This is a genomic window from Lachnospiraceae bacterium JLR.KK002 (assembly GCA_036941025.1).
GTDB lineage: Bacteria > Bacillota > Clostridia > Lachnospirales > Lachnospiraceae > Petralouisia.
Genome location: JAYMNP010000001.1, coordinates 1,997,843 through 2,113,185, shown reverse-complemented (window position 1 = coordinate 2,113,185; position 115,343 = coordinate 1,997,843). Strand labels below are relative to the sequence as shown.

106 protein-coding genes, 11 pseudogenes and 1 riboswitch (2 of these 118 running past the window's edge) are annotated in these 115,343 nt (G+C 40.7%); of the genes and pseudogenes, 86 read left to right on the top strand and 31 right to left on the bottom strand.

The genetic code is table 11. The annotated features are described in order from the left end of the window. The 14 genes from VSQ32_10165 to VSQ32_10100 all read left to right on the top strand — a co-directional run. Positions 1 to 1,138, top strand: partial view of an MFS transporter gene (locus tag VSQ32_10165; protein ID MEH2943212.1) — the 3' portion only. 116 nt of this gene lie to the left of the window's left edge; only the last 1,138 of its 1,254 coding nucleotides appear in the window; the start codon falls outside the window, past its left edge; it ends in the stop codon at positions 1,136 to 1,138. Next, positions 1,135 to 1,323: a cysteine-rich KTR domain-containing protein gene (locus tag VSQ32_10160; GenBank protein ID MEH2943211.1), complete on the top strand. Its 189-nt coding sequence runs from the start codon at positions 1,135 to 1,137 to the stop codon at positions 1,321 to 1,323. Before VSQ32_10165 ends, VSQ32_10160 begins: the two co-directional genes overlap by 4 nt. A gap of 236 nt (positions 1,324 to 1,559) precedes the next feature. Further along, complete coding sequence (locus tag VSQ32_10155) at positions 1,560 to 2,042, top strand: helix-turn-helix domain-containing protein (GenBank protein MEH2943210.1); 483 nt, start codon at positions 1,560 to 1,562, stop codon at positions 2,040 to 2,042. Between the two features lie 539 nt (positions 2,043 to 2,581). Next, on the top strand, positions 2,582 to 3,784 hold the full coding sequence (locus tag VSQ32_10150; GenBank protein ID MEH2943209.1) for an IS110 family transposase: 1,203 nt from the start codon (positions 2,582 to 2,584) through the stop codon (positions 3,782 to 3,784). 397 nt (positions 3,785 to 4,181) lie between these two features. Then, positions 4,182 to 5,384, top strand: coding sequence for an IS110 family transposase (locus VSQ32_10145; GenBank protein MEH2943208.1), 1,203 nt, complete (start codon positions 4,182 to 4,184; stop codon positions 5,382 to 5,384). A gap of 452 nt (positions 5,385 to 5,836) precedes the next feature. Continuing rightward, on the top strand, positions 5,837 to 6,262 hold the full coding sequence (locus VSQ32_10140; GenBank protein ID MEH2943207.1) for a sigma-70 family RNA polymerase sigma factor: 426 nt from the start codon (positions 5,837 to 5,839) through the stop codon (positions 6,260 to 6,262). 203 nt (positions 6,263 to 6,465) lie between these two features. Continuing rightward, positions 6,466 to 6,915 (top strand): DUF6194 family protein, encoded by a 450-nt coding sequence (locus tag VSQ32_10135; protein ID MEH2943206.1) that lies wholly within the window; start codon positions 6,466 to 6,468, stop codon positions 6,913 to 6,915. Positions 6,916 to 7,379: 464 nt separating this feature from the next. Further along, on the top strand, positions 7,380 to 7,748 hold the full coding sequence (locus tag VSQ32_10130) for a hypothetical protein (protein ID MEH2943205.1): 369 nt from the start codon (positions 7,380 to 7,382) through the stop codon (positions 7,746 to 7,748). After that, a complete protein-coding gene (locus tag VSQ32_10125) occupies positions 7,739 to 9,103 on the top strand; it encodes a relaxase/mobilization nuclease domain-containing protein (GenBank protein MEH2943204.1) in 1,365 nt (454 codons plus the stop codon). The genes VSQ32_10130 and VSQ32_10125 overlap by 10 nt, the downstream gene beginning before the upstream one ends. Next, positions 9,100 to 9,402: a hypothetical protein gene (locus VSQ32_10120; protein ID MEH2943203.1), complete on the top strand. Its 303-nt coding sequence runs from the start codon at positions 9,100 to 9,102 to the stop codon at positions 9,400 to 9,402. The genes VSQ32_10125 and VSQ32_10120 overlap by 4 nt, the downstream gene beginning before the upstream one ends. A 108-nt stretch (positions 9,403 to 9,510) precedes the next feature. Further along, on the top strand, positions 9,511 to 11,169 hold the full coding sequence (locus VSQ32_10115) for a DUF4368 domain-containing protein (GenBank protein ID MEH2943202.1): 1,659 nt from the start codon (positions 9,511 to 9,513) through the stop codon (positions 11,167 to 11,169). A gap of 149 nt (positions 11,170 to 11,318) precedes the next feature. Next, a complete protein-coding gene (locus tag VSQ32_10110) occupies positions 11,319 to 11,966 on the top strand; it encodes an abortive infection system antitoxin AbiGi family protein (GenBank protein ID MEH2943201.1) in 648 nt (215 codons plus the stop codon). Between the two features lie 197 nt (positions 11,967 to 12,163). Continuing rightward, complete coding sequence (locus tag VSQ32_10105; protein MEH2943200.1) at positions 12,164 to 12,292, top strand: DUF3848 domain-containing protein; 129 nt, start codon at positions 12,164 to 12,166, stop codon at positions 12,290 to 12,292. 75 nt (positions 12,293 to 12,367) lie between these two features. Continuing rightward, positions 12,368 to 12,853: a type II toxin-antitoxin system antitoxin SocA domain-containing protein gene (locus VSQ32_10100; protein MEH2943199.1), complete on the top strand. Its 486-nt coding sequence runs from the start codon at positions 12,368 to 12,370 to the stop codon at positions 12,851 to 12,853. A 181-nt stretch (positions 12,854 to 13,034) separates the two neighbouring features. On the opposite strand, the gene tnpA is transcribed toward VSQ32_10100, so the two are convergent. Further along, positions 13,035 to 13,469 carry an IS200/IS605 family transposase gene (gene tnpA, locus VSQ32_10095; protein ID MEH2943198.1) on the bottom strand — a complete coding sequence of 145 codons (435 nt, stop codon included), beginning with the start codon at positions 13,467 to 13,469 and terminating at the stop codon, positions 13,035 to 13,037. 263 nt (positions 13,470 to 13,732) lie between these two features. Here tnpA and VSQ32_10090 point away from each other — a divergent pair, with 263 nt between their 5' ends. Both VSQ32_10090 and VSQ32_10085 read left to right on the top strand, forming a co-directional pair. Next, on the top strand, positions 13,733 to 14,287 hold the full coding sequence (locus tag VSQ32_10090) for a hypothetical protein (protein MEH2943197.1): 555 nt from the start codon (positions 13,733 to 13,735) through the stop codon (positions 14,285 to 14,287). Between the two features lie 347 nt (positions 14,288 to 14,634). Next, entirely contained in the window at positions 14,635 to 16,080 is a 1,446-nt protein-coding gene (locus tag VSQ32_10085) for an IS5 family transposase (GenBank protein MEH2943196.1), read from the top strand. 236 nt (positions 16,081 to 16,316) lie between these two features. Here the strand turns inward: VSQ32_10085 and VSQ32_10080 are convergent. The 5 genes and pseudogenes from VSQ32_10080 to VSQ32_10060 form a co-directional block, all read right to left on the bottom strand. Next, a pseudogene (locus VSQ32_10080) lies at positions 16,317 to 17,712 on the bottom strand (transposase). Between the two features lie 335 nt (positions 17,713 to 18,047). Further along, the gene (istB, locus tag VSQ32_10075) at positions 18,048 to 18,824 is read right to left on the bottom strand and encodes an IS21-like element helper ATPase IstB (protein MEH2943195.1); all 777 of its coding nucleotides are present in this window, start codon (positions 18,822 to 18,824) and stop codon (positions 18,048 to 18,050) included. 8 nt (positions 18,825 to 18,832) lie between these two features. Continuing rightward, positions 18,833 to 20,371, bottom strand: a complete 1,539-nt coding sequence (gene istA, locus VSQ32_10070) for an IS21 family transposase (protein MEH2943194.1) — start codon at positions 20,369 to 20,371, stop codon at positions 18,833 to 18,835. Positions 20,372 to 20,536: 165 nt separating this feature from the next. Further along, positions 20,537 to 20,965, bottom strand: coding sequence for a pyridoxamine 5'-phosphate oxidase family protein (locus VSQ32_10065; GenBank protein ID MEH2943193.1), 429 nt, complete (start codon positions 20,963 to 20,965; stop codon positions 20,537 to 20,539). A 21-nt stretch (positions 20,966 to 20,986) separates the two neighbouring features. Next, positions 20,987 to 21,427, bottom strand: a complete 441-nt coding sequence (locus tag VSQ32_10060; GenBank protein MEH2943192.1) for a MarR family winged helix-turn-helix transcriptional regulator — start codon at positions 21,425 to 21,427, stop codon at positions 20,987 to 20,989. 249 nt (positions 21,428 to 21,676) lie between these two features. Between VSQ32_10060 and VSQ32_10055 the strand changes: the two genes are divergently transcribed. After that, complete coding sequence (locus VSQ32_10055; GenBank protein MEH2943191.1) at positions 21,677 to 22,930, top strand: transposase; 1,254 nt, start codon at positions 21,677 to 21,679, stop codon at positions 22,928 to 22,930. A 394-nt stretch (positions 22,931 to 23,324) separates the two neighbouring features. Here the strand turns inward: VSQ32_10055 and metK are convergent, their stop codons facing one another. Next, on the bottom strand, positions 23,325 to 24,512 hold the full coding sequence (gene metK / locus VSQ32_10050; GenBank protein ID MEH2943190.1) for a methionine adenosyltransferase: 1,188 nt from the start codon (positions 24,510 to 24,512) through the stop codon (positions 23,325 to 23,327). A 218-nt stretch (positions 24,513 to 24,730) separates the two neighbouring features. Next, positions 24,731 to 24,827: riboswitch (SAM riboswitch) on the bottom strand. A gap of 208 nt (positions 24,828 to 25,035) precedes the next feature. On the opposite strand from metK, the gene VSQ32_10045 reads away from it, so the two are divergent. Both VSQ32_10045 and guaA read left to right on the top strand, forming a co-directional pair. Then, positions 25,036 to 26,157, top strand: coding sequence for an HD-GYP domain-containing protein (locus tag VSQ32_10045; protein MEH2943189.1), 1,122 nt, complete (start codon positions 25,036 to 25,038; stop codon positions 26,155 to 26,157). A 127-nt stretch (positions 26,158 to 26,284) separates the two neighbouring features. Continuing rightward, positions 26,285 to 27,826 (top strand): glutamine-hydrolyzing GMP synthase, encoded by a 1,542-nt coding sequence (guaA, locus tag VSQ32_10040; GenBank protein MEH2943188.1) that lies wholly within the window; start codon positions 26,285 to 26,287, stop codon positions 27,824 to 27,826. Between the two features lie 196 nt (positions 27,827 to 28,022). Here the strand turns inward: guaA and VSQ32_10035 are convergent, their stop codons facing one another. The 3 genes from VSQ32_10035 to VSQ32_10025 all read right to left on the bottom strand — a co-directional run bounded on the left by VSQ32_10035 (position 28,023) and on the right by VSQ32_10025 (position 32,250). Continuing rightward, positions 28,023 to 29,474, bottom strand: coding sequence for an IS5 family transposase (locus VSQ32_10035; protein MEH2943187.1), 1,452 nt, complete (start codon positions 29,472 to 29,474; stop codon positions 28,023 to 28,025). Between the two features lie 196 nt (positions 29,475 to 29,670). Next, the gene (locus VSQ32_10030; GenBank protein ID MEH2943186.1) at positions 29,671 to 31,650 is read right to left on the bottom strand and encodes a P-loop NTPase fold protein; all 1,980 of its coding nucleotides are present in this window, start codon (positions 31,648 to 31,650) and stop codon (positions 29,671 to 29,673) included. Positions 31,651 to 31,707: 57 nt separating this feature from the next. Then, on the bottom strand, positions 31,708 to 32,250 hold the full coding sequence (locus tag VSQ32_10025) for a helix-turn-helix transcriptional regulator (protein MEH2943185.1): 543 nt from the start codon (positions 32,248 to 32,250) through the stop codon (positions 31,708 to 31,710). 319 nt (positions 32,251 to 32,569) lie between these two features. On the opposite strand from VSQ32_10025, the gene VSQ32_10020 reads away from it, so the two are divergent. The 17 genes and pseudogenes from VSQ32_10020 to VSQ32_09940 all read left to right on the top strand — a co-directional run bounded on the left by VSQ32_10020 (position 32,570) and on the right by VSQ32_09940 (position 52,902). Beyond that, positions 32,570 to 32,812: a hypothetical protein gene (locus tag VSQ32_10020; GenBank protein ID MEH2943184.1), complete on the top strand. Its 243-nt coding sequence runs from the start codon at positions 32,570 to 32,572 to the stop codon at positions 32,810 to 32,812. Positions 32,813 to 32,868: 56 nt separating this feature from the next. Then, on the top strand, positions 32,869 to 33,942 hold the full coding sequence (locus VSQ32_10015) for a site-specific integrase (protein ID MEH2943183.1): 1,074 nt from the start codon (positions 32,869 to 32,871) through the stop codon (positions 33,940 to 33,942). Continuing rightward, positions 33,939 to 34,361 (top strand): hypothetical protein, encoded by a 423-nt coding sequence (locus VSQ32_10010; protein ID MEH2943182.1) that lies wholly within the window; start codon positions 33,939 to 33,941, stop codon positions 34,359 to 34,361. The genes VSQ32_10015 and VSQ32_10010 overlap by 4 nt, the downstream gene beginning before the upstream one ends. A 9-nt stretch (positions 34,362 to 34,370) precedes the next feature. Then, on the top strand, positions 34,371 to 35,330 hold the full coding sequence (locus tag VSQ32_10005; protein ID MEH2943181.1) for a ParM/StbA family protein: 960 nt from the start codon (positions 34,371 to 34,373) through the stop codon (positions 35,328 to 35,330). 128 nt (positions 35,331 to 35,458) lie between these two features. After that, a complete protein-coding gene (locus VSQ32_10000; protein MEH2943180.1) occupies positions 35,459 to 35,974 on the top strand; it encodes a hypothetical protein in 516 nt (171 codons plus the stop codon). Positions 35,975 to 36,657: 683 nt separating this feature from the next. Next, on the top strand, positions 36,658 to 36,903 hold the full coding sequence (locus VSQ32_09995) for a hypothetical protein (GenBank protein MEH2943179.1): 246 nt from the start codon (positions 36,658 to 36,660) through the stop codon (positions 36,901 to 36,903). Next, positions 36,896 to 37,297: a plasmid mobilization relaxosome protein MobC gene (gene mobC, locus VSQ32_09990; GenBank protein ID MEH2943178.1), complete on the top strand. Its 402-nt coding sequence runs from the start codon at positions 36,896 to 36,898 to the stop codon at positions 37,295 to 37,297. Before VSQ32_09995 ends, mobC begins: the two co-directional genes overlap by 8 nt. Beyond that, positions 37,273 to 37,968, top strand: a pseudogene (locus VSQ32_09985) (relaxase/mobilization nuclease domain-containing protein). The gene mobC and the pseudogene VSQ32_09985 overlap by 25 nt, the downstream one beginning before the upstream one ends. Before the next feature lie 49 nt (positions 37,969 to 38,017). Continuing rightward, positions 38,018 to 39,295 carry a DUF6040 family protein gene (locus VSQ32_09980; GenBank protein MEH2943177.1) on the top strand — a complete coding sequence of 426 codons (1,278 nt, stop codon included), beginning with the start codon at positions 38,018 to 38,020 and terminating at the stop codon, positions 39,293 to 39,295. 150 nt (positions 39,296 to 39,445) lie between these two features. Then, positions 39,446 to 39,835 carry a TnpV protein gene (locus VSQ32_09975; GenBank protein MEH2943176.1) on the top strand — a complete coding sequence of 130 codons (390 nt, stop codon included), beginning with the start codon at positions 39,446 to 39,448 and terminating at the stop codon, positions 39,833 to 39,835. A 137-nt stretch (positions 39,836 to 39,972) separates the two neighbouring features. Next, on the top strand, positions 39,973 to 40,902 hold the full coding sequence (locus VSQ32_09970) for a restriction endonuclease subunit M (GenBank protein MEH2943175.1): 930 nt from the start codon (positions 39,973 to 39,975) through the stop codon (positions 40,900 to 40,902). Positions 40,903 to 40,908: 6 nt separating this feature from the next. Then, positions 40,909 to 41,949, top strand: coding sequence for an Eco57I restriction-modification methylase domain-containing protein (locus VSQ32_09965; protein ID MEH2943174.1), 1,041 nt, complete (start codon positions 40,909 to 40,911; stop codon positions 41,947 to 41,949). 1 nt (position 41,950) lies between these two features. Then, the gene (locus VSQ32_09960) at positions 41,951 to 45,283 is read left to right on the top strand and encodes a DEAD/DEAH box helicase family protein (protein MEH2943173.1); all 3,333 of its coding nucleotides are present in this window, start codon (positions 41,951 to 41,953) and stop codon (positions 45,281 to 45,283) included. 69 nt (positions 45,284 to 45,352) lie between these two features. Beyond that, positions 45,353 to 47,827: a reverse transcriptase domain-containing protein gene (locus VSQ32_09955; protein MEH2943172.1), complete on the top strand. Its 2,475-nt coding sequence runs from the start codon at positions 45,353 to 45,355 to the stop codon at positions 47,825 to 47,827. Positions 47,828 to 47,958: 131 nt separating this feature from the next. After that, positions 47,959 to 49,410: an IS5 family transposase gene (locus VSQ32_09950; protein ID MEH2943171.1), complete on the top strand. Its 1,452-nt coding sequence runs from the start codon at positions 47,959 to 47,961 to the stop codon at positions 49,408 to 49,410. A gap of 29 nt (positions 49,411 to 49,439) precedes the next feature. Beyond that, positions 49,440 to 51,992, top strand: coding sequence for a hypothetical protein (locus VSQ32_09945; protein ID MEH2943170.1), 2,553 nt, complete (start codon positions 49,440 to 49,442; stop codon positions 51,990 to 51,992). A gap of 109 nt (positions 51,993 to 52,101) precedes the next feature. After that, positions 52,102 to 52,902, top strand: coding sequence for an Rpn family recombination-promoting nuclease/putative transposase (locus VSQ32_09940; protein ID MEH2943169.1), 801 nt, complete (start codon positions 52,102 to 52,104; stop codon positions 52,900 to 52,902). A 250-nt stretch (positions 52,903 to 53,152) separates the two neighbouring features. Here the strand turns inward: VSQ32_09940 and VSQ32_09935 are convergent, their stop codons facing one another. After that, complete coding sequence (locus VSQ32_09935; protein ID MEH2943168.1) at positions 53,153 to 53,713, bottom strand: helix-turn-helix transcriptional regulator; 561 nt, start codon at positions 53,711 to 53,713, stop codon at positions 53,153 to 53,155. Positions 53,714 to 53,885: 172 nt separating this feature from the next. On the opposite strand from VSQ32_09935, the gene VSQ32_09930 reads away from it, so the two are divergent. The 20 genes from VSQ32_09930 (at position 53,886) to VSQ32_09835 (ending at position 75,919) form a co-directional block, all read left to right on the top strand. Then, a complete protein-coding gene (locus tag VSQ32_09930) occupies positions 53,886 to 54,080 on the top strand; it encodes an ICEBs1 excisionase (protein MEH2943167.1) in 195 nt (64 codons plus the stop codon). Continuing rightward, entirely contained in the window at positions 54,077 to 55,156 is a 1,080-nt protein-coding gene (locus VSQ32_09925) for a site-specific integrase (GenBank protein MEH2943166.1), read from the top strand. Before VSQ32_09930 ends, VSQ32_09925 begins: the two co-directional genes overlap by 4 nt. Positions 55,157 to 55,220: 64 nt before the next feature. Then, positions 55,221 to 55,481, top strand: coding sequence for a hypothetical protein (locus VSQ32_09920; protein MEH2943165.1), 261 nt, complete (start codon positions 55,221 to 55,223; stop codon positions 55,479 to 55,481). A 112-nt stretch (positions 55,482 to 55,593) separates the two neighbouring features. Then, positions 55,594 to 56,241 carry a CHC2 zinc finger domain-containing protein gene (locus VSQ32_09915; protein ID MEH2943164.1) on the top strand — a complete coding sequence of 216 codons (648 nt, stop codon included), beginning with the start codon at positions 55,594 to 55,596 and terminating at the stop codon, positions 56,239 to 56,241. Continuing rightward, entirely contained in the window at positions 56,180 to 57,538 is a 1,359-nt protein-coding gene (locus VSQ32_09910) for a virulence-associated E family protein (GenBank protein MEH2943163.1), read from the top strand. The genes VSQ32_09915 and VSQ32_09910 overlap by 62 nt, the downstream gene beginning before the upstream one ends. Positions 57,539 to 57,717: 179 nt before the next feature. Further along, on the top strand, positions 57,718 to 58,641 hold the full coding sequence (locus VSQ32_09905) for a ParM/StbA family protein (GenBank protein ID MEH2943162.1): 924 nt from the start codon (positions 57,718 to 57,720) through the stop codon (positions 58,639 to 58,641). A 54-nt stretch (positions 58,642 to 58,695) separates the two neighbouring features. Then, positions 58,696 to 59,106 (top strand): hypothetical protein, encoded by a 411-nt coding sequence (locus VSQ32_09900; protein ID MEH2943161.1) that lies wholly within the window; start codon positions 58,696 to 58,698, stop codon positions 59,104 to 59,106. Between the two features lie 299 nt (positions 59,107 to 59,405). After that, positions 59,406 to 60,770: a plasmid recombination protein gene (locus VSQ32_09895; protein MEH2943160.1), complete on the top strand. Its 1,365-nt coding sequence runs from the start codon at positions 59,406 to 59,408 to the stop codon at positions 60,768 to 60,770. A 25-nt stretch (positions 60,771 to 60,795) separates the two neighbouring features. Then, entirely contained in the window at positions 60,796 to 61,149 is a 354-nt protein-coding gene (locus tag VSQ32_09890; protein MEH2943159.1) for a TnpV protein, read from the top strand. Between the two features lie 129 nt (positions 61,150 to 61,278). Continuing rightward, entirely contained in the window at positions 61,279 to 62,847 is a 1,569-nt protein-coding gene (locus VSQ32_09885; GenBank protein MEH2943158.1) for a type I restriction-modification system subunit M, read from the top strand. After that, complete coding sequence (locus VSQ32_09880) at positions 62,844 to 63,617, top strand: hypothetical protein (GenBank protein MEH2943157.1); 774 nt, start codon at positions 62,844 to 62,846, stop codon at positions 63,615 to 63,617. Before VSQ32_09885 ends, VSQ32_09880 begins: the two co-directional genes overlap by 4 nt. Next, positions 63,614 to 64,945: a restriction endonuclease subunit S gene (locus VSQ32_09875; protein MEH2943156.1), complete on the top strand. Its 1,332-nt coding sequence runs from the start codon at positions 63,614 to 63,616 to the stop codon at positions 64,943 to 64,945. The genes VSQ32_09880 and VSQ32_09875 overlap by 4 nt, the downstream gene beginning before the upstream one ends. A 1-nt stretch (position 64,946) precedes the next feature. After that, positions 64,947 to 65,501, top strand: coding sequence for a restriction endonuclease subunit S (locus VSQ32_09870; GenBank protein ID MEH2943155.1), 555 nt, complete (start codon positions 64,947 to 64,949; stop codon positions 65,499 to 65,501). Between the two features lie 24 nt (positions 65,502 to 65,525). Beyond that, positions 65,526 to 66,176 (top strand): hypothetical protein, encoded by a 651-nt coding sequence (locus tag VSQ32_09865; protein ID MEH2943154.1) that lies wholly within the window; start codon positions 65,526 to 65,528, stop codon positions 66,174 to 66,176. Continuing rightward, positions 66,176 to 69,352 (top strand): type I restriction endonuclease subunit R, encoded by a 3,177-nt coding sequence (locus VSQ32_09860; GenBank protein MEH2943153.1) that lies wholly within the window; start codon positions 66,176 to 66,178, stop codon positions 69,350 to 69,352. Before VSQ32_09865 ends, VSQ32_09860 begins: the two co-directional genes overlap by 1 nt. Before the next feature lie 213 nt (positions 69,353 to 69,565). Further along, positions 69,566 to 69,916, top strand: coding sequence for a hypothetical protein (locus VSQ32_09855; GenBank protein ID MEH2943152.1), 351 nt, complete (start codon positions 69,566 to 69,568; stop codon positions 69,914 to 69,916). Between the two features lie 54 nt (positions 69,917 to 69,970). Further along, positions 69,971 to 70,984, top strand: coding sequence for a PDDEXK nuclease domain-containing protein (locus VSQ32_09850; protein MEH2943151.1), 1,014 nt, complete (start codon positions 69,971 to 69,973; stop codon positions 70,982 to 70,984). 68 nt (positions 70,985 to 71,052) lie between these two features. Continuing rightward, positions 71,053 to 72,303 (top strand): three-Cys-motif partner protein TcmP, encoded by a 1,251-nt coding sequence (gene tcmP, locus VSQ32_09845; GenBank protein MEH2943150.1) that lies wholly within the window; start codon positions 71,053 to 71,055, stop codon positions 72,301 to 72,303. Beyond that, a complete protein-coding gene (locus VSQ32_09840) occupies positions 72,300 to 73,076 on the top strand; it encodes a radical SAM protein (GenBank protein MEH2943149.1) in 777 nt (258 codons plus the stop codon). Before tcmP ends, VSQ32_09840 begins: the two co-directional genes overlap by 4 nt. A 122-nt stretch (positions 73,077 to 73,198) precedes the next feature. After that, positions 73,199 to 75,919: an ATP-dependent RecD-like DNA helicase gene (locus VSQ32_09835; protein ID MEH2943148.1), complete on the top strand. Its 2,721-nt coding sequence runs from the start codon at positions 73,199 to 73,201 to the stop codon at positions 75,917 to 75,919. Between the two features lie 403 nt (positions 75,920 to 76,322). Here the strand turns inward: VSQ32_09835 and VSQ32_09830 are convergent, their stop codons facing one another. The 7 genes from VSQ32_09830 to VSQ32_09800 all read right to left on the bottom strand — a co-directional run bounded on the left by VSQ32_09830 (position 76,323) and on the right by VSQ32_09800 (position 81,505). Continuing rightward, on the bottom strand, positions 76,323 to 77,912 hold the full coding sequence (locus VSQ32_09830; GenBank protein ID MEH2943147.1) for an IS66 family transposase: 1,590 nt from the start codon (positions 77,910 to 77,912) through the stop codon (positions 76,323 to 76,325). A gap of 71 nt (positions 77,913 to 77,983) precedes the next feature. After that, positions 77,984 to 78,328, bottom strand: a complete 345-nt coding sequence (gene tnpB, locus VSQ32_09825) for an IS66 family insertion sequence element accessory protein TnpB (GenBank protein MEH2943146.1) — start codon at positions 78,326 to 78,328, stop codon at positions 77,984 to 77,986. Then, positions 78,318 to 78,725, bottom strand: coding sequence for an IS66 family insertion sequence element accessory protein TnpB (locus VSQ32_09820; GenBank protein ID MEH2943145.1), 408 nt, complete (start codon positions 78,723 to 78,725; stop codon positions 78,318 to 78,320). The genes tnpB (VSQ32_09825) and VSQ32_09820 overlap by 11 nt, the downstream gene beginning before the upstream one ends. Before the next feature lie 123 nt (positions 78,726 to 78,848). Next, positions 78,849 to 79,874 carry a ParA family protein gene (locus VSQ32_09815; GenBank protein ID MEH2943144.1) on the bottom strand — a complete coding sequence of 342 codons (1,026 nt, stop codon included), beginning with the start codon at positions 79,872 to 79,874 and terminating at the stop codon, positions 78,849 to 78,851. A gap of 23 nt (positions 79,875 to 79,897) precedes the next feature. Then, complete coding sequence (locus VSQ32_09810; GenBank protein ID MEH2943143.1) at positions 79,898 to 80,464, bottom strand: helix-turn-helix transcriptional regulator; 567 nt, start codon at positions 80,462 to 80,464, stop codon at positions 79,898 to 79,900. Between the two features lie 22 nt (positions 80,465 to 80,486). Beyond that, entirely contained in the window at positions 80,487 to 80,993 is a 507-nt protein-coding gene (locus VSQ32_09805) for a GNAT family protein (GenBank protein MEH2943142.1), read from the bottom strand. A 38-nt stretch (positions 80,994 to 81,031) separates the two neighbouring features. Beyond that, complete coding sequence (locus VSQ32_09800) at positions 81,032 to 81,505, bottom strand: GNAT family N-acetyltransferase (GenBank protein MEH2943141.1); 474 nt, start codon at positions 81,503 to 81,505, stop codon at positions 81,032 to 81,034. A gap of 194 nt (positions 81,506 to 81,699) precedes the next feature. Here VSQ32_09800 and VSQ32_09795 point away from each other — a divergent pair, with 194 nt between their 5' ends. The 5 genes and pseudogenes from VSQ32_09795 to VSQ32_09775 all read left to right on the top strand — a co-directional run bounded on the left by VSQ32_09795 (position 81,700) and on the right by VSQ32_09775 (position 84,426). After that, the gene (locus VSQ32_09795; GenBank protein MEH2943140.1) at positions 81,700 to 81,891 is read left to right on the top strand and encodes a DNA-binding protein; all 192 of its coding nucleotides are present in this window, start codon (positions 81,700 to 81,702) and stop codon (positions 81,889 to 81,891) included. 12 nt (positions 81,892 to 81,903) lie between these two features. After that, a pseudogene (locus tag VSQ32_09790) lies at positions 81,904 to 82,738 on the top strand (site-specific integrase). Next, positions 82,722 to 83,171 (top strand): hypothetical protein, encoded by a 450-nt coding sequence (locus VSQ32_09785; protein ID MEH2943139.1) that lies wholly within the window; start codon positions 82,722 to 82,724, stop codon positions 83,169 to 83,171. The pseudogene VSQ32_09790 and the gene VSQ32_09785 overlap by 17 nt, the downstream one beginning before the upstream one ends. Before the next feature lie 64 nt (positions 83,172 to 83,235). Beyond that, positions 83,236 to 84,039, top strand: coding sequence for a PD-(D/E)XK nuclease family transposase (locus VSQ32_09780; protein MEH2943138.1), 804 nt, complete (start codon positions 83,236 to 83,238; stop codon positions 84,037 to 84,039). A gap of 99 nt (positions 84,040 to 84,138) precedes the next feature. After that, on the top strand, positions 84,139 to 84,426 hold the full coding sequence (locus VSQ32_09775) for a hypothetical protein (GenBank protein ID MEH2943137.1): 288 nt from the start codon (positions 84,139 to 84,141) through the stop codon (positions 84,424 to 84,426). A gap of 408 nt (positions 84,427 to 84,834) precedes the next feature. On the opposite strand, the gene VSQ32_09770 is transcribed toward VSQ32_09775, so the two are convergent. Further along, positions 84,835 to 85,077, bottom strand: coding sequence for a hypothetical protein (locus tag VSQ32_09770; protein MEH2943136.1), 243 nt, complete (start codon positions 85,075 to 85,077; stop codon positions 84,835 to 84,837). Positions 85,078 to 85,196: 119 nt separating this feature from the next. On the opposite strand from VSQ32_09770, the gene VSQ32_09765 reads away from it, so the two are divergent. The 5 genes from VSQ32_09765 to VSQ32_09745 all read left to right on the top strand — a co-directional run bounded on the left by VSQ32_09765 (position 85,197) and on the right by VSQ32_09745 (position 89,450). After that, positions 85,197 to 85,490 carry a hypothetical protein gene (locus tag VSQ32_09765; GenBank protein ID MEH2943135.1) on the top strand — a complete coding sequence of 98 codons (294 nt, stop codon included), beginning with the start codon at positions 85,197 to 85,199 and terminating at the stop codon, positions 85,488 to 85,490. A 63-nt stretch (positions 85,491 to 85,553) separates the two neighbouring features. Further along, on the top strand, positions 85,554 to 85,796 hold the full coding sequence (locus tag VSQ32_09760; GenBank protein MEH2943134.1) for a transposase: 243 nt from the start codon (positions 85,554 to 85,556) through the stop codon (positions 85,794 to 85,796). Next, positions 85,793 to 86,797, top strand: a complete 1,005-nt coding sequence (locus VSQ32_09755) for an IS3 family transposase (GenBank protein MEH2943133.1) — start codon at positions 85,793 to 85,795, stop codon at positions 86,795 to 86,797. Before VSQ32_09760 ends, VSQ32_09755 begins: the two co-directional genes overlap by 4 nt. A gap of 413 nt (positions 86,798 to 87,210) precedes the next feature. After that, complete coding sequence (locus VSQ32_09750; protein ID MEH2943132.1) at positions 87,211 to 88,866, top strand: IS66 family transposase; 1,656 nt, start codon at positions 87,211 to 87,213, stop codon at positions 88,864 to 88,866. Then, the gene (locus VSQ32_09745; GenBank protein MEH2943131.1) at positions 88,839 to 89,450 is read left to right on the top strand and encodes a hypothetical protein; all 612 of its coding nucleotides are present in this window, start codon (positions 88,839 to 88,841) and stop codon (positions 89,448 to 89,450) included. Before VSQ32_09750 ends, VSQ32_09745 begins: the two co-directional genes overlap by 28 nt. A gap of 226 nt (positions 89,451 to 89,676) precedes the next feature. Here the strand turns inward: VSQ32_09745 and VSQ32_09740 are convergent, their stop codons facing one another. Both VSQ32_09740 and VSQ32_09735 read right to left on the bottom strand, forming a co-directional pair. Continuing rightward, positions 89,677 to 90,345, bottom strand: coding sequence for an IS630 family transposase (locus VSQ32_09740; GenBank protein ID MEH2943130.1), 669 nt, complete (start codon positions 90,343 to 90,345; stop codon positions 89,677 to 89,679). Beyond that, positions 90,315 to 90,824, bottom strand: a complete 510-nt coding sequence (locus VSQ32_09735) for a helix-turn-helix domain-containing protein (protein ID MEH2943129.1) — start codon at positions 90,822 to 90,824, stop codon at positions 90,315 to 90,317. Before VSQ32_09735 ends, VSQ32_09740 begins: the two co-directional genes overlap by 31 nt. 82 nt (positions 90,825 to 90,906) lie before the next feature. Here VSQ32_09735 and VSQ32_09730 point away from each other — a divergent pair. The 3 genes and pseudogenes from VSQ32_09730 to VSQ32_09720 all read left to right on the top strand — a co-directional run bounded on the left by VSQ32_09730 (position 90,907) and on the right by VSQ32_09720 (position 93,222). Continuing rightward, positions 90,907 to 91,536 (top strand): annotated as a pseudogene (locus tag VSQ32_09730) (DUF6070 family protein). 7 nt (positions 91,537 to 91,543) lie between these two features. After that, the gene (locus VSQ32_09725; GenBank protein ID MEH2943128.1) at positions 91,544 to 92,821 is read left to right on the top strand and encodes a DUF6070 family protein; all 1,278 of its coding nucleotides are present in this window, start codon (positions 91,544 to 91,546) and stop codon (positions 92,819 to 92,821) included. Between the two features lie 44 nt (positions 92,822 to 92,865). After that, positions 92,866 to 93,222 carry a hypothetical protein gene (locus VSQ32_09720; protein MEH2943127.1) on the top strand — a complete coding sequence of 119 codons (357 nt, stop codon included), beginning with the start codon at positions 92,866 to 92,868 and terminating at the stop codon, positions 93,220 to 93,222. Between the two features lie 77 nt (positions 93,223 to 93,299). Here the strand turns inward: VSQ32_09720 and VSQ32_09715 are convergent. The 5 genes and pseudogenes from VSQ32_09715 to VSQ32_09695 form a co-directional block, all read right to left on the bottom strand. Continuing rightward, positions 93,300 to 94,807, bottom strand: a pseudogene (locus VSQ32_09715) (IS66 family transposase). 117 nt (positions 94,808 to 94,924) lie between these two features. Then, on the bottom strand, positions 94,925 to 95,302 hold the full coding sequence (tnpB, locus tag VSQ32_09710; protein ID MEH2943126.1) for an IS66 family insertion sequence element accessory protein TnpB: 378 nt from the start codon (positions 95,300 to 95,302) through the stop codon (positions 94,925 to 94,927). Then, complete coding sequence (locus VSQ32_09705; GenBank protein MEH2943125.1) at positions 95,242 to 95,691, bottom strand: IS66 family insertion sequence element accessory protein TnpB; 450 nt, start codon at positions 95,689 to 95,691, stop codon at positions 95,242 to 95,244. The genes tnpB (VSQ32_09710) and VSQ32_09705 overlap by 61 nt, the downstream gene beginning before the upstream one ends. Positions 95,692 to 95,953: 262 nt before the next feature. Next, entirely contained in the window at positions 95,954 to 97,753 is a 1,800-nt protein-coding gene (locus VSQ32_09700) for a BlaR1 family beta-lactam sensor/signal transducer (GenBank protein MEH2943124.1), read from the bottom strand. A gap of 1 nt (position 97,754) precedes the next feature. After that, positions 97,755 to 98,141 carry a BlaI/MecI/CopY family transcriptional regulator gene (locus VSQ32_09695; GenBank protein ID MEH2943123.1) on the bottom strand — a complete coding sequence of 129 codons (387 nt, stop codon included), beginning with the start codon at positions 98,139 to 98,141 and terminating at the stop codon, positions 97,755 to 97,757. 175 nt (positions 98,142 to 98,316) lie between these two features. On the opposite strand from VSQ32_09695, the gene VSQ32_09690 reads away from it, so the two are divergent. Further along, complete coding sequence (locus VSQ32_09690; protein MEH2943122.1) at positions 98,317 to 98,751, top strand: winged helix-turn-helix domain-containing protein; 435 nt, start codon at positions 98,317 to 98,319, stop codon at positions 98,749 to 98,751. 19 nt (positions 98,752 to 98,770) lie between these two features. Here the strand turns inward: VSQ32_09690 and VSQ32_09685 are convergent, their stop codons facing one another. Beyond that, complete coding sequence (locus VSQ32_09685; GenBank protein ID MEH2943121.1) at positions 98,771 to 99,028, bottom strand: helix-turn-helix transcriptional regulator; 258 nt, start codon at positions 99,026 to 99,028, stop codon at positions 98,771 to 98,773. Positions 99,029 to 99,407: 379 nt separating this feature from the next. Beyond that, positions 99,408 to 100,167 (bottom strand): annotated as a pseudogene (locus VSQ32_09680) (ISNCY family transposase). Between the two features lie 223 nt (positions 100,168 to 100,390). Between VSQ32_09680 and VSQ32_09675 the strand changes: the two are divergent. Further along, on the top strand, positions 100,391 to 101,614 hold the full coding sequence (locus VSQ32_09675) for a transposase (GenBank protein MEH2943120.1): 1,224 nt from the start codon (positions 100,391 to 100,393) through the stop codon (positions 101,612 to 101,614). 15 nt (positions 101,615 to 101,629) lie between these two features. On the opposite strand, the pseudogene VSQ32_09670 reads toward VSQ32_09675, so the two are convergent. Beyond that, positions 101,630 to 102,277: pseudogene (locus VSQ32_09670) on the bottom strand (transposase). A 197-nt stretch (positions 102,278 to 102,474) separates the two neighbouring features. Here VSQ32_09670 and VSQ32_09665 point away from each other — a divergent pair. From VSQ32_09665 to VSQ32_09620, 10 genes and pseudogenes are all read left to right on the top strand, one after another. Continuing rightward, complete coding sequence (locus VSQ32_09665) at positions 102,475 to 103,284, top strand: transketolase (GenBank protein ID MEH2943119.1); 810 nt, start codon at positions 102,475 to 102,477, stop codon at positions 103,282 to 103,284. A 38-nt stretch (positions 103,285 to 103,322) separates the two neighbouring features. Next, on the top strand, positions 103,323 to 104,255 hold the full coding sequence (locus tag VSQ32_09660) for a transketolase family protein (protein ID MEH2943118.1): 933 nt from the start codon (positions 103,323 to 103,325) through the stop codon (positions 104,253 to 104,255). 4 nt (positions 104,256 to 104,259) lie between these two features. Beyond that, positions 104,260 to 105,201 carry a PTS transporter subunit EIIC gene (locus VSQ32_09655; protein MEH2943117.1) on the top strand — a complete coding sequence of 314 codons (942 nt, stop codon included), beginning with the start codon at positions 104,260 to 104,262 and terminating at the stop codon, positions 105,199 to 105,201. 107 nt (positions 105,202 to 105,308) lie between these two features. Continuing rightward, positions 105,309 to 106,704 (top strand): annotated as a pseudogene (locus VSQ32_09650) (transposase). 259 nt (positions 106,705 to 106,963) lie between these two features. Further along, the gene (locus VSQ32_09645; GenBank protein MEH2943116.1) at positions 106,964 to 107,551 is read left to right on the top strand and encodes a PTS glucose transporter subunit IIA; all 588 of its coding nucleotides are present in this window, start codon (positions 106,964 to 106,966) and stop codon (positions 107,549 to 107,551) included. A 195-nt stretch (positions 107,552 to 107,746) separates the two neighbouring features. Then, positions 107,747 to 108,181, top strand: a complete 435-nt coding sequence (gene rpiB, locus VSQ32_09640) for a ribose 5-phosphate isomerase B (protein MEH2943115.1) — start codon at positions 107,747 to 107,749, stop codon at positions 108,179 to 108,181. A 59-nt stretch (positions 108,182 to 108,240) separates the two neighbouring features. Next, positions 108,241 to 108,891 (top strand): ribulose-phosphate 3-epimerase, encoded by a 651-nt coding sequence (rpe, locus tag VSQ32_09635; GenBank protein ID MEH2943114.1) that lies wholly within the window; start codon positions 108,241 to 108,243, stop codon positions 108,889 to 108,891. A 70-nt stretch (positions 108,892 to 108,961) separates the two neighbouring features. Beyond that, a complete protein-coding gene (locus VSQ32_09630; protein MEH2943113.1) occupies positions 108,962 to 109,939 on the top strand; it encodes an ROK family protein in 978 nt (325 codons plus the stop codon). Positions 109,940 to 110,016: 77 nt separating this feature from the next. Further along, positions 110,017 to 110,835, top strand: a complete 819-nt coding sequence (locus VSQ32_09625) for a Cof-type HAD-IIB family hydrolase (GenBank protein ID MEH2943112.1) — start codon at positions 110,017 to 110,019, stop codon at positions 110,833 to 110,835. A gap of 50 nt (positions 110,836 to 110,885) precedes the next feature. Continuing rightward, positions 110,886 to 111,225: pseudogene (locus VSQ32_09620) on the top strand (alcohol dehydrogenase catalytic domain-containing protein). A gap of 1 nt (position 111,226) precedes the next feature. Here the strand turns inward: VSQ32_09620 and VSQ32_09615 are convergent. Beyond that, positions 111,227 to 111,355, bottom strand: a pseudogene (locus VSQ32_09615) (MarR family transcriptional regulator). Between the two features lie 183 nt (positions 111,356 to 111,538). Here VSQ32_09615 and VSQ32_09610 point away from each other — a divergent pair. From VSQ32_09610 to VSQ32_09595, 4 genes and pseudogenes are all read left to right on the top strand, one after another. Beyond that, positions 111,539 to 112,258 (top strand): annotated as a pseudogene (locus VSQ32_09610) (radical SAM protein). Next, positions 112,212 to 113,153: a radical SAM protein gene (locus VSQ32_09605; protein MEH2943111.1), complete on the top strand. Its 942-nt coding sequence runs from the start codon at positions 112,212 to 112,214 to the stop codon at positions 113,151 to 113,153. Before VSQ32_09610 ends, VSQ32_09605 begins: the two are co-directional and overlap by 47 nt. Before the next feature lie 119 nt (positions 113,154 to 113,272). Then, entirely contained in the window at positions 113,273 to 113,434 is a 162-nt protein-coding gene (locus VSQ32_09600) for a hypothetical protein (protein MEH2943110.1), read from the top strand. A 32-nt stretch (positions 113,435 to 113,466) separates the two neighbouring features. Further along, entirely contained in the window at positions 113,467 to 113,973 is a 507-nt protein-coding gene (locus VSQ32_09595) for a YbaK/EbsC family protein (protein ID MEH2943109.1), read from the top strand. Here VSQ32_09595 and VSQ32_09590 read toward each other — a convergent pair. Then, a complete protein-coding gene (locus VSQ32_09590) occupies positions 113,936 to 114,667 on the bottom strand; it encodes a FadR/GntR family transcriptional regulator (GenBank protein MEH2943108.1) in 732 nt (243 codons plus the stop codon). The two genes, VSQ32_09595 and VSQ32_09590, sit on opposite strands and share 38 nt — an antisense overlap. A 266-nt stretch (positions 114,668 to 114,933) precedes the next feature. Here VSQ32_09590 and VSQ32_09585 point away from each other — a divergent pair, with 266 nt between their 5' ends. Next, a protein-coding gene (locus VSQ32_09585) for a MarR family transcriptional regulator (protein ID MEH2943107.1) crosses the window boundary here: on the top strand, positions 114,934 to 115,343 show its 5' portion. The gene runs 52 nt beyond the window's last position; only the first 410 of its 462 coding nucleotides appear in the window; it begins with the start codon at positions 114,934 to 114,936; its stop codon lies off the right edge, out of view.

Genomic DNA, 115,343 nt, shown 5'->3' with positions numbered 1-115,343 from the left:
TGGTTCGGCAGCCATATTTGCAGGGATATTGTCTGCTGCGACAATCCCGACCATTCTTTTGTCACCGCTTGGCGGCATCCTGGCGGACAGGGCAGACAGACGGAATATTATGGTGGCGTTAGACGCATTGACTGGCGTATCCGTTTTATGTGCGGCGCTATTCCTGTCGGAAAACAATGCCATTGCTGTAATCAGTACGTTGCTTATTATTCTTTCTATTTTGGGTGCGTTTGAAACGCCTACTGTTCAAGCGTGTATTCCTACCATGTTACAAGGGGACAATATTATGAAAGGAAATGCCGTTGTAAATCAAGTGGCGTCTTTATCCTATTTGATTGCCCCTATGTTGGGCGGCGTATTGTATGCCATGCTTGGGCTAGAACCCGTAATGTATGCAAGCGTTGTCTGTTTTTTTATTACTGCTCTGTTTGAATGTTTTATAAAATTGAGTTATCAGCGTATTCAAAGTCAAGGCGGTGTGCTTCAGATTGTTAAGCAGGATTTTTTATCAAGTATGCAGTATATTTCAAAAGAACAGACCAGCATATCAAAAATGCTGCTCTTAACGGCATTTTCAAGGTTTTTTGTGATGGGCATTACCATAGTCGGGCTTCCCTTTCTTGTGCGGACTGTCCTCGGATTGAATGCAAAATATTATGGGGCAGCGGAAAGTGCGTTGGCAGTCGCTACAATCTTAGGGAGCATTGCCGCAGGAGTTTTGGCAGAGAAATTGAAAATACATAAATTATCTGTCCTGCTTGCTTCTATGGGTATTTTCATTATCCCTGCCGGCATTGTTTTCATTTTGCCAGTGAATGCCATTATAAAGTATGGAGTTACGGTTGTATCATTTTGCGGTATGCAGGCTGTTATCAGTATATTTTCTATTTTCGCTGTTTCCCTCATACAGCAGAGGACGCCAAATCATTTAATAGGAAAAGTGATGGCTTATACATCAACGGTTACTTTGTGCGTCCAGCCCATAGGACAAATCGTGTACGGCTTTTTGTTTGACAAATTTTACAGTGCCATATATTTTGTCTTAATCCCGACTGGCATCATAGTTTGCATTGTAGGATTATCTGCAATGAACTTCTTTAAGAATATGGAAAGGGAACAGCAGGAGGTGTCAGCATGAAGCAGGAAAAGTGGCTATTGTGTCCTGTATGTGGAAACAAGACGAGATTGAAATTGCGTGAAGATACAGTACTTGAGAAATTTCCTTTATTTTGCCCAAAATGTAAGCAGGAAACTCTTATAAATGTCCGACAAATGAATATGTCTGTTATCAGAGAGCCAGACGCACAGACGCAGAGCCGATGAACTTGTGAAATAAAATCACAGTTTGTTGGCTCTGTTTTTGCTTATGCAGACAGTCAAGATTTTTCATTTTACTGCTTTATCTTACAATACATAGAAAGTCTGCGATATACCGAATACAGATAAGCCATCTGCCGAAATAAGGTAAATGACAGCAACTGCTAATTGCTTTTTGGCACTTTTCAAGCTCTTTATTTTTCTATAAGGTCATTTTATAATACAAAAAGGAGGGAATTTTTATGAATACAAATATCATTTCAAAATATTTGCAATTACTGCGAAAAAAACATAACTACACACAAGATGAATTAGCAAAAAGGTTGGATATATCCAGACAGGCTGTTTCAAAATGGGAGACGGGAACAGCTATTCCAGATTTAGAGGTTCTGTTAAAAATATCTAAGCTTTACGGAATTACTATAAATGATATTTTAGAGCCAAATATACCGACTAAAAAGATAACTGATTTTGAGCAATTATCAGAAGTTCCAGAAAACGAATTAAGAGATATACTGGAACAATATGATATGACATCACTTGTGATAGCTTCAATGGGGGCATCTCCAGAAATAAATAATTTGCTGGAAAAATTATTTCCAGATGTAGATTATAAAATGGAAAGAAACCGTATTGGCAGAGTTAGAATTGATGAAGTTGAAAGAGTACAACAGGAAATTGTCTCTGTCATAAATTTACGAGCTTTAGATAGTGAACTTTTATAAAATTATAAGTCAAGAAATGAAGTAATATGCCAAAAGGTAAATGAGCAATCTTGAAAAACAAGAAATGTAAAATAGCAGATATTAAAGAGCCAGACACATAGATGCAGAGCCGATAAACATGTGAGTTAATATCATAGTCTGTCGGCTCTCTTTCATTTCATATGATTTTAAGGCGAACGCCCACCAAATAAAAAAAACGGCGTGTGGCGGGCGATTTTGCTATGCCCAAAAAACTTAACAGACACTCTCCAGACCTGTTTTTAGAGTTTGGAGGGATTTTAGTACCATATAAGTGTAAGAGATAAGGCATATCAATAGTGCTTTACCTTCTGCACTTATTTTTTTATGATAAGGGAGTAATTGGTCTGGCGAAGCGATTTTTGGATTAACCACATCCGTCATAAAAACCGTCAACCATCCCTTATTATAAGCAGTCGTTTAAGCAGGTTGAAACCCGTAAGGTGCTTTCGTGTAACGAACTAAAATGAGTGGTAATAAGTGTGGATGGGACAATTACAGATTTATTTTGGAGGTTACAGATGATAAGTGTAGGAATTGATGTGTCAAAAGAAAAAAGTACCGTATGTATCTTAAAGCCTTATGGTGAGGTTGTGAGCAGGCCTTTTGAAGTCTGTCATGTGGAGAAAGAACTGTCCGAACTGACTTCCATGCTGCTGCGTCTGAATGATGACATCCGTGTGGTCATGGAAGCTACTGGGATCTACCATCTGCCTGTATTAAGCTATCTGAAAGAAAAAGGGCTGTTTGTGGCAGTGATTAATCCATTTGAGATGAAGGAATACCGCTGTCAGGGGTTAAGACGTGTGAAAACGGATAAGCAGGATGCCATTACAATCTCTAACTATGGGATTGACCATTGGTACAGGCTGAAGGACTATGAGGCAGAAGAAAGCGTCTATGCGGAGCTGAAGCTTTTGGGAAGGCAGTACCGTCACTATATGCGGATGCGTGTGGAGAGCGTGTTGGAACTGACTCATCTTCTGGACTATACGATGCCTGGGATCAAAACGCTGCTGAAAGGCTGGAATGAAACAAATGGGAAAGATAAGCTGGGGGATTTTGCGGAAGAATACTGGCATTATGACAATATCACGAAGAAACCGGAGGAACAGTTTATAGAGAGCTATCTGAAATGGGCAAAAGAGAAGGGATACCATCAGAGCCAGGATAAAGCCGTCAAGATCTATGCACTGGCAAAAGAAGGCATCCCCACAGTACCCTCCGATACCCCATCGACCAAAATGCTGGTACAGGAGGCAGTACGGGTGTTACGAGAAGTCGATAACACTCTGATGACCATTCTAACACAGATGCAGGCATTAGCCAAGAGTCTGCCGGAATATCCGGTTGTCAGGGCAATGGGAGGTGTTGGAAATGTCCTTGCGCCTAAATTGATTGCAGAGATTGGGGATGTGAGAAGATTCCATAGCGGAAAAGCCCTGATAGCCCACGCAGGAATCGACGCGCCGCCCTATCAGTCAGGGCAGTTTATGGGGACAGAGAGGAAAATATCCAAGAGAGGTTCTTCCAGCCTGCGAAAGATTGGATATGAAGTGATGAGATGTCTGAAAACCCATAAAGAGCCAGCAGACGCAGCAGTGTATAGATTTATTTTGAAGAAAGAAAAAGAAGGAAAGTCAAAACGTGCAGCAAAAATAGCGGGATTAAATAAATTCCTTAGGATTTATTATGCACGTGTGATGGAAGTATACCAGAAGTAAAAAGAACTAAAACAGCGGATACGGCAGACCGGATTTTCCACCGGTCTAATTGTCGTAGGAAAAATTCATACGAAAAATATATTTAAAAACCTGCTAAAAAGTCTTGACTTTTGTTAGCAGGTTTTTATGTTCTTTTTTAGTACCATATAAGTGTAAGAGATAAGGCATATCAATAGTGCTTTACCTTCTGCACTTATTTTTTTATGATAAGGGAGTAATTGGTCTGGCGAAGCGATTTTTGGATTAACCACATCCGTCATAAAAACCGTCAACCATCCCTTATTATAAGCAGTCGTTTAAGCAGGTTGAAACCCGTAAGGTGCTTTCGTGTAACGAACTAAAATGAGTGGTAATAAGTGTGGATGGGACAATTACAGATTTATTTTGGAGGTTACAGATGATAAGTGTAGGAATTGATGTGTCAAAAGAAAAAAGTACCGTATGTATCTTAAAGCCTTATGGTGAGGTTGTGAGCAGGCCTTTTGAAGTCTGTCATGTGGAGAAAGAACTGTCCGAACTGACTTCCATGCTGCTGCGTCTGAATGATGACATCCGTGTGGTCATGGAAGCTACTGGGATCTACCATCTGCCTGTATTAAGCTATCTGAAAGAAAAAGGGCTGTTTGTGGCAGTGATTAATCCATTTGAGATGAAGGAATACCGCTGTCAGGGGTTAAGACGTGTGAAAACGGATAAGCAGGATGCCATTACAATCTCTAACTATGGGATTGACCATTGGTACAGGCTGAAGGACTATGAGGCAGAAGAAAGCGTCTATGCGGAGCTGAAGCTTTTGGGAAGGCAGTACCGTCACTATATGCGGATGCGTGTGGAGAGCGTGTTGGAACTGACTCATCTTCTGGACTATACGATGCCTGGGATCAAAACGCTGCTGAAAGGCTGGAATGAAACAAATGGGAAAGATAAGCTGGGGGATTTTGCGGAAGAATACTGGCATTATGACAATATCACGAAGAAACCGGAGGAACAGTTTATAGAGAGCTATCTGAAATGGGCAAAAGAGAAGGGATACCATCAGAGCCAGGATAAAGCCGTCAAGATCTATGCACTGGCAAAAGAAGGCATCCCCACAGTACCCTCCGATACCCCATCGACCAAAATGCTGGTACAGGAGGCAGTACGGGTGTTACGAGAAGTCGATAACACTCTGATGACCATTCTAACACAGATGCAGGCATTAGCCAAGAGTCTGCCGGAATATCCGGTTGTCAGGGCAATGGGAGGTGTTGGAAATGTCCTTGCGCCTAAATTGATTGCAGAGATTGGGGATGTGAGAAGATTCCATAGCGGAAAAGCCCTGATAGCCCACGCAGGAATCGACGCGCCGCCCTATCAGTCAGGGCAGTTTATGGGGACAGAGAGGAAAATATCCAAGAGAGGTTCTTCCAGCCTGCGAAAGATTGGATATGAAGTGATGAGATGTCTGAAAACCCATAAAGAGCCAGCAGACGCAGCAGTGTATAGATTTATTTTGAAGAAAGAAAAAGAAGGAAAGTCAAAACGTGCAGCAAAAATAGCGGGATTAAATAAATTCCTTAGGATTTATTATGCACGTGTGATGGAAGTATACCAGAAGTAAAAAGAACTAAAACAGCGGATACGGCAGACCGGATTTTCCACCGGTCTAATTGTCGTAGGAAAAATTCATACGAAAAATATATTTAAAAACCTGCTAAAAAGTCTTGACTTTTGTTAGCAGGTTTTTATGTCCTTTTTTCGGGCAGTAACCTATCTGCTCATGCAACGCAGATTTGACTTATACATAGCATATCGGGGATTGGCAGGAAGCCAGTTAAAAAAATTATCCCCGACCATGCAAGGCTACTTCTCACCATGAAACCAGAAGTAGAATCTCAACTCAACAGAATATGTATCTCCTATAACCGTAGAGGTCACAGAGCCTTTGCGGTTTTTCTTTTGTGGTTTTTTATCGGAATGTGCCGAAGGGCTGTTTTTGCTGTTGGCTGCCGTTCGCCGCCTTTCCAATCTGGATTATTACATTTCAAAAATTTCAGATTGGAGGAAAAAAGAATGGCATACAACAACGGACGGGAGAACAGGAAATGGCTTATCTGGAAAGAAGCCGAGGAAAAAATATTGCGGGAACATGGCGTTAATGAAACCACCATTGAACAAATCCGTACTGATGACAGGGCAGACTTCAATTCCAACAGACGGTTTTACCATTGGACAAGCGACTTTGGCGAATACCTTGAGGGGATGGCAGACAAAGAACGGCATACAGAGGTAAAGACGGTTGCTGATTTACTGGACGAGATTGAGGACGAAACTCTGTATCGGGCATTGCTTGCGGTGGACAGGCGTACCCTGCAAATCATCCTGCTGAAAATGCAGGGTTATTCCACAAAGGAAATTGCCCCGCTTGTTGGATTGACAACAGGGGCTATCTATGCAAGGCTAGACCATCTGCGGAAAAAGCTGCGGAAGATTTTATAACCAGCTAATAAAGACTGCTTTTTGACGGGCTATTGGGTGGGGGATAAAAATCCCCCGCCTAATTACTAAAATTGATGAATAAAATTCCTGTCCACAGGGAATACTAAAAAATTTGCCCAAAATCTTGACACAAATATAGCCGCTATGATATTCTAAAATACTCATAGGAGAATTAGAAGTAAGACAGAAATGGAGCTGTCAGAATGACACCAGATAAAATATTGAATTACTGCCTTCAAAATCTTGAGGGAACAGTCTTAGTTGAGAGTTGGGGCGAGAAAGGGATTTTCTATAACCCAGACCATGTACTGAAGCGTGGCGTTTATATATTGACAGTTAAGGAAAAGGATGGCGATAATGACAAAGGCTCTGATTTAAACAGAGAGAACGTCTACCGTGTGAATTTGGGAATACGGAAAAGCACTTTTACGGAATTGTTTGGAACAGTCCCAAAACGTCCACCAGCGGGCGGCGTTGTAGATATGGATTACGACTTTACCGTATTGAATGAGATACTCCCCCATCCCGTCTACGCATGGATGGCGTGGATATGTGCATTGAACCCCTCTGAACAGACATTCGAGGAATTGAAACCATATATCCAAGAATCCTATGAGTATGCAAAGGAGAAATTTAAGAAACGCAGGAAGTAATCTTGAAGATTGAAAATTAAATAGCACATAGATGGAAGAATGGAATGTCAGCCAATGGATAAAGCTGACTGTCGCCGAACGTAAGCCGTCCTTTTCGGCTGGCGTATGGCAGCAAGGTTTTGAATCCCAAAGCCGTTACATAGCATTGCGAATCCGAACAGGAGAAAATACTCCTGTCGTTCGTAGTGCAGTGTAGCGGCTTTTTCATTTATCCAAAAGTTAAGAGAAACCGAATCCAGAACGGAGGTGGAAAGGACATAGGATTTTCTTTTCGGAGGGTAAGACAGGTATGGAAGATGTCGGCTACACAGAAAAATGCTCTGCGGAGTTGTCCACAGAGATAGCGAGCATCGGATTGTGTCAGCCACAATCCAATCCACAGCCTAAAGGCGTGTGGACTTCACCCAGGGAACAGCCCCTGTCTGCCCCGAAGAAAGAAAAATAAGACTGGAGGATTAAGGAAAATGAGCAAAGAAAAATCAGAAAAGGACGTGCGGAATGTCCCGATTACCGTCCGACTGAACGAGGAAGAACATGAAAAATTAAAGCAGTGCGCCGCCGCTTGCGGTCTGTCCGCAGCAGAATTTATGCGCCAGTTATGCAAAGGAAACGCCCCGCAGTCACAGCCTAAAACCGAGTTTTGGGAGCTGTTAAACAGGCTCTATGAGGTGCATGACGCTTTCAAAAAATGTGTCCCCTACTATCCAACCGCCGTTGAAATCTGTAAGGAGATTGAGGATTTTATCTTAGAACTGCAACAGAAATCTACTCTCCCACAACGGTTCAGCATAGAAGAATTGACGGAACAAGGGGGCGGTCTGATATGGCGGTAACGAGCCTATGGCATGTCAAAGGGAGCATAAAAGATGTGATTGACTATATAGAAAACCCAGAAAAGACCGTGCAGAATCAAGATATGCAGGACTTCTTTGACGTGTTTTCCTATGTGGAGAATACGTCAAAAACAAATGAAGGCGAGTATGTTTCCGCTGTCAACTGTCTGAAAGAAACCGCCTTACAGCAGATGATTTTGACGAAGAAACAGTACCAAAAGACAGGCGGGTATATCGCATGGCACGGCTACCAGAGCTTCAAGCCAGACGAGGTAACGCCCGAACAATGCCACGAAATCGGATTGAAACTGGCAAGGGAAATGTGGGGTGATAAATACCAGATAATCGTTGCCACCCACCTTGACAAAGGACATCTCCACAACCATTTCTGCTTTAACTCCGTTTCTTATCTGGATGGGAGCAAATACAATTACTCAAAATCGGAGCAGAAACGGTTGCGGGAAGTGTCCGACCGCTTATGCCGAGAGTACAGTTTGTCGGTAATTGAAAACCCGAAGAAAGCACCGTCAAGACCGCTGTATCTGGACGAAAAAAGCGGAAAGCCGACACGGTACAACGTCTATCGGGAGGATTTAAGGGAGGCAATCAACGGGAGCAGGGATTTACAGCACATGATAAAATACCTTACCGATAAAGGATATGAGGTTGATTTTTCGGGCGGTCATTGGAAGATGAAGCTGCCACAGTACAAGCACTTCACAAGGTTAGACACGCTTGACGAGCGGCTGACACCCGATTTCATACGGTCATGTTTAGGCGGGACTTCCCGATATGGGAACTACAAAGCAAGAATTTCCTACTCCCCGCATATGCCAGAGCAGTACAAAAACGCATGGAAACCGCATCAGAAAACCATGGGAATTTTAGCGTTGTATTACTACTGGTGCTATCAGTTAGGGATATTCCCCAAAGGCACGGACTACAAGCCGACAAGCCCGATGATGAAAGAGGAGCTGCGGAAACTGGACGAGATTACCGCACAGGTAAGGTATATGTCAAAGCATAACATCTCAACCCTCTCCGACTTACACGCCGACAGAGAGAAAAACCAGACCGAAATGAATAAACTGATTGACTACCGACAGCATTTGCGGAACAAGGTACGCCGTGCCACACCAGCCGAAAAAGAAAAAATTCGGGAAGAAAAGCAGGGCGTAACGGAGCAGATAACGGAGCTTAGGAAACGTCTGAAATATGCAGACGGGATTGAAAGACGCTCCGCACACATTGATGACTGCTTAAACCAAATCCATGATACGATTGAAAATCAGAGGTCGAATCGGCAGAAACAGCCAGTAAAAACAGACCGCAGGAGGGAGGAATCATTGCGATGAGCAGACTGTCCGAGGAAGAAATACAGGCGATTATGGAGGAATACAAGAATGTCCCTATGGTAAATCCCGACAAAATATATCCCCCTTTGCCGCCTGTCCAGAACGTCACGCCCCTTGTCCGCATCCCAGAGCCGATGAGCATTACCGAGAAAATCGGCGGCACGGAATACACCGTCAACGCCCACTTCCGAAAAGACGGGAGGGATTTGCTTGTAATGCTTACGGATATTTTTCGGCGTGGCGCACAGGGATATGGATTTTATGATAATGAGAATTGGGGTGATGATGACGGGGAATAACAGGCAGCGGAAGAATTACCGCTTTAAAGCGTTGAAGTTTGAGGACAGATGTGGTACACTGTACCTACACTTCACAATACCGTGTCTGCTGTCGGAAAGGAGAGCTTTATGAAAAGACAGCAGGAAGAATTCACGGCATTATATTGTAGATTAAGCCAAGATGATGGGCGGGAAGGTGAAAGCAACAGCATCGTAAACCAGAAAGAATATCTGATGAAATACGCAAAAGAACACGGTTTCCCTAACCCGAAATTCTATGTGGACGACGGCTATACGGGTACAAATTTTGACCGCCCAAGCTTTAAGGAAATGTCGGCGGACATTGAAAAAGGGCTTGTAAAGACCGTCATTGTCAAAGACTTATCACGCTTCGGCAGGAATTATATCGAGGTTGGCTCTTACTCCGAAATCATCTACCCCGAAGCGGGCGTGAGGTTCATCGCCATCATGGACAACGTGGACACGGGCAGCCTTGAGAGCAACGAATTTGCCGCATTTACCAACCTATTCAACGAATGGTATCCAAAAAGCACGAGCAAAAAGGTGAAGGAAGTCAAGAAAGCGAAAGGGCTTGCAGGAGAACATCTGGGACCGCCGCCATACGGATATTTACGGAATCCAGATGACAAAACCCGTTGGCTTGTGGATGAGGAAGCTGCGGCAGTTGTCCGCAGGATATTTTCACTCTGTATGCAGGGAAAGGGAATATCTGCTATTGCTGATATACTTTGGGAAGATAAAATATTAACCCCATCCGCATATAAGGCTTCAAAAGGATTAGAAGCGGCAATCGTGTCAGGAAACCCATATAATTGGGAATCTACCACAGTAGCATTAATTCTTGAAAACGTGGCATATATCGGTGTTACAGAAAATTTTAAATCTACCCGCTTAGGCTTTAAGAGCAAAAAGCGTATTCCTACCGCAAAAGAAATGCGGACGTATATCGAAAATGCCCACACCCCTATTATTGACAGGGAACTATGGGACAAAGTGCAGATGATACGGGTAAATAAACGCAGACCGACAAAAAACGGTGCGACAAGCATTTTCACAGGATTACTGGAATGTGCTGACTGCGGTACAAAGCTAAGCCTGCGCTCCTCAAAGAGCTATCTGTATTTCCGCTGTTCCAAATATAAAGGAAACAGCAGGAGCGGCGCATGCACACAGCATTATGTCAGAGAAGATGCCCTATACCAGTTGGTATTAAAACAACTTCAGCATTTCCTGTCCTATTTACAGCAGTTTGAAAGGGTATTTATCCGACAACAGATTGACACTACCCTTGCGGAACGCCGATACGAATTATCCGCAAAGCAGAAACAGATTGAAAAGGACGAAAAGCGCATGGAAGAGCTTGACCGCCTGTTCCGTAAAATCTATGAGGATAATGTCAATGGAAAGTTGAATGACGAACGCTTTTACAAGCTGTCAGATGGATATGAAGCCGAGCAGGAACAGCTAAAACAGGAAATCGAAGCCTTGAAAGCCGAAGTCAGTGAAGCCGACACAGAAGCAACCAATGTTTCCAAGCTGATAGCCGTTACCAAAAAATATACCCGTATTGACGAGCTAACGCCCGAAATTTTAAATACTTTTGTGGATAAAATCATAGTCCACGAATGCGAGAAAAAAGACGGGAAACGGACACAGGATATTGACATCTACTATTCCTATGTCGGGATTGTAGATATTCCAACGGATGAAGAAATGCGGGAAATGGAACGTGAATACGGAAAACGTACCAAACGTCAAACCGCCTAAATATAGGCGTGGCAGGAGAAAATCTATGCTCCTGCCCATACATATCTATTTTTATCCTTATCTGGTATCAATCAAGTTCAAATTTTTTATATCATTTTACAAGAAATATTGATGTATTGATTTCTATATTAAAAGAAGGATTTTGGCCAATGACAGCCATTGAAGATATATCATTTATGATGCCAGAATATAAAGAAGCGAGAGTTGGGATTCCGATGGTTTGTTTTACGGATATACCAATTAAGTTAGCAGATGAGCATAGAAAAGAATATGGCTTATTTGGACTTGGAATGAAAAAAGAATGGGGTATAAAAAAAGGACTCAATCCAATTAGTTATATGATAAAAGGTTCTGAAATATATAATGCATATAATCACTTACAATGGGTTGTAGTGCAAAATGCATTAAAATTAGATGATGAAAATATGGATAGACCTAATGCGCTTGAATTGATGGACGCTTTTATGAACTATGCTGGATTTCTTAAAGAATACAGTCATGATATGACATTAAATTCTAAACCATTCTATGATGAACGAGAATGGAGATATTTACCACCGTTTAAGGATACTGGCGTTAAAATAGATGGTTATTGTAATCGACTTATGCCAGAAACAGTGGATAATGAGAAAGAAAAAGAAAAATTAAATAATCATATGATACAGAGATATACTCTAAAATTTACGCTTGATGATTTGGAAACTATAATAGTACCAAATCAGGAAAGTGCATCTTTATTGTGTTATGAGTTAAAAGATAATTTCAGATTATATGAAAATAAAATATTGATTCAATAAAGAAGAAACCAAATAAATAATTAGTATTTAGACATAGAAATTGAAATTAATAGCTCTACTTCTTCCAATTGCTATTTACTTTTTATTACAATTTTATAATATTTTACATAGCCGAGAGGTTTTCACAATGAAAATCCCTCAGCATATTTTATTTTCAAGGAGGTGTGTGATTAGATTACCAAAAGTACAGACAGTCCCTGAATCAAAACCTGGCTGAAAAAGTACAGCGTGAGCTTGCCGATTTCCGTGAGGACAACCTAAGCAAAAGCACGCAGGAGATTTACGATGCCGCATATCAAATCATCATAGTGGATTGGATAACATAAAAATTTATTAAAAGTTACCACAAATCCTATAAAAAGTGATATAATAAGTATTCACAAAGGAAGGAGGTCAAGATAATGAGCTACAACGTATTAGATGTTTGCCGTCATGTGATAAATTATAGTAATGAGAACGATTATGGCATTTCCAATCTTAAACTCCAGAAAGTGCTTTATTTCATACAAGCTTATTTTTTGACGAATAAAAAAGACCACACTCTTTGTTTTGATGAAAAAATTGAGGCATGGGATTTTGGCCCTGTTGTGCCAGAAGCATATCATGAGTATAAGCAATATGGAAGTGGAGATATTCCCACTGTCAAATCTTATATTGTATTAGTCGAGGATGATATTTGGAATTCTAAGAGAGTTTGTTTTCATGATGACATTATTTTAGATGAAGACAAGTCACTCATAGATAAGGTTATAGATAAGTTTTCAGAATATTCTGCTACTGACCTTGTATCATTAACGCATAAACAGTCACCATGGATTGATGCTTATGTTCCATATCAAAACAATGAGATTACAATTGAGGCAATAAGGGAGTATTTTAATGGCTGATGATGGTTTGGATGTGCTGCTTCGAACAACGGATAACACAACAATGTCTTTGGAGCAGTCAAAAAAATTCAATAATACTAAAAGAAAACTGAACCACTACCGGCTAAAGCCGGTAGGTTCAACATGCTGCTAAAGCAGCCTAAAGTTGTGCATGCTGCAAGTTATCGGTATCCCATTACTTTTATCCTATCTCAAAGTTATCAGAATTGCTCCTCTCTTGCAGATCTTGATTCTTGATATACTCCTTGATGATTTCATCTGTTACATTTCCACTGCTTGCTACAAAATAGCCTCTTGCCCACAAGTGTTGACCCCAGAATTGCTTATTTAATTCTTTATATTCCATCTGCAATTTTCGCGACGTATTCCCTTTTATATACTGTACCAACTTACTCGCTGACAAATGCGGCGGAACGGATACCAACAGATGGATATGGTCATTTCCAACATGTCCTGCCAGTATTTCTACTTCATTGCTCTGGCAGATGATTCTGATGAGTTCTCTTGTTCTTATCGCTATTTTTCCTGTTATCACTGGTTTTCGATATTTTGTTATCCAGACTAAATGGTACTTGATATCGTATGTGCAATGTGCTGACTTTCTGTAATTTTCCATTTCTTTCACCTCAAGTTTAGTATCTCTGTTTTCACCTTTTCTAAACTTGAAGCTATGGGGTTTACCTAAAGGTTTCGCCTAAAGGCGAGGGTTTTAACCCCATTATACAGACAATAAATGCAATTTGTAAAGCATTAACACTAGAAACGAAAAAATATGACCCGCAGAAGACAGTTGAAAACATCAATGCTTATATTGCATCACCTAATAAGTTAGACAGGATACTATATTCAGAGATAAGCAATTATGTTTTTTCATTAGAAATGGCACAACGAGGTATTTTTGCAACTAATCTAGAAAAATTGTTGTTATATTCTTTGGACGAAAATAATAATGTTGCAGAGGATAGTAAAAAATTGATAGTTAAAATTTATGACCATTTTCAACTTGCGTTGCATCAGATAGAAAATGTTAATAATATTTTTGCTAACAGTATCAAGGAAGCCAAGGAAAACTTGCAAAAGGAAATTAAAAGTGTTGAAAAAGAGTATATATCCATACTGGGAATTTTTGCAGCTATTGTATTGGCTTTTGTAGGTGGTATTACATTTTCTACATCTGTTTTGCAAAACATATCAATGGTAAGTATATTCAGATTATTGTTAGTGATTGATTTTTTGGCATTTATTCTTATCAATACCATTTATATTTTAGTTAAGTTTATTTTTACAATAAATGAGAAGAATACAAATTTTTTTAACGTTAAAGCATTGAATATTGCGTGTCTAGTTATCACGTTTGTCATAATAGTTGCATGGTTGTTGAATGCTAATCAATTACCTGATTTTATATCTGAATTTCTGCCTTGGAGCAAATAACAAATGCTCATCTTGTAAATGTTCGCTATCGTGAGAGAAAGAGGCTTTACCTTTTTCTATCTATAAAATAGAAAATTGGGCAGCGGAACGCAAGAGAAAAATATGCGGGTGCATATGTGCTGCAGCAGGAAGCACAATCTTAAAAAACGACTTTAGAGCCAGTCGTAAAAACAGGCTCTTTTTTGCTGCCAGAAAATATATATAGTGTCTGCTGATTAGGTTTAAAACACTTGATTTTACCGACTTTTACCGCATTTTATGGTATAATACCTGCAAGGATTTTGATAAAATCAAACCGTTTTTCTTGCAGTTATTCTGCATATTTTATGTATAAAGGGGCTAAATCAATGTACAAACCTATTAACAAGTTACACCACTCGTTTCTCGATTTCAACCAGCCTATGGGACTCCACATGAACTCGGATAACCGCTGGATCAAACTGGCTGACCGAATCCCATGGGATGAATTTGAAGTAAAATATGCCAGACTGTTCCCGAGTGGTACGGGTAATGTTGCCAAGCCATTTCGGATGGCGTTAGGAGCCCTGATCATCCAGACCAAGTTCCAGTATTCTGATCGTGAACTCGTGGAACAGATCACAGAGAATCCATATCTGCAGTACTTTATCGGACTTCCCGGCTATCAGGAAGAAGCTCCGTTTGATGCAAGCACACTGGTTCTTTTTCGCAAACGCATTTCTGCTGAAATGCTGATGGAAGTAAATGAGTATCTTCTTGCTCACAAAGATGATGACAACAATACACCACCATCTTCCGGAAACTCCGGCGATAATGACGCTTTGAAAGAAGACACAAACAAAGGAACACTGACACTGGACGCAACCTGTGCACCGGCAGACATCCGTTATCCCCAGGATATTTCACTCCTGAACGAAGCAAGGGAGAAACTGGAAACCATCATTTACCGTTTTTGCAAATCCTATGGTCTTCCACTGCCAAGACGCTATAGAAGACGTGCCAGAAAAGATTATCTTTCATTTGCCAAAAGTAAAAAACATAGTGCAAAGAAAATCAGGAAGGCACTGCGCAAACAGCTTGGTTACGTTGCAAGAGACATCGGATATCTGGAAAAGTTCATGAGCGACGGATATGCGATGACAGATAAAGAAATTAGTTTGTATCTGACTATCATCACGCTGTACGAGCAGCAGAAGTACATGTACGATAACAAAGTACACTCAGTGGAACATCGTATCGTAAGCATCTCGCAGCCATGGCTTCGTCCTATTGTCAGGGGGAAAGTAAAAGCCCCAGTTGAATTTGGTGCAAAGTTTGATCTAAGCCTTGACAGTGAAGGATACGGACGCATCGAAAAAATATCGTTTGAAGCATATAACGAGAGCACCTGCCTGATTGAAGCGGTAGAACGCTTCAAGGAACGCACCGGTTATTATCCGAAACGTGTGCTGGCAGATCAGATATACCGGACCAGAGAAAACAGGAGTTATTGCAAAGAGCATGGGATCCGTCTGTCAGGACCAAAACTGGGCAGACCAAGTGCTGCAGTAAAAGTTGATAAAAAACAAGAGTATCAGGATAATACTGACAGAATCGAAGTGGAACGTACTTTTAGCTTAAGCAAACGCTGCTATGGCATGGACTGTATTACCACCAAGCTGGAGGAAACGCAGTTAACTTCTGTCGCATTATCTGTATTTGTGATGAATCTATTCAAGATTCAGAGGCGAATACTTTATGCTCTTTTGTATCTGATCCGATTTTGGTGTAACTGGAGCAGATGTAAGAGTTGGAAGTTGCAAATATTTGCTTAATCAGCAGACACTATATAGGTAATTGCGAAACAAGTTCAAAATCTTGATTCCAATAGGGCAAAGGCCCGGTTGAGCCGGACTTACAGGAGGTGGATGTGGATAACAAGGATTTTAAGACATGAAAACAAAGCAGATAAGGATATCTGCCCGTGAAATGGTATGCGGTATGTAAGGTTATGCAATCAGAGGTTTTAAACTGCGGATATATTCATGCCTGTGCAGTTTATCAGCCACCATTACAGTAATAAGCTGGGTAATCCCGGCGAGAAGCAGGTCAGCATGAAGCGTTTTTTCATTCTGCGTTTTACGCCCGGCAACACAGAAGCTGTCCTTGAAATGGTTGATTGATTTCTCAACATTTACTCTGATCTTATAGGTGGAATCCCATTCGGCCGTACTACGGAGCGTACCAGGATAGGCGCGCAGGTTTTTCTCGGGATAAATATAAAACATCCTGCCGCAGGGGGATTCAGTACAGGGATTTTCACAGTGGCAGACGCGTTTGCTCTTACCGGTTGATTTATCATATTCCCATTTCATTTTCGGGCATACAAACTTCATGGTTGGCAGTCCGCAGCGGAGATGGGATTTGCTTCCTTCCCGTTTCATTGGAAGGGATGGGTCTTTGGGGCAGCAGGGGATGCCGTCCTTATTCAGCGGGCAGTCGGATTTTGGAAGGGAGATTCTGCCGTTGAGGGGAATGTAAGCCTGCTCAAAGGAAGCTTCCTGTAACAGGTATTTGTAGATTTCAATGGAATCAAATGCGGCGTCTCCCAGAAAAGTTTTCGGATTGATAAGCGGATGCTTGCGAAAGAAATCCTTTAAAGTGGGAATCAATGCCCTGGAATCGGCAAGACTCTTATCTTCATCCGGGGAATCAGATTTTTTTCCAACAATGATGTCAGGATGAGCCGCAAGAAAGTCCTTGTTATAAAAGGAAATATCCCGGACAATGCCGAGTCCGTTGGTAATAATGCCGAATTTATAAGCATAACAGAAATGCCCGTTAATGTACATCTGCTGAATGGCTGGACTGGCGGCAGCATGGGAAGGCATGGAGCCGTAGGCGGCTTTATAAGGGTCAAAGGAATCGGCCATCCCTTTTGCTTTTTTGAAGGCTTTCAGCTGTTTGATGATACGGTTGGCATATTTGGGATTGTTTTCTGTAACCCATGCCTCAATGCCGGAGGTGTCAAAGAGAAGCATGGAAGCTTTCTGTGTATCAATACAATGGCAGATCGGTTCGGTCAAGTCAGCAAGATGATCGAACATGGATTGTAAGTCCGATAAAAAATCCTGTTTGAACCGGGTGAATTTAGAGGCATCCGGGACAACATCAAACCCACAGAAGTCCCGCAGTTCCTGGGAGTATTTCAGGAATATGATCAGCAGGGATGTTGTTGGGATTGAGAAGATAAGCTGTAATAACAGAGCCCTGAGCATTGGATAAAGCAGATGCTTACGGGGCCTGCCAGTGGCAGCATGGAAATGAGAAATAAAGGACACTGGGACCATTTCATCTAAGTTGATGGTATTTTCGAGAAGTGCAAGGAACTGATATTTATCATTATCAAATTTATTTTGGCAATCGGTAAAAATATCTGCCAAAGAGAGCTGTTTATGTGTTATCATATAGATACGACTCCTTTACTGGTGGATATGGATAATTGTTACTGGACATTTCAATTATACCACAGACCAGTGAGGAGTTGTTTTATTTTGTAACAAAGAGAATCCCGTATTTATGTGGGTTCTGGCGTTTCGCAAACGCCTAAGAAAATATATAAGATGAAAGGGGAAGTCAAACATGGCGGAATTATGTGATTTAGTGGAAGTAGTGTAACCGCCAAATAATACCGCGGTCAAATATAAAATTACCCCAACCTGAATATTCTTGTGCGATGAAATCGCACTTCCGGAAGTCTGGAAATCAGATGTCCGGGAAGTGGAAATCATCTTATGCAAGTTTACTCGCGTAATGTTTTGTCTAATCCATAGACCTCACGCATTGAGATGTCATGCTCGGCATCAATGCTTGTGATGTTGATACGATAACTGTCATGGGCAATGCGATCAATGATTGCATCTGCCAGTGGGCTGTCATTACCACCCAGTTGGTCATACCACTCCTCAAATTCATACTGGGAGCAGAAAATCGTTGAAGATTTCTTGCGTCTCCGGTGGAGCAGTTCGAAGATATCCCTTTGTTCCGAATCTGTTGGTTTCAATAGAAGCCATTCATCCAGAATCAGGACAACAGGATTGGCATACTTAGCCATGACTTTTTTGTAGCTGCCATCTGTCCGTGCCATCTCTAAGTCAATAAGCAGATCAGGAAGGCGGACATACTTGGTATTGAAATACTGCTTACAAGCCTCCATGCCAAAGGCACAGGTCATGTAAGTTTTACCACAGCCTGTAGCGCCGGTAATAAAAAGATTCCGGTGTTCAGATATATATTCGCAAGTGGCAAGTCTTCGAATCAGTTCCTTGTTCAACTTGCGCCCGGAAGTGTAGTTGATATCCATGATATTTGCTTCCGGCTGGTCGAATCCGGCATTCATGATCAGTCTATTGAGACGATTATTTTTACGACTGCTATATTCGATATCTACCAGCATACCGAATTGATCATCAAATGGAAGTTCCCTGCATTTGGGACTATCCAGCTGGTTACGGAATGCATCTGCCATAGCTGTAAGGCGCATTTCGATCAATTTATCAATTGTACTCTGATTGGTCATATGTGTATTTACCTCCGATAATAGTCGGCGCCTCTTGTGATGCCGCGTGCTTTCTGTGTGGTCTTGGTATCGGTTGTTTTTGATGCAGGCTTGTCAGAACCAGTTACAAGGATGTTTTTAATGCTCTTGTAACTCGGCGATGCTGTATAGGATAACGCCTTTTTACAGGCAGCTTCCAGCAATGCATCTGAATATTTCTCGGCAAGCTTTAGAAGTCCCATACAGCTCCGATAGGTCTGCTGTTCCACACCTTTGGAGGTCAATATCGCATTGACTGCAGTGTATGTATTTATGCCAATCCGCTCAGCCCACTTACGGAAGCGGTTGCCGTTCCATTCCAGATATTTCTGATGGTCTTCAGGCATATGCTCTGTAACAGTGCTGTACTGCCCGGTACGTCCTTTCAAACGGCGATGGGAAGCAATGCGGTTATGGTTGTAAAAAATCTCAATAGTGGTATCTGTTACCTTGACATCAACTTTCTTTTTGATGTATTCATACGGAACTGAGTATAGCATTCCGTCCACAGATATGTGATAATTGAACTGCACGGTGGCTGTTTTCCAGTCACTCAGTTCAAAACGGGTAGCAGGTAATGGTGCCAGCAATGGTTTTTCTTCCCCAAGAAATAAGCTTCGCCGACTGCCCTCTTTTTTCTGAAAGAGCCTTTGGTTGAACAGTTCGAGCTTGTCTCTGATTGCACGGTTTAATTCGGCAAGGGAAAAGAACTGTTCCTTCCGAAGTGCCGCTGTAATCCAGGCAGATATGTTTCCTACCGTTCCTTCAGCATTCGGCTTATCCTTAGGTGACCTGACACGCGCCGGAATAATAGCGGTGCCATAGTGTTCGGCCATTTCCTGATATGTTTCATTGATTTGTTGGTCCTTAAATCCACCATTATGGACAACTGCAGTTTTGCAGTTGTCCGGTACGAGTATTCTGGCAACGCCGCCAAAATATTCGTACATATGAATGTGGGCATTGATCCATGACTTCTGCTTCATATCCATACATGCTTCCACATATGCATACTGGCTGTAAGTCATCACACCAACAAATATGTAGGCTTTGATGATTTCTCCTGTATCCGGATCGATGATCGTTGCCGGATCCCCTGCCCAGTCTACTTCAACCTGTTCGCCGGGTTTGCGGTTGATATGCATGGTAGCGCGTCGTTTCTGCTCATCCTGCTGGATGTGATAGCAGAACTGGGAATACATGAGCGGTTCCTCACCATTCGCACGGCAGTCCTCCATGTATTCTGTCCACAGAAGCTTTTTACTGACTCCATTGCGGAGCAGCTCCTTATGGATGTAATTGTAGTCAGGCATACGCTTGTTAGGTGATACCCTGTTCTCCTTAGAGAACATGAGCCTTTGAAGTTCTGTGTCGGTCATTGCTTCATCAAGCGGCCATGAAAGTTTTAATTCTCTGGCACGTTTCTGAACCTTGACGACAGTTTTCTGTGCGACACCACAGCTGGCCATGATATCGCGTTGTGAGAATCCCAGTCCGGTAAGGCGAATGATTTCTCTGTACTTGGTCATAATCGTGACCTCCTTATAATGAATTTACACCAACTGGTGCATGACTCATTATAAGGTTTTTATAGATAAAGCGATTTCCTTTTTAACGGAAACGCGATTTCCGACTAAACGGATTGATGATTTCCATCCGCCGGACAGGTGATGGATTTCACCCCGGATTATTCATTACGTCAGCTCTTTCATATGGAAACTTTCTGATTTCAGATTACAATAATGTCTGCCCTTTATTGCTGTAAATTTCAGTACACTATAATCAGGGTCGGTTACACCCAGTTTGTAATACATCGTATCTCCGGTACACCATATTTCCTGTTTTATGTCATCATCCTGCAAAACTTCCATGGTGCCTGTCAGCATAATGCCTTCATACTTAAAACGTCCTTTATTGTAAAAATATATGCTTGCCTTTGGATTTTTCATAAACTGCTGTGAGCGCATAGAGGAAGTATTTGTTGAGAAATAAAAACAGTCGCCGTCTATTTTACGCGGTATAAACATGGCTTTCATATTGGGAAAACCATCTTCGTCTACAGAGGCAATAAAAGCTACTTTTTGTTTCTGAATAAATTCAATTATTTCTTCTCTTGTTTTCAACGGAAGTCCTCCTGTTTTCAATTATTTGCCTGTATGCAGATATTCTGTTAATGTATCAAGTATTCTCGTAAGATGTTGCTCAAACTGTTTCTGTTCATCCTCAGAGAAACCCTGATAAAATATTTCGTTCATCTGCTGTGATACCATTTCATATTTTTCCTGCAGAGATTTTGCATATTCTGTCAGTGATATAATAGTCTGCCGACGGTTCTGAGGATTAATATTTCTTTCTACAATTCCCTTTTTTACCATACCGTTTATGACAACAGATACGGTGTTTTTGGCAAGAGAAGTTTTTTCACTGATTTCACTGACAGTAAGATGATCCGTCTTCCACAGGATAAACAGAATTCTTCCCTGCCCGCCGCTTATTTCAATTCCATATTCCAGTAATAACCGCTCAAAGATTCTGTCCTGGAGCTGCTTTATCTGTGTGATATAGAATCCGCCTTTTGTTTCCAACCAATCGCCTCTAATCCAATTAGAACATTTCTATATAGAATAATTATAGTTTATCACAACAGAGAATAAAAAGCAACATAAAATAGTTCTTGAGTTTCCGCAGTTCTATCCAAAAAAGTCCAATTATCCACATATCACCATCTACAATTTTTGTAAAATGCCTAAAATATAAGGAATCTTCTTCCTTTTTGATGTAAAATAAAGTCGCCACAACAATTATCCACTAAACAAAAAAGAGGAGGATTCCTTATGGCTCATTTTACATCAAATACCTACACTTTGAAACGGGAAATTTTAACTTTTTCTAATAAAATTTCCAAAAAGCTTTCAAAACCGGACAAAAAGTTTATTGCCGATATGACTTACGGCATCCTCGCTTCCGGAAGTTGCCTGTTGACCGACATCGTAGACCAGCTCCACGAACGTTCCAAAAAAGTCAATTCCGTAGAGCGGCTCACCAGGCATTTGAATAAAGGGATTCCTGGAAAAGCGCAGAAATCATACCTTTACACCATACGCAAATGGATTCCGGATGAACCTGTCGTCCATATCGATGACAGCGATATCGTGAAACCGGATGGCCGCAAGTTTGAATCCCCTGGCCTCGTCAGGGATGGCTCCAAAAGCACGGACACAAAGAACGTCTATGAAAAAGGCTACCATGTCACAGAAGCCTGCGCCCTTACGAAGAATGGCCATCCCGTCAGTATCCTCTCTAAGGTCCATTCTTCGAAAGAGAAAGACTTCACATCCATCAATGATGTGACTTTTTCAGCAATGGAACAGGCAGCCTCCCTGTTCGGAAAGGCCACTTTCGTCATGGACAGGGGATACGATGACAACAAGATGTTCCTGAAACTCCATGGGCTGGAACAGGACTACGTCATCCGCCTTACGACAAAGCGCAAACTCCTTTTCCATGGGAAATGGGTCCCGGCGACACATCTTCGGGAACAGCGCAAGGGCAAGATCAAAATGCCGCTTTATTATAAAGGCAAAAACCATGATGCCTATCTTTCCCATGTGAAAGTGCAGATCACGGCTTCCAGAAAGGACATCTACCTTGTCCTGGTCTACGGTATCACGGAGCATCCCATGATGCTGGCTACAAATAAAAAAATCAGTTCCAGGGAAGATGTCATCCGGATTGCAAAGCTCTACTTTTCCAGATGGCGCATTGAGGAGTATTTCCGCTGCAAAAAACAGGTATTTCGCTTTGAGCATTTCAGGGTACGGAGACTCAAAGCCATCAACGCTTTAAATTTTTATATCACCTTATGCATGGCATTCCTGGCACACCTGTCCATGAAGCCGGAGACGAATGCCCTTAAAGTCTCCATCATAAAAACGGCTGCTCCCATAAAGGAGAAAGTGGGCTTCAGCTATTACCGGCTGGCAAAAGGCATCATCGGCATACTCTCGTATGCGAAAGAGGGCATCAGGCTCTGGTTTCGGACGAAGCGTCCGGCTTACCGTCAGCTTTGCCTTAAGCTGGCCGTCTGAATAGAGAAAAGAATAGTTCTCCCACAGTCCGGTTCCGGCGGGGCTTATTTCCGGTACCTCTACTCGCAGATGCTGCCTCTCGACTGCATTCAAAAAATGGCAGATTGGTACTTTTAATAGGCATATTCATTTTTTCAGTGCAGTTTGCGGAAACTCAAGAAAATAGTTATCTGATTTACCCCACCGAGGGAACTGCTTTTGTACATAATTTGGATTTTGCAGAGTTTTGTTATGGATTCGCAGATATCCTCGTGCAGAAAATCAGAAATAAAAGTACCAAAAGATATTTTTATACTTTGGAGTAGCAGAGGATTTCCTGCAGAAGAAAAATATCCGGCCTTCTGCCGTTTCTATGGCAAAAGGCCGGATATCAGATAATATTACCCGTATATTTTTACAAATATTTTTTCAAAACTTCTGCTTTATCAGTTGCTTCCCAGGGCAGATTCAGATCATTTCGTCCAAAATGTCCATAGGCTGCTGTCTGTTTATAGATAGGACGTCTTAAATCCAGCATTTTGATAATTCCTGCCGGACGAAGATCAAAGTTCTCTCGGATGATTTCTACCAGTTTCTCGTCGGAAATCTTTCCGGAGCCAAAAGTATCTACCATAACGGAGGTAGGCTGTGCAACACCAATAGCATAGGACAACTGAATTTCACATTTGTCTGCAAGTCCTGCTGCCACAATATTTTTTGCAACATAGCGGGATGCATAAGCTGCGGAACGGTCTACCTTGGTGCAGTCCTTACCGGAAAAAGCTCCGCCGCCATGACGGGCATATCCGCCATATGTATCCACAATAATTTTCCGTCCGGTCAGTCCGGCGTCTCCCTGGGGTCCGCCAATTACGAAACGTCCGGTGGGATTGATGAAAAATTTCGTATCCTCATCTACCAGTTCCTGCGGCAGAATGGGGTCAAATACATATTTTCGGATATCTGAATGAATCTGTTCCTGGCTTACCTCCGGGTCATGCTGTGTGGACAGAACTACCGCTTCCAGGCGTCTGGGCTGGCCCTGTTCGTCGTATTCTACAGAAACCTGTGTTTTTCCGTCTGGCCTCAGGTATTTCAAGGTACCTTCTTTGCGAACTTTTGTAAGCTGAAGAGCCAGACGGTGTGCCAGAGAAATGGGATATGGCATCAGCTCCGGTGTCTCATTGGTGGCATAACCAAACATCATACCCTGGTCTCCGGCGCCGATTGCCTCCAGTTCTTCTTCGGACATTTTATTTTCTTTTGCTTCCAGCGCCTTGTCCACACCCATGGCAATATCTGCTGACTGTTTATCCAGTGCAACCATAACTGCGCAGGTATTTCCGTCAAATCCCATGGCAGCATCTGTGTAGCCAATTTCCTTTACGGTATCTCTGACAATCTGGGGAATATCAATTTCCGCTTTTGTGGTGATTTCTCCTGTTACGAGAACAAATCCGGTACATGCCGCGGTTTCACATGCTACCCGGCTCATAGGATCTTTCGCCATTAACGCATCCAAAATCGCATCTGATACTGCGTCACATAATTTGTCCGGATGTCCCTCTGTTACTGATTCTGATGTAAATAATCTTTTTTCCATTTTTTTCCTCCTGTTTACTGTACCTTATGTAGCCAGGTATTAACATTTGCTTTTAGAGAACAAAGCGGACAGCTCCACTTTCTCTCCGTGACCTGTGTATAATAATTTTTGCTTACAGGAAATACTTTCACGCATTAGCGTGACGTCCTAATCCTGTAAGATAAAAAAGTCCGCTTAACAAATAAGCGGACCCGACTCTTACAAAAGATTTTCAAATCCTCTTATTGTTCGATTACTCGCTCAGGTTGGCACCTTCCGTAGAGGGGTTGCCGTGGCTTCACAGATCCTATGTATCTCCACCACTCTGAATAAGAGAAATTAATAACTGACAGAACAGATACATTCTATTCAGTATAACAATATTCGGTTTTCAATCTTTCTTCCCCATTAACATACTACCTTTTTTTTATTCTGTCAAGTATTTCTTTCTTGACAAATGTTGCCTTTATTTTTATACTTAAATGAGTAGTTTGAATTTGTATGTTTTATGGATTTTTTTATAATGTAACAGGGGGAAACACAAATGAAGAATTATCCTATCAGAGATTTACGTCCCGGCATGAAGGTTGTAGAACCGGTTTATACTAACAGCGGACAGATGGTTATGGATGCCGGTACTGTTCTGACCTCTGCATTGATTGACCGTCTCTCTTATTATGGGATAGCTTCTGCTTCTGCAGAAGTTCCTGTGGGAACCCGGTCAACCCCGGAAACAGATAAAAATAAAAATGTCAGTATGCCGAATCCCAGCCGGGCTTCCAATCCATCCTATTCTCAGAAAGTGAAATCTCAGCCGGAATTTATGGCATATCAGATTGAATATACGAAAGAGGTAAATTCTATTCGGAGTTTACTGGACGGCATCATTCAGAATCCAACACAGCCCATTGACATAAGCAAGGTTCTGAATGAATGTTCCAAACTGACTTCTCTGACTAAAACTACCGTAGATTTATTTGATAAACTGCACAATATGCGGCTGGATGATGACAGTGTATATTCCCACTGTCTGAATGTGGCACTGATTGCCCGGCAGATGGGAAAATGGCTCCATTTTTCAGTGGAAGACATGGATGTGCTGACTCTGTGCGGTCTCTTCCATGATATTGGAAAAGTTCAGATTCCGGATGAGATTCTGAACAAACCGGGAAAATACACAGATGAGGAGTTTGCTTTGATTCAGCAGCATCCTGTAACAAGCTACAATCTTTTGAGATATCTGTCCATCGATGAACGCATCAAAAAAGCAGCTCTGATGCACCACGAGCGTTGTGACGGTTCCGGTTATCCTCAGAAGTTGAAGGCTGACCAGATTGATGATTTTGCGGAAATTATTGCCATTGCAGATGTATACGATGCAATGACCGCAGCCCGTTCCTACCGCTCCCCTTTATGTCCTTTCCAGGCAATTGACATGTTTGAAAAAGACGGACTTCAGTTATACAGTCCCAAATATATCCTGACATTCCTGAACCGTATTGCAAACACCTATCAGAATAATCGGGTATTGCTGAATAACGGACAGAGTGCGAACATTGTTATGATTAATGCCAAACATCTTACCCGGCCCATGATTCAGTTAGACGATGGTTCGGTAGTAGACATGCTCAATCTTCCGGAATGGGAAATCATCAAAATCATATAAGAATCAAAACTCCATGAAAAGCTGCTGTAAAATATGGGAGTATTTTCCAGAAATATCCCTGTATTTTCCAGTAGCTTTCATAAACAGCAGAATTTTCTTCTGCCATACAACACAGGAGGGAAAAATTTTGGATAGAGAAACAGTCATCGTTCTTGATTTCGGCGGACAGTACAATCAGCTCATTGCCCGGCGCGTACGGGAATGTAATGTATACTGTGAGGTAAAATCTCATACCATGAATCTGGACGAAATAAAAGCCATGAAACCGAAAGGTATTATTTTCACCGGAGGGCCAAACAGCGTTTATGAAGATACCTCTCCCAGTTGCTCCAAAGAAATATTTGAATTTGGAATTCCCATACTGGGAATCTGTTATGGCTCCCAGCTAATGGCCCATTTACTGGGCGGAACGGTAAATACCGCACCTGTCAGTGAGTACGGCCATACAAAGGTGTCCGTTGATACCACAGATATTTTGTTTGATGACACATCTTCAGAAAGTGTCTGCTGGATGAGTCATACGGATTATATTGCTCAGGTGCCGGAGGGCTTCCGAATTACTGCTCATACTCCTGTCTGTCCGGTTGCCGCAATGTCATTTCCGGAAAAGAAACTGTATGCAACCCAGTTCCATCCGGAAGTTATGCATACCAGAGAAGGTATGAAAATGCTTGAAAATTTTGTTTTTAAAGTATGCGGCTGTGCCGGGGACTGGAAAATGGATTCTTTTGTGGAAACCACTATTCAGAGTCTGCGGGAGAAAATCGGCGGTGGTAAAGTGCTCTGCGCTCTGTCCGGCGGCGTGGATTCTTCTGTAGCTGCAGTGCTGCTCTCAAAAGCAGTGGGAAAACAACTGACCTGCGTTTTTGTGGATCATGGCCTGCTCCGCAAAAATGAGGGGGATGAAGTGGAAAAAGTATTTGGCCCCAACGGGGAATATGAATTGAACTTTATCCGTGTCAACGCACAGCAGCGGTATTATGAAAAGCTGAAAGGCATTACGGAGCCGGAAGAAAAACGAAAAATTATCGGTTCAGAATTTATTCGCGTATTTGAAGAGGAAGCAAAAAAAATCGGTGCTGTGGATTTTCTGGTGCAGGGTACCATTTATCCGGACGTAATAGAATCAGGCCTTGGGAAATCCGCTGTCATTAAATCTCACCACAATGTGGGAGGCCTTCCGGATGTGGTGGATTTCAGGGAAATCATTGAACCCCTTCGTATGCTTTTCAAGGATGAAGTCCGCAAAGCCGGACTGGAGCTTGGCATTCCGGAATATCTTGTATTCCGCCAGCCATTTCCGGGTCCTGGCCTTGGAATCCGTATCATCGGCGAGGTGACGGAAGAAAAGGTGAAGATTGTCCAGGAGGCGGATTATATTTATCGGGAAGAAATCGCAAAAGCCGGACTGGATAAAGACCTGGGCCAGTATTTTGCAGCTTTGACCAACATGCGTTCCGTGGGCGTTATGGGGGATTTCAGAACTTATGACTATGCAGTGGCCCTCCGGGCTGTGAATACCTCTGACTTTATGACTGCAGAAGCGGCGCAGATTCCCTGGGAAGTGTTGCAGAAAGTTACCAACCGAATTGTGAATGAGGTGAAGGGGGTTAATCGGGTACTGTATGACTGTACCGGAAAGCCGCCTGGAACAATTGAGTTCGAGTAGATAGGGAAAACGCTACAGCCCAGTGTTTATAGGGGGTGTAGCGTTTGTTTTTTTGGAGTGCTTCTATTTTGCTTCTAAATTTTATTTTTTTGCATACGTTTCCAGTTGAACTTTGCAGAGCTTCTAACTGTCATCACACTTTCAAGATGTTTTCTGGTTTCCTATCTTTTTTGCCTTCTTAGTTAGTGTCTGCTGATTAAGTAGCTATCTGCAACTTCCAACTCTTACATCTGCTCCGGTCATGCCAGAATCGGAACAGATGCAAAAGAGCGCAAAGTATTCGCCTCTGAATCCTGAACAGATTCGTCACGAATACAGATAATGCAATAGAAGTCAGCTGCGTTTCTTCCAGTTTTGTGGTAATGCAGCTCATACCATAGCAGCGTTTGCTCAGGCTGAAGGTGCGCTCCACTTCGATTCTATCGGTATTATCCTGATACTCTTGCTTTTTATCAACTTTTGCTGTGGCACTTGGTCTGCCCAGCTTTGGACCTGATAACCGGATCCCATGCTCCTTGCAATAACTCCTGTTTTCCCTGGTCCGATATATCTGATCTGCCAGAACACGTTCCGGATAATAACCAGTACGTTCTTTGAAACGCTCTATTGCTTCAATCAGGCAGGTACTCTCGTTGTATGCCTCAAAAGATATTTTTTCGATACGCCCGTAACCTTCGCTGTCAAGACTGAGATCAAATTTTGCACCAAATTCAACAGGTGCTTTGACCTTACCTCTGACAATCGGTCGAAGCCATGGCTGCGCAATGCTTACAATGCGATGCTCCACAGAATGGACTCTGTTATCATACATATACTGTTGCTGTTCATGCAGCTTGATGATGGTAAGATACAAGTCGATATCCTTACCTGCCATGGCGTATCCATCACTCATGAACTGTTCCAAATAGCCAAGATCTCTTTTCACATAGCCAAGCTGTCTGCGGATTGCGCTGCGGATTTTCTTTGCCGTGTGCTTTCTGCTCTTGGCAAATGCAAGATACTCTTTTCTGGCGCGTTTGCGGTATCTTCTGGGCAGCTTAAGACCATAACATTTACAAAATCGGTAAATGATGTTTTCCAGCTTCTCTCTTGCTTCGTTCAAAAGCGAGATGTCCTGCGGATAACGTATGTTTGCAGGTGCACAGGTTGCATCAAGGGTCAGCGTTCCTTTGTTTGTATCTTCTTTTGCAGTACCATCATCACCGGATTTTCCTACGGATGGAGGAGTATGGTCATCTTTGTCATCATCCTTATGGGAAAGAAGATACTCGTTTACTTCCATCAGCATCTCTGCGGAAATGCGTTTACGGAAGAGAACCAGTGTACTTGCATCAAACGGAGCTTCTTCCCGAAATCCAGGAAGCCCGATAAAGTATTGCAGATACGGATTCTCTGCGATCTGTTCTACAAGCTCACGGTCGGAATACTGGAACTTGGTCTGGATGATCAGAGCTCCTAATGCCATACGAAGAGGCTTGGCAACATTGCCCGTATCACTTGGAAACAGCTTGGCATATTTTACTTCAAACTCGTCCCATGGGATGCGGTCAGCCAGTTTGATCCAACGGTTATCCGGATTCATGTGGAGTCCCATAGGCTGGTTGAAATCGAGGAATGAATGCTGTAACTTGTCAATCGGTTTGTACATTGTTTTAGCTCCTTTATACTCAAAATCTGTAAAAAACTGCAAGAAAAACGATTTGTTTTCGTCAAAATCCTTGCAATTATTGTACCAGAAAACGGGGCAAAAGTCAGTAAAATCAAGTGTTTGCAACCTAATCAGCAGACACTAGTTAGATTTGATATTAGATACAATCTACATACGGGGAACTCTATACGCATATTTATTCTAATCTTTTTTGATAATGCTCTAAAATTGATGTAATTTGTTTCTTTAACCAACCTAAGTTAGCACGTATAATTAAATCATCATAATTCTCTGGAATTATTGCTTCATCAATATCTTTTAGTGCAGAAAGGTCATCAAGGCAATTTTTACTGCGAACAATATTTGATGAGTACAAAGTATTTAAAATATGTCTGAATTCATCTATATCAGCGGCATTTGAATTAGCAATTGTTTTTATCCATATATCTGTTGGTGCTTTGCTGAATAATACACTGTCGGGATCATAATTTATTCTATAGTCTGTAACGAAGTTATCCAGTTCGTGAGCCCAATCAGAGCCATTTAGTATATCAATAATGCTTTTTTCTTTTGAGAGATCGCTTTTTTCAGCAATGGCATTATTTAGTTCTCTGAGTTGTGATAGTACTTTTTCTTTAAATACTTTATCTTCAACAAAAAATAAATCAGAATCTATTTTAACTGGATTATTGCTGTTATTTATATTGTTTAACATAATTGATTTAAATTCATTCAAATACTCTGAAGAAAAACCAATATCTATGAGTCTTTGTAATAATATAATGATTTTTTGATAGACAAAAAAAGGATATTTATCATCAGTTAGTCTATCTTTAATGTTTTTAATCTGTTTCTCGCACCATTCTTGAGAATGGTAGTAATAACCATTATATAACTGATTAACAGGATCATTAATTGAAAGTTTCTCCCTTAATTGCTCGTTTATATACTTGTTTATATCAGATTTAAAATCGTCAGAAACAAATTCTCCAGTTTCAACATATTTTTTTACTGCTATGGATTTAGGTCTTACATCATAATGAATTTTCTGCCATTCATCTGTTGGTGGCTTAAATTCGGACTTGAATTCGATAGCCCAAATAAAACAGTCTTGGATCAAAAATGACATTACAGCATCGAAATAGTCATCGTCAATTGATAATTCTGACAATCTTTGACAAAGATATGATATTTTTGAAATGTAAAATTGAAATGTTCTTAAGTTATGATGAGAATACTGGTTCATATAATCGTAGAATATGTCAATATGTTCATTTAATTCTTTGGCAAGAGTATTGTCTAAACTGGTATTTGAGATAAGCTGTTTGCATATCTCTCTTACATTTGGTTGATAGTGTAAAGTAATGCCTATTAATTTTTCTCGGATTTTTTTGTATTGACTATCATATATTTCATCAGAAAAAAGCAGCCTCCTTCTTTCTTCAAGTTCAGAAATTTTGATTTTACCATTGTTCGTATTATAAGTATGATAATGGTTATTTGAGTCTTCTTTCTTTTTCCATTCAATCCTATCATTTAAAACTAAAAAGTACTGGAGTTCTTTTTGGACATGGAGTTCTTTCATGGAGATTTCCTTTTCGTTTGCGATAAGGATAACCTTTGTGTTCTCATGTTCTACAAGACCATTTATAAATCCAAATAGTTCATTGATAGGGCAGTCGCATCTCTCTAAATCATCAAAAATGAATATGAAGTCTTTCATTAAAAACCAATCGGAAGTGAATTCAAAAACATTAACATTTGGTAGAAATTTTTCCCTAACTTTATTTAGAATTTTTTTAGATGTTGACAGTATATTTCCGATAGCAGGTTCTATATTGTTTGGAGCTTTTTGTTTTATATATTTAGGGATGTTTTTAATAATGGGATTTATATGCTTTGTTGTTCTTTGTGCTAAAAAATTTTTTGCTTCTTCTGCAAAAACCCATACCATTGCCTCTTGTATATCTTGAATTGTCTTGCATCCATACAAGGAAATGTATTTTGCTGTTCTTTTGTTGGAATCTTGCTCAAGTTCTTTGATTTTATCTAAAAGAATATGTTTGACAAAGTAAGTCTTACCACATCCCCATTCACCATCTATAAGAATTGCATATTGATAAGAATCATCTTTTAAGTATCGGTTGACTTCTTCTATAATTTGATGTTCAAACATAAATGCCTCCTTGGTATAAAAAACACTATTCATTATTATTCATGCCTTGTAGTTCTTTTAATTCCTGTTTTTTATAACTATGCCTTCAGTACCTTTCTTCACAACCATATTACTATCCATCAAATGTTGCTTCACCTCATCCGCTTTATCCCGCATATCAGCAACTTCATTCTGGTATTCTTCTTCTGTTTCAAACTCGTCTCTGGCATCCACTGTTTTTTGAACCAAGTCCCTAGTTCTCGCCCATTTTGCAAGTCTGTCATTGATTGCCGGATTATTGAATTTCAAAGCAATGGAATTCTGATCATATTCCCCTTTCTTATTCTTCTTACCCGTAAATTCAATATCTAACTGCTCGTCCATCTTAAAAATCAGGGACAGCACATCTGATACTGTTTCAATATCAAAATCCATAAAGATGTTAATGCTGATGCCGAGTGCATTAGCGATTTTCAAAAGCTGTTCCGGTTTTGGGTTGCGGTCTCCAGCTTCATATTTCCGTATCGTTACTTCATTTATGCCGCCTGCCAGCTCTCCCAGCATTTTTTGGGAGATGCCACGCATTTTGCGGTAAGTCTTTATTTTTTCTCCAACAGTCATTAGAAATCCTCCAATAAGTATATTTGACAGATACATTTGTATTGTAGCACAGGCAGAAAGAAATGAAAACAGAAAAATGACAGATAAGAACAAAAAGGGCAGAAATGGTGGGATAGGATGGAAGGCAGTAACGAGACGGGATAATTGGAATATATCAAAGCAGGAATTTCCAGATAGAAATAGAGGTAAGGAATGGATTTTACAAGATGAAAAATAAAAAATTGAAAAATTCTATTGACAGGATACATTTGTATCTGCTATTATGTGAATTACACGAAGAGATACAAATGTATCTAATATTATGAGAGGGGGAATTTTTATGGGGACAACCAGACAGATGTTTTTATCGGTGGCTGAAATTCAAGGGCTGCTGGGAATGTCAAAGTCATACTGTTATGAGTTGGTAGCAAAGCTCAATGATGAATTGGAGAAGATGGATAAGATTGTCATTCCGGGCAAGATTCCAACACAATTTTTCCTTGAAAAGTTTTACGGTATGGAACTCACAGATGAAATGTTGGAAGAAGCCAGAAAACATGCAGTTAAAAAGCAGACAGTTTGATTTATGCCGGAATGCCAGACGGATGATGGTATTTATGGGGCAGGAAAGGAGAGCAAATGAATTTAAGCAAGGACAAGAAAACAGGAAAATGGTTGTGCCAGTTTTATTATACGGACTGGCAGGGCAACCGGAAGAAAAAGTTTAAACGTGGTTTCCGAACAAAATCGGAAGCGGAGGCATGGGCAAGGGATTTTTTGCAACAGCAGGAAAGTAATCTGGAGATGCGCTTCGACAAGTTCGTGGAGATTTATCTGGAGGATATGGAGGCGAGGCTGAAAGAAAATACGGTACGCACCAAGCGGTATATTATTGATTTGAAAATTCTCCCTTACTTTGGAAGTCGCGCAATCAACGAAATCAAGGCAGCGGATATCCGCAAGTGGCAGAATGAAATGCTGAAAAAGGGTTATTCAGAAACGTATCTCAAGACCATTAACAATCAGTTGTCGGCTATTTTCAATTATGCGGAGCGATATTACGACTTGCAGGGAAGTCCATGCAAGAAGGCAGGAAGTATTGGAAAAAGTAGGGCAGAGGAAATGGATTTTTGGACGAAGGATGAATATCTGCAGTTCCTTGAGGGAGTGCGGGACAAGCCGGTATCCTATATGGCATTTCAGCTATTATACTGGACTGGGGTAAGGATTGGAGAATTGATGGCATTAACTTATAACGATATCAACTGGGAACAGAGAACGATTTCCATTAACAAATCTTATCAACGGATTCAGGGCAGGGATGTGATTACTACACCAAAAACTCCTAAAAGCAATCGTGTTATTACATTGCCGGATTTTTTGGTGGAGGATTTAAGGGAATACACATCAAAACTTTATGGCATCATGCCGGATGCAAGGATGTTTCAATTTACCAAGAGTTATCTGACTGCGGAGATGCTTCGTGGCGTGAAAAAGACGGGAGTAAAGAAGATTCGCTTGCACGATCTGCGTCACTCGCATGCCAGTTTGCTTGTGGAGATGAATTTCTCTATCAAAGAAATTGCTGACCGTTTGGGACATGAGAAAGTGGAGACAACATTGAACACTTATTCCCATTTATATCCCAATAAGCAGGCACAGCTTGCAGATAGGTTAAATGGAGAATTTCAGAGAAAGGAGCTGGAGATATGAGTGGCGTACACAAAAATCCAACCATCAGTTTTCGGATTACGGAGGATGAAAGGCGGCAGATCGAAGCAAAAATTATTGCCAGCGGAATGAGCAAGAAAGATTATTTTGCCCGCAGTTGTATTTATAACAGGGTATGTGTGGTGGGGAAGAAAGAAACGGTGTATCGACTGGTTGAGGAACTTCGGGAGATGCAGACCGTTATTCAGGAAGTAGCAGAGCAACTAAGGAAAGAAGAAACAACATTGACGAATGAAGGTTTGCAGGAAATGCAGACAGATTTTGTAAATATGCTGAAAGCTATTTTATGGATGCTGGACGGTGCAAGGTATTTGTGGGAAGGAGCAAACACCAGCGAAAAACAGTCTGCAATATCGGGTGTTGAGTCGGTATCAGTTGCAACCGAGAATATGCAGGAATGAAGCAATGTTATGGATTTTAAAAGCACAATGATTTGTGCGGAAAGAGAGGTACTTATGTATTTTAATGAGAAGAATGTATTGCTTTGCGGTCTGGATCATGGCTTTTCTACCATGAAAACCACTCATGCAATCTTTGACAACGGGGTGGAACAGTTGGGCGGGGAGGCAACCTTATCCAACAATACCCTTGTTTACAATGGAAAAAATTATAAAGTGGGGGAGGGCAGACTGCCCATGATGAAAACCAAAACAGAGGACGAGAGTTATTTTCTGCTGACACTGGCAGGAGTGGCAAAGGAACTGGATGTGTACCACAAACAAAGTGCAGATGTTATTCTGGCGGTGGGGCTTCCGTTCAGTCGGTTCGGGCAGGAGAAACAGGAGTTTCGTGATTATCTATTTCGGAAAGGGGAGATTTTCTTTCGGTACAGTGGAAAGGATTACCAAATTTGCATAAAAGATGTGATGGTATTTCCACAGTGCTATGCTGCCATTGCAGACAGGATGCGGATGTATGGTGCAGAGAGCCTGATTGTTGATGTTGGGAGCAAGACGGTTGATGTGATCCATGTCCAGAAATATGTGCCAGTGGAACGGGAAAGCACCAGCATCCCGGAGGCATTGATCCAGTGCATGGAAGGGATTAAAAGCAGTGTATACCAGATTTGTAACAAGAAAGTAAGCGAAGATATCATCCGTCAGATGATTGTAGATGGAGATGCCATGATACCGGAAGATTGCAAGTCGGTTATCAGAGATGGACTGCGGAATTTTGCAAAAGGGATTGAAGCGAAGCTGTCAGAGTTGGGATTTGATTTAGAAATGATGCCAGTTGTGTATGCCGGAGGCGGTGCGTTAGTAATGAAACGCTATGGAACAATACGGGGAACTCATGTGCATTATCTGGATGATATACGGGCAAATGCCAGAGGGTATGAGTATCTGGCGAGGCAGAAATGTAAGTTGTGATGTTGTTAAGGTATTTGGTCAGCTTTATGGGAAAGTAGATTTTCCATAAAGCTGTCAGATGCGGAATGAATCAAAAGAGTGAGATATATTCTTTTTATCTGTAATCATGGGAAGAAGGGAGCAGACGGATGGCAGGAAAAAAGGAAGTACAGAAAACGGTTGCTTTTCGACTAAATATTGCGAAAGAAGAGGAACGGGAATTGTACCATGCCATTATGAAGCATGGACGGGGGAGGGAGAATGATATTTACGGTAGTTCCGGTGCTTATGTGAAAGCGGCTCTTAAGCATTACCACAGGCAGGAAAGTGAATTAGAGTTGCAGGAGCGGAACCGACAGGAAATGCAGAGTTATTTGAAGGAATTGGCAGAAAAACAGGGCGAAGTGTTTCTGGATAAACTGGTGGAACATGACAAAAGACTGGCGGCTATGGTAGCAGAGGCAGTGATTCGTGCAGTTGATGATAGAAAAGTTTCTACTGGTGCAAGCGAAGAATATGGCAGGTCCGATGACGACAATTTCTCCAGTATTTTTAAGGAGAGTATGGAAGAACAGGATGGCAAAACGGAACAAGGTACAAGTTTGGAAAATACAAAAGAGGACGTTCTGCCGGAAGAAGCCCTTGCTTATCTGTCTGGATTGTAAGAAGATTTTTATTTTTGTTTTACAGTGTGTCAGACAATGTTGCACAGTTTGTCAAACAGCAGAAATAAAGTGATATTTGTGTTTAACAAATTGTAAAACAAAACAGTGGTGTGTTAAACAAGTGTATCCGGTATTTTTATGGGAATTACAATTTATATTTCTGGGGAATATGGCAGGAACAGGTCGGCTGCTTTGCAGCCGAGTGATTTTTCTCCGGCAATGGACGAGTGGAAAACAATCCTCTGAAACAGAGCCTTGTTTTCCACTTGCCCATTCCCTACGAAAAATCACAAAACCACTATCATCCCCTTGGAGGTTTCTGAAATTTTTTTCGGGGGCGAATGTGGGGAAAGCAACGCTCTTGCAGAGGCTGCTTTCTCCACATCCACACCCCTCAAAAATCGCTGTAATCGTGGTGGGGATGATAGGCAAGTTTCGCAAAACGGCATGCCATTTTGCACCGGATGCACCCTATTCGGGCACATCCTAAACTTGCAAGGGAGTTCCACTCCCTTTGAACCCTTGGTTAGCTCTCCGAAAATGAAACTACGAAACGTCCACTGAAAGTTTCTCCGTTCCATTTTCGGAGAGCTGGGAAATGTACTTATTGCAGTTTGGTTTGCGTAAGCAGATGTTTATCCAGGTATTTTGTAGTCCATGTGTTTTTATTCTACCAGTAGATCATGTTGAAAAATGCTAAGATATCTGTTTTTAGTCAGTATTCAATTAGAGGGGAGATTGTTAAACACATGCCGGATTTAAGGAAGAATTACACATTTTGGTTTTTTGGAAGAATGGCTGCTGGCATTTTATCAGCAGAAAAATCATTCATGGTGAAGATGCTGATTGCGGTTTTTGTATATCAGCAAATAGAGAGTGACAGTTTAGTATCATTTAAAGGATTTCAGAGGGAGGATTTTTATGCGTAGAAGAAACAAAAATGTATCGGTGCGTATGACGGAGGATGAATATGCAGCTCTTACTATGAGGGTGGCGGAATCCGGTCAGACATTACAGTCATTTATTATCAATGCAGTGCTGGGGGCAAAGGTTTCCGGCAGGGAGGAAGTAAAAGAACTACAAAAGTTAAACGGACATTTTGCCGACACCAACAGACAGCTCAGGGGCATGGCAACAAATATCAACCAGATGGCACATGTGGCAAACGGCTACGGACAGATACCACAGCAGTCGCAACTGGAGCAGTTGCACCAAGAACTGCAGTTGTTCCGAAAGGAGTTTGATGCTACTTGGCGATTAATAAGACAATTAATAAGTCTACAAAAAGTCATGGAGCCATGCGGAACTGTATCGAATATGTGACGAGGGTGGATAAGACCAGAGGGGAACTGGTGGAGGTTATCGGTCCTTACGAGCCGGATTCCATTTCTTATGATGGTGTATACCAATCCTTTTTGGAAGAAAAGCGGATTTGGGGCAAGGATTCCGGCAGGATGTATGCCCACAACATTATCTCTTGGCATGAGGACGAACCGATTACACCAGAGCAGGCACTGGAGTTTGGAAAGGAATTTGCGGAACAGTGGTTTGCCGGATTTCAAAGTCTGGTAGGTGTGCATATAGATCGGAATCATGTGCATTGCCACATTGTAACCAATTCCGTTAGTTTCATGGATGGTCATAAGCTGCATAACACAAAGAAAGATTTACAGCGTATGAAGGATTTTACCAATCGGATGTGCTTGGAGAGAGGATTGAGTGTGGCACAGAAGGGCAGGGACTTTCATGGAAATGAATTGGAGCAGGGAACAGTCAGAGCATGGAGTAAAGACAAATATCATTTAATGCAGAATGAATCTAAGAACAGCTTTGTGGCAGACTGTGGGATTGCCTGTCTGGATTCTTTAGAAATAAGTTGCAGCAGGGAGGAATTTACCCAGCATATGGCAGAGAGGGGATGGAATGTGATATGGAAGGACAGCAGGAAGCACATCACGTTTCAAAATGCAGAGGGGAAGAAAGTGCGTGACAGTAACCTTTCCAAGACATTCCATCTTGATATATCAAAGGAGGCATTGGCAGATGAATTTGAAAGACAGGCGGCAGTCAGAGATGAAACCGCCCGATATGAGCGAGAACTTGCAGACAGACGAGAGCAAGAAAACGCAGAGTTGGAACGATACTACCGAGAAGTACAGGATGCTGCTGGCGGATCAGTCCGAGACAATTCGCACACAGAAGAATACGATCAGCGAACAGGAGAAGATAATCCGCCAGCAGGTATCGGATATCAGGGAACAGAACCGAAAAATATCGGAATTGAGAAGCAATCTGGAGCAGGTCAGAGCAGATATGGCAGAGACGGAAAGCAATCTGAGAGAACAGCACGAGAGCAGGCTATCCGAGAAAGATTCGCAGATCTTGCAGGCACAAAATCTGGCTCAGGAATGGAAGAAGAAAGCCGAAAAAGCAGAGCTGGACTTGAAGCAGATGGAACAGAATCATTCCTCACAGATATCCAGACTCAAGTCCGAGATTCAGAATCTCAGCGACAAAATCGTGAAGCTGAACGGTGCAGACTTGGTGCTGAAAGAGAACGAAAAACTCAAGAAGCAAAACGGGGAATTGCAAAAGAGCGAGAGAAAAGCCAGAGAGGAGGCGGAGAAAGAGGTCGCTCACGTTAAATCGGAGTATTATCAGAAAGAGCAGGAACTTGACCGATTGATTGAGGATGCAGAGCAGGAAAAGCAGAAGGCAATAAGTGTGCAGTCTGTGGTTCAGAAGTTGACCGATCAGAAAGCGAATCGGTTGACAGAAGATACCCGCAGGCAGTTACAGATTTGGTATCAGACGAAAAAAGCAGCAATGCAGGGATATGTGGGAGTGCTGACTATGATATGTTTTGTGACAACGATATTGTCTGTTATTCGGCAGAGAGTTTTTTGTGGGGATGCCATTCAATTTTTTAAGGGATTTGGAAAAGTAATTCAGATTTTTGCGGTTCATATGCACGCTACTATTTTATCAATAGCAGAAGTAACGGAGAGAGTGCCAAATAATGTGGCAGCGGTTATTTTGAAATGGGGCATGGTAGTTTTGCTATGGATAATGCCAGCAGCATTGATTGGATTTGGAATATACAAGTTTTGGGAGAAGTATGGTGAAGATATCCGTAAAGGGATTGATGTGTGGAATTGTTCTGTAGCAGTGCTCATTTTGGCGTGGCTGGTGTATTTTGGAGATTATGTGAAAGAGCTTGTTTCTGTTAATCTGTTTGGAATATGGCTGTTGGTGGATGTATTGTTGGTGCTGATAGGCTGGTATGTGTGGGGATGTAAGAAACACAGGGGATTGTGTTGATTTAGAAAAGACATAATAAGATTTTATGGTTGTCTGCGTGTAATGGGGAATAAGAGGTAAGTAACGTGGGAATCGGGGAAAGCGAGATTATTGAAAATTGTGAATAAGTATAAGTCTGGGTGCGTTGCACCCAGCGGAAAGGAGATCGTTATGGGAAAAGATAAGTTGGAGGAGATTATTGTAGAGAATGGAATTACATATCATTTAGCAGAGGATGGTTGTTATTATCCACAACTAAGCCTGGAACAGAAAACAGATTATGTGATAGGAAAGTACGGTATCATACGTGGGGAGTATATGATAAAGTATCGGAGGCATGAGTATCTGAAAATGCTTATGGCTGGTACTTGGAATCAGCATCTGCATGACGTGGATGAGGAGTGTCACAGGGAGGTGGAACTGGCGGTAAAGCGGATTATGGAGAAAGAGGGTGTGACGGAGCAGTTGAAGAAGGAGAAACTGCTGGAATGGGTGGGAAGGGTGAATGGGATAAAGGTAAGGGTGGAGGAGATTGTGAAAGAAGAGATTATATACAGGTAGCCAAAGGGGAGCGGAGAAATCTGCTCCTATTCATTATGCAATTTAAATTAAAAAATTTCTCGAAATTTTAATGATTTGATGGTATACTTTAATTTGGATGATTATAGATATACACAGTGTTGAAAGGGGCGTACCCTGTGATTATAAATATTCAAGATGATATTTTGAAGATACAGGCATTGGGATTGCTTGATAAAATATTAGCAGATAAAACCACGAAACGAAATATTATGTGGGCTACTGATGCACACAGTGCATTAGGGACAAAGTATGAGCGTAATGAACAGATTACTACGGATTTGATAACAGGTAGCAATGCGGGAGTTATCAAGACGCGTGCCCGTAAAGCAATGGAGCAGCAGACCGAAAGAACCAGACAGCATGCTGAGGTATTCACGCCATTGTGGATTTGTAATAAGATGAACAATTATGCGGATGAAGTGTGGTTTGGAGATAAAGATATCTTTCAAAAAGACGGGAAACCAACTAAACGAGTGGTATTTCAAGAAGAAAATGACTGGAAATGCTATGTAGATTCCAGAAGGCTTGAAATTACTTGCGGAGAAGCCCCGTATCTTGTTAGCAGATATGATGTAGAAACAGGAGAAATGATTCCTATTGTGAAACGTATAGGAGTATTGGATCGAAAGTTACGGGTAGTGAATGAAAATACGCATACGGAAGCAGAATGGTTTCGATGGGTAGAGCGTGCTTTTCAGGCAACTTATGGATATGAATTTCAAGGGGATAATTTGCTGATAGCACGTGTTAATCTTTTAATGACCTTTGAGGAATATCTGCAGGACAGGTGGCAACGTAAACCGTCTGTAGAAGAATATAGGAAGATTGTCAAAGTGATTGTCTGGAATATTTGGCAGATGGATGGATTGACAGGAACTATTCCATATAGTACAGCAGAAGAAACATATCATCAAATGGATTTGATGGAACTGTTGGGGATAGATACAAAAAGTGAAGAAGAGAATACGCAACCACCTTGTCGTATTTTTGATTGGCGTGGTAAATGTTCCAGTATAGAGTTTTTATCATTACAGAGAGAGGGATAAGATACTATGAAGTTTGATTTTGTTATTGGTAATCCGCCGTATCAGGATGAATCTAATGGGGAAATGAGGAATTATGCCCCGCCGATTTATGATAGATTTATGGATGCATGTTATGAAATTGCTGATGTAGTAGAGTTGATTCATCCGGCAAGATTTTTATTCAATGCTGGTTCAACTCCAAAGGCATGGAATGAAAAAATGCTCCAAGATGAACATTTCAAGGTGCTTTATTATGAAGAGGATGGAAATAAGATTTTTCCATCTCTTACTACACCGCTAAGGGGTGGTGTTGCAATTACATATAGAAATGCATCTGAGTCATATGGTGCAATCCAAGCATTTACAAAATTTCCAGAGGTTAATGCTATATTACAGAAAGTAATCAATGATGCATCTTTTCAAACATTGATGGACATTGTTTATTCGAGAACATCATATCGTTTTACTGATAGAATGCACGAAGAGCATCCTGATGCGATAAATAAATTAAGTAATGGACATGCTTATGATATGTCTTCCAACATATTACAGCGATTACCTGACATTTTTTTTGATGTTGAACCAGATGATGAAAATGATTATATTCAAATTCTTGGACGAGATAATGGTAAGCGTGTGTATAAATATATTCGTAGGGATTATGTGAAGCGAGTTGATAATCTTGATTTTTACAAATTATATGTGGCGCAAGCAAATGGAAGCGGAGAATTCGGCGAAGCAATGAGTGATCCTGTAGTTGAAAAGCCAGGGGTAGGAGCTACGGAAACATTTATTAGTATTGGGAAATTTGATACAGAGGATGAGGCTAAGTCGGTAGAAAAGTACATTAAAACTAAATTTGCTCGTACTTTGCTGAGTGTTTTGAAGGTAACTCAAAATGGCAATAAGCCTGTATGGCGGATGATTCCGTTGCAAAATTTTACAGAATCCTCTGATATTGATTGGTCAAAATCTGTTCAAGAGATTGACTCACAACTATATGAAAAATATGGCTTAGATGAACAAGAAATTGATTTTATTGAATCGCATGTAAAGGAGATGGAATAATATGAGCAATACAACGAAAATCCAGTCTTTTACCCATGTGGTTCCAATGATTTATGCCTATAACACACCGGGAGTTACATACCATGAGGGATGGACAAAGATTGGATACACAGAAAAACAGACAGTATCACAGAGAATAAATCAGCAGGCACATACAGTAGGGATAAAATGGGAACTGGCATGGCAGGATAATGCCATGTTTAAAGATGGATCTGGTGAGTACTTTACAGATCGGGAGTTTCATACTTTCTTAGAATCTGCCGCAAAGATAGAACGTGAACCGGGAACGGAGTGGTTTAAAGTTAGTGGGCAGGATTCTCAGAACTACTTTAATCAATTTTCCAGACGTGAAAATATAGAGCAAAATGAAGAAAAATGCACCTATGTTTTGCGTAAGGAACAGCAGGAAGCTGTTACTATGACAAGGGAGTATTTTAAAAATGGTGGCTCAGAGTTCTTGTGGAATGCAAAGCCAAGATTTGGTAAGACATTAGCTTCTTATGATTTGATTTGCAATATGGGTTTTACAAAAGTTCTTATTGTTACAAATAGACCAAGTATAGCAAACTCATGGGCAGATGATTTTCACAGATTTATTGCATGGAAAGAAAAACTCTGTTTTGTTTCAGATACAGATGCCTTAAAAGATAAACCGGGAGTCATGACCAGAGATGAATATACGAAAGTTATGACACCACTTGATGATACAGAAGTAAAAGGAATGGTTGCGTTTGAGTCTTTGCAGGGATTAAAGGGTTCTGTTTATTTTGGCGGAGACTACAAAAAATTAAAATGGATGAGTGATTTGGAGTTTGATCTGCTGATTGTAGATGAGGCGCAGGAGGGTGTTGATACCATAAGGACGGACAGGGCATTTTCTAATATTACCCGGAAGCATACGCTCTATCTATCAGGAACACCTTTTAAAGCATTGGCAAATGAGCAGTTTGCGCCAGATCAGATTTTTAACTGGTCTTATGCAGATGAACAGGAGGCAAAGGAAAAATGGGACAAAGATGATTATAACCCATATGAAGCATTGCCGAGACTTACCATGTATACTTACCGGTTGTCAAATATGATTTATGAGAAGATTCAAAAGGGAATGGAACTTCCAGATGAAGAAGGGAGTATTGATTACGCATTTGATTTAAATGAATTTTTTATGACCAATGAAAGTGGTAGATTTATTCATGAGGAAGAAATTTGTAAATTTTTTCATGCTCTGAATACACAGGAAAGGTATCCATTCTCTACACCAGAGTTGAGAGAGGAGTTATCCCATACACTGTGGATTTTAAATCGTGTCAGCAGTGCAAAAGCATTAGCTAAGCTTTTAAAGGAAGATGAGGTATTCAAGGAATATCATGTTGTTTTGGCAGCAGGAGATGGGAAGCTAGATACAGAAAAAGAAAATGAGAGTTCCTACAATAAAGTAAAAAATGCAATTGCAGAATACGATAAGACTATTACACTAAGTGTCGGTCAGCTTACAGTTGGAGTAACCGTGCCGGAATGGAGTGGTGTGCTTATGTTGTGCAATATGAAAAGTCCTTCTTCATATATGCAGGCGGCATTTCGAGCACAGAACCCATGTATCATGACCAGAAATGGACAGCGTTATCGTAAGGAAACAGCTTATATTTTTGATTTTGATCCAGCGAGAACACTGATTATTTTTGATAAATTTGCTAATAATTTATCGCCTGATACTGTAGGCGGGCATGGGACGGGAGAAGAGAGAAAGGATAACATTAAACGTCTTCTTAATTTCTTCCCAGTGCTTGGGGAAGATGAAGAAGGAACAATGGAAGAACTGGATGCGGCAGCCGTTCTTTCTATTCCAAGGAAGATTAAAAGTCAGGAAGTTGTCAGACGTGGATTCCTGTCTAACTTTTTGTTCCAAAATATCAGTAATGTATTCGGTGCGCCGAATGTAGTGAAAGAAATTGTGGAAAAATTGACACCAGCTCATGAAGAATCAAAGAAAGGTAAGCAGGACACATTAGAAGGCATTTCTGATGTAGCTGTGAATGAAAATGGAGAAGTGGAGATTCCTAAAGAAGTTGTGATTGGGAAAGCACAGGATTTGTTTGGCACAAAAGTATATGAACAGTTTGCGCAGGATGTTCAGTCACAGGTAAACAACTTTGCAGAAAGTGGAACTTATGAGGTGGACAAGCAGATAGAAACGCTGGTAGATACAGTAAAAGACAGTATTAAAGAGAATGTGCTTGCTCCGGTTATAAACGAATATGAAGTTAAGAAAGGGATGCAGAACCGTTTAGAAAAGCAAGTGAACCGAGAAATAGAGCGTTCTTTTGAAAAAATCCAGGGAGACTATAAACAGCAGGCAGCGATTGCAAAAGCTGAATTTGAGCAGAAGCAGAAAGTGGCAGAATCGGAGCAGGAAGTTAAAGTGGCAGAACAGGAATTTCAGAAGGATATGGCTGATGCAATGGCAACTTTTGTAAAGACGGTAGAGGAGAATGTCCAAAAAACTATAGAAGATAAGCCGAAAGAACTGGTGGAGCAATTGGAACGGAACAAAGCGGAGCAGGAAAAGAACAGTGTGGAGGAAGAAGTGCGGGCACATTTGCGAGGCTTTTCCCGAACTATTCCCAGCTTTATCATGGCTTATGGCGATGGGGAACTGACACTGGCTAATTTTGATGATTATACGGAAGATGATGTATTTCTTGAAGTGACTGGCATTACCGAAGAAGATTTCCGCTTTTTGCGTGATGGTGGAGAGTATGAAAATCCTGAAAGCGGAGAGATGGAATACTTTGAAGGACATTTGTTTGATGAAGTAGTTTTCAACGATTCTATACAGGAATTTTGGAACAAGAAGCAACAACTGGCGAATTATTTTGATGAATCTTTGGAAGAAGATATTTTTGATTATATACCACCACAGAAAACCAATCAGATTTTTACCCCTAAGTGGGTAGTTACGAAAATGGTGGATGAATTGGAAGCAAATAATCCCGGCTGCTTTGATGATCCGGATAAAACATTTGCAGATCTTTATATGAAGTCAGGTCTTTATATTACGGAGATAGTAAAGCGTCTGTACCGTAGTGAAGCAATAAAGACAGCTTTTCCAGATGATAAAGAACGCATTCGTCATATTTTGCAAAAACAAGTGTATGGTATGGCACCGACCAGAATTATTTATCTGATTGCGACTAATTATATTTTGGGGTTTGATGAGGATTTGAAAGAGGAAGTGCATAATTTTATAGAAGCGGATGCGGCAGAAGCGGCAAAGAAGGGGGAGTTGGAGAGATTGGTGGAAGAGTGTTTTGGGGGATGGGAGTATAAAGGATGATGAGTAATGACTATCAAATAAAATATCAATAATGATAGATTATAAAGCAATTAAAGATGGAGAATTGATATGTTAAGGGAAATTGCTAATAAATTATTTGAATTATTTATAGTGAACCGTAATGCTGTAGCTATTCAGCTTAAAGACGGAAATTATATTACAAAATATATAAAAATCACAGAAAATGATATTTATTGCATGTTAAAAGAAAAAAAGTCTTTAGGAAGTTACCAGCAATTATATAAGAGTCCGTATGTGAAATGGATATGTTTTGATTTTGACTGTAAAGATAAAGATAATCCAAATCTTTTTGAATTATATAAAAAATGTACGTTACCGCTAAATAATTATCTAAAAGCTAACAACATATCATTTGTGAATGAGTTTTCTGGAAGAAGAGGTATTCATACATGGATTATTTTTGATGACTATTTGAAAAAAAATGAAGCATTTGAGATTTTAAAAAAGATAAAGAGAGCAGTGGAATTTGATTATGATGAAGCGTTATATGGGTTAGATGAATTTCCTGCAACTGGTAATAGCAAAAATAATAAACTGGGAAAACAAGTAAAAGTGCCATTGTCTTTTCATTCATGTGGCAAGCAATCGTATTTTTTTATTGGTGAATATACAGAAAATAGTTATGGAAAAGAATTTTATAAAGAGCAATTATTTATTTTGAACACTATTAAAAGAAATAAAATATCAGAAGTAATTAAAATATTACAGTTAGAAGATGTTAAAATAGAAGTACCTTATAAAAAGATGTATGTTACAGAGTCAATAGCTTGTAATGCCAAACAAGTTATTGACATATTATCTCAGACTCAAGTTTATAGACAAATATTTGATAGATTATTGCATGGGCAAAGTTTATTAAAAGATTGGTTTGTTATGCTAGGAACCTTAGGGAAAATGGAAGGCAATTCAAGTATATTATGTGATGTGTTTAAATATTGTCCGGAGTTCTCTGAAACAGAAACGCAACGGCGAATAACACAGTTTGGGCATAAATATTTCCCTGCTACGTTTTATTATCTGTATAATTTATATGATTTAGACATGGAGAAAGGGATTGATCCGAATGAAAATGGGTTGCAGTATTTGATTAGAGCTTTAGACAAAAATATAGATATTCATAGCTGGGATGAAAATGAAAAAGTTTTCTTAGAGAAGAGTGAATATACTGTAAAAAAAGAAATCAATTATTTGTTTACTAATGATGAAGTGCCAGTTGTTTCGATATACCTTGATTTGCGACATTTGACCTCGTATGATACAAGGGAGATAGATATTACTATTTCTGAGATTATGCAGGGCAAAATGGCAGGAATTGAACCAAGAAATTGTTATGTATTTAAAAGGATTGAAACAAAATCAAAAACGAGAGAAATGGTATCATTAAGTGCATATGATCGGGTATTGACGTCACATATGGCACTAAACTTATTTTATGGTATGAGTAGAAAAATTAAGTCATATAGTTATAATCCAAATTATATATCTGACAATGATATGTTTTTTCATTGGTATAATTCGTGGGGAAATTATTTGAGCAAAATACGTAAATTTTTAGATTTTGATATGTATGAGAATATGAAAGTCATATCAATAGATGTATCTCATTTTTACGATAGCATAGATTTTTTAGGCATATATAGGATTTTTGATGATTATTTAACTGAGCAAGAAAAAAATATACTCAAGGAATTGGTTGCTTATAATGAAAAACTAATGAGAAAGATAAATGGTAGTAGAAAGGGAGTGCCTCAGGGACCAGCATATGCTAGACTTATAGCAGAAACTTTTCTAGGAATATTGGTTGGAAAAGTAAATGAAAAATTAGGGAATCCAGATGACAGAATGTTTGTATATAGGTATGTAGATGATATTGTTATATTTCATGATGAAACATTGGCAAGTCAAACTATATATGAGAGCTTTAGGAATATATTTTCAATGTATGGATTGATGCTTAATCAGGAAAAAAGTAAAATATATGGAAAGATTAGAAATTTGTCAAAAACGCAAAGATGTGAAATACTGAGAACAAATCAATTTCAATACGGGTTGAGAGAGTCTGAGTATTCCTATTTGCTAGAGGATGAATATATTCAAGAAAAAGTATTTGCAATTATTGAAGAAAAGGGGAAATTTGATATTTCAAATATTGCATTTTTCTTTTCAACTTATACAGATGAGAGAGCAAAAAAACTGTTTTTCGATAAATATGCAAAAGATATTTTTTCATGCCAGTGTGGCAGGGGAAGCGGATATTCATTGTTTTATAGGTATGTTTTAAGTAATGGAGAGATACTGGAGAGTTGCGTAGAAAGATCTCTGTTTGATTTAATACCTATCAATAGCATAAATTTTTCTTGTTGTTTAGCTGCAATTTATTATGCATATAAAAACAGTGAGTTACCAAAAAGTGAGTATGAAATGTTGCTTGAAACGTATATTTTAAAAAATGTAATAGATATAGAAAATGTAGAAAAGGAGGAAGACAGAAGCATAATATTATCATTAGCTAGTGTCTGCTGATTAGGTTGCAAACACTTGATTTTACTGACTTTTGCCCCGTTTTCTGGTACAATAATTGCAAGGATTTTGACGAAAACAAATCGTTTTTCTTGCAGTTTTTTACAGATTTTGAGTATAAAGGAGCTAAAACAATGTACAAACCGATTGACAAGTTACAGCATTCATTCCTCGATTTCAACCAGCCTATGGGACTCCACATGAATCCGGATAACCGTTGGATCAAACTGGCTGACCGCATCCCATGGGACGAGTTTGAAGTAAAATATGCCAAGCTGTTTCCAAGTGATACGGGCAATGTTGCCAAGCCTCTTCGTATGGCATTAGGAGCTCTGATCATCCAGACCAAGTTCCAGTATTCCGACCGTGAGCTTGTAGAACAGATCGCAGAGAATCCGTATCTGCAATACTTTATCGGGCTTCCTGGATTTCGGGAAGAAGCTCCGTTTGATGCAAGTACACTGGTTCTCTTCCGTAAACGCATTTCCGCAGAGATGCTGATGGAAGTAAACGAGTATCTTCTTTCCCATAAGGATGATGACAAAGATGACCATACTCCTCCATCCGTAGGAAAATCCGGTGATGATGGTACTGCAAAAGAAGATACAAACAAAGGAACGCTGACCCTTGATGCAACCTGTGCACCTGCAAACATACGTTATCCGCAGGACATCTCGCTTTTGAACGAAGCAAGAGAGAAGCTGGAAAACATCATTTACCGATTTTGTAAATGTTATGGTCTTAAGCTGCCCAGAAGATACCGCAAACGCGCCAGAAAAGAGTATCTTGCATTTGCCAAGAGCAGAAAGCACACGGCAAAGAAAATCCGCAGCGCAATCCGCAGACAGCTTGGCTATGTGAAAAGAGATCTTGGCTATTTGGAACAGTTCATGAGTGATGGATACGCCATGGCAGGTAAGGATATCGACTTGTATCTTACCATCATCAAGCTGCATGAACAGCAACAGTATATGTATGATAACAGAGTCCATTCTGTGGAGCATCGCATTGTAAGCATTGCGCAGCCATGGCTTCGACCGATTGTCAGAGGTAAGGTCAAAGCACCTGTTGAATTTGGTGCAAAATTTGATCTCAGTCTTGACAGCGAAGGTTACGGGCGTATCGAAAAAATATCTTTTGAGGCATACAACGAGAGTACCTGCCTGATTGAAGCAATAGAGCGTTTCAAAGAACGTACTGGTTATTATCCGGAACGTGTTCTGGCAGATCAGATATATCGGACCAGGGAAAACAGGAGTTATTGCAAGGAGCATGGGATCCGGTTATCAGGTCCAAAGCTGGGCAGACCAAGTGCCACAGCAAAAGTTGATAAAAAGCAAGAGTATCAGGATAATACCGATAGAATCGAAGTGGAGCGCACCTTCAGCCTGAGCAAACGCTGCTATGGTATGAGCTGCATTACCACAAAACTGGAAGAAACGCAGCTGACTTCTATTGCATTATCTGTATTCGTGACGAATCTGTTCAGGATTCAGAGGCGAATACTTTGCGCTCTTTTGCATCTGTTCCGATTCTGGCATGACCGGAGCAGATGTAAGAGTTGGAAGTTGCAGATAGCTACTTAATCAGCAGACACTAGCTAGTCAAAGGAAAAATGAGAGATAAAATAGAGACATTTATAAAAAGAATGGATTTAAATCCAGAAATAGAGCTTATTTGTGATGTATTTAAATTTATCGATGAGTGTGATGCAAATAAAATAGTGGGCGTAGAAGAAAGAATGGCTGCATTGTTTTGTAGAAGTGTGTCATTTTTACCACAAGATAATATCCCAGAGGATGTAAAAAAATTATTAATTAAAGCCTTTTTGAACATACAGACAATGGCTAATCAGAGAAAAGGTACAAGCGAATTACGAACAATATATTTGTTGAACCAATTATATCAATCAAATCTAAGAACAGATTATGATGAAATAATTCAGGAAGAGTTTGAACTTTTGTTAGACAATCTTGAGAAGATAAGAATTCTATTTAAAATAGTAGATGATAATGAAAATGAATATTTTCCGATAAGTTCATTATTGTTTAATCTAATCAATTGTGATAATTTAGTGCGTGATATAACAGAAGTCAAAACGATACAAGCACTAATGCTTGCATTACAGATATTTGACAAAAGTAAGTATCCACAGCAGTTTGAAGATATACAAAATATAGTTGTTGATAAAAATTTGAAATTTGTAGAATATTTATATGCGGGTGCAATTCGTCTAGGTGGAGAAGAATGGAGACGCAATTATGAAAAAAACGGAACACTCGTTTTGTATGATACTAAAAATAGTTCGATTCTGGTTCGAAATATAAATAGAGAATATTTTGAAATAGATACAAATATGCAGAATTATTATAACTTTTCAGAAATTTATGAAGAAAAAAATGAAGAAGAAGCCAGTGTAGCATATTATGTAGAATACCAAAAGAGTAATCTTAAAACTATAAACATGAAGAATGAGTTTTCGGCTATTGATAACAGAAAACGTATTTTACAAATATTAAAACTTATATACGAAGATAAGTATTATAACATTCTTCTTGAGGATTCACTTTTTACTGATTCAGAAAGTGTTAGACCAATTAATCCATTTGCTAAATATGATAAATATACAATTATTGATGATAGCAGTGTTTCTGATGGATTAGTAGAGATATCGAAATGGCTAAAAAAATTTGGATTGATTAGTTTGGCTGGAAAAGGAATTCAAATTGTAAATTTAGGTACATTGATAAGTTTGGAAGAAATATATACAGTAAAATTAGATTTATTGGGAATATATGAAGAAAAAATAAAATTTGGAGGCTTATTGGCAAATTGGATAAGAAATTGTCCAAATAAAAGAGAAGCGTTTAATAAGTTTTTAAAAGAATACACTGAACGGTTAAAGTATATTTATGACAAGAAAGATTTGTTTAATAAGAATTTTGAAGATGACTTCTTTATGCCATATTCTATAGAAGCCGAATTAATCAGTGAGCTTGATTTTGAAGAAATAATTAGTATGTTGCCGGCTAATACTTTTAATATAGAAAAGGATTTCATAGAGGAAAGCATAAATATTAGTCAAGTTGGAACTGGTAAAGACTTTTCAAATTATGAGATTAAGAGTATTGATGGAGAGGAAATCTATGATGTTGTAGGAGAACTTTGTGCGAGTGTTGATGAAGATAATCATATTTTATATATTGGAACAGAGGTTGAATACTATGTTAAATTAAATAAAAAAATTTCAGAATTAAATAGTAAAGTTTTGGATGAAGGTGTAATAAATTCGATGGATGAATTTAATGTTTCACAAATTGAAAAAATGATGGATTGTTTTCAAACAGCGTTTGAGAGAATTCATCCCGGGATTCCAATAATTGATATAGCTAGATACAGACTAGCGCATCATTTGCTACTGTTACGATTAGAGAAAGATAAAGTGATACCTTGGATAAAGTTGCTCAATTGTCATGAAATAGTGGAGTATTCATTTGTAGATTCATTGCCATATAATGGGGAACAGGGGATTTTGTATGTTCCTAAAGATAGAAGTCGTTCACAGAGTACATATAAACATATATATCAAACATATATTTTGAATCCATTAAAAAGAGATTTAGTTGATATATATGATCAAAAGATAACTTTAAAAGAAGATGGTTATTATGTGGGTTCAGAAAAAATAACGAAAGTAGTATTTTTATTTGATATAATTCAAAATGGTAGTGCAACGAAGAATACGCTTGATTATTATTTGAATAAAAATAGTGTTGAAGATAATACGCATATAGTTTTCTATTGCAATGATAAGAAAGTTAGTGTTGCTGATATTATTGAAAAGAATAATGAGTGTGAAATTGAGGTGTATACTATATATTCAGGAGAAAGTGGAAGGAAAAAAGTGCAAGAGCATCTGAATAAAAAGTTAGAGAATAGAAAATGCAAAGTGCTGGAACCGTTGAGGAATCTTTCACATGTATTATCTAAAGAAGATGATGAATTACGAAAAATAATTTACAAAGGGCGTTTCGAAGGACTGATGAATCAAGGTGACTATATGGTTATCAGGGAGTATAATCAGCCGAAGCATAATATTATGTCAAATAATCTAATGAAATTAGAAAGAGTTTCAGCATTATTTTGCAAAAGAGCTGAAAATTATTAGAAAAGGTTTGAGTATAACAGTTTTGAAACTAATGGACTGGTAAAAATCAATCCTTGTCAACCACGCAGACACATATTATAATAAAGGTAAAGAAAAGAGGAGCGTCATTATGGAGAAAGCCTTTGAGGAACTGCAAATAAAAGATGATTTCATGTTTAGTGTTATAATGAGAAATCCCAAATTTTGCAAACCCTTTTTAGAACGGATACTTGGTATAAAGATATCCCGCATTGAATATCCTAAGTCACAAGAAACAATAGATATTTCTGCGGATGCAAAAAGTGTGCGCTTGGATATCTATGTAGAAGATGGTAACGAAACAGTGTACAATATTGAAATGCAAACAACAAATAAGGGGAATCTCCCACAAAGGACAAGATATTATCAAGGGATGATAGATTTGAATATCTTGGAAAAAGGAGCTAACTACAAAGATTTAAAACGCAGTTTTGTTATTTTTGTATGTACTTTTGATTTATTTGGTGAAGGGCGTCATATTTATACTTTTGAAAATCGTTGTATTCAAAATACAGAATTGGCATTGGGAGATGATACAACGAAGATTATTTTGAATACAAAGGGAACAATGGATGATGTCACTCCGGAAATGAAGCGATTACTTGATTTTATTGACGGTAAAGAACCAGAGGATGATTATACCAGAGAATTGGATGAGGCAGTGCAGGCTGCCAGACGAAATGAGAAATGGAGGTTGGACTATATGACATTACAGATGCATTATCAGGAAAAATATGAGCAGGGATATGATGAGGGCGATAGAAAAAGGTCGATTGCCGTTGCAATGAATATGTTACAAGATGGAGATTTGCCATTAGAAAAAATTGCAATGTATTCTGGACTTACGCTACAGCAGGTGCTTGAATTGGAAAAAGAATTGCAGCCAGTATAATGATTCCTGCCTAAGCTCCATCGAATTTCCAGTGCTTCTATTTTGCTTCTAAAATTTTTAGAAGTCTCAGGATAATAGAAATTATAGGCGAAATAGATGGATTAAAACTCATGAAATAGATACAAAAGTATCTTAAAGCAGTGCAGATGAGACGAGTTCGAGTGAGAGGTAAAATCCTCGCAAGTCTTGAAAAATCAAGGCTTGCGGGGATTTTTTAATTGGCGGTGGGTACGATTTGGGTACAGATTTTTTAATCCAGCTTATTGTTTATCAAACGGTGTTCTGTATCCTCCATAACTTGGTCGTGGAGCTGCTGGATGCTGAGGTCGAAAAAGGCATCTCCATGCTGTTCGGGGTAAGTGTCCATCCAGTGGTCATAATCCGTTTCGGCTTTAATAAGAGCCTCCCCACGTTTTTTTGCATCTTTGATTTCATTGCATTTTTCTACATCTTCTAAAAATTTCTCATAACGCTGGCACCATGCGTTCATCAGCGTCAAGGTTTCAAAACGTATTCCAACTGTATCATTGCCTTCCTCGTCTTTGCACGCAAAAAGATGTCCGTTGTACTGCCGAGCAATCTGGAATAAGCGGTGCATGGCTTTGATCATATCAAAATCAGAATTTTCCAATACTTCCGGATTAACGGCAAGGGCATTTGCTATTTTTTCAAGTGATGACGGCTTGGGATTGCGCCTGCCGCTTTCGTAGGCACGAATATAGGCTTCGCTTGCACCAACCAATTCACCTAACTGTTTCTGGGTAAGACCACGCTCTTTGCGGATGCGGCGGATATTTTCTCCAACAGTCATAAGTCTGCCTCCTAAAGTTTTAGCTGTGTATTTGCACTAAATCAATGATACCACATAAAGAGAAAAAAATAAAGTACAAAAGATATTGACAAGAAACAAAAGTTACGATATGATAAAAACGAAACATAAAGATACTATACAGAAACAAATATAAAGAAAGAGAGGAAACAACATGAACGAAAAACTTTATTACAATGCCGCAGACATTGCGGCGATGCTCGGCATCAGCATGGGAAAGTCTTACAAGATTCTGCGGGAAATGAACAGCGAATTATCTTCTAAAGGCTTTCTCACAATCGCAGGGAAAATCCCCATAGCCTATTTCAAAGAAAAATGGTATGGGGCGGCAAAGGAGGTAAGCGTATGAGCTGTAATGCAAAGAAAGATCCAAATGGTACGTGGAGAATACAGTACCGATGGACGGATTGGACAGGAGCAAAAAAGAAGTCGCAGAAAAGAGGGTTTAAAACAAAGAAAGAGGCGGAAGAATGGTATGCGCATTTCTTATTGCAGCAGTCCTCTGATCCGACAATGACGCTGGCTGATTTTTGGGAGATTTACAAGGCGGACATGGAAAAACGCTTGCGGAAAACGACCATGAAACAGAAAGAGTATGTGATGAACGATAAGGTTCTTCCATACTTTGGCAGTACGCCAATCAATGAAATCACAGCTCCTATGATAAGAAAATGGCAGGGTGAAATGATGGAGAAGGGTTTCAAGCCCACCTATCTGAAAACTATACACAACCAGCTCAGTGCCATTCTGAATTATGCGGTTAATTTTTATGATTTACGCTCTAATCCATGCCGGAAAGCAGGAAGCATGGGAAAGAGCCGGGCAGATGAAAGACCGTATTGGACTTTGGAGGAATTTCAGAAGTTTTCGGATGCGATTATGGATAAGCAGGATTCGTGGGTTGCATTTCAGATTTTATTCTGGACGGGGATGCGGCTTGGAGAACTGCTTGCCCTTCAGATAAAGGACGTAAATTTTGAGGAAGGCACGATTACTGTTGATGAATCCCTTGCGAGGATTGACGGAGAGGATTTGATTACGCCTCCGAAAACGGAGAGTTCCATAAGGGTAATTACCATACATAGGGAATTGCAGGAGGTAATCAAAGAGTATATTGCAACACTTTATCGGGCAAGGGCGGGCACACGTCTTTTTGCAGGACGGACAAAGAGCTTCTTTGAGCATGAAATGGAGCGGGGAATTAAGCTGTCGGGAGTAAAAAAGATTACCGTCCATTGTACCCGGCACAGCCATGCGAGTATGCTCGTGCAGATGGGGTTCAGTCCTGTTGAGATTGCAAAAAGGTTAGGGCATGGGAAAGTAACGACTACGATTGAAACCTACTGTCACCAGTCTATGGACGCACAGATAAAAATTGCGGACAGGCTTGGAAAAGTGGAAAGGGGTGAGGAAAGTGGCGTGTAAGCGTGAAGCAAGGTTTCGGCGTAATACAATAGCATTCTGGCTGAGTGATGAGGAAAAAGCCCAAGTGGAAGCAAGGATTATATTATCGGGACTTCTCAAAGGAGATTATTACCGCAAAGCCATATTAGGACAGGAAGTGACGGTAACTGCCGGAAATTATATGTCTAACAGAGTTGCAAAAGTGTTAGAGCAGATATCGGAAGATTTCAAAAATGGAAATGCGGAAGATGAAAAATTACTGCTGGAATTGGTAAAGCAGTTAATAGAAATTGGACAGAATGAAAATGCCCCTGCTGGAAACAGGGACATTTCAACAACGGATTAGATTGTTGGCGCAACCTAATCTGAATGCAAAAAGGACGAGCCTCTTTGTATATATTTTGCAGATTTATTATAACAGAGGCTTTTCCGGATGAAAAGGAGGAGAAGCAGTAAAATTGAATGTTTTTTCAGAAGTAAAGGAACATCTGACTGCAAGGCAGGCAGCAGAATATTATGGCCTGAAAGTAAAGAGAAATGGGACTGCCTGTTGTCCGTTCCATGATGATAAGCACCCAAGCATGAAGATTGACAGAATTTATCACTGTTTTGCCTGTGGTGTGGGTGGAGATGTGATTGATTATGTTTCCCGGATGTTTGGATTGTCACAGTATGATGCGGCGTTAAAGCTGATAGAGGATTTTGTTCTGCCTGTTGATGTAAAGAAAAATGAGGGACTGAATGCGCAGGAAAAAGAGCGTATCCGTAAAGAAAAGGCGGAGCAAAAGAGAATTATGCACATTCAGGAACAGTTTGAAAAATGGTGCAGTCAGACTGTTGATATATTGAAAAACTGCATTTCCGAGATTGACAGTGTAAATCATTTTCTTATTGGGAAACCGCCGGATATTATTTTTTCGGAAGATTATGCGCAGATGCTCCATGCAGAGCCGGTCATCAATTACTGGCTGGATATTCTGTGCGTGGGAGAAGTTTCAGAGAGGCGGGATTTTTTCTTAAAGGACAGGAAGAAGGTGGAGGAAATTGCAGGAAAAGTCTGCACAGGCAGAAAACGAATTATGGAATGCAGTCGGGGAAGCGCTTGATGCAGAAATGAGTACCGTAGAGGACGTGCTGGAGTCGCTTGCAAGAACACAGAAAGGGAATGTGAAATCTTCCATCGAAAACTGCATGACTATTTTATACAGAGATCCATTGTTAAAAGATGCCATATGCAAAAATGAGCTGACTAATAAAATTGATATTGTAAAGCAGCTATTGTGGAAACGGAATGGAAGATGCATTACAGACGTAGATATGTTCCAAATTCAGCGTTACATAGAAACAAATTATGGAATTTCCAGCGATAAGGCAATTAATAAGGCGGTCAGCATTGCAGCAAGTGAAAAAAGCTACCATCCAATCAGAGAGTTTCTTGAAAATCTGCAATGGGATGGAAAAAGCAGGATTTCAAGTCTGCTTCCACGTTTTCTTGGAACAGATGATAATGAATATACAAGGGAAATCATGCGGCTTTTGATGATGGCGGCAATACACCGGATTTATGAGCCGGGCTGTAAGTTTGAGATTATGGTCTGCCTTGTGGGTGGTCAGGGTGCAGGAAAGTCTACATTTTTCCGTTTTCTTGCTGTCAATGATGAGTGGTTTACAGATGATTTGAAGCGTATGGATGATGAAAATGTTTACAGCAAGATGCAGGGACATTGGATTATTGAGATGTCAGAAATGCTTGCCACTGTCAATGCAAAGAGTATTGAAGATATTAAATCATTTCTGAGCAGGCAGAAAGAAACCTACCGTATTCCATATCAGACTTATGCGGAGGACAGGCCAAGACAGTGTATCTTTGTCGGCACATCAAACAACCTTGATTTTCTTCCGCTGGACAGGACAGGGAACAGAAGATTTGCGCCTGTTTTGGTTCATCAGGAGCGTGTGGAGAAACACATCCTTGAGGACGAAAAGGAGTCGAGGGAATATATTGTGCAGGCATGGGCGGAGGCTATGGTTATCTATAATAACTGTTTACATGAGTTGAAACTGTCAAAGGAAATGGAAGAATATCTGAAGGAGATGCAGAAGCAGTTTATGCCGGAAGATACAAAGGTGGGCGTTATTCAGGCGTGGCTGGACGATTGTACGGAAGAATATGTTTGCAGCGAAATGATTTACAGAGAAGCGTTGAGGCATGAGTATGAAGAACCAAAACAATGGGAGATTAAAGAAATTAACAGCATTATGAACACCTGTATTGAAGGATGGGAGAAAATCAGTTCTCACAGGTTTGGCAAGTATGGATTGCAGCGTGGCTGGAAACGAAGAAGCGATATACAGGGATTTACGCCGCTGCCGGATAATGCGCAGTTGCCTTTTAAGAAGTAAATAGCAGTATGTTTTAAACTCTTTTTTATCTGGTTTACAGGGCGTGTTTACATTTTTGTAAACGGTGCGTTTACAGCAGAATATAGGAAAATCAAGGTTTTCCGCTATTTGTAAACGGTGTAAACAGAAAAAATGAAAACGCAATAACAAGATTAACAACAATATGGAGGACTTTTATTATGCAGAAATATAACAATACAAAAATCATTATCGGGCTGGATCACGGCTACGGAAATATAAAGACAGCACACAGGGTATTCAGGACAGGCGTGGAATATTTTGAGGAAGAACCGATTGTTAGCATGAATTATATCAAGTATAAAGACAAGTATTACGTGATTGGGGAAAACCATTTGATTTATCAGGGCAACAAGACCGATTCACAAGACTTTTATATTCTTACGCTTGCAGGCTTGGCGGAGGAACTGAAATTCCGAGGTCTGCATGAGGCGAAAGTGGTGCTGGCGGTTGGACTTCCGCTTGCTTGGGCGAAAAGTCAGGCGGCGGATTTTAAGAAATATCTGATGCAGGAGCAGGAGTTGTTCTTCTCGTTCCGCAAAGAAAGTTACAGGGTGCATTTGTGCGGCGTGGAAGTGTTTCCGCAGGGATTTGCGGCAGTATGTAGTGCCGGTTCGATGAAAGGTTTTAATATGATGGCAGATATCGGAAATGGCACGATGAACGTAATGCAGATTGTGGATGGCAGACCATTAGAGAAAAGCCTTGTGACGGACAAATTCGGTGTGTCTATCTGCATGAAGGAAATTCAAAAGGAACTGTCAAAGTCAGCGGGGGAAAGCACACCGGAGATTATGATTGAGCCGATATTGATAAACGGTTTGCAGGGCAGGACGGATGATGTGGCGAAAATAGTCAGCCGGATTGCGGAGCGGTATGCAGGAGATATTTTAAAGAGGCTGGTTGACTATGGGTATAAAGAAAATCTGGTGCATCTGTATGTGATTGGCGGGGGCGGCTGTCTGCTTAAGTATTACAGCGATATTGCATCAAAGGGAAATGTGACTTTTATTGAGGACATCTGTGCCAATGCAAAAGGATACGAGTACCTTGCAACACAGAAACAGCGCAGACAGGCAGTGTAGAAATGGGGTTATGGAATGAGAAAGACCTATAAATGCAGCAATATAAAATTCTGCATGGAAGATGAAAACCAGCGCAGAACTTGGGAATACTTGCAGGGCATGACACGAAAAGACGGTTCTTATGGGAAGGCACTTTCTGATGCGTTTGTGGCAGTTCTTGATGGGCAGCTGCGGGATAGAACTGATAAAGCGGTGAGCGATTCTGCTATTTCATTGGAGCAAGATACAGATATTTTTGGGAAGATGCTGGACAGGGCGTTGGAACAAAAATTCCATGAAATCATTCAAGAGTTGCAGAAAGTTTTGGCAGAGCAGATCCGTAACAGTTTCAGTGAATATGTTTCCACAGTTCATTCTGATGCAGAAGAACTGATAGAAAAGACTGATGTAGCCGGAATGGGGCAGACGCAGGAGCCGGAATTGTCCGAGGATATGATGGCGTTTGCTTTTGCAATGGGCGAATAGACGGTTCCGAATTTTTATATTCGGTACTCATTTTTGAAAAGGAAGCTTATGGAACGGTTCCGAAAAACTTAAATTCGGTACTGTTGCCCAAAGCGAATGACGGCTGTATTTTGCCGGAATGAGCCGTCTGTCGGAAGATTTTTCCGGCAGACGGTATTTGCCAGCGGCAAATACTACCCTCGGAGAGCGCCTTACTTCTGATGCGTATGCGTCAGAAGTAATAAGGCGTTACTTTTGACAAAAGTAACAAAACCGTAGTTAGTCTTGATACATAAAAATATGAGAAAGAGAGTGATGCATTGGCGGCAAAAACAATTTCTTTTCCAAAAGGGAGAGGACATCTTACGCATAATAACAGAGATTTTATATGCAATAATGTGGTGCCGGAAAGAACAGCTTGGAACCGAATTTACATACAGGAACCATTAAAAGATGCTTATGAGAAATGCTTCGGACAGGCGCTTCGGGATTACAATGCGGCGCAGAAACGTAAAGACAGGCAGAAAGACGATTATTTGAAAGAGATAGAGAACTCTGGTAACAAGGAAAAGACATTTTATGAAAATATCGTACAGATAGGCAAAAAGACAGATACTCCGGTCGTAGACGAAAACGGAGTGCTGACAGAAGAGGCAAAAGCGGCGGTAGCGGTCTTGGAACAATATGCAAAGACGTTTCAGGAACGCAATCCGAATCTGTATTTATTTAACTGTGTGATGCACTTGGATGAGGCAACGCCGCATCTGCATATAGACTATATTCCGGTGGCGCATGGATATAAAAATGGCATGAAAACACGCAACAGTCTAACGAAGGCATTCCAGCAGATGGGGTTTGCAAAGGCGGTCAGCAGAAAACAGAACGAAACGGTTGCGTGGCAGGAACGGGAGAGGGAGTATCTGACAGAACTGTGCAGGGAGCAGGGGATTGAAATAGAAGTCCTCGGTATACAGAGGGATAACCTGTCGCTGCCAGAATATAAGGCGGCAATGCGTGAGGTGGAGCAGTTGGAACAGCAGGCAGTGGTGCTGGATAAGTGGAATGAGGCTCTTGAACAGCAGAATGATGATCTTGCGCAGAAAACATCGGAACTTTGCGGACAGGTGCAGGAAATGGAGGCGAAAAACAATGAACTGGTGTTACAGGCACAGAAACTTACAGAGCAGATTGAAGAAGCGGAAGTGAAAGAAAAAGCGGCGAAGGAGGTACTTGCGAAACATGATTTAAGGGCGGAAACATTTAAAATGATTTCAAAGGAAGTGGCAGCGGAAACAAAAAGCATGAAAAGTGTTGCTGTTCCAGTGACAAATATTTTCGGCAGCGAGGAATATGTCAAAGTAAAGAAAAGCGACTGGAATAAAATACTGGATGCTTTCAGCAAGGCAGTATCAAGAAATCATCTTTTAGAGAAGTATGAGAAGAAAATTTCCAGTCTGGAGAAAAAGATAGCTACACTTACCGATCAGGTTGAAAAATTAAAGCGGTTTGTAGCATCAAGAGGACTTGGGGAGGCGTTTGTGGAATTTATAAAATCGCTTGCGCCAAAGAACATGAAACAGAAACTGGAGGAGGCAAAAGAGGATGCCGCGGTACATAACCAGCAAAGAAAGCGTAGCCAGCAGGACATAGTAAGAAAGAATAAGCAGTGGCAGCAGGAAATGTAAATTTTTAAGGAGAGAGGAACAGACAATGGATATAACTTACGAAAAATGTGGAGATTATTTAATTCCGAATCTAATCCCCGATCCGGAGCCAGAGGGAGAGTTGAGAAAGTTTGGACTGATGCGAAAATCCTATCTGGAAAATCACAGGAGGGGTATTTATTCGGGACTGCTGTTATCAGGTGAGCTAAAGAAGCATCTACTTATGATACAGGAACAGGCAGAGGAAAGATTTGATCTGTTGGTGGAGCAGATGGCGAAGCGTGAAGGAGTGACGGAGCAGTTAAAAGCACAAGAACAGATGCTTTGGGTTAAGAAAATGAATAGCATTAGGATGAGGGCAGAAGAGATTGTGATGGAGGAAATTATATACACATTATAATAAGTTAGAGTGGGGCAGAGAGTATCTGCCTCATTTGTAAGTTTTATGCAATTTTAAGAAGTATTTAAATGACAATTTGGATATTTTGTAGTAAAATTGATTTGGAAAATTATGCAAGGAGGTTGTCCAATGATTGACAACAAAAAGGAACAAGAGAGAGAAGAACTTCATCGTACCATATGGAATATGGCGAATGATCTTAGAGGAAGTGTAGACGGTTGGGATTTCAAACAGTATGTGTTAGGTATGCTGTTTTACAGATATATTTCTGAAAATTTTGTCAGATATGTAAATGCAGGAGAAATTGAGGCAGGGAATGCCAATTTTGATTATGCCAATCTTGCTGACAGTGATGCAGAGCCTGCAAGAGAAGAATTGGTTGATACAAAGGGTTATTTTATCTTGCCAAGTGAATTGTTCTGCAATGTGAGGAAAAAAGCACCACAGGACGAGAACTTGAACGAAACACTTGAAAAGGTATTCCGAAATATAGAAAGCTCTGCACAAGGACATGAGAGTGAAGATGACTTAAAAGGTTTGTTTGATGACCTTGATGTAAACAGCAACAAGCTTGGTGGAACAGTAGAAAAAAGAAATGCGAAACTGGTAAAACTCCTGAATGGCGTTGCCGAGATGAAGTTGGGAGATTATCAGGACAATACCATTGATGCATTTGGTGATGCCTATGAATATTTAATGGGCATGTATGCATCTAATGCTGGAAAGAGTGGCGGAGAGTATTATACTCCACAGGAGGTTTCTGAACTTCTGACAAGAATCACGGTGCTTGGAAAGAAAAATGTAAATAAGGTGTACGATCCGGCATGTGGTAGCGGATCACTGCTTCTTAAATTTGCAAAGGTTTTGGGGAAGGAGAATGTTAGGCAGGGCTTTTTCGGACAGGAAATCAATATTACTACATATAATCTCTGCCGTATCAATATGTTTCTGCATGATATTGGCTACGAGAAATTTAACATCGGGCATGGAGATACATTGATAGAGCCTCTGCATTGGGATGATGAGCCTTTTGAGGCGATTGTGTCTAATCCCCCGTATTCGATTAAGTGGGAGGGAGATGATAATCCTATTCTTATCAATGATGAAAGATTTTCTCCGGCAGGCGTGCTTGCGCCAAAGTCGAAGGCTGATCTTGCATTTATTATGCACTCATTATCATGGCTTGCAACAAATGGAGTGGCTGCAATCGTATGTTTTCCGGGGGTAATGTACCGAGGCGGTGCAGAAAAGAAGATTCGAAAATATTTGATTGATAATAACTATGTGGAGAGCATTATCCAGTTGCCGGGAAATCTGTTTTTCGGTACAAGTATCGCAACGTGTATTATGGTTCTGAAAAAGAGCAAATCAGAAAATAGTACATTGTTTATTGACGCATCAAAAGAGTGTGTAAAGGTTACGAACAACAACAAGCTCACAAGTGAGAATATTGAGAATATTCTTGCTGCTTATGAGGCAAGGGAAGATAAAGAGTACTATGTAGCAGTGGTTGCAAATGACAGAATTGCTGAAAATGATTACAACCTTTCGGTTTCCTCTTATGTGGAACAGGAAGATACAAGAGAGAAAATAGATATTAAGGTACTGAATGCTGAGATTGAACAGATTGTAGCAAGAGAGCAAGTACTTCGTGATGAAATTGCTAAAATTATTGCAGAAATCGAGGGAAAGGTATGAGTTGGGGAAGGGCTTTTATAAGTCAAGACTATGGCAGACCAATATATAAGCATAAAAATTTACCAGTTTATATTACGGATGAATTTGACTTTTTTAGATGTGTAGAGTTTAATAATGAATTTTATGAAAAAACTGCAAGCGTACTTTTTAATGGCAATTTGCGGGAGTGTACAGGAAGATATTCAAAGTTGTTTCCTAATCAAAAATTGTCTTATTGGGCAGATAGTCCTATAACTGCCAGAGCAGAAATAAAAAAACATGGTGCAGGAAATAACATTTTAACATTTTGGGCTTATGATGATGGAACAAGTACATTTCCTACGTTGCAAAACCAAGAGCCATTGATAATTATTGATGGTCGCAAATGCGGTGTGCAAGATTTATTGGATAAGGCAGACAATGGTATGCAGCTTACAAAAACTGAACAGGATTATATGGCTTCTTTGCTTGCACAGGAGCCTGATTGTTTGGTATTTGACTCTCATGCGAAAAAAGGAGGAGAAAATTTTATATTTTTTAAAAAGGGATTTCAAAAGTTATCCTTGCGGCAACTGCAGCTTCGATTTGGAAAGCGAGATGGAGGAAATCATAATCTAATTGTTTGCGCTGGAACTTGTGATTATTCTCCCTATATAGAATCTTATGGGAAATATCTTATGCCAAAAGTAAAAGTAGCAATGGAGCAAACATATTTACAGAGTAATGAATATATATTGAGAAAGCAGATACTTGAAGAATCGTATCGTAGAATACGGGAGGCTGTAAAATGAGCAAACTTGATAAATTAATACATGAGCTCTGTCCGAATGGAGTGGAATATATTCCGATAATAAATTTAGCAGAGATAGGGACGGGCAGTCATAATACAAATGAGGAATTAGATGATGGTAAATATCCGTTTTTTGTTAGATCTCAGACGCCCAGAAGATTAAATACATATGATTTTGACGAAAAAGCGATTATTACAGCAGGCGATGGAGTCGGAGTAGGTAAGGTCTTTCATTATATAGAAGGGAAATATGCATTACATCAACGAGCATATCGAATTCATGTAACATCAGATAAATTAGAACCCAAATATTTGCTACATTATATGAAAGCGTCTTTTTTATCATACATGGAAATGAATGCTGTTAATTCATCAGTAACTTCTGTAAGAAAGCCGATGTTGGAGAAATATCGTATACCTGTACCTCCCTTGGAAATACAATACGAAATAATTCGCATTTTAGATTCTTTTGCAGCGATTTCAAGTGAACTTAATGCGGAGTTAGGAAAAGAGCTTACAGCTCGAAAAAAGCAGTATAATTATTACAGGGATACATTGCTTTCGTTTGATAATACAGTTAAAAAGGTAAAGCTGAAAGATATTGCTGTTGATATATACCGGGGAGCAGGTATTAAAAGAGAAGAAGTGACGGAAACGGGTATACCTTGTGTTCGGTATGGAGAAATTTATACTACATATAATACTTGGTTTGATGCCTGTGTATCACATACAAAACTAGAGTACGTCTCAAATCCAAAATATTTTGAACATGGAGATATTTTATTTGCGATAACGGGAGAAAGCGTTGAGGATATTGCAAAGTCCGTGGCATATATAGGAAACGAAAAATGCCTTGCGGGAGGAGATATTGTTGTCCTAAAGCATAATCAAGAGCCCCGTTATCTTGCGCATGTTTTATCTACATATGAATCAAGACAGCAAAAAAGTAGGGGGAAGATTAAAAGTAAGGTTGTTCATTCAAGTGTGCCTGCAATTGAAGACATAGAGATACCATTACCGTCTATAGAAGTACAAAGAAGGTATGCGGATGTATTGGATTACTTTGAAAAAATCTGTAACGATTTGAATATAGGACTTCCGGCAGAGATAGAGGCAAGGAAAAAACAGTATGAATATTATCGAGATGTACTGTTGACATTTGCTGAATGCGGCGAGATGATTCTTGACAGACAGACAGACAGACAGACAGACAGACAGACAGACAGACAGACAGACAGACAGACAGACAGACAGACAGACAGACAGACAGACAGACAGACAGACAGACAGACAGACAGACAGACAGACAGACAGACAGAATATAATTAGATTGATTCAGTATGTATTTGGTGTTATTTACTTAGAACTTGGAAGTGTTGTAAAAGTATTTCGTGGTGAATATATAACGAAAAAGGATACATCTAGTGGGGATGTTCCTGTTATTTTAGGTGGACAGGGACCAGCTTATTATATTGATAAGTCTAATCATAAAGGGGAAGTGGTCGTTGTGGCTCGAAGTGGTGCTTCTGCTGGATTTGTTTCATACTGGAATCAGCCTGTTTTCATTACGGACGGATTTGGGTATGATGCAGATGAAAATACTCTAATTCCAAAATATTTATATTATATTTTGAAAAATATGGAGAAACAATTTAACGATATGAAACGTGGCGCAGGTGTACCGCATATTAGTGGTGATGCATTGCTGGAAACGAAAATACCCATTATATCTTTATCTGAGCAAGAACGTATCGTTGCAATTTTAGATCGCTTTGATACGCTTTGTAACGACATTTCAGAAGGACTTCCAGCAGAGATAGAAGCAAGGCAAAAGCAATACGAGTATTATAGAGATAAACTGTTAAATTTTATAGAAAAGATATAAGTTGTTTTTAGATAGGGGGTAACAATGGAGAAATTGATTTTTCGGAATACATATTGGAATTATTATGAGCAATTGGGAAGTGATTTCTTTTCATATAGTCCATATTGCGAAATTGATGAGTGCAATGATGATGCCTTTTCGGTAAGATATTTGCAACTTTATTTATCTATATGTGGCGAAATTGATACTATTTGTAAAAGATATTGTAAATTGCTGGATGATAAACTGAAATTGAATAAATGCGGAATCAATGATTATATCTCTATTTTGAATAGAGAATATCCGACAATCGCACAGGAAAAAGTAGAGTTGTTGAATTATAAATATAACGAAATGCAACCATGGCAATCTATTAAGGATGGTGAAGTGCCGAGTTGGTGGACTACATATAATGCGATTAAACACCATAGGGATGAAATAAAAAATGGTAAAGAAAATTATAAATGTGCAAATCAGAAAAATGTGATAAATGCATTATGCGCGTTATATATTCTAGTTGAATATTGGGCGGCAAAGAATTTTGCTATAGATAAAGATGAAACGGAAAATTCAATTATGATTTTGTTTGTATCTAAAAAATTGAGATTGATTCATTGGAATTTTTATGAGTCATTTATTGGAGAATGGTTTAATACAAAAAGATTCTATGAATATTTAGAAAAGAAGGTAGTGTAATGAGCACATTCAATATGGTTGCATCCATGAATGAAAGTACAGTGGTGGCAGAGTATACGCCAGAGAGCAGACGTTCCGACAGTTATCAGAGTGAGGCGGAGCTTGAAAAAGAGTTTATCCGTATGTTGACAGAGCAGAGTTATGAATATCTGCAAATCTATTCCGAGTCAGAGTTGATAGAAAATCTTAAGTATAAGTTAGAACAGTTAAATGGTTATGGTTTCACGGATAGTGAATGGGAGAGATTTTTTCGGGAACATATTGCGAATGCAAACGAGGGTATCGTAGAAAAGACACGCACGATTCAAGAGGATTATACAAAAGTTTTAAAGCGTGATGACGGAAGCACGAAGAATATCAGGCTGATCGATAAGGGAAACATACATAATAACCGTTTGCAAGTGATTAACCAGTACGAAGTGCTGGGAAAAGTAGGAAATGCCGCAGAAGATACGGAAAATCCGGCTAATTACGATAACCGCTATGATGTGACGATTCTTGTGGATGGATTACCGCTTGTCCATATAGAATTGAAAAGACGTGGAGTGGCAATCAGAGAGGCGTTCAATCAGATTAATCGTTATCAGCGTGACAGTTTTTGGAGTGGGTGCGGACTGTATGAGTATGTGCAGATTTTTATTATCTCGAATGGCACGAATACGAAATATTATTCCAATACTACAAGATTTTCGCATTTAAAGGAACAGGAGAAAAGTTCCAGTAGAGGGAAAAAGACAAGCAACAGTTTTGAATTTACTTCCTTTTGGGCAGACGCAAATAACAAAGTGATATCTGATCTTGTAGATTTTACAAAAACTTTTTTATCCAAGCATACTCTTCTGAATATTTTGACGAAGTATTGTGTATTTACCTCAGAAGAACTGCTTCTTGTTATGCGGCCGTATCAGATAGCAGCTACGGAGAAGATATTAAACCGCATAGAGATAGCCACAAATTATAAGAAATTGGGAAAGCTTGATGCAGGAGGGTATATCTGGCATACAACCGGAAGCGGAAAGACACTGACTTCCTTTAAGACAGCACAGCTCGCAAGCCAGCTTGATTTTGTTGACAAGGTGCTGTTTGTAGTTGACAGGAAAGACCTTGATTATCAGACAATGAAAGAATATGACCGTTTTCAGAAGGGAGCCGCGAACAGCAACACCTCTACTGTAATTTTGCAGAGACAGTTGGAAAATAAGGACAAAAACGGTAATTATCATGAGTACAAAATAATTATAACTACCATTCAGAAATTAGATGGATTTATCCGCAAAAACAGAGGGCACGAAGTATTTGACAAGCATATTGTCCTGATATTTGATGAGTGCCACAGGTCGCAGTTTGGGGATATGCACACAGCAATTGTCAAGAACTTTAAACGGTATCATATCTTTGGGTTTACGGGGACACCGATATTTTCGGTCAATGCAGGAAGCGGTAAACACGCTGATTTGCGTACCACACCGCAGGCTTTCGGAGAGAAACTGCATACTTATACAATTGTTGATGCGATTAATGACGGAAATGTACTTCCATTTCGTATTGATTATATTAAAACTATTAAGGACAGTGATAAAGCAAAGGACAAGCAGGTATCGGCAATAGATACAGAAAAGGCACTCTTAAATCAGGCGCGTATTAGTGAAATTGTATCCTACATATTAGGACATTTTGATCAAAAGACAAAGCGAAACCGGGGAGACAGTTTCACATTTTCCATTTTGGAAAATGTGGAAGAAGTAGCTACGGCAAAGAATAGAAACGAGATAAAGGAAAAGAAGAATAAAATTCGTATAAAAGGTTTTAACTCCATATTTGCAGTAAGCTCCATAGAGGCTGCAAAGCTCTATTATACAGAATTTAAGCACCAAATGGAGAACTTGCCAGAGGCGAAAAGGCTTAGGATTGCCACGATATTCAGTTATGGCGTCAATGAGGCGGAGAATGATGATTTTGTGGTTGATGAAAATTCCGAGAATACAGACGGACTGGATCAAAGTTCACGGGATTTCTTGGAAAGTGCTATTGACGATTATAATAGGTTGTTTTCCACTACTTACGATACCTCAAGCGACAAGTTCCAAAACTATTATAAAGATGTATCGCTTAGAATGAAAAATCGGGAGATTGATATTTTAATTGTTGTGAATATGTTCCTTACCGGATTTGATGCGACAACGCTGAATACTCTCTGGGTGGATAAGAATTTGAAGTACCATGGACTTCTGCAGGCGTTCTCCCGTACCAACCGGATTCTCAATTCTGTAAAGACATTTGGAAATATAGTTTGTTTCCGTAACTTGGAGCAGGAAACAAATGATGCGATTGCACTTTTTGGGAATAAAGAGGCAGGCGGTATTGTCCTGCTGAAAAACTATGCAAGTTATTACAATGGATATGATGAAAACGGAAAACACTATGAGGGATATACAGAACTGATTGACAAGCTGCAGACGCTGTTTCCCCTTGGGCGTTTTTCGGAACTGGGAGAGCAGGACAAGAAGAAATTTATATCTTTGTATGGTGCAATTTTGAAAATAAGGAATATCCTGTCCGCCTTTGATGATTTTGTTGGGCAAGAGATACTTTCACCACGGGATTTTCAAGATTATCAGAGTGAGTATATAGATCTTTATGAAGAGTTCAAGCCGAAAAAGGGGGAAAAAGAAAATATCAATGATGATATTGTATTTGAAATCGAACTTATAAAGCAGATCGAGGTCAATATTGATTATATTTTAATGCTTGTGAAGAAGTATCAGAAAGACGGGAATAAGGATAAAGAGATTGTAGTTACGATTGAAAAGGCAGTCAATTCAAGCCTGAACCTGCGGAGCAAAATAGCGCTTATCAGAGAATTTCTTTTGAGGGTTAATGCCGATACCGAAGTTGACGGGGAGTGGTTGAAATATGTTGATGAGCAGCGGGAAAATGATCTTGTTGTAATTATAAAAGATGAAAAGCTAAAGGATAAGGAAACACATATTTTTATAGAAAATTCTTTCCGTGATGGGGTATTAAAAACTACAGGTACAGACGTTGATGCGATAATGCCTGCAGTATCAAGATTTGGTAGTGGTAGTGCAGGGAACCGCAGTGAAACGAAGAAAAGAGTTATTGATAGGTTGCTTGCGTATTTTGAGAAGTATTTGGATTTAGTTGGGGTGAAATAATGTTATCAGATACTTTTAAAACTGAAAATTTAAAAGTATTAAATTCGCTACATGCGTGTAGCGAATTGGAAAAGGTATATATCTAAAACAGAAATTTTTAGATGCGCTATTTATGTTTGAGAAATTTGCAGATATTTTGCGAGAATTAGAACACTAAAAAAGTTATGAGGTGGAAAAAGGGGAATGATACATTTTTATAAGGAACAAGTAGAATTGGCAGTAAAATTAGTTGATATAAAAAGCAAATATGATGATATAAAAGCTTCGAAGGATGTAGCTGAAATAGAGGCTATGATTCATACGGCAAAGCCGACTGTGGAGTTTGTCAATGCAGCGAAACAGTTAGACAAAAGAATCAATGAGGACTATCCTGAAATCAATGAAATGCATAACATAGCATCGAACATGGCAAATCCTGCAAGGATATGTCAGGACAAGTCATTTTCTGAATATGATGCGATTTTAAAAGATTTGAATAGTGACTTATATGGAATTTTGGCATCTGTATTATTAAAACATGGAAAGATTTCTTGTATTAAAGAGTTTATTGAAAGCGTTGATTAATATTTATCAAATTGAATTCGCTACATGCGTGTAGCGAATTGAGGAGAGTGAAAAATGGCGAATACAGAACTGATGGATACAGAAGATGAACTGAAATTTTATCAGGAAGTTCATGCTATACTGGATGAGGCAAAAAGTAAAATATATGAAGCTGCTAATAATATTATGACATATGCATATTGGAATGTCGGCAAAAGAATTATTGAACAGGAACAAAAGGGCAATAGAAAAGCAAAGTATGGTTCGTATCTTATAAAACGTCTTTCGCAAGAATTGTCCGATGAATATGGCACAGGATTTTCGGTTGCCAATATTAGGAATTGCAGACAATTATATTTGACATTTCCAAAAGAATCTTATGGATATTCATTGATTGGAAAAATTCATTGGTCACATCTTAGAACTATTATGCGGTTGGATGACGAGGAAGAACGGAATTTTTATTTGAAAGAGGTTGCAAATGAATACTGGTCTGTTAAGGAATTGGAGCGCAATATAAAATCCGGCTATTACAAACGCATTCTTTCAACACAATTTCCTGATAAAGTTGGACAAACTTCTAGTTTCGTGAAAGATCCATATGTTTTAGAATTTATGGGGATTAGAGATAATAAGGAAATTGCTGAAAAGGATGTTGAAAACGCAATTATCAGTAATTTGCAAAAATTTCTTTTAGAGTTGGGGAGGGGGTTTTGCTTTGTGGACAGACAGATGCGTATTTGCACCGAAACATCTGATTTTTATATTGACTTAGTGTTTTACAATTATATATTAAAATGCTTTGTATTGATAGATTTGAAAACTCATAAGCTGACTCATCAGGATATTGGACAGATGGATATGTATATCAGAATGTTTGATGATCTAAAAAGACAGTCAGATGATAATCCGACTATTGGTATTATCTTTTGCACAGATAAAGATGAAACGATGGTAAAGTATTCCGTTTTGAATGAGAGTGAACAGATATTTGCATCTAAGTATATGACTGTGTTGCCTACGGTAGAAGAACTAAGAAATGAGTTGGAACGTAATAAATTGATGTATAATGAAAACAAATTGGAATAATTCGCTACACACTGTGTAGTGAACTGGAAAATTTAAATAATGATAAGAAAAATAGCAAGGGGATTCTAATGCCAAAAGATAATAGAAACTTTTTTGAAAAGAAAAAAGATTGGTCGGAAATAAAAGACACTTTGCTTGGTGCCTATCTGAAACCGTACTTTCAAAAAATCTTGACGACAAGGCATCCTGTTTTTTATGTAGATTGTTTTTCGGGTAAAGGAAGATTTGACGATGGGAAACCGGGATCGCCAATTATAGCTTTGAATGTTCGGAAAGAGTGCATGGCAAGTACAAAATCAGAAAATGCAAGTATCGATATGTGCTTTATTGATTTAAATTATGCGCCTGAACTTGAAAAGAATTTGAGAGACTATGGGGACTTTAGGTGGAAGCCTATTATTGTATCTGGAAAATATGAAGAAAAAATAATTAAGGTTCTTGAGAATAAAAGAAATTACAATGTGTTTCTGTATATTGATCCATATGGGATTCAGGCATTAGATTCTGAATTGTTTGACAGATTTTCAATGTTTGCTTTCGCATCATTTGAGATGCTGATAAATTTTAATTCTTTTGGATTTTTTAGAGAGGCTTGTAGGGTTTTAAAGGTAGATTATACGAAGGATGCCGCATTAACAGACCTTGATGATTTGATTGAATATTCGCCGATACAGGTCGATTCCAGTCAAAAGTCGGTTGAACTGCTCAATAAAATTGCAGATGGAACTTATTGGCAGGATATAGTTAATGATTTTAATGCAGGACAAATTGATGGTTATCAGGCAGAGGAAAGGTTGTCAACCTATTATAAGCAACAGCTACAGAAAAGATACACATATGTTCTTGATATGCCAATACAGATAAAAAAGACAAATCATCCGAAGTATAGACTGATTCATGTATGTAATCATGAAGATGGATGTTTATTGATGGCACAAAATATGTTGAAGAGGACAGATGAATTAGTGCTGAATATACAAAGAGAGGGACAGATGTCGATTTTCGATTTTATGTCTGATGTGAGTACCGATAGTTCGGGAAAACAGACAACTATCTATGATGTGAAAAAGAAGATGTGTTCCTATTTACAAAACTATAAAGGTGAAGTGCATTTGAATAAATTGCTGGCAGAATTTTATGGAAAATATGGTTTGATTGGCTATATTAATATGGTTAATGACGCTCTTAAAGAATTGGAAACGGATGGGTTTATACAGATTTGCAGAAAACCACAATTTACAGGAAAAACCAGACAACCATCAAGATTTATGGAAGAAAAGGGAGGACGTAGCGTTATAATTAGGAGGCTGCAATCATGAAGAAAGTGGCTGGTTATATACAACGAAAGACAATGCTCTATGAAACGGGTGTGGAGTATGGGGATTATACTATGAATCATGTTCTGGGCTGTGCGCATGGCTGCAATTTCCCATGTTATGCTTTTTTACAGAAAAAGCGATTCGGGAAAATTCAAACATATGAACAATGGATTCAGCCTTATTTGGTGTCGAATACGTTACAACTTCTTCAACAGGAAATACCAAAATTAAAAGATAAGATTGAGTCCGTTCAATTGTGTTTTACGACAGATCCGTTTATGTATGAATATGATGAAATTGCACAAATGAGTTTAGATGCGATTCAGATGCTTAATGAAGCAGATATAAAATGTACAGTTTTGACAAAGGGCATGCTTCCGATAGAACTTGCGAATTACTCTAGGGATAATGAATATGGTATTACACTGATTTCGTTGGATGAGGATTACAGAAAAAAGATGGAACCATATACAGCAACATATCAAGCAAGATTGGCGGCTATGAAAGCATTGCATGATGCCGGTTGTAAAACATGGGTAAGCATAGAGCCGTATCCAACACCAAATTTGATTGATCAGAAGCTGAGTGAATTATTAGAAGCAGTATCCTTTACAGATAAAATTATCTTTGGACGGACTAATTACTGTAAAGAGGTATCTGCGTATAAGCGACATAAAAAGTTTTATAATGAGCAGGCGGAATATGTAATTGAGTTTTGTAAAAAGAGGAATATACTTTATCATATTAAGGAAAAAACAATTACAATGGAATAGATATGGAAAGGATGTGGTAAAAGTAAATTTATGGCATTATAGTAGCATAAGACGTGGCAGGACAAACAGTGTTTTGCTTCTCAAGTATGAATGAGAATAATACACAGAAAGAAGGTAAAGAAGTGTCTACAGAGAAAATAGATAGAGAAATACACCGTATAGATAATGCGATTTGCCGTCATATTGAAAATATCGAAAGAGATGATAGAGGAGAGGTGGCACAGGATGTTGTCACAGATTTGCGCCATTTTGTTGAGCATGTAATGTTAAAAATATATGCAAACAATCAGGATATTGAAGATAATTATGAAAACCTTTGTAAAGGTATAAAATATGTGGAATCAAAAGGGCAATATAAAAATATTGCAAGATTTCATGATTTTTTACAAATGGTAGTTTCACACTATAAGCCGGATGAAGAAAATTCAGAGCGTTTAATGCTTAAATATTATAACTATTTATATGAGATAAGAAAATTTCTTTTGGATAAATATAATTTTGGAGTTTTGCATAATTTGGAAAAGTTTCCCTTAAATGTAGATCCTAAGATGCAAGAGTATTATGCTAAAATAGCAGAGGAAATTGAAAAATTTGACATTATTGAAAATTGTACGAAAGGAAGTCGTTTTTATATTCAGAGGGTAAAACCTTTTTTTGTAAAGGGAGGACGTTATTTTGAGATTACATTCTGTGAAGCTACGGATAGGAATAATAAAACAGATCGTCTTATTGCGTTTACGAAAATTCCAATTATGAGTAACTATGCTTCAAGGATGCTAGTTGTTCCAACAGATATAGAAATAATGAATAAAAGAATGCCTATAAATATAATTATAGGGTGGGAGGTGGCAATTCGTGATTGTGAATTTAAAAATTTTTGTGGTATTATAACGGGCATAAAAAGTGATGCAGGGCATTCAGAAACGAGAAGTTTATGCCAATTTATGACAAGATATAGGATTAATCTTGTTGATATTGTTTGTATGTCTAAGAAAGAGTATGTAATATTAGAACAATCGATTAGAGACAAAGCCCAAGTGACAGTTGTTTTAAATGCATTATCAGAATGCAGAAGAATAATAAATAATAATATGGCGGGAGAGAATATTCTTCGTTTATTGTTATATTCAATGAATAACAACATGATCAAGTCTCAATATTATGGTATGAAGAGTCGTTATTTTTCTTTATACTTGAAAAATGGATGTATTCCGTTTGATAAAATACCTTTTAATTTTTCCCCGATAGACCATACGGTTAGATATAGTGTATTATTGGATTGCATAACTTATAAGGATAAAATAGATCAATTGTTGGCACGTCATATCAAGATAAATGCAGAAGTTAATGGAACAGTATTTACACAGATTGGGGAGTTGGAGGGATATGGAGATGTAAATGCCTTAATAGAGCGATACAACAATAGGTTATACTCTGGACATAGACCTCAGAGCGAAGTTAGAGTGCAAAATAATCACGCATTTATTTATAGTTATGTGGAGGACTGTAAATATATATTAGATAAACTTGTGCAATTATCTACAAATGGATTGCAGAATTATTCGATAGCGGTTTCAGCGTGGCTAGCGAATGAAAATACGGCATTTTATTGTGATGAAAAGAAAGATGTGTTAAAAGAAATATTTGCTAATTCTATGGTAGGGGTATTGTATGGTGCTGCAGGTACAGGGAAATCAACCTTTATTAAATTAATGTCGCAGTATTTTTCAGATAAAGATAAACTCTTTCTGGCACAGACAAATCCGGCAGTTGATAATTTAAAAAGGAAAGTGAATGTGGTAAATTGTGAATATTTAACCATTGCTAAGTTTATTTCTAATTCGAGGGTCAAATCAGAATATGATATTCTTATTGTTGACGAATGCAGTACGGTAAGCAATGCTCATATGAGGAAGGTGCTGGAAAAGGCTTCATTTAAGTTACTTCTCCTTGTGGGAGATACATTTCAGATTGCATCAATTAGATTTGGAAATTGGTTCAGTATTGTGAAACAGTTCATTCCAAAAACATCCGTATATGAGCTATTAGCACCATTTAGAAGTGAAGATGAACGATTGCTTGAACTTTGGAATCGTGTTAGGAATATGACGGATAACGTTAGTGAATTAATTTCGCGTTCAGAGTATTCTAGGAGATTAGATGATTCTGTTTTTGTTAAAGTAGAAAAAGATGAGATAATTCTTTGTTTAAACTATGATGGTCTGTATGGTATTAATAATTTAAATAGGTTCTTGCAAGAGAGTAATGAGAATAAATCTTATGAATGGGGATTGCAACAATTTAAAGTCGGTGATCCAATTTTGTTTAATGAGTCTGAAAGATTTGCTCCAGTCATTTACAATAATATGAAGGGAGTGATTAGGGGTATAGAAACAACATTTGATTCGGCTATGGGGGAAGTGATTATATTTGATGTGGAGTTGGATAAAATATTAGATGGATTAGATGCATCTGGGAAAGATTTTGAAATAATTGATGAATATGAGTGTGCTAATACAGTAGTTCGTTTTTTGGTATATAAAAGACGAAGTGAAGATGATGACGATGACATTACATCTAATACTATTGTTCCATTTCAAGTTGCATATGCCGTATCTATTCATAAAGCACAGGGATTGGAATTTGATTCAGTAAAGGTTGTTATAACTAACGAGGTAGATGAAAACATTAGTCATAATATTTTTTATACTGCAATTACAAGAGCAAGGAAACATTTGAAGATTTATTGGTCTCCAGAAGTCCAAGAGAAGATTCTTACATCAATACAGCCGAGAAATGATAATAAAGATATTGCATTATTGAAAAGGACTGTGCTTGATTAAAGATATTGATGCTGGTGCAAGGTGTATTTGCATTTTTCGTGATTTTATTCAAAGTGGATAAAGTGTGAAGAAAATATGAAAAGACATGTATGGATACAATTTGGGTACACCAGCTTTGACACCATATAAATGAGAAACAAAAACGCATCAAAAAGATACGATTTTGTGAGAAAAAGCAACGAAAAACAGGACTTGCAACGAACTGGAAAAAGAGTTCGAATAGTAAACAGAGAGCCGGGAAGCCGCATAAACAGCGGACTTTCCGGCTTTTGAAGTGGGGCGTGATACCTTTTTGATACCTATTTAGTAATTTCGATAATACGTAAGCGCCTAATTTCGGGGTGTATCCCTGAAGATGTATTCCGGATCTCACGCTAGAAATCCGGAACGCAAGCATTTTACTCTATTTTATGCTACAAAGCTCCTTCACACTTTCATTCCACGGAGCCAGTTTTTCGAGTTCTTCATCTGACATATCCTTGTTTGGTCTTTGTTCAAACAGGAAATTCAGATATTTGTATAGATCCAGACCATAGGCTTTTGCCATCTCAACTATTGTGAGATACAGCGTGTTAGCCTGTGCACCCTCCGGTGAATCAGAGAATAGCCAGTTCTTACGGCCTACTGTTACTGGTCGAATACTGTTCTCGCTGAGATTATTGCTGAAACTGCAACGACCGTCTTCAAGATAGGTCATCAGGAAGTCTTCCCGATTCCGGATATAGGTGATTGCCTTTTTGAGTTTTCCGTTACTGCCGGGATCCACCTGTTTCAGCCACGCCAAAAAGCCCTCAATAACCGGTTTTTCATCTTTGAGGCGGCGTGTGTATATTTGCTTATAACTAAGTCCTTTTTCCCGATAGGACCGTTCATATGCGAACAATTTTTCGCAATAGAGAAATCCCTGGACTGCGGGATTGGTATAATCCTTATCCATTCCCTTTGGTATGGATTCTAAAAGGTATCTGCGGATATGCGCAAAACAACAGCAGCGGTTCGTTTCCTGTACTTTGTTATAGCCCTGATATCCGTCGGCCATCAGATAGAATCCGGGGGCGATTCCATTTAAGAACCGTCTTGCATTTTCTCCTGCTCTCGTAGGAGTGTAATTATAGAGGATGATAGGATTCAGACCATCCTCTCCGGTACGGATCACCCAGAAGTAAGATTTTGTCTGGGCCCGCCTGCCATCTTCCTTCAGGACCTGTACCGGTGTTTCATCCATCATTAAAAACCTTCGGTAAAGAAGTTTTCGATGGAAGAAATCATACATCGGCTGTAAATACTCCTGTGCCGCAGTTATAAGATTTTTTGCCATAGTGCTGCGACTGATCGGAGCATTCAGCAGCAGGAAATCTTTTTCCTGTCTGTATAGCGGAAGATACAGACCATACTTCTGATAAGCAATCAGCGAAAGCAATGATTCTGACACATAGCTTCCTTCAATAAAAGCCGATTTACCGTTGTCTTTTATGAACTGGGGTTCCTCTGTATCTTTACACTGAGGGCAGCCATAAGTAGCTGCGATATATTCGATGCGCTCCAGCTTTGGTCTTGTATATACGATTTCAGTACGGATTACCTCTGTACCGATCGGAACCATTTGTGTTCCACATATGGAACAGATTTTATCTTCATCAGACAATGTATCAACCGGTACCTGTCTGGTGGGTAAATTCTCAAACTGTTCTTTCAGCGTTGGCTTTTTCTTCCGTGGTTTCTTAGGAAGTGCAACGACTTCAGGCTCGATAAGTTCCGGTGCTTTTTCTTCTTCTGCATCAAAAAGTCCCATTTGACCGGGGAACGGTTCCGCCCTGCGTTCGCTGGAGGAGCCAAAAAGTTTCTGCTTGAGCCATGCCATTTCAGCTTTGAGATTATCATTCTCCTGTTGTTGTCTGGCAATGGTTTCATTCAGATTTTTAATGGTCATATTCAGTTGTGATATCAGATCCTTAAGCTCTGAAAGCTGGATATCTTTACTGCTTTTTGCCATGTTTTTGCTCCCTGTTTTACTATAAATAGTATACCACAAAAACGGCGAAAAAGCCAGTAAAATCAACGGTTTCAGGCGGTCCGAAGAGCCTTTGGCTGTTCGATTTCAAGCCCTGACATCAGCCAGTCGAATTGCTGCCAGGTAATCGGTTTTACTTCGGAACTGTTACGGGGCCAACGGTATTTTCCGTGCACGACATCCAGCCTTTTATACAAAAGAACGTACCCATCCGGTTCACGTAAAAGAACCTTGATGCGGTCACATCTTTTGCCACAGAAAAGATAAATCGCATGACTGTCCGGCTCGGTTTTTATTTGATTCAGGATAATGGCGCACAGACCATCTATTGACTTGCGCATGTCAGTGTATCCGGTCACAATATAAATGTTGTCAGCAATAGAAATATCACCAAGCACGGCTGACACCTCCCAGGCACTGCATAGCACACCGGATCAGATTTTGATCTGCACCATTGAAGAAGCGGAGTGTAACATTACCTGCCACTAATTCTGCCGCAACAGCAGGTTCCGTATTTAATGCCGGAGGGCGATTATTTTGCTCTACTACAGGACCAGGTACATTCCCGCTAACCAGATTTACTTTGACAACATCCTGAACGGTCGCAGCACCTTCGGTTTTACTGTTGGAATCCGGAATAGTATAGCCACTTTTTCGGAGTTTGCTGACCCAGTTATAAAAAGTACCTGCATTGATGCCTTTCCTTTGGCACCACTGATAATCGGAAAGCCCGCTTTGCCGGCATTCCATGATGAGTTTCATCTGCTCATCTTTTCTGACAATTCGTTTTTGCATAATGATTGACTCCTTCGATTAGAGTGAAACACTTACGTCTAGCCTTCCAAATGGAGTAAAACGCTTGCGTTTCCTGGCAATCATTATAAAGAATATGGTGGGTAGATGAAATCTACCCCGAAATTAGGCGCTTACGATAATACGCTTTGCAAAGTCACTAAACGTATCATTAAAATCATCACGGCTTTTTTTCATATTTGCCCATACCTTTCCGGACTGTTCGATTTGCTCTTGAGTTAATAAAAATACTGGAGTGGTATGTGTTTGAGATTGGGCAATCAAACTGTTGAAGTCTGCAATATTAATAAGGTTATAATCTTCACTACAATATTGCCTTAAATTTGGTGCAATCATATTATTTTTTTGCAAAACAGGCACAAGTTTTTGAGAAACTAAATTATTTATATCTGTTATCCATTCTGAAAATGCTTTTACAGGTGACCCATTTCTTGGTCTATAACGTTGTTGTATAGTGCCAATAAATTTTGGAGAATCTTGTTTCATTTTGTATGTAGCATTTTTAAATATATCATTATTTTTTAAATTTTGATATGTGTCATTCCATTTAGGAAATACTTTTGTGAGTGATTCGATAGCCATATAGCAGAAATAATCAGGAGCACATGGAATAATAAAGTAATCACTTTCCATTAAAATATTAGCATTTGTTGCAGATATGCTTGGACTCATGTCCAATAATATATAGTCTAAAGCATATTCTTCAGCAGTTAATAAAAGTAGATTTCGCAATGCACCAGGCACGTTCCCGAACATAACCATAGAACCTGCTAAGTTTTCAGCAATGTTATAAGTGGCATCATATTCAGAAAAATCAATGTGACCGGGTAGTAGTAAAAGATTTTCGTTATCATCAAATTTATAGCAAACAGACGATCTTAATGGTTCTGGCTTATTATCAAAGACTGGTGACAGGGCTTCTTTTAGATTATGACCATTCTTTCTGTAAAAATTTGATAACTTATTTTCTTTATCGGAATTAAGGCATAAACCAGTTAAATTACATTGCGGGTCAGTGTCAACGATTAAAGTTTTATATCCCAATTCTGCTAATTTCCACCCTAAATGAAAAGTAGTAGTAGTTTTACTAACACCGCCTTTGTTATTAAATAAAGAAATTATTTTAGTCATTATTTTTCTCCTTTTCTAGTTGTTTAAGCTTTCCATTTGTAACTATTATTTTTCTTGTCTATTCCTTTTTCATCAACGCTACTACTCGTAGCAGGCCAGTTTATTTTCCATTCAAAATACTCGTCCTCTGAAATCTCTCCGCTTTTCAACTGTTCTTTCCGCAGACACCACTCCCGCATGAAATCATTGACTAATCCATACTCTAGCCACATACCCACTGGGGCATGAGCAGGCCAATCATCATTATCATAGTAACGCACCGACTTATCATCAGAAGCGTTGCATTTGCCGGGATTGCGAACAAGCTGAAATAAATGGATCGTGCTACGGTCATCTTCGTCAAGCCAAAGGAATGTAAGCATAATATCTTCGGCGCAACCGGGAGTAACGCCAATAAAATGGATATAATTGACGTTCAGTATCTTTGCCATTTCTATTAAAGTGTTGTTTTTGGGAACACGATAGCCGGATTCATACTGTGCGATACGAACATCAGCATTCCGTTCCTCATATCCCAATTTCAAGCCTAGTTCACGCTGTGTCAAGCCCCGGAACGTGCGTATTCTCTTTATCCGTTCTCCTAATACCATAATCATGTATCCTTTCTGAAAATTAGAGTGATTGTTTTGAAATTATCATGTTACATCTGCTCCACAACTCGTCTTTATATGCAAATACATCTTTATCAATCTTTCTTTCAACAAAGCCGACTTTTTCATAACATTGCTTTGCTAATACGTTTTCACTGAAAATATTTAGTTGAACCGCTTTTGCGCCGGTTATCTGAAATGCGAATTGTAGAGCCAGATTCAGCATTTCTTTTCCGTAACCTTTTCCACGTTTGGTTTTATCAACAATAACAAATTTAAGAAAACCAATATTGTCTGCTGTATTGACAGAATAACAGAAGAAGCCTACTGCCTGTCCGCTGTTTTCAGTTGCTACATAAGCACTGTCTGTCCAGTCCATTGCATTTTTCTCTAATAAATCATGGAAAGATTTTTGTGTCATGGGGTATGGCAAAAGATTTGCACACCAAAAAGCATGAGTTCTTTCGTCATCAATCCATTTTGATACATATTCGTAATCTTTGCTTGATATATACGGTCGGATTCTCATAAATGGAATGTCCTTTCTCCAATTTATTTATAAATTTGTTATAGGTAATACACCATAATATATTCTTCCTCATTCTCCTTTACAATCTCAAAACCAATCTTTAAATACATCTTTATCGCATAATTGGCTTTCTGAACAGAAAGAGAAACCCGACTGTACCCATGTGATTTAAGCAGGGTAAGAATTTCTTTCATCATAGCCGTTCCAATGCCAAAACCCCGGTATTTTTTATAAAGAGAGATTGCCAAAGAGGGCGTTTCATCATCTATATATCCGTAATCGTTCATAATGCGAACCCAAACAGCCCCAACAATCTTACCGCCAACCTCTGCCACTAATCCCCAATCATCTTTGGATTCCCCGAAATGCTTAACATAAATCTGTAATTCGGGAGATGAAATAATACTTTTGGGTGGAGGTTCGATACCCTCTGGAATAAAGATTGCTTCATATAGAAAATTATCCAGTAACGGATATTCCTGTTTTTGTATTTTTCGTATCGTTACGTCCATAGCTGACCTCTCAATTCTGTATTCTCCATATATTCTAGCATAATTAAGATAATACAGCAACAAAAACTTATCAGAAATGCTAAATTTAATAAAAAAGATAAGTTTAACAAATAAGCTATTGACAATAACAGAAATGTTAAGTATAATTCAAATACAGAGCTTAACAAAAACGCTAAACAAAAGGAGGATATTGAATGAAGAATGAACTATTTGTAACTGCCGGGGAGGTAGCGCAGGAGTTGGGTGTTTCCAAACCATTTGCTTACAAATTAGTACGACAGATGAATGAGGAACTGGAAGAAAAAGGTTTTATCACAATCGCTGGACGTGTCAGCAGAAAATATTATGAAGAAAAATTCTACGGCATGGCGCAGGCGGCGAACTAAGGAGGGCGAACTATGGCGGCATATAAAGATGAACAGCGTGGAACATGGTATGTATCGTTCCATTATTATGACTGGACGGGTAAGAACTGCCGGAAAGTCAAGAGAGGTTTCAAGACCAAAAGAGAAGCTACGGAGTGGGAACACCATTTCCGAATGAAAGAAGCGGCTGACTTGGATATGACTTTCGGGGAATTTGTGCAGGCATACACAAGGGATATGAAACCGAAGCTGAAGCACAATACTTGGCTGACAAAGGAGCATATCTTACGCACAAAATTGTTACCGTACTTTGAGAATAAGAAAATGTGTGATATTCGTGCAAAAGATATTATTCAGTGGCAGAATGAGCAGATTTCCTATCGTGATGAAAAAGGAAAGCCTTATGCGCCGACTTATCTGAAAACTCTGCAATCCGAATTGAGCGCATTGTTTAATCATGCGGTACGGTTTTACGAATTAAAGAGCAATCCCGTTGTCAAAGCCGGGCCGCTTGGGAAAGGGAAAGCAGAGGAAATGCTTTTTTGGACGAAAGAGGAATATCTGAAATTCATTGAAAAAGTAAAAGACAAGCCGTATTCCTATCAAGCATTTCAAATTTTATACTGGTGTGGCTTGCGTGTTGGCAGACCTCCGGCACAGCCACGCCAGTTTGTTGATTTCTAAGCTGGGAGCGCAGCCGAACCTTGTGGCAGAACGGTTGGGACATGAGAAAATTCAGACCACCCTTAATACCTATAGCCATTTATATCCGAATCAGTCAAGGGATCTGGCAGACCAGTTAAATGATCTAAATTCTGGAACAGATGATGAGCAGGAAGGAGATGATAGTGATGCCGGGGAAACATAAAAATGCCACCATATCTTTCCGCCCAAGTGACTGGCAAAGGGCGCTGATAGAGGAAAGAGCAGCTCTCAGCGGGCATCATAAAAAGGATTTTATAACCCGGAGCTGTATTTATTCAAATATTGTGGTTGTTGGGAAACAGGAAAATATAAAACGTATTGTGGACTCTTTACAGGAGATGCAGTATGTGATGAGGGAAATCGCCAGGCAGTTAGAATCCGGCGATTTCTCTATGTCCGGTGACAGTTATCAGGAACTGCGACAGGATTATCTTGCGCTTGTGGTGACAGTAGTCGATATTATAAACGGAGCAGCCTATCTGTTTGACGAAGCACCTGACAGGGATAACCAGCATTGGAAGGCTGATTTGGAACTGGAGCAGTTTCGTAGCGCATTGGAGATTCAGAGGAACGCTTTAGGGAGCGGCAAAGTTTAGGTTGTGTGATGGCTGAAATGAGGGTATAATGAAAATAAGCCTATCGCAAGAAAGAGGTGACGATTTGAGTGATATAGTCAAATTGAAGTATAAGGAAGAAGATTTAAAGATGCTGGCGGGGTTTACCCTGTTGGATGATGATTTTATGACGATTGTGTTTGACCGGAATATAGAGGCAACAGAGCTTGTTTTAAATATTATTCTCGGCAGAAATGATCTGAAAGTCATAGAAGTGACTGCACAGAGGGAATACAAGAATCCGGTTACAGGAGGCCGTTCCATTAAATTGGATATTTACGCCAGGGATTCTGATGGGAAAGTGTACGACATTGAAGTGCAAAATGATGATGCCGGGGCAGACATACACAGAGCCAGATTTCATAGCAGTATGCTGGACACTAAGATGCTGAAGGAAAAGCAGAAATTTAAGGAAATCCATGATTCGTATGTTATATTCATTACGAAGAATGACTATATGAAGATGGGGCTGCCTATGTACCATGTGGAAAGGACAGTGCAGGAAACGGGAACATTGTTCGGGGATGGTTCACATATTATCTATGTGAATGGGAGCTATAAAGATGATGCGGACCCGGTGGGGAAGCTGATGCATGATTTCCGCTGCACAAGTGCGGTAGATATGTTTTATCAGGAACTTGCAAAATCGGTAAGGCATTTCAAGGAGACGGAAGGAGGCCAGAATCAAGTGTGTAAAGCAATGGAAGAAAGAATTGACAGGGAAAGAATTGAAACTTTATTTGCTGCCGTCAAGAACCTTATGGAAGCTATGAAAATGACCGCAGAGCAGGCAATGACAGTCCTGAAAATATCGGATGCCGATAAAGTTATTTTGGCAAAGAGGTTTTAAATGATAATATCGTAATTATAATGATATTTTCAAGGTAGTTGTTATGTTATGTCCGGAAATTATAGATCCGGTAAGGCATTGTCAGGAAGGAGAAGTAGTATGTCATTGGTAGATGTTAATATTAAAGTTCCGATGGAGATGGAGGCCCACTTGAAACCATCCAGTCAGGTTACAGAACTTGAAAGAAATGCATTGTTGCTTTATCCTTATATTCTAAAGCAGACAATATCTTATGGACATGCAGCCGAAATATTGGGAATACGAAAAAATGACTTGATTGATATTTATGATAAACTGGGATTCTCTTACCTGGATTTGACAATGGATGATTTGGATGCGGAGCTTAATGCGTATAGGAGCGTGAAGTCGAAAGGGGCAATGGCATGATTGTTATAGCAGGCACATTGGAGAACGGCATTATCGGAAGTTATTGGACAGATTGAAGTAGTGGTAATGCGGCAGTCGTTTGGTAATGTTTTGGTAATAAAAAGTTTCAAAACCATTTGGATGACGTGGAAAAGCGGAAAAATGGCGTATGAAAAGGGCTGAAAATACACTGAAAATGACCCCAAAAACGGTCATTTGAGATGAGTTCGAGTAATTCAAAGGATGAGAGAAATCCAGTGTTTATGCTGGCTGCAAGCAGAATAGTTTAGTGACTGGCAACGATTTGGCAACACTTTTTCTTATTCAAGGAATGATTTATATATTTCAATATGGTACATAAGGAAACCTTACTGATATTCTGAAATGAAAACTGAATATCAGCAAGGTTTTTCTTATTTATTTCTTTGGCTATTTCTCTGATTTCTTAATGAGGTAATCACTCATTTCTTGGGAAGGCGTCTTTGCCCAGTGATGGCTGGCGTCCAGTTCCGGGTATCGGTAACGCCATTCATCGTATTCTTCCCTGCTGATTTCGCCGTTTTCAAGTTTTTCTGCCTGCTGCTGCCATTCCCTGAGCATGGCGCTGACCGTATCCACAGGGGAAGAATTAGAAGAATCCCGGCAAAGGCAGATAAGACCGTCTTTTTCCATTATCTTAAATCCGTATATGTCCTCCAATGCAAAGAGGGTAAGCGGTACAAAACATACCGTAGTGAGTCTTTCCCAGTCAATTGATATACTTTCCTGATATCACAAGGGAGGTATTTCAAATGAGTACAAAGTTTACAGATGATGAATGGCTGCTGATCTTTCAGCAGAGAACGCAGAGCGGCCTGTCTGTCCGAAAATGGTGTGACAGCAATCAGATCAGTTATGACAAGTATAAATATTGGGAAAAGAAACTGATGCGCAGAACGGATCCGGAAAGAATAGTATCTCCTATGGATTTTGTAGAACTCCCACAGGCACTGCTTCCTCCGCTTTCACTTGAACAGAAGGAATCCTGTCCTTTTGAACTATCCTTTCATGGATCGCATCTGAAGATTGCTGGTGTTAGTATATAAGTGTGGACAGAAAAAGTTGAACAACCTATATTATCAAATGAAAGAGCAAAGGAGATGTTCAACATGGCGAAAAATCAAAAATCTTACACTCCGGAGTTTAAACAGCAGATCGTGGATCTGTATAATGCCGGAGGAACATCGTATCCACAACTGGAACGTGAATATGGCGTAAATCGGAGTACGATTAGCGGTTGGGTAAAGCAGCTTTCCCCTGTCAAGGTATCAGAGGAGGAAACGGTTACCCTCAAGGAGTATAAGGCTCTCCAGAAAGAATTCCAGTGCCTTAAGATCGAGAATGAAATATAAAAAAAAGCGACCGCCATATTCGCAAAAGAACAATAGCCGAGATTGTTGCATTTATCCAGAACAACTTAACCAACTACTCTGTATCACAGCTTTGCAGTGCTTTGAAATTCTCAAGGAGTACCTATTACAAGGCTCTGGTTTGTGTACCTTCAAATAAGAACATGGAGTATGAGGAATTCAGCAGGAAAGTGAAACAAGCCTTTGAGGATTCCAAACGCAGATACGGGGCTGTCAAACTATGCCGTGTACTCAATGGCGCTGGGACACCCTGCAGTATCAAGCGGGTCCAGAGGCATATGGCAGAGCAGGGACTGCGCTCTGTGGTAGTAAAGAAGTACAACCACCATGCCAATCATGGCAGTATCCCAGATGATAAAGTGAATATCCTGAAACGTGATTTTGGAACAGAAACCATCAATCAAAAATGGTGCACAGATATTACCTGCATCCATGTGCAGAAAGAAGGATGGACTTATCTGGCATCTGTCATGGATTTGTGCAGCCGTAAAATCATCGGCTATGCCTATGGCACATCTATGACAGCGGAACTGGCAGTGAAAGCGGTAGAGAATGCGTGCCTGAACGTCAGGGATACAAAAGGGATTATTTTGCACAGCGACCTTGGAAGTCAGTATACGAGCCAGGCATTTGAAGACTGCCTGGCCAGGAAAGAAATCCTGCATTCCTTTAGCCGTAAGGGAAATCCATACGATAATGCCTGCATTGAATCCTTTCATTCTGTACTGAAAAAGGAAGAAATATATCTTCATACTTACCAAGATTCAAAGGAAGCCCGCAGAGCAATCTTTGAATACATAGAAGGCTGGTATAATCGTAAGCGGATACATAGCTCTATTGGTTATTTGACACCACAGCAAAAGGAGGATGAGGAACTTAAAAAACAGCATAATCTTTCGACTTTTTTTGTCCAAAGTATTGACATAGATCCACTACCGATTTCCGCAAACAGATCGAAGGACTGGCTGCTCTGGTCAGTCTGAGATATCATCTGGATCCCTATACCCCTGCCTGTGTGTTCCTGTTCTGCAATCGGAAAAAGAATTGTCTGAAAGCCCTGCGTTTTGATAAAGATGGTTTTCTTCTTGCAACAAAAAAACTGCTTCCGGACATGGTCTTTCAATGGCCAGAGTCGAAAGAAGAGATCCGGGACATCACACCCCAGCAGGTCAGATGGCTGCTGGAAGGCTTATCTATCGAACAGAAGAAAGCCCATAAGACAGTACGGATCCGTCTGGAAGATACGTGCTTCTAAGGTTCGTGAAAATGCCGGTAAAATCGTGTGGATTCCCTGTAAAATCAGCATTTTTCAAGCCTTTTCAGGATAGAAAAATGCTGATTTTTCGTACAAAAAATGGTATCATAAAGTCAGAAACCATCAAGGAGGAATCCACCCATGCTGACTGGACCTGAATACCAGGAGCTGCTCGAACTGCGCAGGCTTGTACAGGAGCAGGAACAGACAATCGAACAACAGAGCCATCAGCTCAGACAGCAGCAGGCCCAGATCGAGAACCTGACACAGGCGCTCCTTCATGCAAGGAAGAAGCTGTTCGGCCCTTCTACGGAAGTCACACAGATAAAGGGACAGATGAGCCTGTTCGGACAGGAAGAACTGCTGGATTCCCTCAGACAGGGCCAGGAAGAGATTGTCATCACAGAGCATAAAAGGAAAGCACGGCAGCCGGGAGTCCGGGCGGAAATGATCGCCGCTCTTCCGGTAGAAGTGGAAAGATGTATTGCAGACCCCAAAGAGCAGTGTCCCGTATGTAAAAGTCCGCTCATAAAAGTAGGGGAAAAGGCAGTCCGTACAGAAGTAATCTTTCATCCGGCACAGTTGAAAGTACGTCAATACATACAGGAAGTCTATAAATGCAGCCAGTGCGGGAAAGAAGGAAGCGAGCATCCTTCTGATGTATTTGTGGGAGGGAAAGTACCGGTATCCCTGTTCCCCCATTCTCTTGCGAGCGCATCTTTAGTGGCAGGGATCCTGTATAAAAAATATGATATGGGGATCCCTTTGGCAAGGCAGGAGCGGGACTGGTACCGCCTGGGACTGTGCCTTTACCGCTCCACAATGGCAAACTGGGTGATCCGCAGCAGCGAAGAGTATCTGCTGCCCATTTATGAGCGGATCCACCAGGAACTGCTTGGCTGTGGGATCCTGCATGGGGATGAGACCCGCATCCAATGTAACAGGGAACCAGGGAAAAAGGCCAGCAGCGAGTCATTCATGTGGGTGATCCGCAGCGGGCGGGAAGAAGCAGTACAAGCAGTGTTCTTCCATTATGCAAGGAGCCGGGCAAGAAAAGAGGCGGAGAAGCTCTACAGAGGGTTCCATGGGTACCTGGTCACAGATGCCTGTACAGGGTATGACACCATGGAGGGGATATGCAGGGCGCTGTGCTGGTCACATGTACGCAGGTATTACATTGACAGCATACCTTTAGATTCCCGCGGAAAGGAGATCAGTGGTTCCAGGGGAGCAGAGGGACGGGAATGGTGTGACCGCCTGTTCCAGATCGAAAAAAACCTGAAAGCATTACCTTCCGAGAAGCGTCTGCAAAAGCGTCAGGAGCTGAGCAGGCCTGTCCTGGAGGGATTTTGGGCGTGGGTAGAAGAGGCCAGTGCAAAGTATACTGCCAATGAATCTCTCAAAACAGCCCTTACTTATACAACAAACCAGAGAAAATATCTGGAGACATTTCTGGAAGACGGGCGCATTCCGATCTCAAACAATGACTGTGAGACCAGTATCCGTCCATTTGCAACCGGACGCAAGGCATGGCTGTTCGCAGACTCACCGGCAGGGGCAAGAGCCAGCGGCATCGTATATACATTGGTAGAAACAGCGAAACTGAATCATCTGGATGTATTTGGCTATCTATGTTATTTATTAGAAAGCCTGCCGGATCTCGATCACCGAAACCATCCTGAATTACCGGAAGCATATCTCCCCTGGTCTGAGACACTGCCAGAAAGCTGCCGACTCAGGGAACATAGAACAAATAAGAAGTGTATGTTTTGTATCGCTTATCGAAAAAAGAAGTAAGAGACTGGAAGATTAGCGGGGAGGATGCAGGATATTTTAAGATTACGGATTATGGGCTGTTACAGTTGAATTATGGACTCGCTTATATTGACCCATGTGTGACAGCAACAGTAACGGCTGTTTTGGAGGATGGAAGAAAACTGACAGCAACAGTACGGGCATACTCAGAGCTGAATATTTACATAGACAAAGTATTTACAGATTTTGAAAAGCAGTATATTTCCCCTTCCATGACGCAGAAGGAAAAGGCAGAAAAGGCAGCATGGTATATCAGTACAACGTCTGACTATGAGTTATATAATGATAATTGGTGGGATATTTTTCTGAAAGGAAAGGGGGACTGTTCGGCGAGCCGGTATGCGCTGCAGTATATGTGCAACCATATGGGTATCAAGGCGGCGGCTTGTGGAAACCTTGATGCACATGGGAAAACGCTGGTCTATGCAGATGGCAGGTTTTATGTCATTATCACCGGGTTTAACGAACCAAAGCCACGGCAGTATATGATTTATGAAATAAGTGGTGAGTCTTTAGAAGATTTGGCAAAACAGAATAATTTCAATTTAGACTATTTCCATCAGTAGAGGGGAGAAGGAACTGGGACAGCTAATGTGACGTCTGCAAATTAAATCGACTTTATATTTGTCTAAATCTTCATCTGCTACTTTAGATTTTCCAGACGTAGCCAGCGTTACGCCGTTGAAAATCTGCCTTGCAGACTGAAAATTTATTCTGCATATATAGTTGGGTTATTTGGAGACGTTACACTAGTGTACTGACCTGTTGATATTTAGCATTACTACCACCTCATCAAGAGGCAGCAGTAAATACAGGGTATAAGGAACTGAGCTTTATTCTGGCATCAGTAGTCCGGAACTGCCAGTTGACCTTTGCCGCCACTGTATTCCGCTCCGTTTCCCATGCGGACAGTTCTTTGCGTAACAGTCCTGTTTCAGCGATGCGGCGGCTGAGACATTGCCTGGTCATTACATTAAGCTCTATTTCTGCAATGTCCAGCCAGCTCCCATGCTTTGGCGTATAATGTATCTCCAATTTTTTTATGATGCGTCTTGCTTCTTCAGGCGGATACCGTTTGTACAGGGAAGCTGCTTTATGTGTGTTCAGATTATCCATCACAAGGACGATCTTCTCGGCATCAGGGTACATGATGTCCACCAGATACCTGATTTCCTCTGCCCAGTCGACGGCTGTACGGTGTTCCCGGACACTCACATGGTGCATCCCTCCGAGCGGTTCCACGAAGGCAAAGATGCTGACCGTACCATTGCGGACATATTCCGAATCGGTTTTCCGGTCACTTCCGGGAATCATTGGCAAAGGCTCCCTGGACTCTCCCAAAAGCTGATATGGTTTTTCGTCCATACACACAACCGGACGATTTTCATCATAGGGGCGTTCGTAAACATCAGGGATATCCTCCATGCAGGCTATGAATTCCGGGTCTTCTTTTGACGGGATGCACCAGTAGTCGTTTTTGTGAGGTCGAAGTTTGTTTTTTTTAGGGCATTGCGGATTGCCTCCCTGCCCACAGGGGTTTCCAGAACCACTTTGGATTTTTCCTCAAGCAGACGGATTGTCCACCGGGAGTGCCCTTCTGGAACGGGGCCGCAGGCAAGTTCAATCAGCCGGGCCTCTGTACGCCCGTCAACCTTGCGCCTTGCATTATCTGAATTTATGTTCCTTTTAAATTCAGTAACTGCGTCAATGCCGCCATTGATGTATTTCGTCACAGTATTGGTGACGGTTGCCATACAGACACCATTGGACTTTGCGCTTTGTTCATGAGTTAAAACTTTTCCATGCGCCTCGTCCAGATCAAGAATAACCTGGCATCTGCTGCGGATAGTTTTTGAAGTTTCCTTCTTACGGATAACAGATTTCAACTTTCTAAATTCTTCTTCTGTGAGATGGATATTATACTTTTTAGGTCTTGCCATAGGAATCACCGCCGTTTCTTTTATTATATATCAAAACAGCTGTGGTTACCAGAATTATTTGATTAAATATCAACAGGTCAGTACACTAGTTAGTGATATAGCCGAAATTAAATTGACAGAGAAGGGCTATTTTATTTACGCCCATGAAATTGTGATACCTCATTCCAGTTTGCGACAATATTATCGGGTAAAGCCGCTTTCTGATAAATGCCGGGAATTAACCGCAAAATATGTATACGGGTTGAGCTATGTAAATTACAATGTCCTTGTGACAAATTGGGACAGTAACAATGTAGAAGATATTCTGATGCCCTGTATGTTTGAAGATATATACCGGATATATACCGGGGAAAATTTAAGGACGGAAAACTGGAGAATACCTGCGGACACATACGAAAAAATAATGACTACATATTTTCCAGTATCAGTAGAACAGTTACGGGAAAAATGCGGCTATGATGAGGATAGTAAGAGCTATGAGTATGAAATGATATTTGCAAGCCCGTATCCACCGTTTGGGGAAGTTGTTGATTATTCAGAAAATGCAGATGGAACAATTACGCTTATTGTTGACGGGGTATGGGCAGATTACAATTCTGACCTCGCTTTTACCAATACAATCGTGGTACAGCCATTTGAGGACGGCACATTCAGGTATTTATCCAATACGATAGAACAGAAAGAATTGGAAGTGCCAAAGAGAGGAAAATAAAAGAGGGATGATGAAGTTAAAGAAGAAGGTAATCCTTGTGGCTTATGCGCTGGTGTGTGTTGCTTTGTTATGTGCCTGTAATAATAACGGAAAAGATATGAAAAACGAATATGCTGGCAAAACCAGAGAAAATGAACAAAAGGAATATACAGAAAGTACAGACGAGGAAGCAGACACAAACAGGCAGATAGAAAAAGGCTATGATCTTCCGATAGATGCCCATCAACGGGAAGAAGCAGAAGAAGATTGCGAAAAAATGATGGGGCTTATATCGGAGTTATATAAAAACGCAGATAAAGGCTGTGCGTCCAATGTTGTTATTGCGGACGAAGTCATAGATCAGATGGTGGAAAAACTAAAAGCCACCGGATGCCCGGTCGCAATAACGGAAATATATTCAAATATGGAAAATCACAACAAACTGGAAGAATTTTTAAATGCTTCCTTAGCAGGCAGCAGCGGTTCAGCGATTGTTTATGAAATACATTCGGATGGCGGCATCGGGAGATATAAGTATTCTTATGACGGAAAGGATATGTATGTTTTATCCGCAAAAGCTGCATGGAGTGATGATGATAAGCCTGTAATGACATATATTTCCTATACCCGGATCAAAGAATGGAGATTTACGGATAAAGGATACTTTTGCTATGAGTTATGCGTACCAGAATACCCGGAAGTTACTGAAATGGTGGATGGGAGCTGCATGGTCAGGGTAAAGCCTATTACAGAGGAAAATAGGGAAATGTCGGAAAAGTGTGTACTTGGATTAGCTTATCAGGGAAACAATCTTTTATGTTCTGACTGGGATGCAGACCATATGGAAAAATTAGATTATAATGGGATGTATGAATATTTATATGCAATGAAATATCAGGAGCAGCTTCCTTCTGAGGATTATGCGGACGGGATACCAAAAGATGAGTTTGAGCGTCTGATTATGGAATATCTTCCAATAACATCGGAGGAAATACAGAAATATGCGGTATTTGACAAAGAAAAACAGACTTATGCATGGGCAAGGCTTGGTTGTTTCAACTATGCACCTACCTATTTTGGAACTTCCTTTCCAGAGGTTACGGATATTAGAGAAAACAAAGATGGGACAGTTACTTTAACTGTGGATGCAGTGTGCAGCATGATTTTATGTGATGATGCGGTAATAACGCATGAACTTACGGTACGGTTTGCAGAAGATGGCGGCTTTCAGTACTTGGGAAATAAAATTCTGGATGATGGAATTTCAAATATACCAGAATATCAATACCGGATTGTCAGACAGTAATTATGGGTAGTGCTTGATGTTGAAAATAGAAGGGATATGGAGCAATGAAAAAGACACTCAAATTTATATTAGGCTTTGTGGCTGTTATCTTTATTATAATTGCTGTGTTTTGGGGGAGCTTTGTCTATGTGTCAGATTATAAAATAACAAAGGCAGACACGTCAGTTTCGCCGGATGGAACGTATGAACTGGTTTTGCAGGCTGTGGGAGAAGCTGATTTCTCCTTTGGTTCGGCTTCCGGCAGGCTGGTTCTTTATGAGGGCAAAAGCAGAATATCCAAAGCAGACTTTGAGCTGCGGGATGATGGCAGAAACATACGCAGCAGTATATGGGAAGTTACATGGCATGAGGATTCTGTGGAAGTTATTTTGTCTGGAGATGAACAGTTCGATGAACAGTAAGCGCTCAATAATCCTACGAATGGACAAAATAAAACAGCCCCTACATAATGGACTGTAGGAACTGCAAGCATTTTACTCTACATTGTACCAGAACATCTGCCAATAACCTCCGGATTCCATGGGGCCAGCCTGGATAGTTCGCTGTCCGCCATCCTGGTCTCCGGCAGATGCTCAGGCAGATATTTCAGATATTTATAAATATTCAGGTTATGGGCTTTGGCCATCTCAACCATGGTATAAACCATGGCACTGGCATCCGCACCTTTGGGGGTATCGCTGAACAGCCAGTTGCGGCGGCCTGCCGTGAACGGACGGATTGAATTCTCACTCAGATTGTTAGAAAAGCTGCACCTGCCGTCCTCAAGGTATGTCATGAACTGCTCTCTGTGATTTTGGGCATAGTTCACCGCTTTCTCAAAGCGCGTCCCTTTTTTCGGGGACTGCTGTGAGACCCATTCCCAGAAAGCGTCCGGCACTGGCATCTCTTTCTGGATCCGGTATTCTTTCCGCTGCTCGTGGCTGTGTCCTTTCTCATGGGACTGACGTTCATACTCGAACAGCTTGTTGCAGTACTGCACCCCCTGGGCGGCAGGATTGCCGTAATCCAGCTCCTTCCCTTTCGGAACTGCCTCCACAAAGTACCTGCGCAGGTGCGCCCAGCAGCAGCACCGCTTCACATCCGGCAGGCCATTGTAGCCCTGGTAGCAGTCCGTCTCCAGATAGCCCTTGAAACCTTTTAAGAAGTCTGCCGCATTCAACCCTGCCCTGGTCTGCGTATACCGGTAGAGGATGATGGGCGGCAGGCCGTCCTCCCCGGTCCGGAACAGCCACATGAACGAGTCTGTCTCCGCATTCCGCTCCGGTTCCTTCAGCACCTGGACTCTTGTCTCATCTGCCATCAGGAACTGCCTCTTTATAAGTTCCCGGCGGAAATAGCCATACAGCAGAGAAAAATAATTCCCGGCGCAGTACAGGATCCAGTTTGCAAGCGTCGCCCTGCTCAGGATGACGCCCATCTGTTTCCAGTCCTGCTCCTGGCGGTACAGGGGCATGGAATTGGCATATTTCTGGTACATCGTCCATGCAACGGCGGATGCGGACGCATAGCTGTGGGGGATCAGCGCCTCCGGCACATGAGCCCTGGCGAACCTTACGGCTTCCGCCATTGCCGGGGCCGTGGAACATACCGGACACTTTGCCGTCTCCCGGTAGATATTGACTACTTCGCCCCTGGCAGGGGTGAAACGGAATTCCCGACGGACAAACTCCTTCCCGATGGCTTCCATTTCCGCTCCGCATTCCGCACAGTATCTCTGTTTTTCGGAAAGGGGGATGCCTCCTGCTCAGCCTCATTGAAAAGGCTGAGCTGTCCTTCCACATTTTCAGACTTTTCACTGGATGTGCCGAAGAGTTTTTTCGTAAGATAATCGACCTTTTCATTCAGGACCGCCATTGCTTCATTATTAGAAGCAATGGTCTGGCGCAGGGAATCGATAAGCTCATTCTGGCTTCTGACTGTCATATTCAGTTGGCTGATCGTGTCCTTATACTCCATGATTCTGGAGTCCTTCGGGTCTTTTGCCATCTATCCCTGCCTCCTCTTCTGATGCTTTTATTGTACCATGGAAAGCATCTGGAGTGAAGCCTGGCAGACCTTGTTTTTCGGGATATTCAGCTTTTTTTGAGAAACCCGCCGGTGCTGTCAGGAGGCTTTGGGCGGAGGGATATCCCGCTCATTTTCAGGCGGCCTGAACGCTTTGGGCTGTTCTATCTCCAGTCCTGACATGAGCCAGTCGAACTGCTTCCAGGAAATGCCCCTTGCCTCCTGGGAGTCCCTGGGCCACCGGAAGCGCCCCTGCGCCTCCATCCTCTTATAAAGGAGCAGGAACCCGTCACCTTCCCATAAAAGGGCCTTGATCCTGTCACAGCGTTTCCCGCAGAAAAGGTACAGGGCGCTGCGGCGGGGATCCATGTGGAGCTTTTCCTGCACGATCCCGCAGAGGCCGTCGATGGAACGCCTCATATCCGTGTAGCCGCAGACGATATAGATTTCGTCCGCAGCTGAAATGTCTCCTGACATGATCCGCCTCCGATCAGGCGGACGGTTTCTCTCAGCAGCGCCGGATCTGTCCCGTTGGGGATGCGCAGTACCATACCGGCTACGGATAGTTCCATGGCCGGAACCGGGAATGCCGGATACGCAGTCTCCAAAAGGGGCGGGGAGACATCCCGGCCCTGCCGGATGTCAGGCTCTATCCTGACGATTTCCTGTTTTGTGCTTACACGCTGGCTGTGAACTGGCTCCGGTATGTCCTGATATCCTTTCTGGCGGAGCCTGCGCACCCAGCCGTAGAATGTGCCTGGGCAGATGCCTTTCTCCCTGCACCACTGGTGGTCCGTCAGGCCGCTGGAGCGGCATTCCATGACCAGACGGTACTGCTCTTTCGCTTTGACTGGCTTTGCTGGCATATATTGAACCTCCATAGGTATAGTGAAATGCTTGCGTTTGCAGAACTCTGGCACAATGCATAGGGTAAGATGCCTGCATTTCCACTATCCATTATGAAGCCGAATTAAACCCTTGTCACTCCGTCAGGATATTTTGCGCTTACACTTAAAGGACAGTAACTAATCATTGAAAAATAATGCTCTCTTTTAAGTAACTGCATTTTTACATGGACTACTTAAAAGGGAGCATTATTTTATGTAATGAATATTGTGGATTAGATTTTTATTCTTCCCATATTCCTATATCAGATAGGATGGAAAGAGAAATTTCTGATGCCTTACTGCCTGTGGCATTTTCTGCGGCTTGGATGTTGGTGGCAAAAAAGTATGCGTTGCCAGCGGTTTCAATATAGCCTACAAACCAGCCATTTACATCTTGACCGTCTACACGTCCGGTTCCGGTTTTTCCGTAAAAGTTTTTGCCTTCCGAAGAAAACAGGCAAATAGCACTTTTTACAGCATTTATATTTTCCGGGGTAAAGTCAAAACGGTTGCTGTGGAGAGCTGTTAAAAGTTGTACCTGCTCTACCGGGGAAATTTTTAATGTCCCTTGCATCCAGTATGAGGAAAGGCTTGCATTTATATTCTCGTTTCCGTATCCGATTTTTCGGATATAACCCTGAATGGCGGATGAACCGATTTGCCTATCTATTTCCTCGAAATACCAGTTGACGGAGGACTGCATTGCAGAATACAAATCCTGATCAGCGTTCCATGCTTCAAATGGATAGTCAGTTCCGTTCCATGTCATGAAAGAATCATTTGGGGCAATCACGCTTTCTTCCAGTCCAAACAGCGCATCATAGATTTTGTAAGTAGAATTTGGGGCTGTCCTTAAAGTGGCTTGCTCCATATCATAGATATTCCATGTATCGCCGTTTAAATCATATAGTACAAAGCTGCCTTCATATCCACTGAAATAGGCAGACAGGTCAATCGTAGAAACCTTTTCAGCAGAAATGTTCCACTGATACCGGCTCTGCTCTGCGGCATAAGTGGAAAGCATTGGGGCAAGAGCAAAAAGAATAACGCCAATCGTGACAAAAGCAGTAAATCCTTTTAATTTTCTGAAAACAGAAGGTTTTTTATAAGAGGAGATATTAGCAATTCTTTGTTGCATCTGCTTCATGCTTCCGCTGATTCCGGCAGCGAAGGGGAATGGCGTAAGTGAAACTTTTTCCGCAAAGTTGATGAGGGTATTCCCATAATTTTCATAATCGCTTTCATCGAGTAGTTTCAGGACGGATGTATCACAGGCAACCTCCCGTTCGTTCCGCATTTCTTTCAGTGCATACCAGACACATGGGTTACACCAGTAGAGTACGCCGAAAAAGTTCATAAGATAGCTTGCCAGTGCGTCTTTGTGTCTGTAATGTTGTAATTCGTGCAACAGCATATACCGCATATCCGCAGCATTAAAATCCGATATGAGGTGGATGGGAAGATAAATGCGGGGGTTGAATAATCCCACAATAACGGGGGATTTCAGGAAGGCGGTGCTGTAAACGGGAATATTTCTTTTTATTTTCATTTCTTTTAAACAGTTATGATATAAAATACGGACAGCCTTGTTCTGCAGGGGAAGCGCAGACTTTTTCATGGCGTTTAACCGGGATACGGATTTTATTACTAATAAAATCATAGCCAGGATGCCAACCAGCCATACACCGCACAAAATCAGTCCAATAATGGAGGGTGTTTCTCTGCTTACAGACAGTGCAAAATCATTCATCTGATTTACAGCATCGGACGTATTTGGATTTAGGACACCTTCCGTAATCGTCCCATTGTTTGATGACGCCGCATTTTTCCATGCATTAAATAATGCGAGAACCTGCGTAAAAGAAGCCAGGCGAAAGGGAACAAACGGGACTGCAAGAATCCCAAGCAGCAAAAACCATAAATTGAACTGCATCCGGCTGGTCAAATAATTTTTAAATGCCCGTTTTACGATAATAAGAAAGCCTATGATGATACAAATAAAAATGTTACATAAGAAAAAGCGTATTCCAAAATCTGCCATGTTAATTCCCCCTGTTCTTTGAACCCTTTGCGAGAAGGGAACGGAGCGTGTCAATTTCTGATTCGGAGAGTTTGTCATCTTCGATATAGGCAGAAAGCATTGCTGTAATATCTCCGTCATAATAGCGTTCAAGAAAAGAGTGGCTTTCCTGACCGATATATTCTTTTTCTTCTATCAAAGGCGTGTAAACGAATACTCTGCTCTGCTTTTCATAGGAAAGCGCCCCTTTGGTTACAAGCCGCTTTATTAAGGTCTGTATTGTCTTAGGACTCCATTTTGTAGTTTGTGTTAATTTTTCGGTGATTTCATTGGTACTGATCGGTGCGTGTTTCCATATAACTTTCATCACTTCAAATTCGGCTTCTGAAATTTGTGGTAATGTATTCATTTGTAATCCCTCCTTAAATCTTACGGTTGTAATATACATTATAATGTGAAAATGAGGAAATGTCAATTTTTCGATAAATTTCTCTTGACTTTAATTCTCACAAGTGTAATAATTAAAATATTACAGAGGTAAGATTTTAGATGGAATAGGTTGTAGTGAAATGTGAGGATATAGAATGAGTAAAATAATGATATTGGCTTTTTCGGAAGATGAGGAAGACGTCTGCCAGAGAATGTTGCAGATTGTGAGCGAAAGCTCTCATTTTGAAGGGTGTAATGTGCTTCAAGTGGAAAATCACCTTAGTATCGGAGGAATGAAGTTGAACTTAGTAGAGAAAAATGTGGTTATACATGGTGCGGAAGTTATGCTTACCAATAGGGAGTTTGAAATATTGTATTTGTTAGCGCAGAGTCCCGGCAGGATATTCAGCAAAGAGCAGATATATGATATTGTCTGGCAGGAGCCGTATTCCGGCGATTACAATATTGTCATGAGCCATATCCGCCATATAAGGGAGAAAATAGAGGACAATCCGGGCAAGCCGCTTTACATACAGACCGTATGGGGCATCGGCTATCGGTTCAACAAAAATTTAAGCAGCAGTCTGTGATGTGAAAACAGATTGCTGCTTATTTTTTGTCCTGTACGCCTAAGAGGTATTCGCAGGATACATGGAAGAACTCTGCCAGAGCCACCACTTCATAATCCGGGACAAACCTTGTCCCTTTTTCAATCCGTAAAACGGTCAGGTCGCTAAACTCATATCCGGCAAGCTGGAGCTGCTCTGCAAGGGCTTTCTGTGACAGCTTCCTTTCCGTCCGCAGTTCCATAACCCTTTGACCGATTAGGTTTTTGGAGTTGTTTTCCTTATTCCAATAGATTTTAATATCCTACCACCAACTTTCTAAAGATGAAGTCCCTTACCATTGATTTTACGAAATATTGTTGATAATATACTTCTAAAGATGAAGTGTTAGGGAATTATCTTGTTATTGAGAAATTGGGGATTGATAATACTGCCTGTAAAATACAATAATATTTTTAATAGGTAATTGCGAAACAAGTTCAAAATCTTGATTCCAATAGGGCAAAAGCCCGGTTGAGTCGGACTTACAGGAGGCGGATGTGGATAACAAGAGTTTTGAGACATGAAAACAAAGCAGATAAGGTTATCTGCCCGTGAAATGGTATGCGGTATGTAAGGTTATGCAATCAGAGGTTTTAAACTGCGGATATATTGATGCCTGTGCAGTTTATCAGCCACCATTACTGTAATAAGCTGGGTAATCCCGGCGAGAAGCAGGTCAGCATGAAGCGTTTTTTCATTCTGCGTTTTACGCCCGGCAACACAGAAGCTGTCCTTGAAATGGTTGATTGATTTCTCAACATTTACCCTGATCTTATAGGTGGAATCCCATTCGGCCGTACTACGGAGCGTACCAGGATAGGCGCGCAGGTTTTTCTCGGGATAAATATAAAACATCCTGCCGCAGGGGGATTCCGTACAGGGATTTTCACAGTGGCAGACGCGTTTGCTTTTACCGGTTGATTTATCATATTCCCATTTCATTTTCGGGCATACAAACTTCATGGTTGGCAGTCCGCAGCGGAGATGGGATTTGCTTCCTTCCCGTTTCATTGGAAGGGATGGGTCTTTGGGGCAGCAGGGGATGCCGTCCTTATTCAGCGGGCAGTCGGATTCCGGAAGGGAGATTCTGCCGTTGAGGGGAATGTAAGCCTGCTCAAAGGAAGCTTCCTGTAACAGGTATTTGTAGATTTCAATGGAATCAAATGCGGCGTCTCCCAGAAAAGTTTTCGGATTGATAAGCGGATGCTTCCGAAAGAAATCTTTTAAAGTGGGAACCAATGCCCTGGAATCGGCAAGACTCTTATCTTCATCCGGGGAATCAGATTTTTTTCCAACAATGATGTCAGGATGAGCCGCAAGAAAGTCCTTGTTATAAAAGGAAATATCCCGGACAATGCCGAGTCCGTTGGTAATAATACCGAATTTATAAGCATAACACCACTTTACAACTTTTCCATAAAAAATGTCATACAGGACTTTCTGATGTATAATAAGTTTGCAAACAAAAAAATACGAAAGAAAGTGATCCTGTACGACAAACTTATTATACAACGAAAAAACTATAATTGGTAGACTTTATCATTATTTTTACATTTATTTTGAGACTTGTTCCATTCCTACGGCTGAGACATTAATCCTGCTTCTTTTGTCCATACTGACACTGGAGTCAGCGGATTCCATCCGTTTCCTTTACAGGCATTTCCTGTCGAAGCTTACAGATAAATCCCTGAATGCCTTTTACTATGCCTGCTCCTATGCCAAAGTGGACTATTCCAGGTTTATCAATGCAACAGCATCCATGGCTTTGAAGCTGATCCCGGAAAACCTTAGGACACAGCCTGTCTTTCTATGTATTGACGACACTATTGTCCCCAAATATGGAAAGAAATTTGAGGATGTCTCAAAACTCTTTGACCATTCCGCGCATAACGGCAGCGGCTACCTGAACGGGCACTGCTTTGTGAGCGTCATGCTCTGCGTGCCGGTGTGGGATAAGGACAGGATTGTTTACCAGGCGCTGCCGCTTTCCTACCGCATGTGGCAGAAAAAAGAGTCCAAACTGGAACTTGCCGCTTCCATGGTACGGCAGGTCATGCCTGAGTTATCGGAAAAGAAAAATGTAATCATCCTGTGCGACAGCTGGTACACTAAAAGCTCCCTGGTTTCTGTCGTGGATGAATACCCGAACCTTGACCTGGTCGGAAATGCAAGGTACGACTCTGTCCTTTATGACCTTGCCCCGCAGCCGACCGGAAAAAGGGGGCGGCCTGCAAAACACGGGAAACGCCTTTCAGCGGATAGGGATTTTACACTTTCGGACGAAAAAATAGGCGGCTACTATATTGGAACACGCCGTGTCCTTACAAATATTTTCGGCACAAGGGAAGTCCTTGCCTATGTGACAGCCACAGAGAAGGAAGGCGGTTCCAGACGCCTGTTCTTCAGTACGGCCTTCCCAACACAGCTGCAGATTTTTTGTGCATGGCAGGAAAAGGTTCCTCTGAACCAGACGGGAAGTGCATGGATGAACTACATCCCCTTGTTCCTATATTCATTCAGATGGAATATTGAAATCGGCTATTACGAGCAGAAAACCTTCTGGTCGCTATGCAGCTATATGGTGCGTAGCCGGAGAGGGATTGAAATGCTGGTCAATCTGATCAACATAGCTTACTGCGCGATGAAGCTGCTGCCATACCAGGATGAAACATTTTCAAAATACCGTAAGGAAAGCGTACAGGATTTCAGGTTTGCACTCAGCGAAAGGATCCGGCAGGAGGTATTTTTTGCCACTTTCGTAGAAAAGAGCGAAAGTATAATAAAATCATCTGCCCTTATGAAAACCTTGAAATACCTTGTCTGGCAAAAGGGCTATTATTTGTAAAAGTTGTAAACTGGTGTAAGCATAACAGAAATGCCCGTTAATGTACATCTGCTGAATGGCTGGACTGGCGGCAGCATGGGAAGGCATGGAGCCGTAGGCGGCTTTATAAGGGTCAAAGGAATCGGCCATCCCTTTTGCTTTTTTGAAGGCTTTCAGCTGTTTGATGATACGGTTGGCATATTTGGGATTGTTTTCTGTAACCCATGCCTCAATGCCGGAGGTGTCAAAGAGAAGCATGGAAGCTTTCTGTGTATCAATACAATGGCAGATCGGTTCGGTCAAGTCAGCAAGATGATCGAACATGGATTGTAAGTCCGATAAAAAATCCTGTTTGAACCGGGTGAATTTAGAGGCATCCGGGACAACATCAAACCCACAGAAGTCCCGCAGTTCCTGGGAGTATTTCAGGAATATGATCAGCAGGGATGTTGTTGGGATTGAGAAGATAAGCTGTAATAACAGAGCCCTGAGCATTGGATAAAGCAGATGCTTACGGGGCCTGCCAGTGGCAGCATGGAAATGAGAAATAAAGGACACTGGGACCATTTCATCTAAGTTGATGGTATTTTCGAGAAGTGCAAGGAACTGATATTTATCATTATCAAATTTATTTTGGCAATCGGTAAAAATATCTGCCAAAGAGAGCTGTTTATGTGTTATCATATAGATACGACTCCTTTACTGGTGGATATGGATAATTGTTACTGGACATTTCAATTATACCACAGACCAGTGAGGAGTTGTTTTATTTTGTAACAAAGAGAATCCCGTATTTATGTGGGTTCTGGTGTTTCGCAAATGCCTAATAAATTTAAATCTCAGAAGGGAGTATGCAGTGCAAAGTACTGCTGGTAAAAGATATGAGTAATGTAAAAGAAATGGCAAAACAAATGAGGATTGACATCATTGAAGAAGTGGCGGCAGCAGGCTCAGGGCATCCGGGCGGCTCCCTTTCAGTAACAGATATCATGGCGGCATTGTATTTTGATAAGATGAATATTGATCCAAAGAATCCTAAGTGGGAAGACAGAGACCGTCTTGTTCTTTCCAAAGGGCACGTGGCTCCAGCTTTGTATGCAGCTTTGGCAGAAAAAGGATATTTTGACCGGGAAGATTTAAAGACCCTGCGGAAAAATGATTCCTTCTTACAGGGACATCCGGATATGAAAAAAACACCGGGCGTTGATGTGTCCACTGGTTCTCTTGGGCAGGGACTGTCTATTGCAAACGGCATGGCGCTTGCGGGAAGGATGAATTGCAAAAATTATTACGTGTATGTGATCCTTGGTGACGGAGAAATTCAGGAAGGCCAGGTATGGGAAGCGGCAATGTCTTCCGCACATTATAAGCTGGACCATGTGATTGCATTCCTTGATTTTAATGGTCTCCAGATTGATGGGACAAATGAAGAGGTCATGAATGTGAACCCGGTGGATGAAAAGTTCCGCTCGTTTGGATGGAATGTGCAGGTAATTGACGGGCATGACTGTGATGCGATTTCGGCAGCCGTTGACGAAGCAAAAAAGAAGGCAGGAAAGCCCAACATTATTATCTGCAAGACAGTAAAAGGAAAAGGTGTTTCCTTTATGGAGAATGAAGTGGGCTGGCATGGAACCGCACCAAATGCGGAACAGGCAGCGAAAGCATTGGAAGAATTAAGAGCTATTTAAATCATAGGAAGCAAGCAAAGAAAGCGAGGAGGATTAAAATGAATACAGCAACACGTGAAGCATATGGAAATACATTGGTAGAACTTATTGATAAAAATAAAGATGTCGTCGTACTTGATGCGGATCTTGCCCATGCGACAAAAACATTGAAATTCAGCCAGAAATGCCCGGAGCGTTTCTTTAACATGGGCATTGCGGAGGCAGATATGATCGGTACCGCAGCAGGACTTGCAACCTGCGGCAAAATACCGTTTGCAAGCACTTTTGCGGTATTTGCTACTGGGCGTGCCTTTGATCAGGTACGGAATACGGTCTGCTATCCCAATCTGAATGTGAAAATTGTAGGTTCCCATGCAGGGATTACAGTAGGGCCGGACGGCGGAAGCCATGAGGCGATTGAAGATATTGCAATCATGCGTTCCCTGCCTGATATGAGCGTTATTGTTCCGTCAGATGATGTGGAAGCGCGTGCGGCAGTCCTTGCAGCAGCAGAGATAAAAGGACCAATGTATCTGCGTATGGCGAGAGTTGCATCGCCGACTTATCATAAGGAGGATTATGTATTTGAGTTTGGAAAAGGTGAGCTTGTAAAAGACGGAAAGGATGTCACAATCATTGCGACTGGAATCATGGTGCCAAAGGCGCTTGAAGCGGCCAGAGCATTGGCGGAGGATGGCATTGAGGCGCAGGTAGTGAATATCCATACCATCAAGCCTTTGGATGAAAAGATGGTTGTAGAATGCGCAAAGAAAACAGGCAGAGTAATTACAGTGGAAGAAGCAACCATCTATGGAGGTCTTGGCTCTGCGGTGTGCGAAGTTCTTTCGGATAAATATCCTGTTCCTGTAAGACGGATTGGCGTGCAGGATAAATTTGGAAAATCCGGAGATCCGGATAAACTTCTGGAAGAATACGGACTGACATCAAAGAAGATTATGGAGACAGCACAAAAGATGCTAAGAGGGGAGTAAGCCTATGAAATATGAAGCAACAGTGAAAGGAATTGTTGAGCATATAGGCGGGTTGGATAATCTTGCAGTTGCGAACCACTGTGCGACAAGGCTGCGCTTTAAGCTGAAAGATATCACCAAAATGAATGAGGATGCTTTGAAAAAAGTAAAAGCGGTCATGGGTGTCAGAACCATGGAAGGAAATGAGATCCAGATTATCATTGGAACAGATGTGGTCACTGTTTATGATGAGTTTATGGAAATCACAGGATATAAAGAGGGAGGAGGGGGAGAGACACAGACCTCCGGAAAGAAAAAACTGTCTTTAAAAGGAATCGGTTCTATCATCGTGGAATATTTAAGCGGCACAGTTGCACCGGTAATCCCAATCTATCTTGGCTGTGGAATGCTGATGGCATTTTTGACCATATGTACAAACTTTTTGGGTCTGGATGCGGAAGATGGGGCGGTAAAAATTTTGAATGCGGCTGCAAACGCAGGATTTTACTTTATGCCGATCATACTGGGATGGTCCGCCTGCAGTAAATTGAAAGCGGATCCGGCATTGGGAGCTTTGCTTGGCATGACATTGGTATATTCAGATATCAATAATGTAGCCGGACTGGATTTCTTAGGACTTCCGGTTACGCAGGTACAGTATAATGGTTCATTCCTGCCGATGATTTTAGGCGCTGCTTTTTTGTCTTTTGTTTATCGTTTTTTCAAAAACAAGATTCCGCAGGCATGCCGTTACTTTCTGTTGCCATTGGTAACTCTGGTGATTTCTATTCCTGTAACGCTTGTTGTACTGGGGCCAATTGGGTATATTGCCGGAACGAAGCTGATGTGGTTCTTAAATCTCCTGGCTGGACAATTTAAGATTGGGGCATTGGCAGTATGGGGATTCTGCACTCCTCTCAGTATTATTACCGGTATAGGCGTTTGCGAAACGCCAGAACCCACATAAATACGGGATTCTTTTTGTTACAAAATAAAACAACTCCTCACTGGTTTGTGGTAAAATTGAGATGTCGAGTAACAATCAACCATCCACCAGAAAGGAGTTGTACCTACATGATACCATACAAACAGCTCTCTTTGGCAGATATTTTTACCGATTGCCAAAATAAATTTGATAATGATAAATATCAGTTCCTTGCACTTCTCGAAAATACCATCAACTTAGATGAAATGGTCCCAGTGTCCTTTATTTCTCATTTCCATGCTGCCACTGGCAGGCCCCGTAAGCATCTGCTTTATCCGATGCTCAGGGCTCTGTTATTACAGCTCATCTTCTCAATCCCAACAACATCCCTGCTGATCGTATTCCTGAAATACTCCCAGGAACTGCGGGACTTCTGCGGCTTTGATGTTGTCCCGGATGCCTCTAAATTCACCCGCTTCAAACAGGAGTTTTTATCGGACTTACAATCCATGTTCGACCATCTTGTTGACTTGACCGAACCGATATGCCATTCTATTGATACACAGAAAGCTTCCATGCTTCTCTTTGACACCTCCGGCATTGAGGCATGGGTTACAGAAAACAATCCCAAATATGCCAACCGTATCATCAAACAGCTGAAAGCCTTCAAAAAAGCAAAAGGGATGGACGATTCCTTTGACCCTTATAAAGCCGCCTACGGCTCCATGCCTTCCCATGCTGCCGCCAGTCCAGCCATTCAGCAGATGTACATTAACGGGCATTTCTGTTATGCTTATAAATTCGGTATTATTACCAACGGACTCGGCATTGTCCGGGATATTTCCTTTTATAACAAGGACTTTCTTGCGGCTCATCCTGACATCATTGTTGGAAAAAAATCTGATTCCCCGGATGAAGATAAGAGTCTTGCCGATTCCAGGGCATTGATTCCCACTTTAAAGGATTTCTTTCGCAAGCATCCGCTTATCAATCCGAAAACTTTTCTGGGAGACGCCGCATTTGATTCCATTGAAATCTACAAATACCTGTTACAGGAAGCTTCCTTTGAGCAGGCTTACATTCCCCTCAACGGCAGAATCTCCCTTCCAAAATCCGACTGCCCGCTGAATAAGGACGGCATCCCCTGCTGCCCCAAAGACCCATCCCTTCCAATGAAACGGGAAGGAAGCAAATCCCATCTCCGCTGCGGACTGCCAACCATGAAGTTTGTATGCCCGAAAATGAAATGGGAGTGGAACAAACTTACAAAGAAATCAAAACGTGTCTGCCACTGTGAAAATCCCTGTACTGAATCCCCCTGCGGCAGGATGTTTTATATTTATCCCGAGAAAAACCTGCGCGCCTATCCTGGTACGCTTCGTGGTACGGCCGAATGGGATTCCACCTATAAGCTCAGGGTAAACGTTGAGAAATCAATCAACCATTTCAAGGACAGCTTCTGTGTTGCCGGACGTAAAACGCAGAATGAAAAAACGCTTCATGCTGACCTGCTTCTCGCCGGGATTACCCAGCTTATTACTGTAATGGTGGCTGATAAACTGCACAGGCATGAATATATCCGCAGTTTAAAACCTCTGATTGCATAACCTTACATACCGCATACCATTTCACGGGCAGATATCCTTATCTGCTTTGTTTTCATGTCTTAAAATCCTTGTTATCCACATCCACCTCCTGTAAGTCCGGCTCAACCGGGCCTTTGCCCTATTGGAATCAAGATTTTGAACTTGTTTCGCAATTACCTATTATTACCGGTATGGATAAGGCAGTATACTTTATCAATATGGAACATCTGAACATGGTCGGATATGACAACATCTTCCCTCCGGGCGGTCTGGCGGGCAATGCGGCGATAGGCAGCGTATTTGCAGGATTAGTGGATTTGAAGCAGTATGTCTATGCGGGGCCCGGACTGATAACTTCCCCGGTATACATTTCTCCGGACGGAAGTATGACGAACTTCTATTTCTGCCTGATAACGATTGCAGTGTCTGCGTTGGCAGGATTCGCGATGACTTATCTTTTCAGTATGAGGAACCGGAGTCAGTATGACGGAGATGCAGCAGAAGAAAAAGTGGAAAAGACCGAAGGTGCGGACACAGCATTGACAGGAAAAGAGAAAGACGAAAGTGTAGCTTCCGCAGCCATAGAACAGGATATCGTAGCTGTCGTTGATGGGAAAAGCATTCCGATTGAAGAAGTGAAAGACGGGGTCTTCTCGGAGAAAATGATGGGAGAGGGCATAGCGTTTCTTCCGGAAGACGGAAAGGTTGTTGCACCATGTAGTGGAAAAATGTCCGTTGTATATGATACAGGGCATGCATACGGAATCACAGGGGGTCCGGCTGGATACGATGTTGGTCTTCCCTGATCTTGAAGCAGGTAATATCGATTTTATGCAATATGGAATGGTCAGGAAAGGCGATACAGTAGTTGCAAGTACAAAGTAATTAAACTGGTATGTGTTTATAATATGGCAGGATGCTTCCTCATGGTTTTTATATGGGGAGCACCTGCAAAAATAAAGTGTATCAGCCAAAGATATTGTATAGAAAGGGTAATGGAAATGATAGCGTTGGGAAGTGACCATGGTGGTTATGAATTAAAAGAGGAAATCAAAAAGCATCTGGATCAAAAAGGGATTGTTTTTAAGGACTTTGGATGCAATAGTGTGGAAGCTACGGATTATCCTGTCTATGCTAAGAAGGTAGCGCATGCTGTACGGACGGGTGAGTGTGATAGAGGAATTTTAATCTGTGGTACAGGAATAGGTATTTCCATAACTGCAAACAAATTTAAGGGAATTCGTTGTGCGCTATGTTCGGATTGCTTTTCGGCGGAAGCAACGCGCCTTCATAATAATGCTAATGTATTGGCCATGGGTGGCAGGGTTGTAGGAGTTGGACTGGCCCTGAAAATTGTAGATACTTTTTTGGATACGCCATTTTCCGGAGAGGAAAGACATATTAAAAGAATCGCACAAATAGAAGAAAACGTATAAATCATTCTTGAGGATATAGAAGTTGTGATGGTACTGTATGAATGGAAAGGCGGAGAGAGATGGGAAAAATAGCCCCCTCAATTTTAGCAGCGGATTTTGGAAAATTAGGTGACCAGCTTGTGCAGATAGAGCGTGCAGGCGCAGAAATGCTTCATATTGATGTGATGGACGGAGTGTTTGTGCCCAATATCTCAATTGGGTTTCCCGTCATTCATTCCATTCGTTCTTATACCCGGATGGTGTTTGATGTCCATATGATGGTTCAGACCCCAGAGAATTATATAAAAATGGCTGTGGATGCCGGAGCAGACTGCATTACTGTCCATCAGGAATCTTGCCCGCATCTGCACCGTGTCATTTGCCAGATTAAGGAAGAAGGATGTAGGGCAGGAGCGGCGCTTAATCCGGCGACTCCTTTACATATGCTGGAGTATGTGGTGAAAGATGTTGATATGGTTCTGCTGATGACAGTGAATCCGGGATTTGGCGGACAGACATTTATACCAGGGATGATCGAAAAGATCAGGGAGTGTCGTGAATTATTTGCCAGTAAGAACTGTAGTCCCCTATTGGAACTGGACGGAGGAATTACATTGGAAAACGCCGAAGAGTGTATCCGTGCAGGCGCTGATATTTTAGTGGCGGGATCTTCGGTGTTTCGGAATGATATTCAGGCTAATATCCAAAAGTTCAACCGTATGCTTCTGTAGAGAAGCAGTGACAGAATAGATGAAATGCATCAGGCTGTGAATCAATGAGCAGCAAAACAGGGAGGAATTTATGCTTAAATATCTTATTGGGATTGATGTCGGCGGTACAAACATAAAAGTTATGATCATGGATACCGGTCTGACGGTCATAGGAAAGAGGTCTTTTCCCACAAGCGCCGAAGATGGATATGATATGATTTCTGACAGAATCATCACAAACATCGATTGTATGCTGGCAGAAAAAAACATTGACAGATCATCTGTCATGTATCTTGCAATGGGGTTGCCCGGTATCGTAGACAGAAAAGCACAAAAAACCATATATCTTTCAAAGCTGAAATGGGATGGCTTTAACCCTGCTGCTAAATTAGGGCAATACTACCAGGTACCGACTGCCATAGACAATGATGCCAATATCAATGCTCTCGGAGAGTATGCTTTTGGGGAAAACGGAAAAAAGGATCTTGTGCTTCTTACTCTTGGCACCGGGATTGGAGGAGGCATTATAATTGACGGAAAGATTTTCGGAGGTTCTTCCAACATAGCAGCGGAAATAGGCCATATGACAATTAATGCTGCTGATGATGCCGAGTGCATGTGTGGTAAAAAGGGACATTTTGAATCCTATTGTTCCGGTTTTGCATTAAGGCGTGATTCTCTGGAAATGCTTGCGGACTTTCCGGACTCCGTTCTTCATAAATATATAGCAGAAGCAGATGGCTTGTATGATAATTCCATGATTACAAGAGGGGTTACTGAAAACGATGAATTGTGCAAAGAAATCTTTGACAGGTATATCCGTTTCTTTTCTATCGGTGTTGTAAATATTATGCATCTGCTTAATCCGGAGATTATACTAATAGGCGGGGGAATATCAAATGCAGGAGAGATTCTTCTGAATCCCCTGAATAAGATGTGCCGTCAGCTTGTCATTCATGAGCGGGCCTTTTGCCCTGTAGTTCGTGCATCGCTTGGTTCTGAAGCCGGGATGTATGGCGCTTGTGTGCTTGCGGCACAGATGACAGGGGTATACCGGGCTGGCAGCTGATGTTCCTGTGGCGGTTTGGCTGGAAAATTTTATAATCATGTGGCAGCAGGAAAAGAAGTTGGGTGGAGCGGGAAATTATGGGTTCAAAATATAAACTGATTGCATTGGATATGGATGGTACACTGTTGACATCAGATAAGAAGATACGGACAGATACACAGGAAATCTTGAAAAAGGCCGCAGCATCAGGAAAATATGTTTCCTTATCTACGGGAAGGGGGCTTGCAGAACTTTCAGACTATAAGGAGGAGCTTTCTTATGTCCAATATGGCATTTTAGTAAGCGGGGCAGTCATATATGATTTGAAAGAAAAGAGAATAATACATACCGATTATATTGACAGGAATCTTGTACGGCAGATCATGGACGTCGGCAGGGCGGAAATGGCAATGATTTATTTCCTGTCGGATGGCAAATCAGTTGTACAAAAGGACCAGGCTGCCCATATGGAGGACTTTCATATGGGAGTATATCAGAAAATGTATGACAGAATAACCATACAGTATGATGACATAGGGGAAGCTTACCTGCAGATGAGGAGTTTTGAGAAGGTCAATCTATTCTGCAGGACGGAAGAATCACGTCGGCGCTGCTTTGAACGTTTAAAGATGCTTCCCCTGCAGCTGACCTATGCGGAAGAGACATCCTTGGAAGCTGTCGCAAAAGGTATCTCAAAAGCAAGTGGGCTGAAGCGTTTATGCGAATATTTACATATTGATATAACGGAGACTATCGTTGTCGGGGATGCCCCGAATGATTTTGAAGCGTTGAAGACAGCAGGCTTTTCGGTTGCAATGGGAAATGCGGCAGAAGAGATTAAGGCCGTATGTGACGCGGTAGTTTCCGATAATGACCACAATGGAGTGGGGGAAGCGATTGTAAAGTATCTGCTGTAATGAATAAAGACGGAAGAACGCCCTAAAAATATGGGCTAAAATTAAAGGAAGAGATACATTATTACGAGACAGGGGCAATCGGTGACTATATGGTAAAACTGCCTTTTGTGCTTGATTATGAGCCGGGCGGAACAGTTGTGGAAGTGGGGAATGGATGTGGGACACCTGAAAGTCGGCGACAGGGTTGCATTGGAACTGGGTAAGACCTGTGGTCATTGTGAGTTCTGCAAAACAAGAAATTCGCATGTGGTCTTTTTCGCGATACCCTCGGTGGACAGGGTATTTCAGGAATATGCGACCCACGAAGCAAACCTTTGCTTTAAGCTGCCGGATAATGTAAGCACAATGGAGGGCACATTGATTGAGCCTCTGGCAGTGGGCTTCCATGCTCCCGTACTTTGTAAAAAGATATATACCATAAAATCAGGATTTTCCATTTGCCCGCAATACAGGACTGGAGCCTGCTCATTGGCTCACAGCGGGCGAGTTGTTTTTCTTCACTGAATTTGTTGTCTGCCATTCTTCTCACCTCACCATTAGTATAGGATACGCCGTATAAAAAAACAAGAACTGACTTTTTTGCTACTAAGTACGAAAAAAGGTACTATCACTAAGAAAAGACAGGACTTGTGGAATCCTCCCCGGTTTGTGTAACCTTATATGCAGAAAAGATGAAAATAATGTGTACGAAAGGAGAATGATTATGCACTATACAGGAACAATCTGGCGGCCGCCTTATGAGGCAGGCTCGTTACTGCTGGAGGCGACAGCGGGATGCACCCATCATAAATGCAAATTCTGCACATTATACAATGACCTGCCTTTTTCTTTTCGGATGTCTCCCTTGCAAGGATTACCGATATTGGGCCAAAATCCGATGAAGAATTGCAGCGGTTAAAAAATGCAGGGTTTGACGGACTGACGATAGGCATGGAAACGGCAGATGATGAGGCGCTGCAGTTTATGAATAAGGGTTATGGAAAAAAAAGACATTCTGGTGCAGTGCGGGCGTCTGGATAAAGCAGACATATCCTGTAAATTTTTCTATCTGGCTGGCATATCAGGGAAAGGCAGGGGAGCAGAGGGGGCAAAAGTGACCGCAGAGGTCTGTAATCAGTTACACCCGAAACTGATTGGCGCCAATATGCTGACAATCTATCCGGACTCTGAATTATATCAGGAAATCAGGAAAAGAAACTGGCAGCAGCCGGGCGAAAAAGAAAAGTACATGGAAATGAAAACTCTGATTGAAAACCTTGCCATAGAGACGGAATTTGCGGCAATGGGAGCCTCCAATGCGGTACAGTTATATGGGGTTCTCCCAAAGGATAAAACAAAGCTGATGACTGTTCTGGATGATATTACGGGCAGTGTGGATGAAAAAGAGCTGGAGCGTTACCGTAAAAATCTCCGGCATTTATGAAGGGGGAAGAATGATGCACTTTAGCGGACGGACATGGAGGCCACCTTATGAGGCGGATTCCTGTATTATTGAGCTGACGGCGGGATGTGCCTATGGGAAATGCAGCTTTTGCAATCTGTATGAGAATGAGCCCTTTCGGATGGTTTCATTGGAACAGTTTGAGGAAGATTTGCAGGAAATCAAGGATTACCAGCCCCATGCAAGGCGGCTGTTCATGACAGGGGCAAATCCCTTTGCGCTGTCCTATGAACGGTTAAAGCCTTATGTGCTGACAGTGAGGGATTACCTGATTAAATGCCAGTCCATTGCCATGTTTTCCAGTATCCGTGATATTCAAAATAAGGAGGTATGGCAGCTCCGGAAACTGCGGGCAATGGGAGTGAATGGCCTGAGTATCGGGACGGAAAGCGGGGATGATGATACCCTTGCCCTTGCCGGGAAAGGTTACACGGCAGATGATATTCTAAAGCAGTGCCGAAAACTGGATGAGGCAGGTATAGAATATTATTTTGTATATATGACCGGGCTGGCAGGAAAGGGAGGCGGATATTGTAATGTAGTAAACAGCGCCAGACTGTTTAGCAGGCTGAATCCATACTTTATTTCTGTGGATGCACTGACATTATTTCCCAGTACCAGACTTTATGATATGGCAGAAACGGGCAGTTTTATCCCGGCAGGAGAGAAAGAGAGATTGCAGGAGTTACAGGTGTTTATTCAGAATTTGCAGATCAGGACACATCTGTTTGCCAGTTCTTCCTCGAATTTTTATCCATTATCTGTTTATCTGCCAAAAGAAAGGGAAAGCGCCATTTCAGAGCTGCAATATGTGATGGACCACCACAGCGAGGAGGAGATGGCGGCATACCGGGCAGGACTGAAATCATTAGGGTAAAAAGATAATTTTGATAAAATGCAGGAACTTCGAAAAAGGGGCGGGGTATTTAACCCTTCCCTTATATGTAAAAATATGCTATAATATAATAAAACATATAAAAACATACAGAAGGATTCATGGAGAAAAATTCATTGCAAACAGGTGAACATCTGAAAGAAATACGGAAAACAAGGGGGCTGACTTTGGATAACGTATCGGAGATGACAGACGTAAGCAAACCCATGTCAGGGCAGATTTCAAACGGATTAAAGATGAGATGTGTACGGTTTACAACGTAATTTTTTATCCGGCTAATTAAAGGAGGAAAACAATGGCAATAGATAAGGTAAAGGCGTATTTCAGAGAATATGGGGTGGAGGAAAGGATTGAAGAATTTGATGTGTCCAGTGCAACGGTGGAGCTTGCCGCCAAAGCATTACACTGTGAGTCTGAGAGGATAGCAAAGACACTTTCTTTTGTACTGGAAAATGAGGCGGTGCTGATTGTGGCGGCCGGGGATGCGAAGATTGACAATCCAAAATATAAGGCAAAATTTGGTAAAAAGGCAAAAATGCTCTCACTGGATGAGGTGGAAACATTAGTGGGACATGCAGTGGGCGGTGTCTGTCCGTTTGCGGTAAATGAGGGCGTAAAAGTATATCTGGATGTGTCGCTGAAACGGTTTGAAACGGTTTTCTCTGCCTGCGGCAGTTCTGACAGTGCAATCGAGCTTACCATTCCGGAGCTGGAGAAATATTCAGGATATGCGGAATGGGTGGATGTGTGCAAAGGGTATTCCTTTACGATTTATTCTCCTGCTCAGAATTTTTCTGCATGAGCTTATCCAGCTGAGCTTCTACAATTCGGAAATGTTTGTCAAATGCTTTCATGGCTTCCGCCAGATTCCGCTCCACCAGTGCATGATAAATTCCCCAGTGGGAACGTCTCAGCAGTTCTGCCCGCATTTTATTGGTCAGTATTTTTGTTCGGAAATTTTCTATAAACTGATCCAGCAGATTGTCCAGCATGGAATTATATAAAATCAGCATCCGGTTATGGGAACTTTTTACCAGCGTATGATGGAATTCCAAATCCAGTTTCGCACTTTCTCTGGAGCTCATGGGCTGATCCATTTTCTCTAAAATATGGCGCATTTCTTCCAGTTCTTCCGGGGTTGCTGTCTCCACAGCAAGTCTGACCGCCGCATATTCATATCCGATACGGATATGAAAAATTTCGGCATAATCAATTTCCAGAAGAGCCATTACCATATTGACGGATTTGAGCATATATTCCATTGGATCACATCTGACATAATTGCCGCTTCCCTGCAGACACTCAATTAATCCTGTGATTTCCAGCATATGCATGACCTCACGGATAGAATTGCGGCTGACCCCCAATTGTTCCGCAATTTCCCGTTCTGTGGGAATTTTATCATTTAATTTTAATTTTCCGGACAAAATCTGCTCCGAAAAATATTCAAATACATATTCATATGTTTTCTTTCCATTTAATCTGGGATTATCCATGTTTGTTGCCTCTGTCGCCTGACTGTGCCTTTCCTGTGAATTCCGCTGTTTCTGTATTGGTATATTTTATTATAATTATGAAAAATTTGCAACCTTTCCGGAAAGTTATCATCTCTTTTACAATAACCCTGCTGTGAGATTTTCTACGGAATCAGAAAAAGATATTGACAAACAGAGAAATCAGGAATAATATATTATAGTGTAAATAAATAACAATGTTAATTAGTTACACTATAATATATTTTATAAAAACGGGGATAAGAATTATGAAAAATACAGCCGTACACACCAGACTGATGTATGCATTCCAACGAATCCGAAAAGTGGACGTAATACCGGAAACGGGGATTTCCAAAATGGAGTTTTTCGCATTGCAGGCTATCGGCGGTTATCAGCACAAAACAGGGCTGCCGGGAATTTATGTGTCAGAACTGGCTCACAATCTGAAAATTGCATCTTCTCAGACCTCCAGAATGCTGAAAACACTGGAGGAGAGGGAACTGATTGCCCGAAAAGCAGATGTCAGAGATCGGAGAAACACCTGCGTATTTCTGACGGAAAAGGGAAAGCAAATCTGCCGGGAAACTCAGGTATCTATGAAGCGCTATATGGAGCAGGTACTGCAGACTATGGGAGAAGAACGGGTGGAAGAACTGATTGAGCTGTGTAATGAACT

Bases quoted from the DNA above. Each gene is read 5' to 3' on its own strand.
- VSQ32_09690 (MEH2943122.1), top strand. From the start codon at position 98,317: ATGAGTAAAATAATGATATTGGCTTTTTCGGAAGATGAGGAAGACGTC.
- VSQ32_09850 (MEH2943151.1), top strand. From the start codon at position 69,971: ATGGCGAATACAGAACTGATGGATACAGAAGATGAACTGAAATTTTAT.
- VSQ32_09830 (MEH2943147.1), bottom strand. From the start codon at position 77,912: ATGGCAAAAAGCAGTAAAGATATCCAGCTTTCAGAGCTTAAGGATCTG.
- VSQ32_10010 (MEH2943182.1), top strand. From the start codon at position 33,939: ATGAGTGGCGTACACAAAAATCCAACCATCAGTTTTCGGATTACGGAG.
- VSQ32_10120 (MEH2943203.1), top strand. From the start codon at position 9,100: ATGAGCAGACTGTCCGAGGAAGAAATACAGGCGATTATGGAGGAATAC.
- istB (MEH2943195.1), bottom strand. From the start codon at position 18,824: ATGACCAATCAGAGTACAATTGATAAATTGATCGAAATGCGCCTTACA.
- VSQ32_09775 (MEH2943137.1), top strand. From the start codon at position 84,139: ATGTCATTGGTAGATGTTAATATTAAAGTTCCGATGGAGATGGAGGCC.
- tcmP (MEH2943150.1), top strand. From the start codon at position 71,053: ATGCCAAAAGATAATAGAAACTTTTTTGAAAAGAAAAAAGATTGGTCG.
- VSQ32_09815 (MEH2943144.1), bottom strand. From the start codon at position 79,874: ATGACTAAAATAATTTCTTTATTTAATAACAAAGGCGGTGTTAGTAAA.
- VSQ32_10025 (MEH2943185.1), bottom strand. From the start codon at position 32,250: ATGACTGTTGGAGAAAAAATAAAGACTTACCGCAAAATGCGTGGCATC.
- VSQ32_10150 (MEH2943209.1), top strand. From the start codon at position 2,582: ATGATAAGTGTAGGAATTGATGTGTCAAAAGAAAAAAGTACCGTATGT.
- rpiB (MEH2943115.1), top strand. From the start codon at position 107,747: ATGATAGCGTTGGGAAGTGACCATGGTGGTTATGAATTAAAAGAGGAA.
- VSQ32_09905 (MEH2943162.1), top strand. From the start codon at position 57,718: ATGCAGAAATATAACAATACAAAAATCATTATCGGGCTGGATCACGGC.
- VSQ32_09865 (MEH2943154.1), top strand. From the start codon at position 65,526: ATGGAGAAATTGATTTTTCGGAATACATATTGGAATTATTATGAGCAA.
- VSQ32_10055 (MEH2943191.1), top strand. From the start codon at position 21,677: ATGGCTCATTTTACATCAAATACCTACACTTTGAAACGGGAAATTTTA.
- VSQ32_10005 (MEH2943181.1), top strand. From the start codon at position 34,371: ATGGATTTTAAAAGCACAATGATTTGTGCGGAAAGAGAGGTACTTATG.
- VSQ32_10030 (MEH2943186.1), bottom strand. From the start codon at position 31,650: ATGTTTGAACATCAAATTATAGAAGAAGTCAACCGATACTTAAAAGAT.
- VSQ32_10015 (MEH2943183.1), top strand. From the start codon at position 32,869: ATGAATTTAAGCAAGGACAAGAAAACAGGAAAATGGTTGTGCCAGTTT.
- VSQ32_10135 (MEH2943206.1), top strand. From the start codon at position 6,466: ATGACACCAGATAAAATATTGAATTACTGCCTTCAAAATCTTGAGGGA.
- VSQ32_09760 (MEH2943134.1), top strand. From the start codon at position 85,554: ATGGCGAAAAATCAAAAATCTTACACTCCGGAGTTTAAACAGCAGATC.
- VSQ32_09960 (MEH2943173.1), top strand. From the start codon at position 41,951: ATGAGCAATACAACGAAAATCCAGTCTTTTACCCATGTGGTTCCAATG.
- VSQ32_09655 (MEH2943117.1), top strand. From the start codon at position 104,260: ATGAAATATGAAGCAACAGTGAAAGGAATTGTTGAGCATATAGGCGGG.
- VSQ32_09735 (MEH2943129.1), bottom strand. From the start codon at position 90,824: ATGGCAAGACCTAAAAAGTATAATATCCATCTCACAGAAGAAGAATTT.
- VSQ32_09880 (MEH2943157.1), top strand. From the start codon at position 62,844: ATGAGTTGGGGAAGGGCTTTTATAAGTCAAGACTATGGCAGACCAATA.
- VSQ32_09930 (MEH2943167.1), top strand. From the start codon at position 53,886: ATGAACGAAAAACTTTATTACAATGCCGCAGACATTGCGGCGATGCTC.
- istA (MEH2943194.1), bottom strand. From the start codon at position 20,371: ATGACCAAGTACAGAGAAATCATTCGCCTTACCGGACTGGGATTCTCA.
- VSQ32_10090 (MEH2943197.1), top strand. From the start codon at position 13,733: ATGGCACAACGAGGTATTTTTGCAACTAATCTAGAAAAATTGTTGTTA.
- VSQ32_09945 (MEH2943170.1), top strand. From the start codon at position 49,440: ATGAGAGATAAAATAGAGACATTTATAAAAAGAATGGATTTAAATCCA.
- VSQ32_10130 (MEH2943205.1), top strand. From the start codon at position 7,380: ATGAGCAAAGAAAAATCAGAAAAGGACGTGCGGAATGTCCCGATTACC.
- VSQ32_09660 (MEH2943118.1), top strand. From the start codon at position 103,323: ATGAATACAGCAACACGTGAAGCATATGGAAATACATTGGTAGAACTT.
- VSQ32_10115 (MEH2943202.1), top strand. From the start codon at position 9,511: ATGAAAAGACAGCAGGAAGAATTCACGGCATTATATTGTAGATTAAGC.
- VSQ32_10085 (MEH2943196.1), top strand. From the start codon at position 14,635: ATGTACAAACCTATTAACAAGTTACACCACTCGTTTCTCGATTTCAAC.
- metK (MEH2943190.1), bottom strand. From the start codon at position 24,512: ATGGAAAAAAGATTATTTACATCAGAATCAGTAACAGAGGGACATCCG.
- VSQ32_09705 (MEH2943125.1), bottom strand. From the start codon at position 95,691: ATGCCAGCAAAGCCAGTCAAAGCGAAAGAGCAGTACCGTCTGGTCATG.
- VSQ32_10140 (MEH2943207.1), top strand. From the start codon at position 5,837: ATGGCATACAACAACGGACGGGAGAACAGGAAATGGCTTATCTGGAAA.
- VSQ32_09805 (MEH2943142.1), bottom strand. From the start codon at position 80,993: ATGAGAATCCGACCGTATATATCAAGCAAAGATTACGAATATGTATCA.
- VSQ32_09785 (MEH2943139.1), top strand. From the start codon at position 82,722: ATGCCGGGGAAACATAAAAATGCCACCATATCTTTCCGCCCAAGTGAC.
- tnpB (MEH2943126.1), bottom strand. From the start codon at position 95,302: ATGTCAGGAGACATTTCAGCTGCGGACGAAATCTATATCGTCTGCGGC.
- VSQ32_09975 (MEH2943176.1), top strand. From the start codon at position 39,446: ATGGGAAAAGATAAGTTGGAGGAGATTATTGTAGAGAATGGAATTACA.
- VSQ32_09720 (MEH2943127.1), top strand. From the start codon at position 92,866: ATGAAAAAGACACTCAAATTTATATTAGGCTTTGTGGCTGTTATCTTT.
- VSQ32_09625 (MEH2943112.1), top strand. From the start codon at position 110,017: ATGGGTTCAAAATATAAACTGATTGCATTGGATATGGATGGTACACTG.
- VSQ32_09995 (MEH2943179.1), top strand. From the start codon at position 36,658: ATGTTGAAAAATGCTAAGATATCTGTTTTTAGTCAGTATTCAATTAGA.
- VSQ32_09595 (MEH2943109.1), top strand. From the start codon at position 113,467: ATGGCAATAGATAAGGTAAAGGCGTATTTCAGAGAATATGGGGTGGAG.
- VSQ32_09890 (MEH2943159.1), top strand. From the start codon at position 60,796: ATGGATATAACTTACGAAAAATGTGGAGATTATTTAATTCCGAATCTA.
- VSQ32_09765 (MEH2943135.1), top strand. From the start codon at position 85,197: ATGAGTACAAAGTTTACAGATGATGAATGGCTGCTGATCTTTCAGCAG.
- VSQ32_10125 (MEH2943204.1), top strand. From the start codon at position 7,739: ATGGCGGTAACGAGCCTATGGCATGTCAAAGGGAGCATAAAAGATGTG.
- VSQ32_10045 (MEH2943189.1), top strand. From the start codon at position 25,036: ATGAAGAATTATCCTATCAGAGATTTACGTCCCGGCATGAAGGTTGTA.
- VSQ32_09725 (MEH2943128.1), top strand. From the start codon at position 91,544: ATGATGAAGTTAAAGAAGAAGGTAATCCTTGTGGCTTATGCGCTGGTG.
- VSQ32_09750 (MEH2943132.1), top strand. From the start codon at position 87,211: ATGCTGACTGGACCTGAATACCAGGAGCTGCTCGAACTGCGCAGGCTT.
- VSQ32_09950 (MEH2943171.1), top strand. From the start codon at position 47,959: ATGTACAAACCGATTGACAAGTTACAGCATTCATTCCTCGATTTCAAC.
- VSQ32_09875 (MEH2943156.1), top strand. From the start codon at position 63,614: ATGAGCAAACTTGATAAATTAATACATGAGCTCTGTCCGAATGGAGTG.
- VSQ32_09810 (MEH2943143.1), bottom strand. From the start codon at position 80,464: ATGGTATTAGGAGAACGGATAAAGAGAATACGCACGTTCCGGGGCTTG.
- VSQ32_09860 (MEH2943153.1), top strand. From the start codon at position 66,176: ATGAGCACATTCAATATGGTTGCATCCATGAATGAAAGTACAGTGGTG.
- VSQ32_09600 (MEH2943110.1), top strand. From the start codon at position 113,273: ATGGAGAAAAATTCATTGCAAACAGGTGAACATCTGAAAGAAATACGG.
- VSQ32_09840 (MEH2943149.1), top strand. From the start codon at position 72,300: ATGAAGAAAGTGGCTGGTTATATACAACGAAAGACAATGCTCTATGAA.
- VSQ32_09770 (MEH2943136.1), bottom strand. From the start codon at position 85,077: ATGGAAAAAGACGGTCTTATCTGCCTTTGCCGGGATTCTTCTAATTCT.
- VSQ32_09885 (MEH2943158.1), top strand. From the start codon at position 61,279: ATGATTGACAACAAAAAGGAACAAGAGAGAGAAGAACTTCATCGTACC.
- VSQ32_10020 (MEH2943184.1), top strand. From the start codon at position 32,570: ATGGGGACAACCAGACAGATGTTTTTATCGGTGGCTGAAATTCAAGGG.
- VSQ32_09900 (MEH2943161.1), top strand. From the start codon at position 58,696: ATGGAAGATGAAAACCAGCGCAGAACTTGGGAATACTTGCAGGGCATG.
- rpe (MEH2943114.1), top strand. From the start codon at position 108,241: ATGGGAAAAATAGCCCCCTCAATTTTAGCAGCGGATTTTGGAAAATTA.
- VSQ32_09980 (MEH2943177.1), top strand. From the start codon at position 38,018: ATGAATTTGAAAGACAGGCGGCAGTCAGAGATGAAACCGCCCGATATG.
- VSQ32_09590 (MEH2943108.1), bottom strand. From the start codon at position 114,667: ATGGATAATCCCAGATTAAATGGAAAGAAAACATATGAATATGTATTT.
- VSQ32_10035 (MEH2943187.1), bottom strand. From the start codon at position 29,474: ATGTACAAACCGATTGACAAGTTACAGCATTCATTCCTCGATTTCAAC.
- VSQ32_09800 (MEH2943141.1), bottom strand. From the start codon at position 81,505: ATGGACGTAACGATACGAAAAATACAAAAACAGGAATATCCGTTACTG.
- VSQ32_10110 (MEH2943201.1), top strand. From the start codon at position 11,319: ATGACAGCCATTGAAGATATATCATTTATGATGCCAGAATATAAAGAA.
- VSQ32_09935 (MEH2943168.1), bottom strand. From the start codon at position 53,713: ATGACTGTTGGAGAAAATATCCGCCGCATCCGCAAAGAGCGTGGTCTT.
- VSQ32_09820 (MEH2943145.1), bottom strand. From the start codon at position 78,725: ATGCAAAAACGAATTGTCAGAAAAGATGAGCAGATGAAACTCATCATG.
- VSQ32_10160 (MEH2943211.1), top strand. From the start codon at position 1,135: ATGAAGCAGGAAAAGTGGCTATTGTGTCCTGTATGTGGAAACAAGACG.
- VSQ32_09965 (MEH2943174.1), top strand. From the start codon at position 40,909: ATGAAGTTTGATTTTGTTATTGGTAATCCGCCGTATCAGGATGAATCT.
- VSQ32_09665 (MEH2943119.1), top strand. From the start codon at position 102,475: ATGAGTAATGTAAAAGAAATGGCAAAACAAATGAGGATTGACATCATT.
- VSQ32_09605 (MEH2943111.1), top strand. From the start codon at position 112,212: ATGAAAAAGAGCTGGAGCGTTACCGTAAAAATCTCCGGCATTTATGAA.
- VSQ32_09955 (MEH2943172.1), top strand. From the start codon at position 45,353: ATGTTAAGGGAAATTGCTAATAAATTATTTGAATTATTTATAGTGAAC.
- tnpA (MEH2943198.1), bottom strand. From the start codon at position 13,469: ATGGAAAATTACAGAAAGTCAGCACATTGCACATACGATATCAAGTAC.
- VSQ32_09645 (MEH2943116.1), top strand. From the start codon at position 106,964: ATGGAACATCTGAACATGGTCGGATATGACAACATCTTCCCTCCGGGC.
- VSQ32_10155 (MEH2943210.1), top strand. From the start codon at position 1,560: ATGAATACAAATATCATTTCAAAATATTTGCAATTACTGCGAAAAAAA.
- VSQ32_10100 (MEH2943199.1), top strand. From the start codon at position 12,368: ATGAGCTACAACGTATTAGATGTTTGCCGTCATGTGATAAATTATAGT.
- VSQ32_09630 (MEH2943113.1), top strand. From the start codon at position 108,962: ATGCTTAAATATCTTATTGGGATTGATGTCGGCGGTACAAACATAAAA.
- VSQ32_10000 (MEH2943180.1), top strand. From the start codon at position 35,459: ATGGCAGGAAAAAAGGAAGTACAGAAAACGGTTGCTTTTCGACTAAAT.
- VSQ32_09700 (MEH2943124.1), bottom strand. From the start codon at position 97,753: ATGGCAGATTTTGGAATACGCTTTTTCTTATGTAACATTTTTATTTGT.
- VSQ32_09795 (MEH2943140.1), top strand. From the start codon at position 81,700: ATGAAGAATGAACTATTTGTAACTGCCGGGGAGGTAGCGCAGGAGTTG.
- VSQ32_09695 (MEH2943123.1), bottom strand. From the start codon at position 98,141: ATGAATACATTACCACAAATTTCAGAAGCCGAATTTGAAGTGATGAAA.
- VSQ32_09925 (MEH2943166.1), top strand. From the start codon at position 54,077: ATGAGCTGTAATGCAAAGAAAGATCCAAATGGTACGTGGAGAATACAG.
- VSQ32_09940 (MEH2943169.1), top strand. From the start codon at position 52,102: ATGGAGAAAGCCTTTGAGGAACTGCAAATAAAAGATGATTTCATGTTT.
- VSQ32_10145 (MEH2943208.1), top strand. From the start codon at position 4,182: ATGATAAGTGTAGGAATTGATGTGTCAAAAGAAAAAAGTACCGTATGT.
- mobC (MEH2943178.1), top strand. From the start codon at position 36,896: ATGCGTAGAAGAAACAAAAATGTATCGGTGCGTATGACGGAGGATGAA.